The organism is Streptomyces sp. NPDC050619, assembly GCF_040654815.1.
Classification (GTDB): Bacteria; Actinomycetota; Actinomycetes; order Streptomycetales; family Streptomycetaceae; genus Streptomyces.
The window spans coordinates 1-115343 of sequence record NZ_JBFAIR010000001.1; the positions used below are offsets into that span (position 1 = coordinate 1).

A 115343-nucleotide genomic window follows, 5' to 3' on the forward strand; every position below is an offset into this window, starting at 1 on the left:
GCCGGTTCGCACCGGCCACGACACGGGCCGCCTGCCGGTCCAGGTCAGCCTTCTGGTCGACGGACGACACACGGCAGTACGCCACCACCCGCCCGACTGTCTCCGTGGCGGGCTCATCGACCAGCCACGTCCCGGACGGCGCCTGGCGGACCGGGACGGGCATCTTCCCGTCCTTCACCCAACGCCAAGCGGTCTGGTAGCTCACGCCCTGCTGACGCGCCCATTCCGAAAGCTTCACACGATCAAGATACACGACCATAGGTGTCTATGAATGACTAGAAAATCTGTAGCAGTTGTCACCCCCTCAGGACCGGCGGCCGGTGCTCACACCTCCTACAGCTCCGCGATGGGGTTCTCCAGGTTGCCCACCAGCTGAAGCGCGCCCGCCGGGTCCGCGAGGTCGACCATCTGTTCGTTGTTGCGCAGCTGGAGCCGGTTGAGGCAGGACAGCGCGAACTCGGGGGCGAACATGTCGTAGCGCTTGAACTTGTCGGCGAGTTCGGGCACCGCGTGCTGGTAGTCGCGCACGGTCTGAGCGACCGTCCGCCAGAAGTCCTCTTCCTCCAGGATTCCCTCGGCGGCGAGGTTCGCGGCGAGGAAGCGGAAGAAGCAGTCGAAGACGTCCGTGAAGATCGACAGGAGCTTCTTGTCCTCGGGCACCTGCACACGCAGCCGCTCGACCGTCGGCGGCAGCACCGCTTCCGGGTCCATGACCGCGATCTCCTCGGCGATGTCCTTGTAGATCGCGCGCTGGACCACGCCGTCCTTCAGGACCAGGATCACGTTCTCGCCGTGCGGCATGAACACCAGGTCGTAGGCGTAGAAGCTGTGCAGCAGCGGGGTGAAGTACGCCCGTAGGTAGCGGCGCAGCCACTCCTTCGGGGCCAGGCCCGACCGCTCGATCAGCGCGCCCGCGAAGGAGGCGCCCTCGTGGTCGACGTGGACGAGGGAGGCCATGGTGGCGAGGGACTCGCCGTCCTGGAGGGAGGGGACCGGGCTCTCCCGCCACAGCGCCGCCAGCATCTTGCGGTACGGCGAGTAGCGGTCCGTCGCCGCCTCGTACTCCAGGTGCCGGTAGCCGACGGCCGCCCGCTCGCGGATGATCGACAGGCCGGTCGACTTCAGCACCGGGTCGCCCTCGATCAGCTGGGCGAGCCAGTCGTTGATCGCCGGGGTCGCCTCCATGTAGGCGGCCGAAAGACCGCGCATGAAGCCCATGTTGAGGACGGACAGGGCCGTCTTCACATAGTGCTTCTCGGGGTGGGAGCTGTTGAAGAAGGTCCGGATGGACTGCTGGGCCAGGTACTCGTCGTCGCCCTCGCCCAGGCAGACGAGGTGGCCACGGGCGACCTCGGCGGCGAAGGTGACGGTGAGCTTGTTCCACCACTGCCAAGGATGGACGGGGATGAGGAGGTAGTCGGCGGGGTCGAGACCCTGGTCGCGCAGCACGCAGGCGAAGCGCTCGACCGTCTCCTCGCCCAGCTCGTCCCGCACGAACGACTCGTACTCGATCCCGACCCCCGCCGTGAACGCCGCCCGCGAGCGGTGCGCGGCCAGCCACACCAGGCGGACGGGGCTCGCGGTCTCGGGGGCGTACGACAGGTACTCGTGGATCCCGAAGCCGAGCCGCCCGTTGTTGGCGACGAAGCAGGGGTGGCCCTCGGTCATGCCGGTCTCGATGGCCTGGAAGCCGCTTGTCACGAGTTCGGCGACCGGGATCTGCGGCTTGGTGAGTTTGTAGCAGGTGCCGGAGAGGGTGGAGGAGATCTCCTCCAGGTAGACCGGCAGGACGGCGTCGCTCAGGCCCAGCGTCTTCTTCAGGTCGATGAAGAAGTCCAGGGCGGCGAGCGGGAGTTCCTCGCCGTCGCGGCTGCGGGTGATCGAGTCGGCGTCCACCTGCCAGTGGTCGAGGGCGCGGCGGGTGGCCGAGAAGCGGTAGCGGGTGAGGCCGTCGTCGCCCCGGACGACGTACTCGGCGCCCTGCTTCTCGGGTTCGATCAGCCGCTCGTGCGCGAACTCGGCGAGCGCCTTGCGGATCAGCTGGCGGTTGGCCTTCTCCCAGCGTTCGGGGGAGAGGTGGGCCACGGCGTCGGCGAGGGTCATGCGGACACCCCCGTCGCCGCAACGCTGTGCCTGTTAAAGAAGCGTTCCCGTGTGCAGAAGCTCAACAACGCCTTTTTCTCCGGCTTCTGGATCTCTCGGTCGGGCACGAACCCGACGGATTCGTTCAGGGCCTGGACGGCCCGGTTGGACACGTCCGGTTCGACGACCACCCGTTCCACCTCCGGATCGTCGAAGAGGTACGCCATGACGGCGGTGATGACGGCGCGGGTGAAGCCGTGCACGGGCCGGTCGGTGGGCGGCACGAGGAAGTGCATGCCGACGTCGCCCGGCTGCGGCTCGTACAGGCCGGCCAGCTCGCGGTGGGCGGGGTCGTACACCTCCATCAGGAAGGCCGGTTCGCCGTCGTGCAGGCCGAGCAGGGCGTGCCAGTGCTCGTCGGCGGCGATCTCCATATAGGCGCGCTCGACGTCCTCCAGCTTGGCGTCCTGCATCATCCAGTACGCCGCCTTGGGATGCGTGAGCCAGGAGTGCAGCAGCTCGGCGTCCTTCAGGGGGTCGAGCGGGCGGAAGGTGAAGGTCATACGGCGAACTCCTGGAACGCGATGGTCTTCTCGACCGGGTAGTACTCGCTGCCGAGCAGCTCACGGATGATGCAGCTGTTGCGGTACGCGCCCATGCCCAGGTCGGGGCTGGTGATGCTGTGCGTGTGGACGCCGGCGTTCTGCAGGAAGACGCCCCGGCCGGTCACGTCGATCGCGTAGTTGCGGGCGATGTCGTAGTTGCCCCGCGAGTCGTAGCGCAGCCGGTCGCGGACGGGCTTGAGGAACTCCGGCTCCGCGAACTTGTAGCCGGTGGCCAGGACCAGGCCCTGGGAGCTCAGCTCGTAGTCCTTCTCCTGCTCCTCCTGGCGCAGCCCCAGCGTGTACGTGCCGTTCTCGTACCGCGCGCTGTTGAGGGAGGAGTTGGTGAGCAGGCGCGTGGGCACGGGGCCGCCGAGGTTCTTCTGGTAGAGCAGGTCGAAGATCTCGTTGATCAGGTCGCCGTCGATGCCCTTGAACAGGCCCTTCTGCTCGGCCGTGAGGCGGTAGCGGGTCTGCTCCGGCAGCGCGTGGTAGTAGTCGATGTACTCCGGCGAGGTCATCTCCAGCGTGAGTTTCGTGTACTCCAGCGGGAAGAAGCGCGGGGAGCGGGTGACCCAGTTCAGCCGGTAGCCGTGGACGTCGATCTCGCTTAGCAGGTCGTAGTAGATCTCGGCGGCGGACTGCCCGGAACCCACCAGCGTGATCGACTCCTTCTGCCGCAACTCCGTTTTGTGCTGGAGATAGCGGGAGTTGTGCAGGAAGTCGCCGCCCAGGCCCTCGCAGGCCTCGGGTATGTAGGGCGGGGTGCCGGTGCCGAGGACCAGGCGGCGGGCGCGGTACGTGTCACCGGCCTGGGTCCGTACGACGTACAGCTCGTCGCCTTCGTCGTACGTCACGTCGGTCACCGTCGTACTGAAGCGGACGCTGCTCAGCTTGTTCGCGGCCCAGCGGCAGTAGTCGTCGTACTCGACCCGCAGCGGGTAGAAGTTCTCGCGGATGTAGAACGAGTACAGCCTGCCCTGCTCCTTCAGGTAGTTGAGGAAGGAGTACGGCGAGGTCGGGTCGGCCAGGGTGACCAGGTCCGACAGGAACGGGGTCTGGAGGTGGGCGCCCTCCAGGAACATGCCCGCGTGCCACTCGAAGTCGGGCTTCGACTCCAGGAAGACGCCGTCGAGTGCGTCGATGGGTTCGGTGAGGCAGGCCAGGCCGAGGTTGAACGGGCCGAGCCCGATCCCCACGAAGTCATACGTGCGGGTGGGTTCAGGAAGCGCGGTCAAGGGACTCTCCCAGGTACTGCTCGGCATGGCCGGCGATCAGGTCGAGGACGGCGGCCATGTCGTCGGTCGTCGTCTCGGGGTTGAGCAGGGTGAACTTCAGGTAGTGGCGGCCGCCCACCTTGGTGCCCGCGACCACCGCGTCGCCGGAGGCGAACAGGGCCTTGCGGGCGTACAGGTTGGCGCGGTCGATCTCGGCCGGGTCGGTGACGGCGGCCGGAATGTAGCGGAAGACGAGGGTGGAGAGGGTCGGCTGGACGACCACGTCGTAGCGCGGGTCGGCGGCCAGGAGCTGCCAGCCTTCGACGGCCAGGTCGCAGACCTCGTCGAAGAGCTGGCCGATGCCCTCCGCGCCCATCACCCGCAGGGTCATCCACAGCTTGAGCGCGTCGAAGCGGCGGGTGGTCTGGAGGGACTTGTCGACCTGGTTGGGGATACGTTCCTGCACCATGCGGCGCGGGTTGAGGTACTCCGCGTGGTAGGTGGCGTGGCGCAGGGTGGCCGCGTCCCGGACCAGCACGGCGGACGAACTCACCGGCTGGAAGAAGGACTTGTGGTAGTCGACGGTGACCGAGTCGGCCCGCTCGATGCCCTCGATGCGGTCCCGGTACCTGACCGAGGCGAGCAGTCCGCAGCCGTAGGCGGCGTCGACGTGCATCCACACGCCGTACTGGTCGCACAGCTCGGCGATCTCGGGCAGCGGGTCGATGGAGCCGAAGTCGGTGGTGCCGGCGGTGGCGACGACGGCCATGGGGGCGAGGCCGTCCTGCTTGCAGCGCTCCAGCTCACGGGCGAGCGCGACGGTCTGCATGCGCTTGTCGCTGCCGACGGGGATCGACACGACGGAGTCCTGGCTCAGGCCGAGCAGTTTCGCCGACTTCTTCACGCTGAAGTGGCTGGCCTCGGAGGCGAAGATGCGCAGTTTGGCGAACGAGTCGGTCTTGGCCTCCTCCCGCGCGAGCAGCAGCGCCTGGAGGTTGGACTGGGTGCCGCCGGAGGTGAACACGCCGTCGGCGTTCTCGCCCAGGCCGATGCGGGCGGTGGTCCAGTCGATGAGCTTGCGCTCGATGAGGGTGCCGCCGGCCGACTGGTCCCAGGTGTCCAGGGAGGAGTTGACGGCGGAGAGGACCGCCTCGCCGACCACGGCCGGGATGACGACCGGGCAGTTGAGGTGGGCGAGGTAGCGGGGGTGGTGGAAGTAGACCGCGTCCCGGAGGTAGACGTCCTCCAGTTCGTCGAGCGCCGCGGCGGTGTCCCGCAACGGCTCGTCGAGGTCGATCTCGTCGATGGTGGGGGAGAGGGCGTCGACGGTGACGCCGGTGAACGGACGGTCGGTGGTGGCGAGTTTGGCCGCCACCCGCTCGATTCCTTCGGTCACGGAGCGGCGGTAGTGCTCCGTGGTCGTGTCGTTGAGCAGGTGCGAGCGCATGGGCGGGTCCTCCGGTGGGGACAGTCCGTAGGGCGGGGGTGAGGTGGAACCTCGGCTTCAACTTAGGTAAGCCTAACCTAACTAACCTTGTCGAAACGCTGCCCCTGCCGTGACTGCGGTCACGCTGAACACAGGGCTGACGCAAGCTGGTTGGGGGGCGTGTGCGCGCTATCCCTCCTCGCGCAGTTGCTCCTCGCTCAGGCCTTGTCTCCAGTAGCCGACGAACGTGACTCTGCGGCGGTCGATCTCCCGCTCGCGCACGAAGTGCCGGCGCAGCTCCTTCACGCACCCCGACTCGCCCGCGATCCAGACGTACGGGTGCTCGGCGGCCGGGAGTCGGGCCTCGCGCAGGGCGCCGAGAGCCATGGGGGAGGTCTCGGTGCCGTTCTCCTCCCGCACCAGCCAGGTGATATCGGCGTCCGCCTCGGTCACCAGGTCCTGGATGTCACCGGCGTGCGGCACCTCCAGCCATACCCGGGCGGGCAGGCCGGCCGGCAGCGACTCGACGATGGAGCAGACGGCGGGTACGGCGGTCTCGTCGCCCCAGATCACGACCAGATCGGTGTCCTCGGGCGGCCGGAACCGGATCGCCCGGTTGTCCGCGACCGCCGGGCCGATCAGCAGCACCTTGTCGCCGACCGCGGCCCGCGAGGCCCACGCGGAGGCCGGGCCGGCCGGAGTGTGCAGCACGAAATCGATGTCGATCTCGTCGGGAGCGCGCCGCAGGGCCCGAAGCGTGTACGACCGCATCACCGCCCGCACGTCATCCGGGAGGTCGCGCCACCCCTGCCACCACCCGTCACCCAGCTCGACCGGGACGACGGGCTCGGACTGACCCGGGTGCGGGATGAACAACGACAGGGACTGGTCACGCCCGTCGGAGTGGAAGTCCTTCAGGTCGGGCCCCGCGAAGGAGACCCGGACGAGAGACGGCCCGAGCCGCCGAGTCCGTACGACTTGAAGGGAAAAGAAACGGAAGGTGGCGGCTACGGCGGTAGTCACGGGGTAACTCCTGAATCGACGTCAGGGATACGTACCTAGGGGCGCGGGGAACTGCGCGACCAGCCACAACTGGCCCGCACTCACAAGACAAGCTCAACCCCCCAATCAGCTGACCTTCTTCGCACCCTCAATGGCCTTGGCCAACCCCTCCACCATCGGCACGCACTTGTCGTACGACAGGATCGGTTCAGGAGAGCGCGAGATCACCTGCCCAGCCTCAACCGCCGGCAGCTTCTTCCAAGTGGCCTCGGTGAGGTCGGCCGGCTGGATGGTCGCGGAGCGGTCGTCCATCATGATGATGTCGGCCGGGTACTTGTCGACGTTCTCCCAGCTCAGGGACTCGAACCAGCCGCCGGTCGCCTTCTTGGCCGCCTCCGAGGGCTCGACGAAGTTCACGCCGAGTGCCTTGAAGTACTCCAGGTCGACGGAGAGGTTGGTGCCGGAGACGTAGAAGACCGTCTCCGCCGCGGAACCCGCCAGCACCTTGATCTCGGGCCTGGCCTTCGCGGCCTTGCGCAGCCGCTCCGAGGCCTCCTCGAAACGCTTCTTGGCGTCGGTGACCTTGGGTGCCGTCATGTCCGCGCCGAGCGAATCGGCCAGCTCCCACATGCGCTGGAGCGGCTTGGTCAGCTGACGGTCGTAGACCGAGATGGCGACGCTCGGAGCCAGCTGCGTGATCTTGTCCTTCGAGGCCTCGGGCACGTACCAGAGGGTGCCCGCGCTGTCGAAGGTCGTCGTGAGGAGGACCTGCGGCGCGAAGGCCGCGTACTTCTCGACGTTGAACGAGTCCCATATGTTCCCGAAGACCGTCAGCTTGCTGACGTCCATGTCGCCCGCCTGGACGTCGGCCTTGCCGGACTTGGTCGTGGTCGGGCCGAACACGCCCTTGATCTCGATGCCGTAGTCGTACAGGGCGGCGGCGACACCGGTGAAGGCGACGATCTTCGTGGGCACCTCGTCCAGCTTCACGGTCGTGCCGCGGTCGTCCTTGAAGGACCAGGGGCCGGAGGCCTTGGCGGAGGCCGTCGAGTCCGAGCCGCCGCTCTCCGACTCGCTGTCGCCGCAGGCGGCCAGGGCAGCGCCGAGTCCGAGGGCGCCGCCGGCGGCGAGAACGCCACGGCGGGTGAGGTGGGCGGCTCGTGCGTGGGACATGGTGTGCTGCTTTCGAACAGGGCAAAACGCCCGCCGGACAAGTTTGAAGGTAGGTTAGCCTAACCTCACAAGATGTCCAGGGTTGGGGCGCCGCTCAGCGCTTGAAGCGCCGGGTGAGGGCCCTGATGAGACCCGCCCTCGCGACCTGAAGGGCGAAGCCCTCACCCCGCCTCGCGGCGGGCCCCGCCTGCCAACGGCCTCCCCGGTTGCGCCACTTGACCGACGAGAAGCCCTCCGGCAGCTCCGGCAACGGCCAGAACCAGTCGGCGAGACGGAGTTCGCCGGTCCAGACGCCGGCGGGGAGTTCGGTGACCGGCACCCGTATGACGAAGCCCTTCCCGGAGTGGCGCGCGGGAAACTCGGCCGTCGCGCCCAGTCGGCCGTCGTCCGGGCTCAGGCTCAGGGTGAGGGTGCCTTCCGGATACGCGGCGAGCGTGCACCGGCCGGTGAACTCCAGCTCGTTCGGCGCGTCCGGGGCCCAGCCGACCGCGTCGATGCCGAGCCGCGACAGCACCCGGTGCTTGCGTTCGCCGAGGTCGAGGGTGAAGTTGCCGTGCGGCTTGGTGGTGTAGAGGGTGACGGCGCGGGTGCCCTCGGCGGTGTCCACGAGGTGCGTGGCGGCCTGGCCGGAGACGTCGGCGGCCCGCTTGCTGCCGATGCGGACCTCGCGCGTGAGCCCCTGGGCGCCGATCGCGAGGCAGAGGTCCCACAGCCCGTCGCCGAGCGGCTTGCCGTCGGCGGCGGTGGTGAGGTCGACGACCGCCTCGAAGCCGGCCTTGTCGTAGCTGTGGCCGACGCCCTTCTCGCTCCCGTCCTCGCCGAGGCCGGGCGTGGCGGTGTGCGTGACCGGCAGGCGGTACTCGGTGCCCCGGTCGCGCTCGCGCACCACGAGCTCGGTGGCGACGTCCCGCGTCTCCACCCGGTGGAGGTAGCCGTGGCCGGTCAAGTGCAGGGTGGTGCCGAGCAGTTCGGCGCGTGAGACGTGGTGGCGCGGACCGAGTTCGGCGGTGATGTCATAGCAGGTGTCGGGGAGCGCGCGCTCGGGGTCGCGGAAGTAGGGGTAGCGGGCGTACGCTCGCCCGCCCTCGACGACGACCGGCGCGGACGCGGCCCCCGCTCGCGGATCCTCCTCGAACCGGATGACGTCGAGGAGCTCGTCGAGCATCCGGTGCCGTATGAGGTGCAGGCGCAGCCACACCAGCGCCGGGAGCCGATCGCGCAGGCCGTCGTGGAGTAAGGGTTCGATGATCTCGGCGAGGCGGTCCAGGGTTCGCCGCTGTGTCTCGCGGGGTTCGAGCACCAGGTGCACGCGCAGCAGCGTGCGTACCTCGACGGCGAGGTGCCGGTGGGCGAGGTGGTCGCGGCCGGGACCGGCCGGCACGTTCGCGGTGATCAGGTCGACCATGCGGGCCAGGAAACGCAGCCGGGGTTCCGAACCCGAGGTGCTCCGGGTGATGTTGCCCTCGTCGTCCCGCAGCACCCAGAACAGGCAGTCGTAGCCGGCCAGGACGGAGATCCCCGAGGCGTGCAGGTACGCGCTCGCCACGAAGGGCTGGTCCTCGCCGGTGGGCAGGTCGGTCGGGAACCGTAACCGGTGGCGCTCCAGCAGGTCGCGGCGGAATAACTTCATGGGGTTGAGCGTCCAGTACACGCGCGAGGAGAAGACGTCGGTCCTCGGCTGGTCGCGCCGGAACATCGAGGCCGGAGGGGTGCGCCCGCCGACGCCGACCATCTTGCCGAGGACGACGTCGGTGCCGTTCGCCTCGGCCATCGCCACCATGCGCTCCAGGGCTTCCGGGCCCAGGTAGTCGTCGGCGTCCAGGAAGAAGACGAACGTGCCCCGGGCGTGGTCGAGTCCGACGTTGCGGGGCGCCGCCGGACCGCCCGAGTTCTCCTGCCGGATGACGCGCAGCAGCCCGGGGTGGAGCGCCGCCAGCCGGTCGAGCTCCCGCGCCGTGCCGTCCGTCGAGCCGTCGTCCACGACGATGACGTCCAACGCGTCCCGGCCGATGCTCTGCTCGGCGACGGAGGTGATGCAACGCGTCAGATACGGCATCGCGTTGTACGCGGCGACAATCACCGAAACGGCGGGTCCAGCCATTCCTCACGCTCTCCCAGGGGCCATAAGGAATGGTGAACCTACCATGTGACAACTGTGGCCACTCGGTGATCCGGGCGTCCGGGCACGTGAGGAGCCTTAACACCCTTCGGTGCGTTGTGGCTGTTGTGACGGACGTCGAAGCGGTGGTGCGGGCCGACGCGGCACTGCCGGTCGCCGCCGGGGTACCTGGCGGAGGCGGGACAGGCGGCGGCGTTCGCGCGGCAGGCGCATGAACCAGGCGCTCGCCGAATCCGAGGCCCAGGACACCAGGACAGCGTCCTCGCCGCCGCCCTGCGCGCCTACGAGTACACCGCCGCCATCGCTGAGTTCCTGTCCACAGGCCTCGGTGACGGGCGGGTGAGCCGGGCGGGCTGATCAGCCCGCCAGCCCCAACTCCCGTGCGATCAGCATCCGCTGCACCTCGCTCGTGCCCTCGCCGATCTCCAGGATCTTGGAGTCTCGCCACATACGGGCCACCGGGTACTCGTTCATGAAGCCGTAGCCGCCGTGGATCTGGGTGGCCTCACGGGCGTTGTCCACGGCGATCGTGGAGGAGTACAGCTTGGCCAGGGCCGCCTCCTTCTTGAAGGGCTCGCCGGACACCAGGCGGGAGGCCGCGTCCCGCCAGGCCAGGCGGGCGGTGTGGGCCTTCATCTCCATGTCGGCGATCTTGAACTGGATGGCCTGGTTGGCGCCGATGGGCCGGCCGAAGGCGTGACGTTCCTGCGCGTACTTCACCGACTCGTCCACGCAGCCCTGCGCGAGACCGGTCGCCAGTGCCGCGATCGCGATGCGGCCCTCGTCCAGGATGCGCAGGAACTGGGCGTAGCCCCGGCCCTCCTCGCCCAGCAGGTTCGCCGCCGGGACCCGTACGTCGGAGAAGGACAGCTCGCGGGTGTCCGAGGCGTTCCAGCCGACTTTCGAGTACGGGGGAGCGACCGTGAAGCCCGGGGTGCCGGACGGGACGACGATCGCGGAGATCAGCGGCCCGCCGTCGGGCTTGCGGCCGGTGACGGCGGTGACGGTCACCAACCCCGTGATGTCCGTGCCCGAGTTGGTGATGAAGCACTTGGTGCCGTTGATCACCCACTCGTCCGTGTCCGGGTCGAGCCGGGCCGTCGTACGCGTCGCGCCCGCGTCCGAGCCGCCGTCCGGCTCGGTCAGCCCGAAGGCGCCCAGGAGCTCGCCCGTGCACAGACGCGGGAGCCATTCCCGCTTCTGGGCCTCCGTGCCGTACCGGAAGATCGGCATGGCGCCCAGCGACACACCCGCCTCCAGGGTGATCGCCACGGACGAGTCCACGCGCGCCAGTTCCTCCAGCACGAGGCCGAGGGCAAGGTAGTCGCCGCCCATGCCGCCGTACTCCTCGGGGAACGGCAGCCCGAACAGGCCCATGCGGGCCATCTCGCGGACGATCCCGTACGGGAACTCGTGCCGCTCGTAGAAGTCACCGATCTTGGGGGCGACGACGTCGTGGGCGAACTCCTCGACCGTGCGGCGGAGTTCCTCCAGCTCGGGGGAGAGACGGTGGTCCATCGTTGTTCACTGCTCCTGGTGGGAGAGGGCTCGGACGGTGCGGGACGGGCTGGGTCGGCCCAGTTGGCCGGCCATCCACACGCTCGTGGCGACGAGACGGCCGAGATCGACTCCCGTGTCGATGCCGAGACCCTGAAGCATCCACACGAGGTCTTCGGTGGCGAGGTTGCCGGTGGCGGACTTGGCGAACGGGCAGCCGCCGAGGCCGCCCGCGGAGGCGTCGACCGTGGTGACGCCGTGCTGGAGGGCGGCCAGGGTGTTGGCGAGCGCCTGGCCGTACGTGTCGTGGAAGTGCACGCCCAGGGCGCTGACCGGGACCCGCTCTTCGGCGAGGGCGGCGAGCAGCGCGAGGACGTGGCCGGGGGTGGCCACCCCGATCGTGTCGCCCAGGCTCAGTTCGTCGCAGCCCATGTCGAGGAGCGCCCGGCACACGCGGACGACCTGGGGGACCGGGACCGCGCCCTCCCACGGGTCGCCGAAGCACATCGAGAGGTAGCCGCGCACCTGGACGTCCTCCGCCTTCGCCCGGCTCACCACCTGCTCGAACATCGCCAGCGCCTCGTCCACCGTGCGGTTGAGGTTGGCCTTCGCGAAGGACTCGGTGGCGCTGGCGAAGACGGCGACGCTGCGGGCACCGAGCGCCAGGGCGCGGTCCAGGCCGCGCTCGTTCGGCACGAGGACGGGGAGCGCGACCGGGAGACCGCTCACGAGCGGGAACAGCTGCTCGGCGTCGGCGAGTTGGGGCACCCACTTGGGGTGGACGAAGCTCGTGGCCTCGATCGTCGTCAGGCCCGCGTCGGCCAGTCGGCGGACGAACTCCGCCTTGACCTCGGTCGGCACGGTCGACTTCTCGTTCTGGAGGCCGTCACGCGCGCCGACCTCGTGGATCCGCACCCGGGCGGGCAGGCCCTGGGCCGGGACGGCCATGGGAAGTCCTTCCACGGTCATTCCGCCACCTCCTTCTGAGGCTCGTGGGCCTCCTGGGTCTCCTGGGGCTCATGAAGCACCTGGGTCTCCTGGGGCGCGATCACGGCGAGCACCTGATCCATGGCGACCGTCGTGCCCGGTACGACGTCCAGCTCGGTGACCGTGCCGGCGTGCGGGGCGGAGATGACGTGCTCCATCTTCATCGCCTCGACGACCAGCAGGCTCTGGCCCACGCTCACCTCGTCGCCGACGGCGACCTTCACGACCGTGACCGTGCCGGGCATGGGCGCGGTGAGCGAGTCGGCGCCGGAGCGCGCGGCCCGGGTGAGCGAGGCGGCGACCGGGTCGTGATCGCGGACGTGCCAGGCGTCGCCGTCGCGGCCCACCCAGTCGGCGGCGCGGTGGAAGGTGTGGCGGACGCCGTCGAGGGTGACGCGGACGTCGTCGTCGGTGACGGTGTGGGTGCCGCGCGGGAGGTACGCGACGGGGTCCTGGACGCGCAGGTGGAAGACGACGGGCTTGGGCTCCCCGCCCAGCCGCCAGCCGCTCGGCACGGAGAAGGGATCGGTCCAGCCCTCGCCCCTCGGCCGCAGCGCATCGAGACGTACGGCCGCCGCCGCCTCGTACACCTCTTCCGGTACATCCGTGGAGACGAGCCCCTCGGCCTCCCGCTCGACCAGCCCCGTGTCCAACTCGCCCGCCACGACCGCCGGATGAGCCAGCAGCCGCCTGAGGAACCCCGCGTTCGTCGGCACGCCCAGCGTCACCGTCCGGGCCAGGGCCGCCCGGAGCTTGCGCAGCGCGGTCGCGCGGTCCGGGCCGTACGCGATCACCTTGGACAGCATCGGGTCGTACAGCGAGCCGACCTCCGTGCCCTCGGTCAGGCCCGAATCGGTGCGGACGCCGTCGCCCTGGGGTTCGTGCAGCCGGAGCACGGTGCCGCCGGAGGGGAGGAAGCCCCGAGAGGGATCCTCGGCGCAGATACGGGCTTCGACGGCGTGTCCGGTCAGCCGGATCTCGTCCTGCGCGAAGGGCAGTTGCTCGCCCGCCGCGACCCGGAGCTGCCACTCGACCAGGTCGAGTCCCGTGACCAGCTCGGTCACCGGATGCTCGACCTGGAGACGCGTGTTCATCTCCATGAAGAAGTACGTGGACGGGTCGCTGCCCGGCACGATGAACTCGACCGTGCCCGCGCCCTCATACCCGCAGGAACGGGCCGCCTGCACCGCCGCCTCGCCCATCGCCGCGCGCGTGGCCTCGTCGAGGAGCACGCTCGGCGCCTCCTCGATGATCTTCTGGTGCCGGCGCTGGAGGGAGCACTCACGCTCCCCGAGGTGGACGACGTTCCCGTGGCCGTCCGCCAGGACCTGGAGCTCGATGTGCCGGGGCCGGTCGATCCACCGCTCGACGAGCAGCGTGTCGTCCCCGAAGGAGGCGCGGGCCTCGCGGCGGGCGGCGGCGATCTCGTCGGACAGCAGCGACGGCTCCCGCACCAGCCGCATGCCCTTGCCGCCCCCGCCGGCGCTCGGCTTCAGCAGCACCGGCATGCCGATCTCCCGGGCGGCGTCGGCCAGTTCGGCGTCCGTCAGCCCGCTGCCGCTGGACCCCGGGACGACCGGAACGCCGGCCGCCTTCACCGTCTCCTTGGCGCGGATCTTGTCGCCCATGAGGGAGATCGCGTCGGCCGGGGGCCCGATGAAGACCAGCCCGGCCGCCGCGCAGGCGCGCGCGAAGCCGGCGTTCTCCGCGAGGAAGCCGTATCCCGGGTGCACGGCCTGCGCGCCCGTCCGCGCCGCCGCCTCCAGGAGGCGCTCCGCCGACAGGTAGCTCTCGGACGCCGGCGCCGGACCGATCCGTACGGCCGTGTCGGCCTCCCGCACATGCCGGGCGTCGGCATCGGCGTCGCTGAAGACGGCCACCGAGCGCACGCCGAGCGAGCGCAGCGTACGGATCACCCGTACGGCGATCTCGCCCCGATTGGCCACCAGCACCGTGTCAAACATGGGTTCCCTCACATCCGGAAGACGCCGAACCGGGGTTCACCCAGGGGCGCGTTGGCACAGGCGGTCAGGGCCAGACCCAGTACCTGCCGGGTCTCCAGCGGGTCGATGACCCCGTCGTCCCACAGCCGGGCGGTGGCGTAATAGGCGTTGCCCTGGCGCTCGTACTGCTCACGGACCGGGGTCTTGAACGCCTCTTCCTCCGCCGCCGGCCAGGACTCCCCGCGGGCCTCCAACTGGTCCCGCTTGACGGTCGCGAGGACGGACGCGGCCTGTTCGCCGCCCATGACCGAGATCTTGGCGCCCGGCCACATCCACAGGAAGCGGGGGGAGTAGGCCCGCCCGCACATGGAGTAGTTCCCGGCGCCGTACGACCCGCCGACGACGACGGTCAGCTTGGGCACGCGGGTGCACGCGACGGCCGTGACCATCTTGGCGCCGTGCTTGGCGATGCCGCCGGCCTCGTAGTCCTTGCCGACCATGAAGCCGGAGATGTTCTGGAGGAACACCAGCGGGATCCCGCGCTGGTCGCACAGCTCGATGAAGTGGGCGCCCTTCTGGGCGGACTCGGAGAACAGGATGCCGTTGTTGGCGATGATCCCGACCGGGTGGCCGTGGATGTGGGCGAAGCCGGTGACGAGGGTCTGCCCGAACTCGGCCTTGAACTCGGCGAACCGGGAGCCGTCGACCACGCGCGCGATGATCTCGCGTGCGTCGTAGGGGGTGCGGGAGTCGACGGGCACGGCGCCGTACAGCCCGTACGGGTCCACCTTGGGCTCCGTGGAAGGCCTGACTTCCCAGGGGAGGGCCCCGCGCGCGGGGAGTGTGGCGGCGATGGTCCGGACGATCCGCAGGGCGTGCGCGTCGTCCTCCGCGAGGTGGTCGGTGACGCCGGACACGCGCGCGTGGACGTCTCCGCCGCCGAGCTCCTCGGCGGTGACGACCTCGCCGGTGGCGGCCTTCACGAGGGGCGGCCCGCCCAGGAAGATGGTCCCCTGGTTGCGGACGATGACTGCCTCGTCGCTCATCGCCGGGACATAGGCCCCGCCGGCGGTGCAGGACCCGAGCACGGCGGCGATCTGCGCGATCCCCGCCCCCGACATCCGGGCCTGGTTGTAGAAGATCCGCCCGAAGTGCTCGCGGTCGGGAAACACCTCGTCCTGCATGGGCAGGAAGGCCCCGCCGGAATCGACGAGGTAGACACAGGGCAGCCGGTTCTCGAGGGCGACCTCCTGCGCGCGGAGGTGCTTCTTCACCGTCATCGGGTAGTACGTCCCGCCCTTGACGGTGGCGTCATTGGCGACGATCACACACTCGCGCCCGCTCACCCGCCCGATCCCGGCGATGACCCCGGCGGCCGGGGCCTGCCCCTCGTACATCCCGTCGGCCGCGAGGGGCGCCAGCTCCAGGAAGGGCGAACCCGGGTCGAGGAGGGCATCCAACCGGTCGCGCGGGAGCAGCTTGCCGCGCGCCGTGTGCCGGGCGCGGGCCTTCTCGCCGCCGCCGAGCCGGGCCGCGGCGAGCTTGCCGCGCAACTCGTCGACGAGCGCGAGGTGGGCCTGTTCATTGGCCCGCCAGGCCTCCGACGCGGGATCGACCGCGCTGGTCAGCTCCGCTGCATCCTGCATTCTCGGTCCCCTCAGCCGGCGATTCACCCAGTGATCGAAACGGTTAATGAGCGTTAACCATTTCCTTCAGGTTAACGACCGCTAACCTCCCTGTCTAGAATTACTTTCATGACCACCAGAACCGACGCCCCCACCCGCCGCGAGCAGATCCTCCAGGAGGCCGCCCGGCTCTTCGCCGAGCGCGGCTTCCACGGCGTCGGTGTCGACGAGATAGGGGCCGCGGTCGGCATCAGCGGCCCCGGTCTGTACCGGCACTTCGCCGGCAAGGACGCGATGCTCGCCGAACTGCTGGTGGGCATCAGCGGCCAGCTGCTGACGGGGGCCAAGCGGCGACTGGCGGAGGCCGACGGAGTCGAGGTCGAGGCGGTCCTCGACTCACTCATCGAGGGCCACATCGACTTCGCGCTCGACGACCGCCCCCTCATCACCCTGCACGACCGCGAGCTGGACCGCCTCCGGGACAGCGACCGCAAGCTGGTCCGGCAGCTCCAGCGGCAGTACGTCGAGCTGTGGGTGGAGGTACTGCGCCGGGTGTACCCGGACCTGGCCGAACCGACGGCCCGCTCGGCGGTCCACTCGGTCTTCGGCCTGCTGAACTCGACACCCCACCTGGGCCGGCCGGGCGCGCTGCCCGGCCGGGAGGTCACGGCGGCGTTGCTGCATCGGATGGCGCGGGGGGCGTTCGGAGCGGCGGCGGGGGAGTAGGGGAGCGGACGGGCCGCCGTCCGCCGTCATGACCGGCGAGCCTGGCGCACCTCCCGGTCGACCGCCCAGGCGTCCCCCACCGGACCCAGGTGCCCGAGCTTGTCGGGGTTGATCACGGAGCGGATCGTCTGGATCCGTCCGTCGAGGATGTCGAGCACCATGGTGTTGATGACCTTGCCGTCCCGGTCGCGGAAGATCGCGCCGGGCTGGCCGTTCACCCGGTGCGGTTCCACCGCGATGCCGACCCGGACGAACAGCGGGGCGACCGAGGCGAGCAGCCGGGCCACGTTGTCGGTGCCGACGAGGGGCCTGGCCAGCTGCGGGGCCTTTCCGCCGCCGTCGCCGACCATCTGCACATCGGCGGCGAGGAGTTCCCGCAAGGCGTCGACATCCCCTTCCCTGAAGGCGTCGAAGAACCGCCCGGCGAGTTCCTCGCGGTCCTTCCGGTCGGCCTCGAACCGGGGCCGGCCCGCGTCCATGTGGCGGCGCGCCCGCACCGCGAGCTGGCGGCACGCCGCCTCCGAACGCCCCACGGTCGACGCGATCTCCGGGAAGCCGAACCCGAACACCTCCCGCAGCACGAAGACCGCGCGCTCGAGCGGGGTCAGCCGCTCGAGCAGCAACAGGGCCGCCATCGACACCGAGTCGGCCAGCTCCGCCGAGTGCTCCGGGTCCTCGTAGGGGTCGGTCAGCAGCGGCTCGGGGAACCACGGCCCGACGTACTGCTCCCGTCGGCGGCGGGCCGAGCGCAGGACGTCGATCGAGATCCGGGTGACCACGGCCGAGAGGTAGGCCTTGACCGACGTGGGCTGGGTCGGGGTGGCCTGGTAGCGCAGCCAGGTCTCCTGGACCGCGTCCTCGGCCTCGCTCACGCTGCCGAGGATCCGGTAGGCGATGGCGGACAGCAGCGGCCGCAGCTCCTCGAACTCCTCGGTCCGGGTCATGCCGACCCTTCCTCGAACTCCTCGGTCCGGAATCACGCCAGCCCTTCCCTGAAGCCCTCGCGCCAGGAGGGGTAGCGCAGCGTCCAGCCGAGCTCCCGCTTGGCCTTGGCGTTGGAGAAGCCGCGCCCCTCGATCATCATCACCACCGGCACGTCCCCGGCCATCAGCCTGGCCAGCCACTTGGGGACCCGCATCGGCCGCTTCGCGCCCGCGCTCGCGGCCAGGTACGGCAGCCACTCGGCGGCCGGGGCCGGTTCGTCGTCGACGATGCAGAACACGCCCTTCGCCTGTTGCTCCACGGCCAGGACGGTAGCGCTCGCCGCGTCGTCGAGATGCACGAACGAGCTGTATCCGGTGGCGCGCCCGACGAGCGGGAACTTCCGCTTGCTGATGAGCTCGACCATGTCGTCGGTGGCGCCCGGCCCGTAGAACCCGCCGTAGCGCAGGACCGCGCCGCCGGCCTTGACGACCGTCTCCTCGAGGTGGCGTACGGCCTCGATCATCGGTCGCAGCGCCGTTCCCGTCATCGGGTCCAGCGGGTCCTCCTCGGTCTTCACCCAGCCGCCCTCGCGGATGCCGTTGAAGCTGCCGAAGCTCTGCGCGACGAAGGTGGACACGCCGGTCGCCTCGGCGGCGGCCAGCAGGTGGTCCGTCCCCTCGGTGCGCAGCCGGTTGGTGGTGGCGAAGAACCGGTCGAAGTGCCTCATGTCGGGCTTGCCGGTGGCGAGCCCGGTCATCTGGTGCACGATCGCGTCCGGCCGGGCCGCGGCCACCGCCTCGCCGACCGACGCCGCGTCCAGCCCGTCCATCACGACCGCCTCGGCGCCCAGCCGCTCCAGCAGGCCCGACTTGGCCGCGCTCCTCGTCGTAGCCGTCACCTGGTGGCCCCGGGCCACGAGCTGCGGCACCAGTCGTCGCCCGATGGCCCCGGTCCCGCCCGCCACGAACACGCGCATGGTCATCACCTTCCTCATCCCAATGTCTCTCTGGAACCTGGACGAGGCAGCCCGGCCGTCTGTGACATGGGAGAGACTTCGGTCGGGCGCGCAGCCCCAACAGCGTGATGAGCGTTACCTGGACGCGGCTCCTTACTCGCCGGTACCTTGGATGAGCAAGCGCTTAGACAGGTCGAGGCACGTGGAGGTGGCGGTAGTGCGCCGTACGGTATTCAACGAGGATCACGAGGCGTTCCGGGAGACCCTCCGGGCCTTCATCGAGGCCGAGGTCGTACCCGTGTACGACGAGTGGTTCGCGGCCGGCCAGGCGCCGCGCGACTTCTACTACAAGCTCGCCGAGCTCGGCGTCTTCGGCATCCGCGTCGACGAGGAGTTCGGCGGCGCCGGCATCGACTCGTACAAGTTCGAGGCCGTGATATCCGAGGAGACCGCCCGCGCCGGCATCTCCTTCGGCGGCTCCGGTGTGCACGTGCTGCTCGGCCTGCCGTACATCAAGATGCTCGCCACCGACGAGCAGAAGAAGCGGTTCCTGCCGAAGTTCGTCTCCGGCGAGGAGATGTGGGCCCTCGCGATGACCGAGCCGGGCACCGGCTCCGACCTCGCGGGCATGAAGACCACCGCCAAGCTCAGCGAGGACGGCACGCACTACGTCCTCAACGGCTCCAAGACCTTCATCACCGGTGGCGTCCACGCCGACCGCGTGATCGTCTGCGCCCGCACCTCCACGCCCACCGCCGAGGACCGCCGCTTCGGCATCTCCCTGTTCGCCGTGGACACCAAGTCCGAGGGCTACTCCATCGGCCGCAAGCTCGACAAGCTCGGCCTGAAGACCTCCGACACCGCCGAACTCGCCTTCGTCGACGTCAAGGTCCCCGTCGAGGACCTCCTCGGCGAGGAGAACAAGGGCTTCTACTACCTCGGCCACAACCTGGCCTCCGAGCGCTGGGGCATCGCCTTCGGCGCCTACGCCCAGGCCAAGGCCGCCGTCCGGTTCGCCAAGGAGTACGTCCAGGAGCGCACGGTCTTCGGCAAGTCCGTCGCCTCCTTCCAGAACACCAAGTTCGAACTGGCCGCCTGCCAGGCCGAGGTGGACGCCGCCGAGGCCGTCGCCGACCGCGCGCTCGAAGCCCTGGACGCGGGCGAGCTGACCCCCGCCGAGGCCGCCAGCGCCAAGCTGTTCTGCACCGAGGTCGCCCACCGCGTGATCGACCGCTGCCTCCAGCTGCACGGCGGCTACGGCTTCATGAACGAGTACCCGATCGCCCGCCTGTACGCCGACAACCGCGTCAACCGCATCTACGGCGGCACCAGCGAGATCATGAAGTCGATCATCGCGAAGGACATGGGCCTGTGACACGGGTCTGTAAGGCCGGCGAAATTACTGCCCGGTACAACTGACTCATGAGCCAGGCACTACAGTCCCTGCTCGATCTGCTCGACCTGGAGCGGATCGAGCAGGACATCTTCCGCGGCCGGTCCCGGGCAGCCGTCATCCCCCGGGTCTTCGGCGGCCAGGTCGCGGCCCAGGCGCTCGTCGCCGCCGGGCGGACGGTCCCCGAGGACCGGCCCGCGCACTCCCTGCACGCGTACTTCCTGCGCCCCGGCGACCCCGGCGCGCCCATCGTCTACACCGTCGACCGCATCCGCGACGGCCGCTCCTTCACCACCCGCCGCGTGGTCGCGATCCAGCACGGGCAGCCGATCTTCCACCTCTCCGCGTCCTTCCAGACGTACGAGGACGGCCTCGAACACCAGGCCCCGATGCCGCCCGCGCCGGACCCCGTCACCCTGCCCACCACCCAGGAGCAGCTGCGCGGATACGACCATCTCGACCCGGAGGTCGTCGAGAAGTACATCGAGGCACGCGCGGCGATCGACCTGCGCTACGCCGAGGAGCCGCCGTTCGGCAGATTCGGCGAGCCGCGCGAGCCGCACTCCCAGGTGTGGTTCCGCACCCACGGCAAGCTCGAAGGCGCCATCGACGAACCGCTCCTGCACATCGTCCTCGCCACGTACGTCTCCGACATGACGCTCCTGGACTCGGTCCTGCTGGCGCACGGCCGCGGCGGCTGGGCCGTGGGGGATGTCGTGGGAGCCTCTCTCGACCACGCGATGTGGTTCCACCGCCCGTTCCGCGCCGACGAATGGCTGCTCTACGACCAGGAGTCGCCGTCGGCGTACGGCGGCCGTGGCCTCGGCCAGGCCCGCATCTACACGCAGGACGGACAGCTCGCGATCTCGGTGATCCAGGAGGGCGTGGTCCGCGTGCCCCGCCAGAAGCTCAATGGCTAGGCGAGTCCCGCCTCGTTGAGCAGGTACGCCGTCATCGGGTCGTAGTAGCGCGGGCTGACCACATGGTCGTCGAGCGGGACCGACACCTGGACGGTGCCTTCCGCCTCGGCGATGAAGAGGGCCGGGTCGTTGCAGTCGGCGTAGCCGACGGAGTCGATGCCGTGCCGGCCGGCGTAGCCCGCCCAGCCGTGGTCGGCGACGACCAGGTCGGGCAGCGGCCGGCCCTCGCTCTCCAGGGCGGTGAGGATGGCCTTCATCGGGTCGCCGGAGTGCGTGTGCCACAGCGTGGCGCCGTGCTCCAGGACAGCCACGTCCGCGAACTGCATGACGTATCCCTCGTCCGTCTGCAAGCCCTCCGGGATGACCATGATCTCGCAGCCGGCGGCGCGCAGCGCGGCGGCCGTGGCGCGGTGCACGTCGAGCAGGCCGCCCGGGTGGCCGGTGGCGAAGAGGACCCGCTGCTCGCCGTCGGCCGCCTTGCGCAGCCGGGCCGCCAGGCGCTCCAGGCCGGCCACCGTCAGATCGGGGTCGATGGTGTCCTGGCCGTACCGGTACTCGGGGTCGTCGCTGACGCCGACCCGCTCCGCCATCACCGCGAGCACGTCCTGCTCGTCGGCCCAGCGGTCGCCGAGCTCCAGGCCGAGCCAGAAGTTGCGGACGCCGTTGGCCAGCTGGCGGTAGTGGGAGAGGTTGTTCTCACGGGGGGTGGCGACATCGCCCGCGATACGGGTCCTCACAAGGTGGGCGATGAGCTCGGCGCGGCTGGGTGTCCCGGGTATCGGCATGCTCACCATTGTGGAGCAGAGGCCTGTGGGGATCACCTGTCGTCCCGACGGCTGGGACGCGCGTCACGTGGTGCCGTGATCCCTGGTGGGCCCTAGTGGTTCCCGGTGGTCCTGGGGTACTCAGAGCCGTCGCAGCGCGAACCAGAGCTCCATGCGTACGTCCGGGTCGTCCAGGTCCGCCGCCAGCAGGGCCGCGCACCGGGCGATCCGCTGCCGCACGGTGTTGCGGTGCACGGACAGCGCGACCGCCGTACGGTCCCAACTGCCGTGCAGGGACAGCCAGGTGCGCAGCGTCTCGGTGAGCGCGGGGACCGCGACGACGGGCGCGAGCAGCGTACGGGCGTGTGCCTCGGCCTCTTCCTCGGGGATCAGGTCGGCCAGGGCCGGGCGGGCGCCGTGCCGGACCAGCGGGGTGCGGGTGGCCCGGGCGCGGGCCAGGGCACGGGCCGCCTGGGCGTCGGCGGACGCCCACTCGGGCGGGGCGACGGCGGCGCTCACGCCCAGGGTCCAGCCGGGCTGCGGGCCGGGTTCACGACCGGCCGGGCCATCGGACGGGCCATCGGCAGGGCCGTCAGCCGGGCCATCGGCCGGGATGAGCACGCGTACGACGTCCCGCCCGAGGTCGACCAGCGGGGAGCCGAGTGCCGCGCCGAGCGCGGAGGCCGCCACGGTGTCGGGGGCGTGGGCGTCCGGCCGGGCGTGCACGACGACCCACCGCTCCCCGCCGAGCAACGACGCGACCGCCTGTGGCGCGGCGCCCAGCAGCAATCGGACCAGCGCGGAGGATCTGGCCGCCCCCGTACCGCTTTGGTGCTCGCCGGTGAGCAGAGCCAGCAGCACGGCGGCGACCGAGGCGATGGTGTGGTCGCCGGGCTCGCGGCTCGGGGTGGCCACCCCGAGCACGAAACCCTGGCCGGCCCCGAGGGCGTAGGCGGCGAGATGGATGCCGGCGACGGTGTCGGTGGCAGTGGTGGAGGAGCGACCGGCGACCACATGTGTCAGCTCCGCCAACGCCCGCCGTACCTCCTCCTCCAGCTCCGGTCCCGCCGCCGCGATGTCCGCCCCCTCCGCCCCGTACAGCACCGCCCGGCCGCCCATGCGCTGGGCGAGTTGGCGCAGGACGGAGGGGATCGGGTCCGGCCGGGAGGCCGCGGCGGCCAGGCTCTGCTGGGCCTGCGTGACGCGGCGGAGTTCGGTGTGGCGGGCCTGGGCCATCAGCTGCCAGACCGCACGGGCCACGCCGGAGAAGGTGGTCTGCGGCGGGACCTCCAGCAGCGGCAGCTCGTACGCCTCGCAGGCCGCGACCAGCGCCCGCGGCACCGTGTCGTGCACCGGCGCCACCCCGAAGCCGAGGGCCGCGCCGCCCGCCGCGACGATCCGGGAGACGTAGTCGTCGAAGTACGTGCCCGAGCCCGCCGCCTCCGGGATGTGCACACCCGCCGTGAGCAGCAGCTCGCCGCCCAGCAGATACGGGTACGGGTCCGCCATCTCGGAGGTGTGCGCCCAGTGGATGACGATGTCCCCATCGGCCGGCCCCGCGATCTGCCGCAGGGCGAGGTCCTCGCGGGCCAGGAGGGCGGCCAGCGGGACCGGTGGGGTGGGAGGGACGGCAGGGTCCGACATTATGGACGTTCCCTCCACTCAGAGCGGCCTGAATGGATGAAACGTACACTTCGCAGTCGCTTTCCGGCCACCTAGTGTCGGTGCTCGTCACCCGCAGGCGACACCGAGTGAAGGAGGGCCCCGTGGCCGTCGACTACGCAGTGATCGTCGTCTATCTGGCAGGCATGCTGGCCATGGGCTGGTGGGGCATGCGCCGCGCCAGGTCGAAGAGCGAGTTCCTGGTGGCGGGCCGGCGTCTCGGGCCGGCCATGTACTCCGGCACCATGGCGGCGATCGTCCTCGGCGGCGCGTCCACCATCGGCGGCGTCGGCCTCGGCTACCAGTACGGCCTCTCCGGCGCCTGGATGGTCTTCACCATCGGCCTCGGCCTGCTCGCGCTGAGCGTCTTCTTCTCGGCCCGCATCGCCCGCCTCAAGGTCTACACCGTCTCCGAGATGCTGGACCTGCGCTACGGCGGCCGGGCGGGCCTGATCTCCGGCGTGGTCATGTGGGCGTACACGCTGATGCTCGCTGTGACGTCCACCATCGCCTACGCCACGATCTTCGACGTCCTCTTCGACATGAACCGCACGGTGGCGATCGTCCTCGGCGGCTCGATCGTCGTCGCGTACTCGACGCTCGGCGGCATGTGGTCGATCACGCTGACGGACATGGTGCAGTTCGTCGTGAAGACGATCGGCGTGCTGCTGCTCCTGCTGCCCATCGCCGTCGTCAAGGCGGGCGGCTTCGGCGCGATGCGGGACGAGTTGCCGACGGCGTACTTCGACCCGCTGGGCATCGGCGGCGAGACGATCTTCACCTACGTGCTGATCTACACCTTCGGCATGCTCATCGGCCAGGACATCTGGCAGCGCGTGTTCACGGCGCGCAGTGATACGACCGCGAAGTGGGGCGGCACGGTCGCCGGTACGTACTGTCTCGTCTACGCCCTCGCCGGCGCCGTCATCGGTACGGCGGCCAAGGTCCTCTACCCGAAGCTGGCGAACGCGGACGACGCCTTCGCGACCATCGTGAAGGACGAACTGCCGGTCGGCGTAAGGGGGTTGGTGCTGGCCGCCGCACTGGCCGCCGTGATGTCGACGTCGTCCGGCGCGCTGATCGCCTGCGCGACCGTCGCCAACAACGACATCTGGTCGCGGCTGCGGGGAGCCGTGAAGCGCGATGGCGAGGAGCACGACGAGGTCAGGGGCAACCGGGCCTTCATCCTCGTCATGGGCGTGGCGGTGATCTGTACGGCCATCGCGCTGAACAACGTCGTCGAGGCGCTGACCGTCGCCTACAACCTGCTCGTCGGCGGCCTGCTCGTCCCGATCCTCGGCGGGCTGCTGTGGAAGCGCGGCACGGTGCAGGGTGCCCTGGCCTCCGTGATCGTCGGCGGTCTCGCGGTCATCGGGCTGATGGCGTCCTACGGCATCCTCGCCAACGAGCCCGTCTACTACGGCCTCTTGTCCTCCCTGGCCGCGTACCTCGTCGTCTCCCTGGCGACTCCGGCCACCGACGCCGCCGTACTGGCCGCCTGGCGCGAGCGGCTCGCCGGGAAGACCGTCGAACCGGCGTCCGAACCGGTGCACACATGACGAAGCACACATGACGAAGCGCACGCAGGAAGAAGGCAGTTCCATGAGCGGCAAGAGGAAGTAGGCAGGTCCATGAGCAGCAGCGCGCCGCCCCGAGGCCCGGTCGACTCGTCCCGCATCCCGCGGTACGCCGGCCCCGCGACCTTCGCACGGCTGCCCCGCCTCGACGAGGTCGGCCGCACCGACGTCGCCGTGGTCGGGGTGCCGTTCGACTCGGGCGTCTCCTACCGGCCGGGCGCCCGCTTCGGCGGCAACGCGATCCGCGAGGCGTCCCGGCTGCTGCGCCCCTACAACCCGGCGCAGGACGCGTCCCCGTTCGCGCTGGCGCAGGTGGCGGACGCCGGGGACATCGCGGTGAACCCGTTCGACATCAACGAGGCCGTGGAGACGATCGAGGCGGCGGCGGACGACCTGCTGGGGACGGGCGCGCGGCTCATGACCCTCGGCGGCGATCACACCATCGCGCTGCCTCTGCTGAGGTCCGTGGCGAAGAAGCACGGCCCGGTGGCGCTGCTGCACTTCGACGCGCACCTCGACACCTGGGACACGTACTTCGGCGCGGAGTACACGCACGGGACTCCGTTCCGGCGTGCGGTGGAGGAACGCATACTGGATACGGAGGCGCTGTCGCATGTCGGCACCCGCGGCCCGCTGTACGGCAAACAGGACCTGACCGACGACGAGAAGCTGGGCTTCGGCATAGTGACGTCGGCGGATGTGATGCGCCGCGGAGTCGACGAGGTGGCCGACCAGCTGCGCCAGCGCATCGGCGACCGCCCCCTCTACATCTCCATAGACATCGACTGCCTGGACCCGGCGCACGCACCCGGCACGGGGACCCCGGAGGCGGGCGGCATGACGTCGCGCGAGCTGCTGGAGATCCTGCGGGGCCTGGCTGGGTGCAACCTGGTCTCGGCGGACGTCGTCGAGGTGGCCCCCGCGTACGATCACGCGGAGATCACGTCGGTGGCGGCATCCCACACGGCGTACGAACTGACGACGATCATGTCCCGCCAGATTGCGAAGGCCCGCGCGAAGTGACTCACGACCACGACCTGGTGCTCCGTCCGACGGCCGCCCAGACCTCAGCCGCCCTGAACCCGCCCCCCGGGCGCAACGGCGGAGACCTGGTCGTGGAGACGCTGGCCGGACTGGGCGCGACGACGGTCTTCGGCCTGCCCGGCCAGCACGCGCTCGGCATGTTCGACGCGCTGCGCCGCTCGGACCTGCGCTACATCGGCCTGCGGGTGGAGAACAACGCCGGTTTCGCGGCGGACGCGTACGGCCGGATCACGGGCGAGGCGGCACCGCTGCTGCTGTCCACGGGCCCGGGAGCGCTGACGTCCCTGGCCGCGCTCCAGGAGGCCGCGGCCGCCTCCGCCCCCGTGCTGGCGATCAGCAGCCAGATCCCGACGGCGGGGCTGGGCGGCGGCCGGCACGGGTATCTGCACGAACTCCCGGACCAGTCGGCCTCATTCAGGGGTGTCGTCAAGTCCGTCCACACGGTCCGCACCCAGTCACAGATCCCGTCCGCCGTCGCGGAGGCCTGGAAGTCGGCGCTGACGGCTCCGCACGGACCGGTATGGGTCGAGATCCCGCAGGACGTGCTGCTGGCTCAGACGGCGATCCCGATGGTGACGGGAGGCGACACCTTCCCCGAGGAGCTGCCCCCGCGCCCCGAACTGACGGCGGTGGCAGCGGACTTGCTGTCGCACGCGGCCCGCCCGGCGATCATCGCGGGTGGGGGAGTGGTCCGCTCGGACGCGTCGAAGAAGCTGCGCCAGCTGGCGGAGAAACTTCAGGCACCGGTCGTGACGACCTTCGGCGGCAAGGGCGCGTTCCCCTGGACGCACCCCCTCTCCCTCCAGTCCTGGCTGGAGGACCGCCACACCACGGACTTCCTGGAGGACGCGGACGTCCTGCTGGTGGTCGGCTCGGGCCTGGGCGAACTGTCCTCGAATTACCACACGTTCAAGCCACGCGGCCGGGTCATCCAGATCGAGGCGGACCTGGGCAAGCTGGAGTCCAATTACCCGGCTCTCGGCATCCACGCGGACGCCCGGCTGGCGTTGCAGGCGCTGCTGGAGACGGTGGAGGAGCGTGCGGACTCATCCGCCCCGGAGCGCGTGAGCGAGCTGCTTACTCGGGTCGGGGAACGCATCGCGTCCCAGGAACTCACCCTGGAACAGGACGTGTTGGCGTCGGTACGCCGAGCGCTCCCGTCCGCCTCCCCGTCCTTCTGGGACATGACGATCCTGGCCTACTGGGCCTGGTCCGCCTTCGACGCCCGCCGCCCCAACACCATGCACTCCGCCCAGGGCGCCGGCGGCCTCGGCTACGCCTTCCCGGCGGCCCTGGGCGCGTCCGCCGCGGACCCGACCCACCCGGTGCTGGCGGTCTCGGGCGACGGAGGAGCCCTCTACTCCATCGCCGAGCTTGCGACGGCCCGCCAGTACGACCTGAACGTCACCTGGCTGATCGTCGACGACGGCGGCTACGGCATCCTGCGCGAGTACATGACGGACGCCTTCGGCGAGACGATGCCGACGGCGACGGAACTCACGCGGCCGGACTATGTGGCGCTGGCGGAGTCGTTCGGGGTCCCGGGGGTCCGTACGACGCCGGAGACGCTGGAGCAGGATCTGGCGAAGGCGCTGGCGTCACCGGGGCCCTCGGTGGTGGTTCTCCCGGTGGTGCTGCGGATGTTCGCGGCTACGCATCTGGGCGGCTGAGGCGCGCACCCGCGGTCGCCGGGGCTGGGTGCGGCCCACCGCGCGCAGGACGGCGCGAACAGCGGTACTGTCGATTCGTGTGCTGATGTGCACATTGTGAGGTGGCGAGCAGCGCCACACGGTTCCGTGACCATTCCCGGACGCGAGGACGCGAACTCGCCCCCTGTTCACGTCATCCGAACTCTCCCTGTGTCACCCGTGTTCGCCCTGCCCAAGGGCAGTTTCCGCTCATCCCTCGGAGGAGCCATGGCACATCACGGCAAGCGATCCGACGCCGACAACGGGCAGTACAAGTCCTCGCCCGAGACCTCCGGCATGCCCGTCCCCTCGACGTCCGGGACGCCCGCCGACCGGGCCGGTGACATGCCGCGCCCCGGCAGCAAGGCGGCCTCCGCACGCCCCGAGCGGGGAGGCATGCAGGCGCCCGGCATGAACCCGACGCCCGCCTCAGGCCAGCCGGACGGGATGCCGGCACCGGGCATGCCCGGTCCCTCCGGGGCGGCGATGCCGACACCGGCCAACGCCATGTCCGGCCGCCAGGAGCCGGCCCAACCGGAGCGCCGCAGCGGCACACCCCCGGCGGGCGGCCCCTCGGCGGAGCCGGCCGACGGCCACTCCCCGCTGCCCCGCTTCGGCGGCCCCGAGGGCATCTCCCCGCACGGCGCGTCCTACGAAGCCGGAGTCGTGGAGGTCGAGTTCCGCGAGGGCGTCACCCCGGCGCTCGCCGAGCGCGGCGAGGGCGCGCCCGCCGAGGTGCGCAGCCTCACCGAAGGACCGCTCACCGACTTCAACAGCATCCTGGAGGCCAACAACCTCGTCGCCGCGGAGCCGACGTTCGAGATCACGCTGGAGGAGGCCACCGCGGTCCAGGCGAACGCGGCCGCGCAAGGCCACGAGACGCCGCATCTCGCGCGGTTCCTCACGCTGCACTTCGCCGACGACGCCGACACCGTCGAGATCGCGCAGCGCCTGGACGCGCTGCCCGAGGTCCAGCGGGCCATCGCCGTCCCCACGGCGCTGCCGCCGACGGTCACCGCGGGCGCGGGAACACTCGCCCCGGCGGGTCCGCTGACGGAGCCCCTGGTGGGGACGAGCGGCACCGTGGTCGTGGACACGGCCACGGGACTGGAGAACCAGTGGTACGTCTTCCGCTGCGGGGTCGACCAGGCGTGGAAACGCTCCACCGGCCGCGGCGTGGTGATCGGCGACGTCGACTGGGGCTACCGCACCTCGCACCAGGATCTCGCACCGAACATCGCCCGCACGTTCAACTCCTTCGACGGCACCACCGACGTCACCCACGGCGGCTCCGTCAGCCACGGCACCGCGGTCATGGGGCTGAGCGGCGCCTCGACGAACAGCCTCGGCATGGCCGGCATCGCGTACGACGCCACGCTGTGGCCGGTCCAGGCGGATTCCGGCACCAGCCCGGGCCTCGGCGGCAACCCCTGGGCGCGCGGTATCGACTGGGTGCGCACCACCGACAGCGGCGGCCGGCGCAAGGTCGTGATCCTCGAGGTCCAGACGGGTGCCTTCGGCAACTACGAGCAGGTGCCGTCGGTCAACGCGGCCATCAGGACGGCGATCGCCGCGGGCGTGGTCGTGTGCGTGGCGGCCGGCAACGGCGACCGGGACGCCGCTGTGGGCGACGACGGCTCGCCGATCCCGGAGACGGGCTCGATCCTCGTCGGCGCCACGGCGTACGACGCCTCGGTCAACCGGCGCGCCTGGTTCAGCAACTACGGCTCCCGGATCGTCGTCTGCGCCCCCGGTGACAGCTCGCACGACCTGACCTGCGACAGCGACTCAGACTCCGCGTACCGAAACGGCTTCGGCGGTACGTCGGGGGCGACGCCGAAGGTGGCCGGTGCGGCGGCACTGATGCTGGCCGCGAATCCCGGTCTCTCCCACGCCGAGGTACGCCGGATCCTGCGCGCCACGGGCACCCCGGTCGCCCCGGACCCGGACCCGGCCAAGGAGGTCGGCAGGTTCCTCAACGTCGGCGCGGCCGTACGGGACGCCTCGCAGAGCGCGGTCGGCCGTATGGAGATCTTCGCTCGCGGCGGGGACCAGGCGGTGTGGCACAAGTGGCAGACCGCCCTGAACAACGGCTGGTCGGGCTGGGAGTCCCTGGGCGGCTGGGTCGACATGATCACCCACGGCCGCAACGCGGACGGCCGGTTGGAGATCTTCGCCCGGGGCGCCGACCAGGCCGTGTGGCACATGTGGCAGACAGCTCCGAACAACGGCTGGTCCGGCTGGGAATCCCTCGGCGGGTGGATCGACGATCTGTGCGTCGCGCAGAACAACGACGGCCGGATGGAGATCTTCGCCCGAGGCGCCGACCAGTCCGTATGGCACAAGTGGCAGACCGCGCCCAACGGCGGCTGGTCGGGCTGGGAGTCCCTCGGCGGCTGGGTCGACATGATCAGCGTCGAACACAACGCGGACGGACGCCTGGAGGTGTTCGCACGCGGCGCGGACCAGGCCGTATGGCACAAGTGGCAGACGGCACCCGGCGGCGGCTGGTCCGGCTGGGAGTCCCTGGGCGGCTGGATCGACCGGCTGACCACGGGCCGCAACGCGGACGGGCGGATGGAGATCTTCGCCCGTGGGTCCGACGGTGCGCTGTGGCACATGTGGCAGACCGCGCCCAGTAACGGCTGGTCCGGCTGGGAGTCCCTCGGCGGCTGGATCGACCAGCTCACCACGGCCCGCAACGCCGACGGCAGGCTGGAGATCTTCGCCCGAGGTGCGGATCAGGCCCTGTGGCACATGTGGCAGACCGCGCCCAGTAACGGCTGGTCCGGCTGGGAATCCCTCGGCGGCTGGATCGACGATCTGTACGTCAGTCAGAACAACGACGGCAGGCTGGAGATCTTCGCCCGAGGTGCGGATCAGGCCCTGTGGCACAAGTGGCAGACCGCGCCCAGCAACGGCTGGTCGGGCTGGGAGTCCCTCGGCGGCTGGATCGACCGGCTCGACGTGGGACAGAACGCACTCTGACCAACCAACCCTTCGGTCGCTGAACTCCCCACAGTCCGTGGGGAGTTCAGCGGCTTCCCCCTGCTACCAGATCGCCTCGACCCACTCCGGATGGTCGATGAACGGGTTCCGGTTCTTCTGGTAGCTGTCGTAGATGACCTGGTTGCGCTTCTCCTCGAAGGCGCTCGGCGGGTCCTCGTCGTTCCACGCCTTGAGTACGGAGAGCTTGCCGATGTACGGGTTGCTCCCGTTGTTCACCTTCTCGTTGGGCTCCAGGTCGGCCCAGCCGTCGTCGCCCTCGTAGCGGACGGCCATGTAGAGGATCATGCGGGCCACGTCGCCCTTGTCCGCGTCGCGCGGCTCGAACGAGTCGGAGTCGGTCAGGCTGCCGCCCCCGCCGCTGACCGCGCTGCCGCCGTTGTCGAAGTCCTTGTTGCCGCGGATGCTGTTGATCTGGACGTCCGCGGGACGCAGGTGGTGCAGGTCGGTGCCGGGCCCGGTCGCCTCGCCGAAGTCGCCGTGGGACTTGGCCCACACGTGCTCGCGGTTCCAGTCGCCGGTGTCGCCGCCGTTGAGAGACTTGGCGCGCGAGGTGCCGCTGTACAGCAGGATCACGTTGTTGCTGTTGTTCGGGTCCTGGTCGGTGGCCATGAGCGCGTTCCAGACCGCGGAGTACGAGATCTTGGTCTGGCTGCTGATGATCGTGTGGAGGGACGACTTGAGGCTCGTGCCGGTCTTGCCGACCGCGTTCTTGTAGTACGTCGTGTCGTACGCGGTCGTCGTGGCCGCGGCCGGGGTCGCGGTCAGCGCGGGGGCGCTGAGACCGACCAGAACGGTGGAGACGGCGAGCGCCAGGGACTTCCAACGGCGCGGGCGTATGGGGCTGACGGGCATCGGGGGGTGTCCGTTCTACGCGGGTTGAATGAGCGGGCAATCGGGAGCGTGACATGGACATGCGTTCAGGCGCGTGAACGGGACGTGTCCGTCGTGTGGCGAAAACCGGCAAGTTGCTTGTTCCGGGCGCGATGTGGGATGCCCGGTCGCGAGGACATGAGTCACGCACACCACCGGGGCGTCAGCGGGCTGACCCGTGGAGGTCCCCACACGGCGGCGGCGCAAGCGGAAGCACTCGCCACCACTCGTGCGTCAAAACTCTGAATCGACGCTGATCATTGTGGCCACGATTGTCTCCGCACCTGCTCCATAAAGGGATCCAGTCCCTCCGTTATTCAATGATTAGTGAAGCCTGTTGACGACGGTGACGAGTGTCCACCTATCGTTTTTTGTGGCATCTGAAACAGCGGATCGAGTCAGAAAGGCATGTGACGTGAGGAGAGGATTATTGGCTTCCGTGGCCGCGGCGGCCGTTCTGGCCGGCGGCGTTGCCACGGTGGCACAGACGTCGGCCTCGGCTGCCGGCACCTCATCGACGGTGTCGGCAGCCGACGTCGTGGACGCCAGGGCAGACGGCAGAGATCTGTTTTCCGGTCTGTACTTCGGTCAGGGGCCGATCGGCAAGAAACTGATCAACAGCGAAGCCTTCATGGGGGACCGTACCGGGGAACTGAAGAAGAACGGCACCCCCGATCGGCGCAAAATGATCGCTGCCCTGACCGCGGTGATCGACAAGTCCTCGCCGGACTTCTTCGCCAGGTTCTCCGAGGACATACGCAGCGGTGATCCGTACACGGTCCAAAAGGCCTTCGAAAACGGAATTAACGAGCTGAACAAGGTCGCGAAGATCCAGAAGGACGACGGGACAGGCACCGGCAAGTGCTTTGCCGCCCTCAACGCAATCGCGTACGCGAACGTCGGATACCTCGCGAACGTAGTGGCGGGGCTCAATTTCGCCACCCAGGCCAATGTGCTCTTCGAGCTGAACTTCTGGTGGGGCTCGTCGAGCAGCGGCACCGGGTCGCTGAGCGAGGAAGAACAGATCGCCAGGTTCACGGAACAGCTGCGAGCGATCTGACCGCCGAAGGTGGGCCGCTCCGTGCCGGCGGTGCGGCCCATCGCCCGTGAAATGGGGAGCGATGCTGAAGAGATGGGTCCAGCGACTACCGCTCAAGGTGGACACGCCGCAAGTCACCGTCGGCGTCGCACGTCGATGGGTGGTGTCGGCAGGAGGCGTCTGGGCAGTACTCGGGCTCTATGTGGCGCAGGTCCACCTGCCGTCGAATACGATCACTTTGCCAGGGCAGCACGAGGCCGCGACGACCGTCAACCGGCTGGCTCCACAGGGATGGGGCTTCTTCACCAAGTCGCCCCGCGATGACGAATTACAGCCGTACGCGTGGCGCGACGGCACCTGGACGAACGTTCTGATGGCTCCTCACGGGGCACCGCGCAATGCATTCGGGCTGAATCGCCGCTCGCGCTCCCAGGGCATCGAGATGGCGCTGCTGCTCGCAGAGGCCCAGAAGGTGACGTGGAACAAGTGCGGCCGTGACCTTGACACTTGCCTGCACCGGGCGGGACCGCCCGCGACGGTGAGCAACCGCGTCCCCGAACCGACTCTGTGCGGCCGGACCGCTCTTGTCGAGCAGAAACCCGTCCCCTTCGCCTGGCGCAACCTGATTCATGCCACCCACACGCCCGACCGCCTCACCGTCCTGGACGTAGCATGCTGACCCGCCTCCCTCTCCCCTGGACGAACGTCTACGGCGCATCCCGCAGTCTGCTCGCGCTGGGCACCGCCGCCACCCTCGCCTTCAGTAACTCCGCGACGCTTTTCCGGCCAGTGGCCTACAGCGGTGACAACCCCTCATGCGAAGGGGTGGAGGCCGGGGGTGCGTTCTGCCAGGTCTCTGCCGGCCACCTGGACTGGATGCGGTGGGCATGCGTGGTGATGCTGCTCGTCGCCGCCAGTGGATGGCGCCCCCGGCTGACCGCGCTTCCGCATGCCTACGTCAGCTTCAGCGCCTTCACCGGCATCGCGATCACCGACGGTGGTGACCAGCTCACCACCGTGCTGTCTCTGTTGCTGGCCGTGCCCGCGCTCGGCGATCGACGCCGCTGGCACTGGGGCCATCCCGAACCCGACGCGCACACCCGACCCGGCTGGGTGCTGGCCGGCGTCAGCGCCTTGGTCGTGGTCCGCCTGCAGATGTCGTTCGTGTATTTCCAGGCCGTGGTGTCCAAACTGCCGCACGCTGAATGGGCGGACGGGACAGGCATGTGGTACTGGGGGAACAGTCTGGCCTTCGGTGTTCCCGGTTGGCTGCACACCCTCGTCGGACCCGTGCTGGCCAACCCTGTCGGCGTCGCTGCCCTGACCTGGGCACCGCTGTTCGTCGAAATCTCCCTGGCCGCCACCTTGCTGCTTCCGCAGCGCGTCCGCTTCTTCACGCTTACGGCCGGTGTCATCTTCCATTTCTCCATTGCCGTGATGATGGGCCTATGGAGTTTCGCGATGGCCATGTGGGCCGGACTGCTGCTGCTTTGCATGCCCCTGGGGGCGACCCTTCAGCTTCGGCCCTCCCGATCCGGCGACGACGCGGACGCGGAAGACGCGCCCACGCGGGCCGCCCAGCCCGCTCGCACCAAGGCGACGGTTTCCGCCTCCGACAACCCGGCCTCGTGAGCGGCAGCAATCAACAGATGTGCGGCTTCCCTGACCCGGGCCTCCCCGGGCGTGGCGATCACCACACCTCCGCGGCCGCGCCGCAGATCGATCAGTCGCTGCTCTCGTAGGAGCTGATAACCCTTCAGCACCGTGTGCATGTTGATGCCCAGGAGTCTTGCCACCTCCCGGGCGGCGGGTAGGCGGTCGCCCGGACCCAGAGTTCCCTCAGCCAGTGCTCGCCGCAGGGACCCGGCCACCTGTTCGGCCAGCGGCACGCTGGAGCTCGGATCGATTCGGACCAGCATTCCTCAAGCGCCATCCGTCCTGTGACGGGCCACCAGATCGTTGAGCAGCCCGGCCGCGGTCACCGCGTCGTCCACGGCGACCACGAACTCCTTTCCGTCAGTGAGCCGCAGCCACAGCCCTTGCCCCGAGCGCAGCGCCACCCCACTCCTGTCCGTGCTGACCCGGTACCCCCAGCCCCCGAGGTCCGACAAGGGCCGGACCTCCTGAGCCCACGCCCGCTCGATCCGCTCCAACGGCACGTGCTTCCGGGGAACTCGTACCAGTGAGTGCCGCACGGTCAACCCGCGCGCATCAACGCTCACCTGGGCCCCCGTGAACAGCGCCGTCAGCAGGCCCAACGGCGCCAACCAGAATCCTGTCGAGGAGCCCAACGCCCCCCATACCAGCGCGGCCACCATGCCCAGCAGTCCCGTCACCATCAACCACCGCGGACCGACCGCCCGAATCCAGACCGCCTTTTCCCCGGCACGCAGCCCGACGGACACCGGTCGCCCCGGGCGGGTGCGACCGCCGTTGGCCGACAACACCCGCACCGCCACGCCGACAGCGACCGTCAGCCCGACGGCTACGCCGAAATGCCACATCGGCATCCGTGCCTCTCTGGCGACCGCGGCCTCGGAGTTCACCAGCACCAGGACTGTGAACAGGTATCCCAGGAAGACCCCGATCGTCGACGAACCGATGTAGACCGAGCGCAACGACATGGTCCCCAGAACCGCGGCCCGGGTGGCCCCCACCGCCATAAAAAGGAGCATCAGTTGGGAGATCGCCAGGATCTCCCACGGCGACGTGACCCGATTGACGTCACCGTCCCCGCCGAACTGCACAGCCATCGGGTCGGGTAGATCTCCCCAGGAAACGGCGAACGCCACCGCTACCACCACGGCGGCCACCAAACACGGCAAGCCCGCCAGCCAATGCGACAGATCGGTGCGCTGCGCAGGGGTCTTCTGATTCACGTCACCCATTCCGGCTCGGCTCCCTTCCACGCGGGCTGCTGACGGGGGATCGCCCATCGAGCTTCACGGTAATTGTTTTATTTACACTAGAACAAGTCGTTTTCAGCCGACCTTCTGTTGGGGTGCCGGGGGAGGGTGAGGTCAGCTGACGTCCGAGGCGTCCAGGCGGTAGACCGTCGACTGGGTGCTGGTCGCGGCGGACTCCGAACTCGACGCCGAACTCGACGCCGAACTCGACTCCGACGTCGCGCTCTTGTCGTACTCGCTCTGCTTCACCGCCGTGCCGTTCTTCTCGACCCACGCGGTGATCTGCGTGCTGAGGCTGCTGTTGCCGCCCATACGGCCGCCCATTCCGCCGCCGAGCTGGATGTAGTGCAGCTCGCCCTTCTTCACCAGCTCCTTCAGCTTGGCCGGCGTCATGGCCTTGTCGGAGCCGCTGAAGCCCCACATGGAGATGACCGGCTTGCCGGTGCTCACGATCAGCTGTCCGGCGCTCTGCGAATTGGACACCGCGAGCAGCCACTTGGCGCCGTCCTGGTGCTTCTCCAGGTACGACACGAGCTGGCTGTCGGTCTCGCCGCCCATGCCGCCGCCTGCGCGGAAGCCGCCGCGGGCGCTGGTGTCACCGGGGGCGCCTGGAGCGCCGCCGCCCTGCGGCAGTTCACCGGTGCTGCCGCCGCCCGGAGTCATCCCGCCGCCTGCCTCGACGTTGCCGTTCTGGCCGCCCTGCCGCATACCGCCGGGCATCTCGCCGCCTGCCTCGGCGTTGCCGCCCGGACCGCCGAAGCCGCCCCGGCCGCCGCCTCCCCCGAAGCCGCTGCCCGTCGAAGGCCCGGCGCTCGGGTTGGTGCCGCCCATGCCGCCACCGCCCCCGCCCATGCCGCCACTCGACGCACCGGCAGGCACGGAGACGGCGTACGCCGTCGGACCCGCGAGCCCGGCCACGACCGCCGCGGCGAGGGACACGGTCAGCAGCCGTACGCGGTTGCCGGACCCCCCGGCCTCGCCGGATCGGAAGACGAACATGCCCACGACGCCGAGGACCATGACGACACCGATGGCCGGCCACAGCCAGGTGTTCCAGTCGGTGGCCCGGCGCAGCAGCACGATCGCCCAGATGCCGGTGACCGCGAGCCCGGCGGGCAGCACCCAGGACCAGCGGGGGTCGCCGCCGCGGAAGGCGCGCCACAGCATGACGCCGCCGGCGCCGGTGAGGGCCGCGATGCCCGGGGCGAGCGCGGTCGTGTAGTACGGGTGCATGGTGCCCTCGGCCATGCTGAAGGTCACGTAGTGCAGCACGGTCCAGCCGCCCCACAGCACCAGCGCGGCGCGCGTCCGGTCGGTGCGCGGAGCCCGGCCGCACAGCACCAGACCGCCGACGAGGGCGATGGCCGAGAAGGGCAGCAGCCAGGAGATCTGGCCGCCGAGGATGTCGTTGAACATCCGGCCGATGCCCGCGGTGCCGGCGAAGGTCCCGCCTCCGCCGCCCCCACCTGCGGCGCCCCCGCCTCCGCCGTTGCCCTCGCCGCCGAGGATCCGGCCCAGGCCGTTGTAGCCCATGATCAGGTTCCAGGCGCTGCCGTCGGTCGAGCCGCCGATGTACGGCCGGTCGTCGGTGGGCACGAGCGACACGGCCGTAGCCCACCAGAAACTGGAGACGGCCAGCGCCACGGCGGCCAGGACCAGGTTGACGACCTTCTTCTTCCAGCCGAGCTTCGACGCGTACACGTACACGGCGAAGACGGCCGGCAGGGCGATGTAGCCCTGGAGCATCTTGGTATTGAACGCGAGCCCGAAGCAGACCGCGGACCCGAGCAGCGGCAGCAGCTTCTCGTCGCGCGTGGCGCGCAGGGCGAGTGCCGCGCCGCCGACCATCAGCAGGACGAGGATCGTGTCCGGGTTGTTGTCCCGGTTGATGGCGACCGTGATCGGGGTCAACGCGAGCACGAGCGCGGCGAGGGCCGCGGCCACGTGCCCGAACACCCGCTTCACGGAGGAGTGCAGGATCCAGATCGTGCCGAGCGCGGCCGCGAGTTCGGGCGCCATCATCTGCCAGGTGCCGAACCCGAAGATCCGGGCCGACAGACTCATGACCATGAGCGCGAACGGCGGCTTGTCGACGGTGATGAAGTTCCCCGCGTCGAGCGAACCGAAGAACCACGCCTTCCAGCTCTGCGTACCGCTGTAGATCGCGGCGCTGTAGAAGCTGTTGAGGCCGGAGGAGGAGAGGTTCCAGGAGTACAGCAGCGCCGCCAGGATCATGATCGCGAGCAGGGCGGGGAGTGACCAGCGGGGCGTGGTGGGGGCCACGGAGCGGTCGGGGGCCTGGGGCAGGGGGTCGGTGGCAGTTGTCACCAGTGCACCGTGCACAGGTCCGATGGGCGTGGGCTGTGTTTTGCCTGGGGGCAGGCTGTGGTTCAGCCGGCCTTGACTGCCGAGACGAACGATGACCAGGCGGCGGGCGCGAAGATCAGCGCGGGGCCGTGCGGGGTCTTGGAGTCGCGGACGGGGGTGCCTGAGGGATGGTTGTCCAGTACCTCGACGCAGCTGTTGGACTCGGTTCCGCTGTAGGACGACTTGCGCCAACCGCTCAATATGTCCGCGCTCGGGATGGTGTGCTCAGTCATGGTGTCCGTAGTCCTTCGCTGTCGTCCTCAACAGGGCAAGTGACTCTTGCAGCGGCAACGCGTCGCTCAGAGCGAGATGGTAGGCGCCCTGGAGTCGTTCGACGATGGCGGGGGAATCGTGAACCTTGCCGAGCTGTAGGCCCTCGGAATAGGCCACCGGGGGCTGGTCCTCGAACCACATCAGCGTCAGCATGCTGTTCAGGATCTGGTACGCGCCCACGCTGTACGGAATTACGTGTGTGCGTACGCGCTTGGCCTCAGTCAGGCGCACGACGTGCATGAGCTGTTCCGCCATGACCTCCGGGCCACCGACCGGGCGTCGTAGGACTGCCTCGTCCAGCAGCGCCCACACTACGGGCGTCACCGGGTCGGTGAGGATCTTTGAGCGCTCAAGCCGTGTGACAACGGCCCTGTCACACTCCTCTTCACTCGCAGGGGGGTACCCGACGCTCAGAAGCGAACGCGCATACCTTTTCGTCTGCAGGATGCCAGGTACGAAGGTGGGCGCGAACTCACGGATCACTGTTGCCTGTTGTTCGAGTTGCCTGGCTGCCTCGAAGTAGTCTTCGACCGCCGCGTCCTCCCGCGGCAGGAAGCTGCTCAAGACATCCCCCGTGTTCAGAGCTTTGTCCAGCCGCCGCGCGTCCTCCTTCGACGGGATGCGCCGCCCCGCCTCGATGTGCGAGATGTGCGATCGCGTCATGACCGCCATGTCAGCCAGCTCCTGCTGAGTCAGTCCCGCTGTCTCCCGTTGCTGCTTGAGCCAGTCACCGTACGTGTTGCTCATGGCCAACTCCCTTGTGACAAATGCCTGGTCACACCCGACCCCCTAGCGAGCCTAGCCCGACCCGTCTCACTCTGTGAGTGAATCGCTACCCAACGGAGTTGATGAGATGAGTCACCGAATTGCCCGCCTCCTCGAACCACTGCTGCGTTTCCGGCGCCGCCGCCCGCCGACAACACCCCCGGCCCCCGTACTCGGAGTCGGCGTGGGGTCGATCGGCATGCCTTCAGCGATCGTGAAGGTCACCAAGTGATGGGCGGCGCACGGCTACTGCCCTGGGCAGGGTCGGAAGGCAAGCCCTGCTACCTCATGACCGACGAGACCGGGTCCGGATACCTCTCCCGCGTCGCCGACACCATCGAGAGCGTGCAACTCGACATGGCGGTCGAACTCCTGGACCACGCCGCGGACATGCTCGCCGACGACAAGGCCACCCCCGTCCAACTCCACTTCCTGGCAGCCCGCATGGCCGAGGCGCTGCGCGACGTCCACCGCATCGCGGAGAGTCGAGGCGCCCGCCTTCCCGAACCCGCCTACGACGGCCCTGGTGGCTCTGGCGAGTAACGGTTCGTACAACCATTCCCCGCACCTACAACCTTTCCTGTGGATCCGTAAGTCATCACGGGTATGACTCACGGGATATCCATACGCGCGAGAGTGCTCGCCGCAGGCGTCGGCGCCGGCGTCCTCATACCCTGCGTGGCCGCCGCGCCCGCCGCCGCGGCCACGCCGACCGTCAGCTGTACGTCCGCCAAGGCGGGCCTCGCCGCCAAGTTGAAGCAGGACATCACCGCGGCCCTGGCCAACCGCAAGGGCACCGTCGCGGTCGGTGTCTACGACCGCAGCACCAAGACCACCTGCACGCTCCGCGCCTCCTCCGCCTTCGACTCGGCCAGCGTCGTCAAGGTCACCGTCCTCGCCACGCTGCTCTGGGACGCGAAGAAGCACAACCGGTACCTCACCGACCGCGAGGCCTCCCTCGCCAAGGCAATGATCACCAAGTCGGACAACGACGCGACCAGCACGCTCTGGAAGCAGCTCGGCATGACGAAGATCAAGGGCTTCCTCGCGGCGGCGGCCATGACCCAGACCAAGCCGGGTGCCAACGGCTACTGGGGCCTGACCCAGATCACCGTCACCGACGAGCAGAAGCTGCTCAAGCTGGTCACCGCGAAGAACACCGTCCTGAGCGACAACTCCCGTGCGTACATCCAGAAGTTGATGGGTCAGGTCATCTCCTCGCAGCGCTGGGGGACGCCGTACGGAGTGCCGTCGGGCGTCTCCGTGCACGTCAAGAACGGCTGGCTGGAGCGGGCCACCAACGGCTGGCGGGTGCACAGCGTCGGCACCTTCAAGGGCAACGGCCACGACTACATGATCACGGTCCTCACCCATGGCAACAGCACCATGAACTACGGGATCACGACCATCCAGGGCGTCGCCAAGGTCGTACACCGGGATCTGGCGGCGAGCTGACGTCCACGAGCCTCACAAGTCCGGCTGGACCAGAGCCCGCCCGACGGTTCACTCCGTGCTGCGATTCCTGGCGCCCCCGCCCGTGGCCCAATCGCGGAGCGCTGTGACGGCCTCCGCGCGGTCGGCGGGGGACAGGTCCGCGATCGTGACGTGGTGGTTGCCGCCCGGCACCCACAGCACGCGCGCGTCGCGCGGGCCGGGCCGGAAGGGCTCGGCGACGGACGGGTCCTGGGTGCCGTTGACGAAGAGCAGCCGGCCGGCGCGCCGCCGCACCCAGCTGTCGATGTCGGGCATGGCCTCGGTGTCGAAGTGCATCGGGATGTCGCGCGGCACGAAACTGCGGGGTTCGATGGCGTCCGGGTACCGCAGGAGTCCGTCCAGATGGTCGGTGGGTACGTCCACGTAGCCCATCTGTGTGCCGAGTTGATACCAGTAGGGGATGTAGTCCCGAGCCGTGGAGTCGGCGTAGACGGGCAGGGCGGCCGTCTCCTCCAGCCACGCGTACAGCGTGGCGGTGGAGGCGTCCGGGCCGGGGGCGGCGGTGGCGTCCGCGGCGGTGCGGCGCTGCCAGAACATGAACGGCACCCGCAGGACGGCGATCTCCAGTGCCTTGTCGGCGCTGCCGATGATGCGGAAGGTGTCACCGGTGGCGGACGCCCAGGCCTCGTAGCGGGCGACCAGTTCGGTGCGGCGCAGCAGCATCTGTCGCTGTGCCGTCTTCAGGGCGTCGCGCGCGGCGGCGGTGCCCACGTGCTCCAGGAACCGCACGTAGGCGGAGTCCTCGCGGTCGTCGACGTTGTTCGGGGCGGAGTAGGCGACGGTGCCGTCCACGTCGTGGGGGTGGAAGCGGCGGTGGTACACGCTGGCCATGCCGCCCTTGCTGCCGCCGGTGGAGATCCACGTGCTGGGGTACAGCCGGCGGAAGAGGCAGACCACGCGGTGGTGGTCATCGGCGGCCTGGCGGATCGTCAGGTGGGTGAGGTCGGGGGCCGCCGGACGCGAGGTGCCGAAGAAGCGGTGTTCGACGCCGAGCTGGTTACCGTTCAGCAGGACGGCCGGTTCGGTCCGCCGCGGTATGAGCGGCACTTCGTATCCGGTGCTGAACAGCACGGTGGGCCGGTCGGCGGCGGTATGGAGCAGGGTCAGGCGCTGCTCGAAGGTCCCGGCCCCGGGGTCGGTGTGGTCGACCGGTTGGCGCAGGCCGAGCACGAAGAAGCGGTATCCGGGCTCGGCGCCCGGCCGTTCCTCGATCACCCGCAGGCCCGGAAGCGCCCGAAGGGCGTCCACCACGTCATCGGCTCCTGCGCGGGTCCGGTCCGCGGCCCGCGCAGGTACGGCGGCCAGGCCCGTCGACGCGGCCGCCGATGCGGCAGAGGTGAGCAGACGTCGTCTCGTGAGGGTGCGCATATGAGTCCTTCCCCGTGTTGCCGACTGCCTCAGTACATCGGCCGGCGGCACCGGGGAGATCCCGCGCGCGGGGGAACCCTCTCCCCCAGCCGGGGGATGGGTGCCAAGGGGCATGTTCGATTCCCCTTGTGTTGATTCCGGCGCACAATTCACGCGGGGTGCACGTCGTACGGATTTCGCGTACGCCCTGCGCGTATGCATGTCGCCGATCTGGACGGCATTTGATGGGTTCTTGGAGGTCGATCGCCGAGTTCGCGTCGAGTTGTGAAAGGCGTCGGCGGAGATGACGGAACGACCCGCGCAGGCAGTCATCCCGGAGGCCATGGAGCGGGTGGCACATTCAAGGATTCGGTCATGGCCGGAAATGGAAGCTCGGGCATTGTCATGGGCGAATCGGCCGCGCTGCACTGTGAGTCCATCGATACGGCTGGGTCCGGTGAGGCCCGCGGCTCGAAATGCAGGGGGAGCGGATGATGACCGCGAAAACAATCAGAGTGGGCGGCGGAGTGGTCAGCGGAGGCAGATGGCGGCGCTTGGTGCTCACGCCGGTCGCCCTGGCCGCAACTGTCCTGGCCGTGAATCTTGGTACCGCGACCTCGGCGCACGCGGCGTATCCGGGGCCCAACCCACCGCAGGCGCCGGCCGATTGCGCCAAGCCGTGGGTGATCCTGTCGGCGTACGGAACCTCGGAATTCACGGACGACGGCCGCCCCTACGGCAGCGTAGGCGTCAATGACACCTACATCCGGGCACTCAAGGAGGCGCTGTCCGGTGCCGGCGTCAATGACGGCGACATCACCGTACGCAACCTCTACTACCCGGCGTCCGCGGTGGACTTGCCGGACTGGTTCCCCGGCGACTTCGGACCCGACGACTACTGGACCTCGATGGACAAAGGCCGTGCCAAACTCATCGAAGAGATCAACTTCTACGCCTCCTGCCCGAACCGCCCGACGCTGATCCTGCTCGGTTACTCACAGGGCGCGCAGGTCATCAAGAACGCCATCGCCGATGACGCGATCCAGGGCAACCAGCGCAACGCCGACGAGATCGGCGCCATCGTCAACGTCGGCGACGCCTCCCGCAGCAACGGGCAGATCGGCATGGGCCAGGACGGCCAGATGCTGACCATCAACCCCGACTACTCGGACGGCAATGCCGACGTCCTGCGCGGCGGCCTGATGCAACGCCTCAACGTGCCAGGGCCGTTCGCGGGATTCCTCGGAGACGGCCGCTACTTCGACGTGTGCCGCACGGACGACGCCGTCTGCAACGAGCAGGAGGTTCCCGGCTCCGAGGCATGGGAGGCCCGCTGGGTGCAGGACTTCGGCAACAGTGCGATCGGCGACAACGCCCCCCACGTCATGTACCGGGACAACGGGCTCTCCCAGAGCCCCGCCGACAAGGCCAAGGCCTACGGCGTGGCCTCCCGTACCGCCGAGCGGGCGGTCACCGCGGCGGTCGAGCAGCGCAACGTGGTGCACCCTCCGCCTCCGCAGGACGTACCGCAGCAGGTCTGGGCCACCAACGTCAACGTCCGTGCCACTGCGTCGACTTCCTCGGACATCGTGGCCACGATCCCAGAACCCACCACCGTGTACGTGAACTGCCAGAAGCGAGCGGAGCCGGTCACCTACGGTCCGTACACCAACGACGCCTGGTCGTACCTGCCCCAACAGGGCGGATGGATCAGCAACGTCTTCCTGGTCGGGCCGGCCTGGTTGCCCGGGGTACCTGAGTGCGGCTGAGGCCTCGATGCCGTCGAGGGCGGTGCGAGGCACAACCCAGCCTGTCGGCTCTGCTGAGCTCCGGTGCTGTTCATCCGGCACCCGCTGCCCGGTGAGCGGGTCGCGGCCGGGGTGACCGACGGTGAGGAGGATGCCCGGTTTCTCGACGCCCTCCGGATCGCCTACGTGGCCTGCGATCCGGCGGGCCGTCGGCGGCAGGCTCACGCGTGATGGGCGGGTGAGGGCATCCCCACCCGCCGAGGGGCGGATGGGGATGCCGAAGACGCCGTGATGCGACGGCCCGGAGGCCGTCGGGCCCGACCGGTACGGGGCCTTTCGGGGGTCAGGCGCCCGGGTGCAGGCCGGGCCAGCCGGGTGTCGGGTCGCCCTTGACCTCGCCGAAGTAGAGGGCGAAGGTCTGCTTCAGCCGCTCGACCTGGGCCCGGTCCTCCATGAAGCGGGGGTACCCGTCCAGGTTGGCGTTCGGGTACTCCCAGATCGGCTTCAGGCCGGAGGGCGGCGCGATGTCCGTGCGCACCGACCAGCTGTTGGAGTTCTGACGCTCGGTGGACAGCTGCCAGTTGAGGTAGAGCTTGGCCGCCGTGGGGTTGGCGGCCTGCTTCAGGATCGCGAGCCGCTGTCCCCATGCCATGAACGGGTGCCCGTCGGGCATCATCCAGCGGTTCGGGCTGGTGGCGAGCGGGTTGCCACCCGTGCCGACGCCGATGATCTTCTCCTTGTCGGTGACCGCGGTGCCGGGGGAGAAGGAGCCGCGGGCGAACTGCGGTTGCTGGGCGGCGAAGTCGGCCATCCAGTCCCAGCCGTAGGTCTCGGCGTAGAGGGCGAAGAGGTAGAGCACCGCGTCGTCGTCGTGCGGGTAGGAGGAGGCGATGGCGCCCTTCCAGCGCGGGTCGACCAGGTCCAGCGGCGTCTGCGGCGCGTCGGCCCCAGCCGCCGCCACGTCGTACAGGTAGCTGAAGGCGATGACCATGCCGGCCACCCAGGCACCGTCCGAGTCCCTGAACCTCTTGTGGAGCTTGCTGAAGCCGGCGGGCTTGTAGTGCAGCAGCCGTCCCTGGCGCTTCCAGCGGGTGAAGTCGTGCAGCGTCTGCAACTGCACCAGGTCGGGCACCAGGGTGTCGGTCGCGAACTGGTTGTCCACGCGGACGTCGTGGTACTTGCTGTAGTCCACGATGAGGTTGAGGTCGATCTCCGGGAACCGCGCGCGGAAGGCGGTCCGGGCGCCGGCGCCGCTGCCCGAGTTGGCGAGGTCGCCGCCCGCGTAGATCACGAGCTTGCCGCCTTCGGCGATGGCGGCCTGGTACAGCTCGTCGAGGGTCCTGGTCTCCTCGGCGCCGGCGCCGAGGCCCTGCGCGGCTGCGGCCGGGGCGGCCGTGGCAGGGGCGGCCGTGGCGGGGGACGCGGTGGCGCCGAGTGCGCCGAGGCCGAGCGCGGCGCCCGCTCCGGTGGCCAGGAGACGCCGGCGACTGGGAAGGCTGGTCACTTGGGTAACCCTTTCTGCGTGGGGGGAGGGATGCTCCCGGCATACGGGCGGCGGACCGCCTCGGCCGGGACGGTGGAAGCGGAAACGGCGAAGGCGGCTCTCTCGTACGGCGTGCTCATCAGAGCTCTTAGCTGTGCGGTCGCGAATGGGGCCCGCTGGACGCGAGGCTGTCATCTGACAAGACAGTATCTGACGAGTCAGGTTTTCTGGTCGGGTACGCAGGGTGTGATGTGAGTCGCAGGGGGCCACGACGACGCTCTGCTGGGCACCCTGCGCGCGCTGTGGCCGACCACGCTGATCCTCAACCGGGGCGGCACCGACCTGCCCGCCCGCGCCAAGGACATCGACCAGGGCACGGCCGACCTCGTCTCCGTCGGCGCCCTCGCGCTGGCCAACCCGGACCTGGTCGAGCGGCTACGCTCGGACGCGCCGCTGAACACCCCCGACCCGGCGACCTTCTACGGCGGCGGAGTGGCCGGCTACACCGACTACCCCACCTACACCGTCTGAGGAAACCGAGCATGGCTGCGCCCACACCCCGCGTCCCCGCTACGGCCGGCGAGGGGCCGATGAGTTACGCGATCTACCAGCTCGCCCGCGCTCACCGTGCCCGCGCCGCCGCGATGCTCCGCGAGATGGACCTGCATCCCGGACAGGAACTGCTGCTGATGCACCTCCTGGACCGGGACGGCCAGACCCAGTCCGAGCTGCTCGAAAGCGTCGACGTGGACCACTCCACCATCTCCAAGGCACTACGCCGCATGCAGGACGCCGGCCTGCTCGTCCGCGAGCCGGCCGAACACGACCGGCGCGTCATGGTGGTCCACCTCACCGACAAGGGCCGTGCCATGCGTGAGCCCATCGCAGCCATGTGGCGGGCCCTGGAGGAGACCTCCACGCAGAACCTGTCGGCGCAGCAGGCGGAGTCCTTCGTCCGCACCGCCTACGCCATCGCCGACGCGATCAACAGCCGCGCCCTGCCGCAGGAAGAGTCCGAGTAACTCCCCTCGCCTTGCACCCCGGTTCCGGCCTGGACTGCGCATCGTTTCCGGTGCTCCGCGGAACTCGTCCGGGGGTGGATCTGGGGCGCGGGTCACCGCCGCATCCCAGCCCCCCCAGCCCCCCCCCAAGCCCCCGGAATTCACAACCCAGACGCTCCCCCTCAACCGCCCGCGTCCTACCGTGACCCCCATGCGCCTGAGAACCGTACTCGCCACCACCTCCGCGGCCCTGGCGGCAGCCACCTGCCTGACCGTCGCCGCGCCCGCCAACGCCGGGGAGAACCACAACGCCGGGGAGAACCACGCCTGCTCCCCCTCCGTCTCCATCGACCGCTTCTCCGACGCGCTCGACAAGACGACGTACGACGGCACCTTCGTCGGCAACTTCTCCGCCCTCGCGGTGGACCAGGACGGCTCCCTCGCCGCCCTCTCCGACCGGTCGTCGCTGTTCGATCTGGACCCGAGGACACTCGCGCCGAAGTCCGTCGTCCCGCTCGCCGACGAGAACGGCGCCGCCCTCGACTCCGAGGGCCTGGTCATCGACCGGGACGGCACCCGGCTGATCACCTCGGAGACCGAGCCGTCGATCCGCCGTTACAGCCGAGACGGCCGCATCCTCGACCGCCTCCCCGTCCCGCCCTCCCTCCAGGTCGCCCCCGCCGGCCGCGCCGTCTCCAACGGCACCTTCGAGGGCCTGACCATGCTCCCCGGCGGGCACACCCTCCTCGCCTCGATGGAGTACGCGCTCTCCGGCGACAGCGCGGGCATCGTCCGCTTCCAGACCTGGGAGCGCAGCCGCAAGGGCTTCGAGCTCGGCGCCCAGTACGCCTACCGCACCGACACCGGCCTCGGCGTCCCCGAGGTCCAGGCCCTCCCCGACGGCCGCCTCCTCGTCCTGGAGCGCGGCTTCACCTCGGGCGTCGGCAACACGGTCCGCCTCTACCTGGCCGACCCGCGCCGCGCGACGGACACGAGCGGTATCGACACGCTCACCGGCCAGAACGGCGTACGGCTGATCAAGAAGACCCTCCTCGCCGACATCGCCGACTGCCCGACCCTGGGCGCCACGGCGAAGCAGCCCCAGCCGAACCCGCTGCTCGACAACATCGAGGGCATGACGATCACGGGCGCGAGCAAGGGTGCCCTGAAGGTGCTCCTGGTCAGCGACGACAACCAGAACGCCGTACAGACGACCCGGTTCTACTACCTGCGAGTACGCATCTGACCTCTCCCCTCACGTTCTGTTGCGGAGGGATGAAATCCGCTTCCATCCGCGTTGGTGTCTTCCGGTAGATCAGGTCGATCGGGACGATCAGGACGAACGGAAGGCACCCGCGTGGCAGCGCAACAGGGGGAGACGCAGGGCTGGGCGCGCAGACTGGCCGGTTACGCATGGCGTCACCCCAAGGACGTCGTCCTCGCCCTCGGCTCCTCCCTCGTCGGCATGGCCGTCATGGCGCTGGTCCCGCTCGTCACCAAAGTGATCATCGACGACGTGATCGGCGACCACAGCCGGGGCATGGCCCCCTGGGCCGGTGCCCTGATCGGCGCGGCCCTCCTCGTCTACGTCGCCACCTACATCCGCCGCTACTACGGTGGCCGCCTCGCCCTCGACGTCCAGCACGACCTGCGCATCGAGATGTTCGGGACGATCACCCGCCTCGACGGCCGCCGTCAGGACGAGCTGTCCACCGGGCAGGTCGTCGGCCGCGCCACCAGTGACCTCCAGCTGATCCAGAGCCTGCTCTTCATGCTCCCGATGACGATCGGGAACATCGTCCTCTTCCTGATCTCCCTGGGGATCATGGCGTCCCTGTCGCTGCCGCTCACGCTGGTCGCCCTGGCCGTCGCCCCCGCCATCTGGTGGATCGCGAAGCGCTCCCGCACCAAGCTGCACCCCTCCACCTGGTACGCCCAGGCCCAGGCCGCCGCCGTCGCGGGCGTGGTCGACGGCGCTGTCAGCGGCGTACGCGTGGTGAAGGGCTTCGGGCAGGAGGACCAGGAGACCGGGAAGCTGCGGGAGGTCGGGCGCCGGCTCTTCGCGGGGCGCATGCGCACCATCCGCTTCAATTCCCGGTACACCCCGGCCCTCCAGGCCGTCCCCGCCCTCGGCCAGGTCGCGATGCTCGCGGTCGGCGGCTGGCTCGCCGTGCGCGGGCACATCACGCTCGGTACGTTCGTCGCCTTCTCCACCTACCTCGCCCAGCTCGTCGGCCCGGTCCGCATGCTCGCCATGGTGCTCACGGTCGCCCAGCAGGCGCGGGCCGGCACCGAGCGCGTGCTGGAGCTGATCGACACCGAGCCGTCGATGACCGACGGCACGAAGGAGCTTCCCGCCGACGCGCCCGCGAGCGTCGAGTTCGACGACGTCTCCTTCGGCTACGAGGCCGCCCCCGGCAAAACCAGCCCGGTGCTGCAAGGACTCTCCTTCGAGATCCGCCCCGGCGAGACCCTCGCCGTCGTCGGCACCTCCGGCTCCGGCAAGTCGACCGTCTCCCTGCTCCTGCCGCGCTTCTACGACGTGACGCGCGGCGCCGTCCTCATCGGCGGCCACGACGTCCGCGAGCTCACCCTGGACTCGCTGCGGGCCGCGATCGGCCTGGTCCCCGAGGACTCCTTCCTCTTCTCGGACACGGTCCGCAACAACATCGCGTACGGCCGCCCGGACGCGACCCAGGAGGAGATCGAGACGGCCGCCCGCGCCGCCCAGGCGGACCGTTTCATCACAGAGCTCCCCGACGGCTACGACACCACGGTCGGCGAGCACGGCCTCACCCTCTCCGGCGGCCAGCGCCAGCGCGTCGCCCTCGCCCGCGCGATCCTCACCGACCCGCGCCTGCTGGTCCTGGACGACGCCACCTCCGCCGTGGACGCCCGCGTCGAGCACGAGATCCACGAGGCCCTGACCCAGGTCATGGAGGGCCGCACGACCCTCCTCATCGCCCACCGCCGCTCCACCCTGGGCCTCGCCGACCGCATCGCCGTCCTCGACGGCGGCCGGCTCGCCGACCTCGGCACCCACGAGGAACTCCAGCAGCGGTCCGCCCTCTACCGCCGCCTGCTCACCGACCCGGAGGAGCTCGGCGGCGTCTCACCCGGCCACACCCGGCCCGCGGAACCGGCTCAGGACACCTCGGTACGGGACGAGCTGGACGCCGAGTTCGACGCCGAGAGCGGCATCACGCCCAGGCTCTGGACGGGTGAGCGTGAGCGCCGGGACCTCGCGATGGACGGCAGCCCGGCCACCCCCGAACTCCTCGCCCAGGTCGACGCGCTGCCCCCGGCGACCGACACCCCGCGGATCGACGAGGCACACGCGGTCACGCCCGAGGAGTCGTACGGCCTGCGCAGGCTGCTGCGCGGCTTCGGCCTGCCCCTCCTGGTCAGCCTCGGCCTCGTCGCCGTGGACGCCGGGACGAGCCTCCTGCTCCCGGTCATGATCCGGCACGGCATCGACCAGGGCGTCACGCAGGTGGCGCTGGGCGCCGTCTGGGCCGCCTCCCTCCTCGCCCTGCTCGCCGTGAGCGTCCAGTGGGCCGCGCAGGTCGGCGAGACCCGGATGACCGGACGCACCGGCGAACGCGTCCTGTACTCCCTCCGCCTGAAGATCTTCGCCCAGCTCCAGCGGCTCGGACTCGACTACTACGAGCGGGAGTTGACGGGCCGGATCATGACGCGCATGACGACCGACGTCGACGCGCTCTCGACCTTCCTCCAGACCGGCCTGGTCACCGCGTTCGTCTCGGTCGTCACCTTCTTCGGCATCATGGTCGCCCTGCTGGTGATCGACGTACAGCTCGCCCTCGTCGTCTTCGCCACTCTGCCCCCGCTGATCATCGCGACGTTCTTCTTCCGCCGGGCGAGCGTGAAGGCGTACGAACTGGCCCGTGAACGGGTGTCGTTGGTCAACGCGGATCTTCAGGAGTCCGTCTCCGGGCTGCGGATCGTGCAGGCCTTCGGGCGCGAGCGGGACGGCGGGGCGCGGTTCGCCGAGCGCAGCGACAGCTACCGCCGGGCGCGCGTCCGGGGCCAGTGGCTGATCTCGATCTACTTCCCCTTCGTACAGTTCCTGTCATCGGTGGCCGCCGCCGCCGTACTGATCGCGGGCGCGGGACGGATCGACGCCGCGACGCTCACGACGGGCGCCCTGGTCGCGTACCTGCTCTACATCGACCTGTTCTTCGCCCCCGTCCAGCAGCTCTCCCAGGTCTTCGACGGCTACCAGCAGGCGAGCGTCTCCCTCGGCCGCATCCAGGAGCTGCTCCAGGAACCGACGTCGACCAAGAACGCCGTCGAGCCGCTCGAAGTCCTCTCCCTGCGGGGCGAGATCGCCTTCGAGGACGTCCACTTCAAATACGGCGATGACGAGGAAGCCCTCGTCGGCATCGACCTGCGCATCCCCGCCGGACAGACGGTCGCCTTCGTCGGCGAGACCGGCGCCGGCAAGTCGACCCTGGTCAAGCTGGTGGCCCGCTTCTACGATCCGACGGGCGGCCGGGTCACCGTCGACGGCACGGACCTGCGCTCCCTCGACCTGACCTCCTACCGCCACCGCCTCGGGGTCGTCCCGCAGGAGGCGTACCTCTTCCAGGGCACCGTCCGCGACGCCATCGCCTACGGCCGGCCGGACGCCACCGACGCCGAGGTCGAGGCGGCGGCCCGCGCGGTCGGCGCGCACGAGATGATCGCCACCCTGGAGGGCGGCTACCTCCACGAGGTCGCCGAACGCGGCCGCAACCTCTCCGCCGGCCAGCGCCAGCTGATCGCGCTGGCCCGCGCCGAACTCGTCGACCCGGACGTCCTGCTCCTCGACGAGGCGACGGCCGCCCTGGACCTGGCCACGGAGGCCCAGGTCAACCAGGCCACGGACCGTATCGCGGGCCGCCGTACGACCCTCGTGGTCGCCCACCGCCTGACCACCGCGGCCCGCGCGGACCGGGTCGTCCTCATGGCCGACGGGCGGGTCGCCGAGGACGGCACGCACGAGGAGCTGCTGGCCCGGGGCGGGCGGTATACGCAGTTGTGGCGGTCGTTCGTGGGCGCGGCGGAGCCGGAGGAGCCCGTCGGCGCGTCGCAGTAAGCATCCGGGCCATACTTCTTCCCGTTGACGGTCGCGCAACCATCCGACACATGTCGGGCGTCCGTACACCCGTACGCTCATAAGTCGCGTTACGGGAGGGACGACTGTGGACAGGGGACCTGCGATACGCCGACACCTGGCCCTCGGAATGGCCGTGCTGACCGCGTCCGGTCTGCTCGCGTTCGCCACGCCGGGCCAGGCGGAGGCCGCTGCCACGTCCTGCGCCGGCCGCAAGGTCAAGACGCTCTCGTTCTCCACCGGTTCCGTGCAGGTCTACAAGAAGCGTGGCTGGGTCTGCGCGATCACCCGGGCCAAGAATCCCGGCACGAAGCGGTACATGATGGTCAGCGTGCAGGCGCGCGGCTTCCACCCGGCCGTGGACGAGGGCCTGTACTCGCGCTACGCCGGGCCGGAGGAAACGCACGCCGGCCGGCGCTGTGTGCGGGTGAAGGGCGCGGTGGGCGCGGGCTCGGTCAGTTCCGGCTGGATCCTCTGCTGACCCACACGGTTTCTACAGGGTTTTCCCTAAAAGGCTCCATCTCCCCTGGTGCTGAGGCGACTTGCTCCACTAGCTTCCGGCGGACATCTGTACTCACAGGGGAGGGTGCATGCGCAAGGCGCTCAGATGGCTGCTGGCGCTCACGGTGCTCATCGGCACGTTGAGCACGGCGGGAGCGGCGGGGGCGGCCACCGCCGCCGAGCCGGAGGCCACGGACATCAAGGACCAGCTCCTCGCCATACCGGGGATGAGCCTGATCGAGGAGAAGCCGTACACCGGTTACCGCTTCTTCGTCCTGAACTACACCCAGCCGGTGGACCACCGGAACCCGTCCAAGGGCACGTTCCAGCAGCGGATCACCGTGCTGCACAAGGACGTCTCCCGCCCGACGGTCTTCTACACCGGCGGCTACAACGTCTCCACGAACCCGGGCCGCCGCGAGCCCACCCAGATCGTGGACGGCAACCAGGTCTCCATGGAGTACCGCTTCTTCACCCCGTCCCGGCCCGACCCGGCCGACTGGACCAAGCTGGACATCTGGCAGGCCGCCAGCGACCAGCACCGCATCTTCAAGGCACTCAAGCCCCTCTACAACAAGAAGTGGGTCTCCACCGGCGGCTCCAAGGGCGGCATGACCGCCACCTACTACGAGCGCTTCTACCCGCGCGACATGGACGGCGTCGTCGCCTACGTCGCCCCCAACGACGTCGTCAACAAGGAGGACTCGGCCTACGACCGCTTCTTCGCCACCGTCGGCACCAAGGAGTGCCGCGACCGGCTGAACGGGGTGCAGCGCGAGGCGCTGGTGCGCCGGGAGCCGCTGGAGAAGAGGTACGAGGCGTACGCGGCCGAGAACGGCTACACCTTCGACACCGTCGGCAGCCTGGACAAGGCGTACGAGGCGACGGTGCTGGACTACGTCTGGGGCTTCTGGCAGTACAGCCTGCTCTCCGACTGCGACTCGATCCCGGCGGACGCGAAGAACGCGACCGACGACGACATCTGGACCTCGATCGACACCATCGCCGGGTTCTCCTTCTACACCGACCAGGGCCTGGAGCCGTACACGCCGTACTACTACCAGGCGGGCACACAGCTCGGTGCGCCGACGATCGGGTTCCCGCACATCGAGAAGAAGTACATCCGCTACGGCTACCTGCCGCCCCGGTACTTCGTCCCGCGCGACATCTCGATGACGTTCCAGCCGTACGCGATGCGTGACGTGGACAGCTGGGTGAAGCACAACGCCCGCCACATGCTCTACGTCTACGGCGAGAACGACCCGTGGGGCGCCGAGCCCTTCCACCTCGGCAAGGGCGCGAAGGACTCGTACGTCTTCACCGCCCCCGGCCTCAACCACGGCGCGAACGTGGCCGGTCTGGTGCCCGACCAGAAGGCCTTCGCCACGGCTCGCATCCAGGAGTGGGCGGGCGTGGCGTCCGCGTCCGTCCAGGCGGACCCGTCGACGGCCAGGCCGCTGGCCAAGTTCGACGCGAAGCTGGACCAGCGGAACGTGGAGCGCGAGATGACTCTGCGGCCGTAACTCTCCAGTTGCGCCCGGCCGTTGGTCCCCTCAGGGGTCACACCGGCCGGGCGCAGCCCACCGGCTGCTCGCCGCCGAGCTGGACGTACAGGGCCGTCGACAGGGGGCACTTCGCCCGGCTGGCGACGGCCTTCACCACCTTGTACTGCGGTTTCTTCTCGCCCTTGCCGTCGCACGCCGTCTCGCGCACCTGGCGGTCGGCCAGGCCGTCGCCCAGGCCGTAGACGCAGTCGCCGACGATCGTGCGCGGACCGCCCCCGCCGCCCGGGTCGCCCGGGTGCGGCGGCTCCAGGTTGCGCATGCAGGAGTAGCCCTGCGGGATCGCCCCGTCGCCGTCCTCGTCGGACGCCTCGCTCTGTTCGCTGATGTGGAGCACGAAGTCCGTGGTCGCCGGGCACGGCGGCCCGTCGTCCACCGTGCCGTCATGCCGCGCCACGACCCGCGCCGACGCCCGCTCACTGGTGCACGCGACCTCGGTGAAGCTGGTCGTGCCGAAGGAGCTGCACTCGTCGACCGCGAGGAACACCGAGCCGTACCCGGTGGTCCGCGACGGCGACGGCGTCGCCTCCCCGCCGAGCAGGCCGTCCTCCGCGCCGTCCCGCGAACCAGGGCCCTGGCATCCCGTCAACATGGCGGCGAGCAGCGCCAGCAGGGCGCAGACCACCCCCACGGAACATCTCTCGCGCATCGCCATCCCCCCGGTCCCCCACCCAGCGTGACCCGCCACGGCGGGCACACGCCAGGCATGTGGGGTGCTTTGCGCCTTTTGGTGGTGGTGCGCCGGTTGTGCGGCGTATGACGGCTACGTCTAATACGGCAGCCCGTGACCGACCGGATACAGCACCCGCCCCGGATCGCCCGCCCGCCGCACCGGCACCGACAGCCTCCCGCGCGGCTCCACCTGCCCGGCGATCACCCGCGCCGCCGCCCGCAGTTCGAACGTCGGTCCACGAGTTCGCCGCCAAGTAGGCCGGAACAGTGGGAAGTTGGGCTACGTCGTACGGATTGCGAATCGCGACGGCCACCACCGGCTTCCCGGTCGCCACCAGCTGCTCGACCAGCGTCAGCGGCCATGGAGGGGCCGCCATCGGCGCAGTTGGAGGGGGCGCGCCGATGGCGGCATGCTGCCGGCCGCAGTACGGCGGAGAGGGTGTGCGGGTATGTCGTTCGACTATTCGCTTGATGTTCGATCGACTATTTCGTTCGACGACGTCGGATGCGTGCGGAAGACTCCGGCGGGTGACTTTCACCTTGGAGGGGCCGGTCCTGGAAGGTGCGCTCGTGCGTCTGGAGCCGCTGGAGCATCGGCACGCGGCCGATCTGGCGGTGGCGGCGGAGGAGGACCGGGGGACCTACGAGTTCACGTGGGTGCCGAGAGCCGATGAGGTGGGCGCGTACATCGACGCCCAGTCGGCCCGCGCGGCGACGGGACGCCTGGCACCGTACGCGCAGATCTCGACGGCCACGGGCCGGGCGGTCGGCGCCACCTCGTACTGGGAACCGCGCTGCTGGCGGACGGACGACCAACTCGACGCTGTCGAGATCGGGTTCACCTGGCTGGCCACATCGGCCCAGGGCACGGGCGTCAACGCGGAAGCCAAGCTCCTCCTCTTCCGGCACGCCTTCGAGAAGTGGGGTGTCTCCCGCGTGGACCTCAAGACGGACGCCCGCAACGAGCGCTCCCGCGCGGCGATCCAGAGCGTCGGCGCCCGCTTCGAGGGCGTCCTGAGGAACTGGTCGCGCTCCTGGGCACCGGGCGAGGACGGCCGGCTGCGCGACTCGGCGATCTATTCGGTCACGGCGGAGGAGTGGCCGGAGTGCAGGGAGCGGTTGGAGGGGCGGGTGGCGGGGTTTTTGGGGCGGGGGCGGGGGCGGTAGGCGGGGCTGGGTAGCCGCCGAGGGTACGTCTCGCCCGAGGTGCGGTCGCGGCTGGGGCGGCTGGGGCGGCCGGGGCGGGCAGAGTGGCCGGGGCGACCGGGGCGGGCAGAGTGGCCGGGGCGACCGGGGCGGGCAGAGCTGCCGGGGCGACCGGGGCGGGCAGAGCTGCCGGGGCGGCCGGGGCGGGCACAGTGGCCGGGGCCGACCGGGGCGACCAGGCGAGGCGATCAGGGCGACCAGGGCCCACCAGGCCGGGCACCCCGGGCCGAACTACCGCGCGACGATCACGCCGAGTCGTTGAGCAGGCGGGACAGGTGGTTGTGGCCCGCGCCCAGCAGGTCGGGAAGCGGTGCGGCAGCCTCGTACCACCGCTTCTCGTACTCCCAGCACAGCCAGCCGTCCCAGCCGTGCCGGGAGAGGACCTCCACGCACTCGGCGAGGGGCAGGACGCCGGCGCCGAGGGGGAGCGGGGTCGTGTCGTCGGCGGAGGCGATGTCCTTGACCTGGACGTATCCGAGATACGGCGAGAGGGCCGCGTACGTCTCCGAGGGCTGTTCGCCGCCCAGCCAGGTGTGCATGACGTCCCAGAGCGAGCCGACCTGGCGGTGGCCGACCAGACCGAGGACACGGATCGCGTCGGCGCCGGTGCGGTGCGAGTCGTGGGTTTCGAGGAGGATGCGTACGCCGAGGTCGGCGGCGTACTCGGCGGCCGTGCCGAGGCGCCGGGCGGCCGTCGCGTCGGCTTCCTTCCGGCTCTGGTCGGTGCCGCCGCCCGGGAAGACCCGGATGTAGGGGGCGCCGAGGTCGCGGGCGAGGTCGAGGAGACGGCGGACCTCCTCGATCACGGGCGCGTCGTCGCCCGGCGCGGCCACGCGCGCGTACCCGGCGAGGCCCAGCACCTCCACTCCCGCCGCCTTGAACTCGGCCGCCGCCTCGGTCCGCCCGGCGAGGTCGAGGCCGGGATGGACCGGCTCCTCCGGGTGGGCGCGCAGTTCGACGCCGTGATAGCCGTACGTGGTCGCGAGCCGCAGCACCTCCGGGAGGGGGAGGCCAGGGACACCGAGGGTGGAGAACGCCAGTTTCATGGTCTCTACTGTCACCCGCCGGTGTGCGTGGGTCCAGACGGGGGTCGCCCGTGTCGTGGGGGAGGCGGGGCTGTCACTCGCCGGTGCCCTGCAGATCCAGGCGCCAGTCCTGGCCGACCAGGTCCTTTCCGAAGGAGCGGTGCGGTTTCTCGGCGAGCAGGACGAAGCCGTGGCGCTGGTAGATGCGGCGGGCGGAGCCGAGGACGTCGTTGGTCCACAGCACCAGGTCGCGGTAGCCGACACCGCGGGCGAAGTCGACGACGGCCGTGACGAGCCGGTCGCCGATGCCGAGGCCGCGGGCGTCGGGCTCGACCAGCAGCAGCCGTAGCCGCGCGGTCGCGGGCGCCTCGTCCCGTACACACATCACGCACCCCACCGGCCGCCCGTCCAGCTCGGCGATCCACACCCGCTCCAGATGCGGATCATGATCCTCCGCGAAGTCGGCGACGATCCTCGCCACCAGGCCCTCGTAGTCGGCGTTGAAGCCGTACTCGGCGGCATACAGGGCGGCGTTGCGCTGCACGATCCAGCCGAGGTCCCCGGGGCCGGGTTCGCGCAGGACGACGTCCTCGCGGCCATGGGGAGGACGGCCGTCGGAGAGGATCGCGCGGACGGTGTGCATCGCGTCGGCCAGGCGGGGCCGGTCGGGCGGCGGAACGGTGGCGAGCAGCGCGCCGACGGATTCGTCCGCGCGCTCGGCGAGCAGAGCGGCGGTCTCGCGCCCGCGCGCGGTGAGCGTGATCCGGCGCCGGCGGGGATCACTCCGGGACGGCGTGCGCTCGACGAGCCCGTCCTGCTCGAACTTGTTCAGGATCCGGCTCAGATACCCGGCGTCCAGGGACAGTTCGGTCCGCAGGTCGACGGCGTCCGTGCGCGAGGAGTGCGCCAGTTCGTACAGGACGCGGGACTCGGTGAGGGTGTACGGGGCGTAGAGGTGGCGGCTGTAGTCGAGGGCGCCGATGACGTTCGTGTAGAAGCGGTTGAAGGCGCGGATGTCCTGGACGGTCATGGTCGTCGACCCCCGGTGTGCGGCTCGGTGATGTTCGACTCGGCGGTGGTGGCTGACTCGGCCGTGATGGTTGACTGAGTCAGAGATATCGCTGGGTCGAGCGTAGGCCGCGGGGGCGCCGCGCGTCCATGCCTGTGCGGCGCCGGGTGCGCATCGTGGAGGGCGTCCCGCTGCTCGGTGGCCACCGGTCGACGTCTGGCTCCGTCACTGATCAGCTGCGCAGCGTGGCCGACGACCGCTACTCTCGGAGCGCCCGGGCCGCGGCGGGCCCGCGCGCCGGGTGAGGGGGAGAGCGATGGCGCCTGAGAACCAGGAAGTGCTCCAAGACCGGTACTGGCTGGAGGACTCCTGGGAGGAGTACGGGGACTCGGTCTACTGGCAGGCCTTCGACTCGGTCACCCGGTCCGAGGTCTTCATCCAGCAACTGCGCCCGCGTTCCCTGCCGTTACGTGCCCATCGGAAGGCGGGCCAGGCCGCGACGGGCAAGAAGGCGGTGGGCGTTCCCGGGGACCTGGTCCGGCAGGTAGAACGGCTGGAGTCCCCCCGTAGTCCCCATGTGCTGCCCGTCCACGCCGCGTTCGAACAGCAGGGTTCGCTGTGGGTGGTGATGGATCCGGTCCAGCCGTTCTCGCTGCATCAGCTGCTGGAGGAGCAGGGCCGACTGGAGCGTGGGGACGCTGCCTACCTCGGGGTGGAATTGGCGCAGGCCCTGGAGGAGTTGCACGCCGCCGGGATCGCTCACGGTCAGGTCGACCCGCACAACGTGTTCTTCCGCGCCGACCGTTCGCTGGCCGTGGCGGGGTACGGGCTGGTGCCCGGGCCGGGCGAGGACCGGGGGCCGTGGGTGCGGCCCTGGCAGCCGGACTCCCGCTACACCGCGCCCGAGCTGTCCCCCGGCAGGGCCAAGACCCCGCCGGTACCCACCCCTTCCGGGGACCTGTGGGCGATGGGCATGATCCTTCACCGGATCCTGGCAGGCACTGGACTGCTGTACGGTCCGCTGCGCCGCTTCCGCGCGGTCCGGAAGGTGCACGACGCGCGGCCGCCGCGGATCCGCGGGGAGCACGAGCTGAACCTGCTGCTGGAGATGCTGCTCTCCCGGCATCCGGCCGCCCGTGCCTCGGTGGCCCCGGCACTGCTCTCGCTGCGCCGGATCACCGGGAACCACGAACCGATGGCGGGCGGGCACTGGGCCGTGCCCAACCGGCCGCCCCGAGCACTCTGGGACCGGATCCAGACGGCCCTGATCCAGTTGTTCACCACGGTGACCAGTCGGGTGGTGACGGCGTTCCTGACCGGTGTACTGGTCGCATACTTCGGCCTGCACCTGGTCAACCGGTCCTCCGGTCCCGATGCCGGGTCCGCGGTTCTCTCCTCGCTGGTATTCGGGCTGGCCTCCGGTTCGGTCCTGGTAGTGGTCAAAGTCGCCTGGCACTGCCTGGCGCTGCTGCCACAGGGCTGGCGCCGCCGGGGAGTTCCGGAATCACGGCCTTCCACCAGGCCGGTGGTCCGCTCCGGCGGCGCCCATTCCGGGGCGGTCAACGGCTCCGGGGACGCCTCCGCCGTCGGCCGGGCGGCCACCGTCTCCGGGGTCGTCAGCTCCTCGGGCTCGCCTGATCCGCCCGGCGCTCCTTCCTCCGAGGTCCCGCTCCCGCTGCCGCCGGGAGCGCCCGCGTGCACCCCCCGCCTTGTCCTGCGTGACGGGCCCGCCCGGGTGGGTCGGCCCATGCTGCTCGAATTTGCCCTCGACGTGCCCGACGGGCACCCGTGGTTCCGGGACGCCGGGGACGACCGGGCGCCGGCCGAGCTGATGCTGGTGGCCTCCGCGCGGTCGGCCGAGGCCACCGTGACGCCCCCGTGCACCGGCTATCGTGTCCAGGATCCAGCGTCCGGCCCCACCGCGTTCACCTTCACCGCCCACGCGCCCGGACGTCACCGGCTTCGCCTCACCGTCTACGACCGGGTGCACGGAGTCGTGCTCCAGGAACTGAGCGCCACCCTGGTCACCGCGGAGCCCGCTCTCCTCGGCTCCGCACCGCAGCGAGGACCGGAGGTCTGAACCCTTGGACCACGAGATCGACCTGGTCGCCGACCAGGATCCAAGCCGCGGCTACCGGCTGCTGCCGGCAGCTCCCGTGTGCGCTCCCCGGGAACTGACGGTGACGCTGCGCAACCCCGCCAGGGACATTGTCATGATCTCCATGTGGAGCGAAACGGGGCTCCTGCCGCAGCCCCGGGCGAGCTCCCACTCGGCTCGGCTGAGTATCGGCGCCGACCGGATCGCCTCGCTCTCGGCCCGGCTCATATCCCTGTGGCAGAAGTTCGTCCAGTTCGAGCCGGTGTCCGGGACAAACCGCCCACGTGAGCAGGAGCCGCCGTACATCCGGTACGCCGACCTCAGCGGACGCCCGCGGTCCGAACTGCTGGCGCAGGTGAGCGAACTGGCCCGCGAGGGTGCGTACATGCTGGGGGAGCTGCTCGTGGGGGAGGAGGGCGAGCTGGCCCGCTTCCGCGGCCACCTGCTGAGCGTCCTCGAGCATGAGGACCTGCGGATCCGGTTCGACTCCGATCTCGGCGTGCCCTGGCCCATGCTGGCCGTCGGGTACGAGTCCCTGCTGGACGGCGGTCGGCTGACCGGTGACCCGTTCCGGCTGTTCCTCGGCCACCGGCACCAGGTTGAGGCGACCTCGGGGGCGTACTCCGACTACTGGTGGGTGTCCGACCGCGTCCGCGCCGTCGGCAGCGCGAATCTGGACTCGGACCTGAAGAGCGTCCCGCTCGCTACGGATGTACTCCAACTCCTCGGCAGTCAAGTACAACTGACTGAGCGTCACTTCCGTGACGAACTGTTGCCGGACCTGTCCAGGCCGGTCCTCGACGAGGACCTCATGTACTTCTTCTGCCATGGCTCGTACGAGGAGCAGGGCGGCCGTACCTGGCACGCGCTGCGGCTGAGCGACGAACTGCCCATCGACGCGGAACTCGTGGACGGCTACCGGAAGCCGCACAGCGAAGCGACGAGCCGGCGGGGCACGGTGTCCCTGTTCCATCCGCTGGTGGTACTCAACACCTGTTTCGCCGGGGCCCCGGCGACCACCGGTTTCACCGACCTGTCCGCCGCCTTCGTCAAGCACGGTGCGCTGGGTGTGCTGGCCCCGCAGATCGCCATGCCCCGGGTGTTCGGCGCCGAGTTCGCCCTCCGGTTCCTCACCCGCTATCTCGACGACGGGCTGACCGCCGGCCTCGCCCTGCTGGAGACCGTGCGCTGGTTCGCCGCCACCTACCGCAACCCGCTGGCACTGGCCTACGGCCTGGTCTGCGGACTGGACAGCCGCATCGCCCCCGCACAGCAGGAAGGAACGACCGGCTCATGACCCTGCCCCCGAGATTCCGCCCGTCCGCCCGCCGCCGGGCAGCCGTCCCGCGGCCCAGCGGCTTCGTCACCGTCGACCTGGACACCGACGGTTGGCTGCTGCACGGCGAGACCGGGGAACCGGTCCGTGCCGACCGCCTGAAGCGCCATCTGGCCGACTGGCTGAATCCGCCGACGTGGGCCACCGACATCCTGGTGTACGTGCACGGCTGGCAAACCGGCCCGGCCGCCGCGGTGCGCAGCGCCCAGCGCCTGCTGGCCCTGATGGAACGCCAGCGGACGGCTCGCGCGGCCCTCTACCCGAGGCTGCGGGAGGGGTTCGCGCCGTGGACGGTGGTGGTGCGCTGGCAGTCCTCCTCGCTGCTCACCAAGGGCGGGTACGAGCGGATCCGGGAACGGGCGCACGCGATGAGCACCGGGGAGGACGGCTACGCCCCGCACGTCCTGGGTCATCTGCTGGGTTATCTGCACGCCGAGCGCGGTGACCCGGCGGAGGGCACGCTGCGTACTCGGGGCGGGCAGTACCTGCACCTGATCGGACACTCCTTCGGCGGACGGTTCCTGTGCGAGGCGGTGACCTGGGCCGCGGAGGCGGAGGCCGGGCGGGGCGGAACGCTGGGATGGAGCACCGCCACCCACCCCTCGTTGCCGTTCACGGTGGACTCGCTGACGGTGTTCCAGATGGCAGCGCCGCGGACCGCCTTTGACACGGACTTCCACCGGCTGCGGCCGGGACCGCTGGGCCACGAGTCGCCAGTGGGCGGGCCACTGGTGTTCACCCACTCCCGGTACGACCGGGCCACCGGCTTCTGGCATCTGCTGGGGGAGAAGGTCTCCGGCATCGGCCGCTCGGGGATGCGGCTGTCGGCCACTCCCCCGGGCGGGCTCGCCCCCAACGACGTCTGGTCGACCCGGCTCCTGCGGGCCGACACCCCGTACCCGCTCCGGTCGTTGGACCACACCTTCGTGAACGTCGACGCCAGCTGGCGGTACCGCAGCAGTCGGCTCAATCCGGTGGGCGCGCACTCCGACTTCTATCACCCGGAGTCGGCGCACCTGCTGCTCAGCCTGGTGGAACACTCACGTCCGGACCCGCCGAGAAAGTAAGCAATGGGCAGGATTCGCCCAACCGAGACGGGCGGCAGGGTGGGCAAGGGCCCGGGGGCCCGGGGGCCTGGGGGCCTGGGGGCGGAGCCCCCAGCACACCACCAACACCGGCCCACCACGCCGGCACCGGCCCACTCAACCCCGCGGCCCCCCGGAGGACCCCCGCACCATCAACTCCCCCCGCACCGTGGCGATCCCCCCGGGAGGCGGCTCCTCCCGCCCCATCGCGATGCGCCCGGCCCGCGCCCCCGCCTCGGCCAACGGCAACCTCACCGTCGTAAGAGAAGGCACCGTGTCGACACTGAACGGAAGATCGTCGAACCCGGCGACCGACAGATCCTCCGGGATCCGCAGCCCGGAGTCCCGCAGCGCCGCGCACGCCCCCAGTGCGACGGAGTCGTTCGCCGCGACCACGGTCGTCAACGACGGGTCCCGGCGCAGGAGTTCGAGCGTGGCCTCGTATCCCGAGCGCCGGTCGTAGCGGCCGTGGACCGTCCAGCGGGGGTCCTCCACGATGCCGTGCGCCTTCAGCGCCTCCCGGTGGCCTTCCAGCCGGTGCCGGGTCGTCGTACGTTCCTCGGGTCCCGCGATGTACCCCAGCCGCCGGTGCCCCAGCTCGATCAGGTGCTCGGTCAGCTCCCGTCCGCCCCCGCGGTTGTCGAAGGTCAGTGCGATCGCCTGGGTGTCCGGCGCGGGCGGCCGCCCGCACAGCACCACCCGCGTCCCCGCCTCCGCCAGCCTCCGCAGCTTCGCCGCCATCGCCGCCGCGTGCGGTACGTCCTCCACGGCCCCGCCGGTCAGTACGACCGCCGCCGCCCGCTGCCGCTGCAACAGTGTGAGGTAGGTCAGCTCGCGCTCCGGGGAGCCCCCGGTGTTGCACACCACCGCGAGTCTCTCCCCTCCTGCCCGCCCGCCCGGCCCTCCGATCTCCGACTGGATCGCGCCCGCCATGATCCCGAAGAACGGGTCGGCGATGTCGTTCACCAGGATCCCGACCAGGTCGGACGTGGCCGCGGCCAGTGCGCTCGCCGGGCCGTTCAGGACGTAGTCCAGCTCGTCCACCGCCCGCAGTACCCGCTCGCGGGTGGAAGCTGCCACGGGATAGTTCCCGTTCAGCACGCGCGACACCGTCGCGGGCGAGACCTGCGCGCGGGCCGCCACGTCCGCCAGGGTCACCGTCATCTCGTCGTCCTCCGGTCGCGCATCTCAGTCGCGTAGTCGCGCATCTCAGTCGTACGTCGTCGTACACACACGGGCCCAGGGGCACGGTTCCGGGCGGACCTCAAGGCCCCGCTCCGAGTTGTTCGCGCCCTCGAACAACTCGACCCCTTCGCGGTCTTGTCTATACCGCTGATCAGAGGCTAGCTTCTCATTGGATAGAAAGCGCTTGCTGTACCGCTCATCAGTAGGGGCGTACAAGGCGCGCACAACCGCGTACGAACCGCGTAAGAACGCTGCGTACGACACCTACGAAGGGACCGACGTGACACGCAAGACGGTGCGTATCGCCATGAACGGCGTGACCGGGCGCATGGGCTACCGCCAGCACCTCGTCCGCTCCATCCTGGCCCTCCGCGAGCAGGGCGGCCTCGACCTCGGCGACGGCACCGTGCTGTGGCCGGAGCCGATCCTGGTCGGCCGCCGCGAGCAGGCGCTCAGGGCGCTCGCCGAGCGGCACGGCCTGGAGCACATCTCGACGGACGTGGACGCGGTCCTCGCCGACCCCACCATCGACATCTACTTCGACGCCCAGGTCACCTCCGCCCGTGAGGAGGCGATCAAGAAGGCGATCGCCGCGGGCAAGCACATCTACACCGAGAAGCCGACGGCCACCGGCCTCGACGGCGCCCTGGAACTGGCCCGCCTGGCCCACGCGAAGGGCATCAAGCACGGCGTCGTCCAGGACAAGCTCTTCCTCCCCGGCCTGCTCAAGCTCAAGCGGCTCATCGACGGCGGCTTCTTCGGCCGGATCCTCTCCATCCGCGGCGAGTTCGGCTACTGGGTCTTCGAGGGCGACTGGCAGGCGGCCCAGCGCCCGTCGTGGAACTACCGCGCCGAGGACGGCGGTGGCATCGTTGTCGACATGTTCCCGCACTGGGAGTACGTCCTGCACGAGCTGTTCGGCCGCGTGAAGTCCGTGCAGGCCATCGCCGCCACCCACCTCCCCCAGCGCTGGGACGAGAACGGCAAGCCCTACGACGCCACCGCCGACGACGCCGCCTACGGCATCTTCGAACTCGACGGCGGCGCGATCGCCCAGATCAACTCCTCCTGGGCCGTCCGCGTCAACCGCGACGAACTGGTGGAGTTCCAGGTCGACGGCACGGAGGGCTCGGCGGTCGCCGGCCTGCGCAACTGCCGTGCCCAGCACCGCAGTGCGACCCCCAAGCCGGTCTGGAACCCGGACATCCCCGCCACCGAGGTCTTCCGCGACCAGTGGCAGGAGGTCCCCGACAACGTGGACTTCGACAACGGCTTCAAGGCCCAGTGGGAACTGTTCCTCAAGCACGTCTACGCCGACGCCCCCTACCACTGGGACCTGCTGGCCGGCGCCCGCGGCGTCCAGCTCGCCGAGCTGGGCCTGAAGTCCTCGGCCGAGGGCCGCCGTCTCTACGTTCCCGAGGTCGCACTGTGACCATCCAACTTCCCGACGCCACCGGCCGGTTGAGGACCTACGAACCCCGCACCGACCCCCTCGCCGTCACCGCCGCCACCCCCTTCACCTCTCGTACGGTCTTCTCGGCCGCCCACGTGGTCGCCGACCCGTACGCGGACGTGTCGCCCGACGCGCCCGCCGCCGTCGACTGGGACGCCACCCTCGCCTTCCGCCACCACCTGTGGTCCCACGGGCTCGGCGTCGCCGAGGCCATGGACACCGCCCAGCGCGGCATGGGCCTGGACTGGGCGGGCGCGGCCGAGCTGATCCGCCGGTCGGCGGCGGAGGCTCGTAGCGTGGGCGGCCGTATCGCCTGCGGAGTCGGCACCGACCAGCTCGCGGCCGGTTCCCTGGCGGAGGTCCGGGCGGCATACGAGGAGCAGCTCGCGGTCGTCGAGGAGAGCGGCGCGCAGGCGATTCTCATGGCCTCCCGCGCCCTCACCGCGGCCGCGAAGGGCCCCGAGGACTACCTCGACGTCTACGGCCACCTGCTCCGCCAGTCCACCGAGCCGGTGATCCTGCACTGGCTGGGCCCGATGTTCGACCCGGCGCTGGAGGGCTACTGGGGTTCGACCGACCTCGACGCGGCCACGGATGTGTTCCTGGACGTCATCGCCGCGCACCCCGACAAGGTCGACGGCATCAAGGTCTCCCTGCTGGACGCCCAGCGCGAGATCGACCTGCGCCGCAGGCTCCCCGACGGCGTCCGCTGCTACACGGGCGACGACTTCAACTACCCCGAGCTGATCGCGGGCGACGAGCGGGGCTTCAGCCACGCGCTGCTGGGCATCTTCGACCCGCTGGGACCGCTGGCGGCGGAGGCGGTACGGGTGTTGGACACGGGGAACGTCGCGGCCTTCCGCGAGCTGCTGGACCCGACCGTCGAACTCTCCCGCCACCTCTTCCAGACCCCCACCCGCTTCTACAAGACGGGCGTGGTGTTCCTGGCCTGGCTGGCCGGCCACCAGTCGCACTTCACGATGGTCGGCGGCCTCCAGTCGGCCCGCTCCCTCCCGCACTTCGCGAAGGCGTACGAACTCGCCGACGGCCTGGGCCTGTTCCCGGACCCGAAGCTGGCGGAGGAGCGGATGAAGAACCTGCTGAGCCTGTACGGAGTGCCCCAGTGACCGATCTCGCGCGCTTCTCCATCAACCAGATGACGGTCAAGCAGCTGTCGATTCCGGAACTGGCCGAGGCCTGCGGCCAGTTGGGCGTCGCGAACGTCGGCCTGTGGCGCGAACCGGTCCAGTCGTACGGCGTGGAGGCGACGGCCAAACTGGTCCGCGACGCGGGCCTGACGGTGACCACGCTGTGCCGGGGCGGCTTCCTCACGGCGATCGACCCGCAGGAGCGTTCCCGCGCCCTGGACGACAACCGCCGAGCGGTCGACGAGGCGGCGACCCTCGGCACCGAGGTGCTGGTCCTGGTCTCGGGCGGCCTGCCGGCGGGTTCGAAGGACCTGCACGGCGCCCGGGAACGGATCGCGGACGCACTGGCGGAGCTGGGCCCGTACGCCGAGTCCCACGGCGTACGGCTGGCCATCGAGCCCCTCCACCCCATGTACGCCTCCGACCGCTGCGTGGTCTCGACGCTCACCCAGGCCCTCGACCTCGCGGAACGCTTCCCGGCCCACCAGGTCGGCGTCACGGTGGACACGTACCACATCTGGTGGGACGACAACGCGCCCGCCCAGATCGCCCGAGCGGGCGCGGGCGGCCGTATCCACACCTTCCAACTCGCCGACTGGACGACCCCGTTGCCGGAGGGCGTGCTGAACGGCCGCGGGCAGATCGGCGACGGCGCGATCGACATGCGCGAGTGGAAGGGCTACGTGGAGGCGGCCGGGTACACCGGGGCCATCGAGGTCGAGCTCTTCAACGACGGGCTGTGGGCGCGGGACGGGCGAGAGGTGCTGGCGGAGACGGCGGGGCGCTTCGTGGAGCACGTGATCCGGTGAGCGGGTCAAGGGACACGAACGTCACGTGACCCGCTGGAACCGGTCGACGGCCGCTGGGCGATGGGGGATGCCCGGCGGCCGGGCGGCCGGGCGGCCGTTGGACCGCGCCGGCGGGAGCGGATGCGGACCCGCGGCAGGCGAGCTCAGCGCCGGGTCACGGTGACGACCCGGTAGGGCGGCTGGTGGCCGATCGTGAGGGGGGCACCAGCGAGGTCGTAGGTGTCCCCTGACGTCATGCCGGTGACCGGGGTGACTTGCACGGCGAGCGGAATATAGTCCGCATTGCCAGAATTCTCCTGGTTGATGGCATTGATCGCCGTGCGTATGGCCTCTGCCTGGCTGTACCCGGCCTGCTCGTTGTCCGTGAAGACCCAGGCCGTGCTGTTGGCACCCATGATCGATTCGAGGCAGTTCGCCAGACCATCGGGTGCGCCGGCCATCGACCAGATGTTGCCGGGGTGCGGCACGAGAACATCGGTGTGCGGGACGTGGTGACCGAAGCCCGTGATCGAACCCTGGGTGAGCTGCATGGTGTTCGGCGGGATTCCCCACTCCTCCAGGCTCTCCCGCAGGCGCCCCGCCTGCATCGCCAAGTCGTAGGCGTTCAGGTTCTGCTTCCTGTGCCAGGCATCCATGAGGAACTCGGTGTCTTCCCTCCGCCCGCCGTCCACCGCGCCCACCACCGTGTTGCGCGTGTATTCGATCACCTCGCCCACAGACACGTGGTGGTCGAGATCAATGTAGGGCTCCACGCGCTGCTGGTGATCGGGGTGAAGATCCTGGTACCAGGCGGCGGACAGCACCTCCTGCCGCGTCAACTTCTTCTTGTCCTCGTCCCCGTCCATGTACAGCGATCGCTGTACTGGTGCTGTGGAGGCGGTGGCGGCCGATACGGCGGATTCCGGCGCGTGGACGGCATCGGGCACCGGTCCCGACATCACCCGCGTGGCCGTGGCCTCTGCCTCCCGCTCGAAATCGTCGGCAGGATCCGACAGGCGCAGCCCCGTCCCGTTGTCGGTGCCGGCGACCGGGCCTTGCCGCTGCTGGATGACGTGGGTGAGTTCGTGGGCGAGGGTGTGCTTGTCACCACCGCCGTCGCCCAGGACGACGTGATCGCGGGAGGTGTAGGCCCGCGCCCCGATCTCGGCGGCGGAAGCCCTGGCGGTGCTGCCGGTATGGATGCGGACGTCCGAGAAGTCCGCGCCGAGCCGGGCTTCCATCTCGGTGCGTGTGCTGTTGTCGAGGGGGCGGCCGCCGGTGCGCAGGACGTCCTGGACGCTGGAGCGCTGTACGGGCTGCTCGGTCTGCTGGTGGTCGCAGTCGGCGCCATGCTGGTGCAGTTCCTCGGCCCCCGGGTGTCCGGCCCGGCGGAGCATCTGGACCACTGCCGCGTTGCCGACGGCGCTCTGCAACGCGAGGAGACCCGACAGCGGCGTCCGGCTCGCGGCCTGGGGGCGGCGGGCCCGTGCTCCGCCCTTTCGCGCACCGGCCGACCTGGCCTGGTCTTTGGCGTACATGCGACCTCTCCTCCGCAGGCAAACGACTCCCCTCTGGGTACCTGAGGCACGGGCGGTCGGGCCAGGTACCCGAGGGCAGAGCGGGGGCAACATGCGTGGGCCGTCGGCGCGTGGCGATGGGCCGAGCACACCGCCGTCCCCTTGACCGAGGCGCCCTCCGCCAAGCTGTCAGACGCCGAGGTTGCCTTCCTTGACGGCGGTGACGAACCTCAAGGCATTCGCCCTGGCTGCCGCCGCTGTAGCTGGACTTGTACCACCCGGTGAGGGCGGACGGGTTGGCGACAGCGGGGTCACTTATCGCTGAGCACGTGCGTGTTCCTCTGCCGCAGACCTGACGAAGGCCAGTGATCCCTGTTGCGACAACGCGTCGCTCAACGCCAGATCGTAGGCCTCCTGATTGGACCTCACACGAGCCTGATTTTTTACGAGCTGCCCGATCTCGTGCCCTTCCATGTAGGCGACCGGAGCTGAGTCCTCAAAGCTCATCAGCATGAGCAGACCCTCCTGGAGCACGTGTGCCCCGACCCCGAAAGGGAGTACGTGGAGCCGCAGCCGTCCTGCCTCGGCCAGGTCCGCGATCTTTCGCAGTTGGTCGGCCATGACCTGTGGTCCGCCGACCCTGCGCCTGAGCACGGCCTCGTCGAGCAGCGTCCACAGGACAGGCCGCGCCGGGTCGTCCAGAACCACGGCACGCCCTGTTCGGATGACGACTTCCCGGTCAAGCTCCTCAGCCGTGTAATGGGGCCTGTATGCGCGGAACACGGATCGCGCGTACTCGGGGGTCTGGAGAATGCCGGGAACCAGGGAGAGCGCGAACTGCCGGATCACGGTGGCCTTGCGCTCAAGCTCGGCGACGGCGGCGAAGTGCCTCGCGTATGTGTTTTCCAGCTCGTCCAGCCACTGTGCGAAGAACCCGTCCGTCCCCAGCGCCCGATCGATCCGTTGTGCGTCATCTGGGTTCGGCAGCCGTCTGCCCGCCTCGAAATGGCTGATCAGCGTGGGCGAGCACACGACTTGGCCGCTCAATTGCTCCTGGGTGAGCTGGGCCGCCGTCCGCCGCAGCCGCAGTTCCTCTCCGTACTTCTCACGTGCCGTACGCGGCCTGCGGCCCTTGCCCATGCAGCCAACTCCCATCTGACGAGCGTGTTGTCAACCCTCAGGTACTGGAAGCGTAGCCAGGGAGGACATCACTCTGTGAGTGGTTCACCGCAGAACGCACTCATGAGGAAGCAGGCTGGCATGTCCCACCTCATCGTCCGGCTCTTCGAGCCGGTCCTGAGTTTCCTCCTGCCCGGCGGAGGGAAGCGGCGCCGCACACCGGTTCCGTTCTCGTGCCGGTACACGTGGCCGTACTCGTGCGACTACGTCGGCGGTCCAACCCCCTACCGCAGGGGAGAGCGCCCGCTGCGCGGCGAGGACAGCCCGCTTGTTCGCCCCTACCTGCTCGCGCACGAGGCGGGGGCATGAACGACGGAACGTACGAGCCCTCGGTCGGGCGCCTGTTGCCCTGGGCCGGTACGGCGGGCAAGCCCTGCTATGTCGTGGGCGACGGCGCGGGCTACGTCTCACGTCTCGCCGACGACATTGAAAGCATCCAGCTCGGGATGGCGGGCGATCTCCTCGACCACGCGGCCGTACTCCTCGCGGAGCGCGGTGCGACCAACCGCGAGCTGCACTACCTCGCCAGTCGGCTCACCGAGTCCCTGCGAGACGTCAGACGCGTCGCGGAGAGCAGAGGGAGGCGGCTCGCACACAGGGATGATGACTGAATCCCGGCAGGCTCACGATCCTGCCCCTTGGGCGGGTGTCAGGTCGCGGGCAGCTCGTCCGGCTCCCGTTCGCTCTCCGGGAGGGGTCCCGGTCTCCGGCCGTAGATTCGTCGGCATGACAGACGACATAGGTCGGGCAGGGGACTGGCGCAGGTGGCTTTCCGTCGGCGCGTTCACCTCTCGCTGTGGGGTGGTCCTATGAGACGCGGTCTCCTCTCCTTGATCCTTCTCGGTGCCGTCGTCTTCGGCATATTCGAGGCTTGCGGCAGGGGGGACGATCGGCCGTACTCGCTCTGTCCGCCCAGCCGGTCTTCGACCAAGCTGACGAAGCCCTCGCAGATGGGTGAAGAAGCGGCCAGCTATCGAGGGCGGGGGCCGCATCGCATCTATGTCGACGAGTACGCCGATCCGGCCAGTCCGGCAGGGACAGCCGTCGAAGTGGAAGACCAACTGCCGGAGAACTGGCTGTTGAGCCGCGGCGATTCTGGTCGCTATCAGCTCGACACCCTGCAGCTGGTGGCCTGCGCCTACCAGTACGAGGTCGGCGGCGAAGGCGAGTTGGGCGTGTGCAGGTATCAGGATTCGTCGGGAAACACGTACGGGGACACGACTGTGACCGCGAAGTACGACTTCCGGGTCTACGTGGCTGCGACAGGCAAGCTGCTCAGTACGTTCACCGTGGAGGGGGAGGACCAGAGCTGCCCAACCAGCCGGTGGGTGTATCCCGGGGAGGGGGAGAACTTCGATATCGCGGCCGAGCCTGACTACGCCGAGGTCGAACACCGCTTGAAACCGCTGGTCGAGCGCAACGTGCCCTGAGAGTTATGGGCCGGGCCAAGAGAACATCGTCTGACCGGAAAAATTCTGGGGAGACCGTACAACCCTTCCCGCACTTCCCGGGTCGTACATGGCATCAGGACTTCTCGGAGGGGGATCCGGGGGGATCGCGGGGGGTTCTGATGGGGGAGGGAACCCGAGGGGGCCCGGTCGACGGACCGGGCCCCCTCGAAGCATTTCTGCGGCAGGTGCTTCAAGCAGAAGACTGCGCGCCGCTCAGAAGAACACCCCGCACCGCAGCAGCACATTCGCGTACGGCCGGGCTTCCCCCGTCCGTACGACCAACCGCGCACCCCCCGACAGCGCCTTCAGCCGCTCATGCGGAACCAGCGTCAGGTCCTCGTCGGGAAAGTGCCCGTCCAGCAGCGCCGAAGCCGCCGGATTCGCGTCCCGCACCTCCGTCGCCGCCGTCGCGCCCTCCACCACCAGCTCGGCCAGCAGCCCGTCCAGGACCTCGGCGAAGGACGGCACCCCGGCCCGGAAGGCCAGGTCGACGACGTGCGGGCCGTCGGGAATCGGCATGCCGGCGTCGCACACCAGCACCCCGTCCCCGTGGCCCAGCTCGGCCAGGGCGCCGGAGAGCCGGCGGTTCAGGATCCCGGCCTTCTTCACAGGGGCCCGCCCTCGATCTCCGCCACCGTAGGGAAGGATTCCTGCGCCCCCCGCTTCGTGACGGCCGCCGCCCCGACCCGGGACGCGTACGCCGCCGCCTCGGCGAGCGACGCACCGGCGCCCAGCCGGTACGCCAGCGCCGCGGTGAACGCGTCGCCCGCGCCCGTCGTGTCCACGGCGTCCACCTTCACGGAGGGGATCCGGGTCACGCCCTCGCCGGAAGCCACCAGCGAGCCCTCCGCGCCCAGCGTCACCACCACCGACCGCGGCCCCTTCGCGAGCAGGATCCGCGCCCAGTCCTCGGGCTCCTCGCTGACCAAGGCCTCGCCCAGGATCACCTTCGCCTCGTGCTCGTTGACGATCAGCGGGTCGCAGGCCGCCAGCACCTCCTGGGGAAGGGGCCGCGGCGGTGACGGGTTGAGGACGAAGCGGTTGTCCGGCGCCAGATTCCGTACGACCTCCACGACCGTCTCCAGCGGAATCTCCAGCTGGACCGACACCACCCGGGAGGCGTGGAAGAGGCTGGCGGCGGCCCGCACGTCCTGCGGGGTCAGCCGGCCGTTCGCGCCCGGCGAGACCACGATGCTGTTGTCCCCCGACGGGTCCACCGTGATCAGCGCGACCCCGGTCGGCGCACCGCCGACCAGCACCCCCACCGTGTCGACCCCGGCCGCCCGCTGCGAGTCGAGCAGCAGCCGGCCGTGGGCGTCGTCACCGACCCGGGCCAGCAGGGCCGTACGCGCTTCGAGCCGGGCCGCCGCGACCGCCTGGTTCGCGCCCTTGCCGCCGGGGTGGACGGCCAGGTCGGAACCGAGCACCGTCTCACCGGCCCCGGGCCGTCTCTCGACACCGATCACCAGGTCGGCGTTGGCCGACCCTACGACCAGCAGGTCGTAGTCGTACATGAAATGGACTCCCCTAGTGAGTGACTCGGGGCGGACGGCCGTCACCGCTGGGCAACGACCGCCCGCCCCCTCGCCGATGTCAGCCGCTGAACCCGGCCACGTTCTCCTTCGTGACCACCTTCACCGGCACCTTCACCGTCTCCTCGACCTTCTTGCCCTCGAGCGCTCGCAACGCATTGTCCACCGCGATCCGGCCCAGCTGGGTCGGCTGCTGTGCCACGGACGCGTACAGCGTGCCGTCCTTGACCGCCGTCAGCCCGTCGGGCGTGCCGTCGAAGCCGACGACGGAGACCGACTTGCCGGCCTTCGATCCCAGCGCCTTGATCGCGCCGAGGGCCATCTCGTCGTTGGCGGCGATGACGCCCTGGACGTCCGGGTGGGCCTGGAGCAGGTTCGACATCACGTCGAGGCCCTTGGTGCGGTCGAAGTCCGCGGGCTGCTGGGCCACCACCTGGATGCCCGGGTAGGCCTTGAGACCGTTGGCGAAGCCCTCGGCACGCTCGCGGGCGGCCGATGTGCCGGCCTGGCCCTGAAGGATCACGATCTTGCCCTTGCCGCCCAGCTTGTCGGCGATCGTCTTGGCGGACAGCTCGCCGCCCTTGACGTTGTCGGAGGCGACCAGTGTGTCCGTCGTCGCCTTGTTGACGACCCGGTCCACGGCGATGACCGGGATCTTCGCCTTGTCGGCCGCTCGCACCGACGGGCCCGCCGCGTCCGAGTCCACCGGGTTGACGATGATCGCGCCGAGGCCCGAACTGGTGAAGTTCTGAAGCTGGTTGGCCTGCTGGGAGGCGTCGTTCTGCGCGTCCGTGACAGTCAGGTCCACGCCCAGCTTCTTCGCCTCGGCCTGGGCGCCCGCCCGGATCTGCACGAAGAAGGGGTTGTTGAGGGTGGACAGGGACAGGCCCATCTTCGGGGTCGAGGACGACGAGTTGCCGTTGTGCAGGAACGAGGTCGCACCGACGATCGCCACGGTGACCACTGCCGCCAGCGCGTACGTCGTCGCCTGCTTGCCCTTACCCCCTCCCATGCCGGTGCCCGCGGCCATCGGCGTCGCCCCGGCCTTGCGGCGCAGCGTGTCCAGCAGCACCGCCAGCGCGATCACGACACCGATGACGACCTGCTGCCAGAAGGCGGACACGGACAGCAGGTTCAGTCCATTACGCAGGACCGCCAGAATCAGCGCGCCGATCAGCGTCCCGGATGCCTTACCGGTACCGCCGGCGAGCGAGGCGCCGCCGATGACGACCGCGGCGATGGCGTCCAGCTCGTAGCCGTCGGCGGCCTGCGGCTGCGCGGAGGACAGCCGGGAGGCGAGCACGATGCCCGCCGCGGCGGCGAAGACGCCGGACAGGGCGTAGATGGCGAGCTTCTGCTTCTTCACCCGCAGGCCGGAGAGGCGAGCGGCCTCCTCGTTGCCGCCGATCGCGTACATGGAGCGGCCGATGTAGGTCCGGCCGAGCACGAAGGCGGCGATCAGCCCCATCACGATCATCACGAGCACCGGCACCGGCAGCCAGCCGCCGAGCGTGTCCCCGAGGTGCGAGACGGAGTCGGGGAAGGCGATCGGCGAGCCCTCCGAGATCACCAGCGACAGACCGCGGGCCACCGACAGCATGGCGAGCGTCGCGATGAACGGGGGCAGCTTGCCGTACGCGATGAGGAAGCCGTTGACCAGGCCGGCCGCGATACCGGTGGCGACGGCGAGGACGACCGCTATGACGACCGGGACGCCGTGCGAAGTGGCGCTCCAGGCCAGGACGGTGGCCGACAGGGCCGCCACCGAGCCCACCGACAGGTCGATGCCCGCCGAGACGATCACGAAGGTCACGCCGAAGGCGAGGATGGCGGTCACGGCCGCCTGGACACCGACATTGAGCATGTTGTCCGTGGTCAGGAAGTCGCCCGACAGCGCCGACATGGCGACGACGAGGACGATCAGCGCGGTGAGCGCGCCGTTGTCGAGCAGCAGACGGCGGACCGCCGTGGCGCCATCGGCGCCGGCCCGGCTCTTGAGCGTGTCAGCGGCCACGGCCGGCCTCCAGTTCATCAGTGGTGGTGGGGTTGCTCACGGCGAGGGCCATCACCGCGTCCTGCGTGGCCTCGTCGGCGGACAGCTCGCCCGCGATCCGGCCCTGGGCCATCACCAGCACCCGGTCGCTCATGCCGAGCACTTCGGGCAGATCGCTGGAGATCATCAGGACGGCGGCTCCGGCGGCCGTCAGTTCGTTGATCAGCTGGTAGATCTCGACCTTGGCGCCGACGTCGATGCCGCGCGTCGGCTCGTCGAGGATCAGCACCTTGGTGTCCGCGAGCAGCCACTTGCCGATGACGACCTTCTGCTGGTTGCCGCCGGACAGGGTCCGCACGTGCTGACCGAGCCCGGCCATCCGCACCCCCAGCTGCTCGGCGATCCGGGTGGCCGACGCACGCTGGCCCTTGAGGTCGACGAGTCCCGCGCGGGTCGCGGCGCGCATGGTCACCAGGCCGAGGTTCTCCTCGACGGAGGCGTCAAGGACCAGCCCCTGGCCCTTGCGGTCCTCGGGTACGAGCCCGATCCCGGCCGCCAGGGCGGCGTTCACGTCGTGCCGCCGCAGCCGGGCGCCCGCGACCGTCACCGCACCCTTGTCGTACGGGTCCGCGCCGAACACGGCCCGCACGACCTCCGTACGACCGGCCCCGACGAGCCCGGCGATGCCGACGACCTCGCCCGCGTGCACCTCGAAGGTGACGTCGCGAAAGACACCGTCCCTGGTCAGCCCCTCGACGGTGAGCAACGCGGTCCCGGTCTCGGCCCGTTCGCGCGGATACTGCTGCTCGATCGACCGGCCCACCATCAGGCGTACGAGCTCGTCCTCGGGCGTGGTGGCGGGGACCTGCCCGACGCTCTTGCCGTCGCGGATGACGGTGACGCGGTCGCCCAGGGCGGCGATCTCGTCCAGGTGGTGGGTGATGAAGACGATTCCCACGCCGTCCTCGCGCAGCGTGCGCACGATCGCGAAGAGTTTCTCCACCTCCTCGGAGGTGAGGACTGCGGTCGGCTCGTCCATGATCAGCACGCGCGCGTTCAGGCTCAGCGCCTTCGCGATCTCGACCATCTGCAGGCGCGCGATGCCGAGTTCACGCACACGCGCGCGTGGGGACACATTGACGCCGACCCGCTCCAGGAGGACGGCGGCATCGGCTTCCATCCTCTTCCGGTCGATCATCCCCAGGCGGCGCGGCTGCCGCCCCAGGAAGATGTTCTCGGCGACCGTCAGATCGGGAACGAGGTTGAACTCCTGGTAGATGGTGGCGATCCCGAGGCGCTCGGAGTCCTGCGCACCATGGATGCGCACCTCCTTGCCGCCGGCCAGGATCCTCCCGGCGTCGGGTGTGTAGGCGCCGGAGAGCATCTTGATGAGGGTGCTCTTGCCCGCGCCGTTCTCGCCGAGGAGCACATGCACCTCGCCGCGGCGCAGGTCGAAGTCGACGCTGTCGAGCGCGACCACACCCGGGAAGGTCTTCCGTATGCCCTCGATGCGCAGCAACTCGTCCGCGTTGCTCACGACGTACTCCTTTGTACGGGGGACTGCTGTACTGGGGACTGCTGTACGGGGGACTGCTGTACGGGGGACTGTTCGGTGCCCGGCTCGCCGCACGAGCGGCGTACGACGAGACGGGCGGGGAGGGTGACGGACTCGGCAGGCCGTCCCTCGATGCGGTCGATCAGCGCGTGCACGGCGGCGCGCCCCAGCTCGCCCGTGGGCTGGGCGATCGCGGTGATCGGCGGATCGGTGTGCACGAACCAGGGGATGTCGTCGAACGCGGCCAGCGCGATGTCCCGCGGCACCCGCAGCCCGCGCGCGCGGATGGCGTCCAGCGCGCCCAAGGCCATCAGGTTGTCCGTGGCGAACACGACCTCGGGCGGCTCGGGCAGGTCGAGGAAGCCCTCGGTGACCCGTCGCCCGCTGTCGGCCTGGAAGTCGCCCTGCCCGATATAGGCGTCGGGAAGACCGAGACCGTACGCCCGCAGCGCCTCCCTGAAGGCCTGCACACGCTCCAGGCCGGTCGTGGTGGCCGCCGGCCCCGCGATGATCGCGAGCCGCCGGTGGCCGAGGCCGTGCAGATGCGCCACGAGGTCCCGTACGGCCTCCAGCCCGTCGGCCCGGACCACGGGCACGTCCACGCCCGGGATCCACCGGTCCACGAAGACCATCGGCGTCCCCGCGCGCGCGGCGTCCAGGATCAGCGGCGAGCCGCCGTCGGTCGGGGAGACCAGCAGCCCGTCGATACGGCGGTCCAGCAGGGTCCGTACGTGGTGGTCCTGGAGGTCGGGGCGTTCGTCGGCGTTGCCGATGATGACGCTGTAGCCCAGCGCGCGGGCCGCCTCCTCGACGGAGCGGGCCAGCTCGGTGAAGTACGGGTTCATCACGTCGCTGATGACCAGGCCGAGGGTGTGGGTCTCGTCGGTGCGCAGGGACCGGGCGACGGCGTTCGGGCGGTAGCCCAGCGTCTCGACGGCGGCCAGCACGCGCGTGCGTGCGTCCGCGCTGACCGAGGGGTGGTCGTTCAGGACGCGCGACACCGTGGCGACGGACATCCCCGCCTCGGCGGCGACGTCCTTGATGCTCGCCATCGCCGCTCCACCTCCTCGTGGAATCGATTACATCGACATGTAGAGAGGATTGGAATCGATTACACGCGAGTAAACAAGACCCCGAGACCGGATCGTGATGTCGCGGGGTACTCCCGGGCCGTTCAGGTCGGCTGTGCACACGCCGGGTGAGCTGTCGGTGCCGGGCGGTACCGTCGGATCATGGCTCAACCGACAGGGACCACGGGGACCACGGGGACCGACGAGCGCCGGCTCGCCGTACTCGAAGGCGTCCTGGAGCGGATCACGTACGCCAACGAGGAGAACGGCTACACCGTCGCCCGGGTCGACACCGGCCGCGGCGCCGGTGATCTGCTGACGGTCGTCGGCGCGCTGCTCGGCGCCCAGGTCGGCGAGTCCCTGCGCATGGAGGGCCGCTGGGGCTCCCATCCCCAGTACGGCAAGCAGTTCACCGTCGAGAACTACACGACGGTCCTGCCGGCCACCGTCCAGGGCATCCGCCGCTACCTCGGCTCCGGCCTGGTCAAGGGCATCGGGCCGATCTTCGCCGACCGCATCACCCAGCACTTCGGCCTGGACACCCTCCAGGTCATCGAGGAGGAGCCCAAGCGGCTCATCGAGGTCCCCGGCCTCGGCCCCAAGCGCACCAAGAAGATCGCCGACGCCTGGGAGGAACAGAAGGCGATCAAGGAGGTCATGCTCTTCCTCCAGACCGTCGAGGTGTCCACGTCGATCGCGGTCCGCATCTACAAGAAGTACGGCGACGCCTCGATCTCGGTCGTGAAGAACCAGCCGTACCGCCTGGCGTCCGACGTCTGGGGCATCGGCTTCCTCACCGCGGACAAGATCGCCCAGTCCGTCGGCATCCCGCACGACAGCCCGGAGCGCGTCAAGGCGGGCCTTCAGTACGCCCTGTCGCAGTCCACCGACCAGGGCCACTGCTACCTCCCCGAGGAGCGGCTGATCGCCGACGCGGTCAAGCTGTTGCAGGTCGACACCGGCCTGGTCATCGAGTGCCTCGCGGAGCTCGCGGCGCCTCCGGAGGAGGGGGAGGACCCCGGTGTCGTACGGGAGAAGGTGCCCGGTCCGGACGGCGAGCCCGTCACCGCGGTCTACCTGGTCCCCTTCCATCGCGCCGAGCTCTCCCTCTCCGCCCAGCTGCTGCGCCTCCTGCGCACGGACGCGGACCGGATGCCCGCCTTCCACGACGTGGCCTGGGACAAGGCGCTGGGGTGGCTGAGGGGTCGTACGGGCACGGATCTCGCCCCCGAGCAGGAGGCCGCCGTCAAACTCGCGCTCACCAAGAAGGTCGCCGTCCTCACCGGCGGCCCCGGCTGCGGCAAGTCCTTCACGGTCCGCTCGATCGTGGAGCTGGCCCGCGCCAAGAAGGCCAAGGTCGTCCTGGCCGCCCCCACCGGCCGCGCCGCCAAGCGCCTGTCCGAGCTCACCGGCGCAGAGGCCTCCACCGTCCACCGCCTGCTGGAGCTGAAGCCCGGCGGCGACGCGGCCTACGACAAGGACCGCCCGCTGGACGCCGACCTGGTGGTGGTCGACGAGGCGTCCATGCTGGACCTCCTGCTCGCGAACAAGCTGGTCAAGGCGGTGCCTCCGGGCGCCCATCTTCTCTTCGTCGGAGATGTGGACCAGCTGCCCAGCGTCGGCGCCGGGGAGGTCCTGCGCGACCTGCTGGCCGAGGGCGGCCCGATCCCGGCCGTGCGCCTCACGCGCGTGTTCCGCCAGGCCCAGCAGTCCGGCGTCGTGACGAACGCGCACCGGATCAACTCCGGCCAGCACCCGGTCACCGACGGCATGAAGGACTTCTTCCTCTTCGTCGAGGACGACACTGAAGAGGTCGGCCGGCTCACCGTGGACGTGGCGGCTCGCCGTATTCCGGCCAAGTTCGGCCTCGACCCGCGCCGGGACGTGCAGGTGCTGGCGCCCATGCACCGGGGCCCCGCCGGCGCGGGCAACCTCAACGGCCTGCTCCAGCAGGCGGTGACCCCCGGCCGCCCCGATCTGCCCGAGAAGCGGTTCGGCGGCCGGGTCTTCCGGGTCGGCGACAAGGTCACCCAGATTCGCAACAATTACGAGAAGGGCACCAACGGTGTCTTCAACGGCACCGTGGGCGTGGTCACCTCGCTCGACCCGGTCGACCAGCGCCTCACAGTGCTGACCGACGAGGACGAGGAGGTGAGTTACGAATTCGACGAACTGGACGAACTGGCCCACGCGTACGCGGTGACCATCCACCGTTCACAGGGAAGTGAATATCCGGCCGTGGTGATCCCGGTCACCACCAGCGCCTGGATGATGCTCCAGCGGAACCTGTTGTATACGGCGGTCACCCGCGCCAAGAAGCTGGTCGTCCTCGTCGGTTCCCGCAAGGCGATCGGCCAGGCGGTGCGCACGGTGTCGGCGGGACGGCGCTGCACGGCTCTGGACTTCCGGCTTTCCGGCGCGTGACGCTCCGCTTGGGACCCCTTCGGAGCGGGCATCGTAAAAAATGATCGATCAAATGAGTCACGAAGGTCACAGAGCCCTTCCGGAACCGGCTGGAGGAGGGGCAGGATGGACAAGTTCGCGGCACTGAGTGCCGCGAATAAGCCCAACGGCCGACCCCGAGTGCACTCTTCTGCGCCAAATGGGGGATGGTAGAGACAGTCAGGGCAACCTCGAAGATGAGGCACAACGTCGGTGAGGGAAGACGTGAGCGACAACTCTGTAGTACTGCGGTACGGCGACGGCGAGTACACCTACCCGGTGATCAACAGCACCGTCGGCGACAAGGGCTTCGACATCGGCAAGCTCCGCGCCCAGACCGGTCTGGTGACGCTGGACAGCGGCTACGGCAATACCGCCGCCTACAAATCCTCCATTACTTACCTGGACGGCGAGTCCGGCATCCTCCGCTACCGCGGCTACCCGATCGAACAGCTGGCCGAGCGCTCCACCTTCTTGGAGGTCGCCTACCTGCTGATCAACGGCGAGCTGCCCACGGTCGACGAGCTCTCCTCGTTCAAGAACGACATCACGCAGCACACCCTGCTGCATGAGGACGTCAAGAACTTCTACAAGGGCTTCCCACGCGACGCCCACCCGATGGCCATGCTGTCGTCGGTCGTCTCGGCGCTGTCGACGTTCTACCAGGACAGCCACAACCCGTTCGACGAGACGCAGCGCAATCTCTCCACGATCCGGCTGCTCGCAAAGCTCCCGACGATCGCGGCCTACGCGTACAAGAAGTCGATCGGCCACCCGTTCGTCTACCCGCGCAATGACCTCGGCTATGTGGAGAACTTCCTCCGCATGACCTTCTCGGTCCCCGCGCAGGAGTACGACCTCGACCCGACCGTGGTCTCCGCGCTGGACAAGCTGCTCATCCTGCACGCGGACCACGAGCAGAACTGTTCGACCTCCACCGTCCGCCTGGTCGGCTCCTCGCAGGCGAACATGTTCGCCTCGATCTCGGCCGGCATCAACGCGCTGTGGGGCCCGCTGCACGGCGGCGCCAACCAGTCCGTCCTGGAGATGCTGGAAGGCATCCGGGACGCCGGCGGCGACGTGGACTCCTTCATCCGCAAGGTGAAGAACAAGGAGGACGGCGTCCGTCTGATGGGCTTCGGCCACCGGGTCTACAAGAACTTCGACCCGCGCGCCAAGATCATCAAGGCCGCCGCGCACGACGTGCTGTCCGCCCTCGGCAAGTCCGACGAGCTGCTGGACATCGCGCTGAAGCTGGAGGAGCACGCGCTCTCCGACGACTACTTCGTCTCGCGCAGCCTCTACCCGAACGTGGACTTCTACACCGGCCTGATCTACCGGGCCATGGGCTTCCCGACCGAGATGTTCACGGTCCTGTTCGCCCTCGGCCGGCTGCCGGGCTGGATCGCCCAGTGGCACGAGATGATCAAGGAGCCGGGCTCCCGCATCGGCCGCCCGCGCCAGATCTACACGGGCGTCGTCGAGCGGGACTTCATCCCGGTCGAGGCGCGCTGAGCCGCAACCGTACATAGAAGAAGGCGCCCTGCCGCCGGTCCCCCCACGGGCCGACGGTCAGGGCGCCTTCCCATGTCCCGGTGCGGATTCCCCCCACGGGATCCGGCCGGGCGTCTGTGAGAACCAGCGCCTGAATCGCTGTGTTGCGGTAACGCTTTGAGCAAAACGAGCAGAACTCGTCGTACTACTGCTGTGTGCGGTCTGCCGGGACAGCGCACGCTCGGTAGGGCCGCTCAAAGCTTCCCGAAGTACGTGTCCCGGCAACGCAATCCTGAGGAAGTCCCCCAAGACATCCCCAGATGCCAGTTGGCGCCCCCCAAGACGCTTCCTGACATCGTCAACTTAGACCTTCGAACCCCTTAGATGGTTACGTTCACATCACTGTGATCTGCGTCTCTTGCATATGTCCGTTAGATGCGCAAGAGCCCTTGATGTGGTGATCCGGACCCAAGCGTAAGGATGATGCGCGAGCCCTGTGAAGAGCTTATGTGAGGCTGGCGCAGGACTCCAGGGGGCCCCTGCGTCGAAATGGGCTCATCGGAAGGTCCGCAGCCGGAGGCTGTTCGTCACCACGAACACCGACGAGAAGGCCATCGTCGCCCCCGCGATCATCGGGTTCAGCAGTCCGGCGGCGGCCAGCGGCAGCGCGGCCACGTTGTAGCCGAAGGCCCACACGAGATTTCCCTTGATCGTGGACAGCGTCCTGCGGGACAGCCGGATCGCGTCCGCGGCCACCCGCAGATCTCCGCGCACCAGCGTCAGATCGCCCGCCTCGATCGCCGCGTCCGTCCCGGTCCCCATCGCCAGCCCCAGATCGGCGGTGGCGAGCGCCGCCGCGTCGTTGACGCCGTCGCCGACCATGGCGACGATCCGCCCCTCGCCCTGGAGCCGCCGTACGACGTCGACCTTGTCCTCGGGCAGCACCTCGGAGACCACCTGGTCGATCCCGACGGCCTTGGCGACCGCCTCGGCCACCGTCCGGTTGTCCCCGGTCAGCAGTACGGGTGTGAGCCCCAGCGCGCGCAGTTCGCGCACCGCCTCGGCGCTGGTCTCCTTGACCGCGTCCGCGACGGCGACGACACCGCGTGCCGCTCCGTCCCAGCCGACCACGACGGCCGTACGACCGTCCCTCTCGGCCTCGTCCTTGGCGCGGGCCAACTCCTCCGGAAGGACGTCGAAAAGCCGCCCCACGGCGACCTCACGGCCCTCCACGCGCCCGCGTACGCCTCGTCCGGGCACGTTCTCGAAGTGCTCGGCCCGCGGCAGCGGCCCGACCCCCATCTCGGCGCCCACGGCGATCGCCCGGGCGACGGGATGCTCGGAGGCGTGCTCCAGGGCGCCCGCGAGCCGCAGCACCTCCTTCTCGTCGGCGTCCTCGGCGGCGTACACCTCCTGGAGGGTCATGCGGCCGGTGGTGACCGTGCCCGTCTTGTCCAGGACGACCGTGTCGACGCGGCGCGTGGACTCCAGCACCTCGGGGCCCTTGATCAGGATGCCGAGCTGGGCGCCGCGCCCGGTGCCGACCAGCAGGGCGGTCGGCGTGGCCAGTCCCAGGGCGCACGGGCAGGCGATGATCAGGACGGCTACGGCCGCGGTGAACGCGGCAACCGTGTCGCCGGTGGCGCCGAGCCATCCCCCGAAGGTGGCGACCGCGAGGGCGATGACCACCGGTACGAAGATCGCGGAGACGCGGTCGGCGAGCCGCTGCACCTCGGCCTTGCCGTTCTGCGCGTCCTCCACCAGCTTCGCCATCCGGGCGAGCTGTGTGTCGGCGCCGACTCGGGTCGCCTCGACGACCAGCCGCCCGCCGGCGTTGACCGTCGCGCCGGTGACCGTGTCGCCGGCCGTGACGTCCACCGGCGCGGACTCCCCGGTGAGCATGGACGCGTCCACCGCGGAGACGCCCTCGACGACCGTGCCGTCGGTGGCGATCTTCTCTCCGGGCCGTACGACGAACCGGTCGCCCACGGCCAGCCGCGCCACCGGAATGCGCACCTCGCGCCCCTCGCGGAGCACGGCCACGTCCTTCACGCCCAGCTCCATCAGTGCCCTGAGCGCCGCTCCCGCGTGCCGCTTGGCGCGGGCCTCCAGGTAGCGGCCGAGCAGGATGAAGGCGGTGACTCCGGCGGCGACTTCGAGGTAGATCGTCGAGGCGCCGTCCATGCGCACTGTGACATTGGTCGCTACCGCTCCGGGGGTGAACTCGAAGCCGTGGCGCATGCCCGGCATGCCCGCCTCGCCGAAGAACAGCGCCCACAGCGACCAGCCGAACGCGGCCAGCGTGCCGAGCGAGACCAGGGTGTCCATGGTGGCCGCGCCGTGCCGGACGTTCGTCCAGGCGGCCCGGTGGAACGGCAGTCCGCCCCACACCACGACCGGCGCGGTGAGCGTGAGCGCCAGCCACTGCCAGTTGTCGAACTGAAGCGCCGGAATCATGGAGAGGAGTACGACGGGGACGGCGAGCAGCGCGGAGACGGAAAGGCGCTGCCGGAGGGCGGTCAGCTCCAGGTCCTTGCCGGAAGCCATCCCTTCAGGCCCTTCAGCCTCTTCATGCGCTTCATGCGCTTCGGGTGCTTCGGGTGCGGGCTCCTCGGCCGTGTACCCGGTCTTCACCACGGTCGCGATCAGCTCGGCGACCTCGGTTCCCGCGGGGTAGCTGACCTTCGCCTTCTCCGTCGCGTAGTTCACCGTGGCGGTGACGCCGTCCATGCGGTTGAGCTTCTTCTCGACGCGGGCCGCGCAGGAGGCGCAGGTCATTCCGCCGATGAGCAGTTCGACTTCGGACGGGTCGGCTGTCGGCGTCTGTGTGGTGGTGCTGGTCATGTCCGTACTCCAGACGACGGAAGACGACGGACGGGCCGTACCGGACCGGTGTGAGTCGGCCGGTACGGCCCGGTGCCGAGTGCTCGGATCGGGATGCGATCAGGCCTTGCCGACGAGCTCGTAGCCGGCCTCGTCGACGGCGGCGCGCACCGCCTCCTCGTCGAGCGGAGCCGCGGACACGACGGTGACCTCACCGCTCGTGGCGACGGCCTCGACCGAGCTGACGCCGGCGATCTCGGAGATCTCGCCGGAGACAGCGCCCTCGCAGTGTCCGCAGGTCATCCCGCTCACCTTGTAGACGGCGGTGACGTAGCCGGGGGTGTCGGTCTGAGCGGTCATGTCGTTCTCCTCGTAGAGGCATGTGGGGCTGCGGTGGCCCACAGTGGGGCCCGCACACCTCCAGACTATACCCCTAGGGGGTAAGGTCGGTCAGGGAGTCCGAGTCTTCGTGGGGCGCGTGGTACGGGCCATCCGGTGGCCGACCAGCGGTTCCAGGTAGCGGAACAGGACGTTCTTCAACTCCTGGGTGTACGCCTCGCGTTCGGCGCCCTCGTGGGCGAGGATCAGCTCCAGCCCCGCCTTGTACAGGCCCAGGCAGACCTGCGCGGTGCGGGCGAGGTCGGCTGCGGACGCGTCGGGCAGGAGCGCGGACAGCAGGGCTTCGACCCGGCCGGCCAGGGTCGCGTGCAGGGCGTCGTGCTCCTCGGTGATCCGGCCGGGGATGTCGGGGCCGTGCATCAGTGCGAAGAACACCGGGTGCTGTGTGTTGAAGTCGGTGAACCGGTCGACGGCGGCGCCGACGGCCTCCTCCAGCGGGGTCGCGGGGTCGATCGGGGCGAGCGCCTCGCCGTAGGTGTCCCGCATCTCGTGCATGAGCCGGTCGCCCAACTCGATCGCGATCGCTTCCTTGTTCGGGAAGAACTGGTACAGCGTGCCCGGCGAGACGCCCGCCTCCCGGGCGATGGCGTTGGTGCTGGCGGCGGTGTAGCCGGTGGTGGTGAAGACGCTGGCGGCGGCTTCGAGGAGTTGGGTCATGCGGCGCTCGCCGCGCGCCTGTCTGCGGCGCGGCTGTTCCTTCGCCGGACTGTCGTCCTGATTGTCGGGCACGCGTTATCCCCAAGCTCTCCGAACACGGTTGACAAACACGAGCGGTCGCTCGCATTCTAGTGAAACGCGAGCGATCTCTCGCGTTTTCCATTTTATGTGTTTCACGGTGAAGGGGACACCGCACGATGACCGAAGTCAACGAGCCACCGCGCATCGGCGGCTGGACCCGTTTCGTGACCGCCCGGCCGCGCCTGTCGCTGCTCGTCGCCCTCGTGCTCACCGCCCTCGCCGTCGTGGCCGGCAGCGGGGTCGCCGACCGCCTGGGCGCCGGCGGCTGGGAGGACCCGAACGCCGAGTCCACGTACGCGACCAAGGCCCTGGAGCGCGAGTTCCCCGCCTCCCAGCCCAACCTCCTGCTCCTGGTGGACTCGGGCACCGCCTCGGTCGACACGCCGGCGGTCGCCGCCGAGGCGAAGCGCCTCGCCGAGCGCCTGGCCGGCGAGAAGGGCGTCACAGGCGTCGGCTCCTACTGGCAGTCCGGCGCCCCCACCCTGCGCGCGAAGGACGGCCGCGAGGCCCTGATCGCCGCCCGGATCACGGGCGACGAGACGCGGATGGGCCAGACCCTGGACCGCATCGCGCCCTCCTATCGCGGCGCCCACGGCCCGGTGGAGGTGACCGTCGGCGGCCCGGTCGCGGTACGGCACGAGATGCAGACGATCATCCAGGAGGACCTGACCCGGGCCGAGCTGATCGCCCTGCCGGTGACGCTGGTGCTGCTGGTGATGGTCTTCGGCAGCGCGATCGCCGCCCTGCTGCCGCTCGGCATCGGCATCGTCGCGATCCTCGGGACGAACGCGGTCCTGCGCGGCCTCACCGAGTTCACCGACGTCTCCGTCTTCGCGATGAACCTCACCACGGCCCTGGGCCTCGGCCTCGCCATCGACTACGCGCTCTTCATCGTCCGCCGCTTCCGCGAGGAACTGTCCACCGGCGCCGAGCCGTTGACCGCGGTCGGCACCACCCTGCGCACGGCCGGCCGCACGGTCCTGTTCTCCGCCCTCACGGTCGCGGTCTCGCTGGCGGCGATGCTCCTGTTCCCGCAGTACTTCCTGCGGTCCTTCGCCTACGCCGGCATCGCGGTCGTCCTGCTGGCGGCGGTGGCCGCGTTGATCCTGCTCCCGGCGGCCCTGGTCCTGCTCGGCCACCGGGTCGACTCCCTGGATCTGCGCCGCCTGTTCCGGCGCGGGCAGCCGAACCCACCCGACGCCGAGGGCACGGCCTGGGCACGCACGGCGACGCTCGTCATGCGCCGCGCCCCGTTCTTCGCCCTGGCCACCGCGGCCGTGCTCGTCCTGCTCGGACTGCCCTTCCTGAACGTGAAGTTCGGCACAGCGGACGACCGCCAGCTGCCCTCGTCCGCCGAGTCGCACGTCGTGCAGCAGCACATCCGGGACGGCTTCCCGGGCAGCCCCGGCGGCGGCCTCGAAGTCCTCGCCGAGGGGCGGGCGACCCAGACGCAGTACGCCGCGTACAAGGAGCGGGTCGCGGACCTGCCCGAGGTGCTGCGGGTAGACGGCCCGCTGGTGAAGGGCGACGCGGCGTACTTCACGGTGCTGCCGAAGGGCGAGGCCGTGGACGACCCCGCCCAGCGCCTGGTGGGTGAACTGCGCGAGGTGCGGGCCCCGTTCGACACGAAGGTGACCGGCACCGCGGCCGTTCTGGTCGACTCCAAGGACGCCATAGGCGAGGAACTGCCCTGGGCGGGGGCCTTCATCGTGATCGTCACCCTGCTCCTGGTCTTCCTCCTGACCGGCAGCGTGCTGATTCCGATCCAGGCGGTGGTGCTCAACGCGCTCAGCCTGACGGCCATGTTCGGCGCGGTGGTCTGGGTCTTCCAGGACGGCCATCTGTCCGGCCTGCTCCGCTTCACCAGCCCCGGCTCGATAGAGACGACCCTTCCGGTCCTGATGTTCTGCGTGGCCTTCGGACTGTCCATGGACTACGGCGTGTTCCTGCTCTCCCGCATCAAGGAGGAGTACGACGCGACGGGCGACCACAATCAGGCGGTCCGGCACGGCCTCCAGCGCACCGGCGGGCTGATCACGGCGGCGGCGGTGATCCTGGCGACGGTGATGGTCGCCATCGGCACGTCTCGCGTGACCAACACCAAGATGCTCGGCCTGGGCATCGCCCTGGCGGTCCTGATGGACGCGATGATCGTCCGCAGTCTCCTGGTCCCCGCGGTCATGCGCCTCACGGGCCGCGCGACCTGGTGGGCCCCGGGCCCGCTGCGGCGCTTCCACGAGCGGTTCGGGCTGAGCGAGGGGGAGCGGCCCGCGGCAGTGATCGAGGGCGAGCGGGACAAGGTGGGGGCGCGGCGTTAGCGTTCCGCCGTCAGTGGTCATCGCCGCTGACGGTCATCGCCGTGCAATGGTCGTCGGCGTCAGTGGCCACCGGCGTCAGTAGCCATCGGTGTTACCAGTGGCCGTCGGTGTCAATGGCCATCGGCGTTAATGGGCATCGACCAGAGGTGGTCGGCGGAAGCGAGGGGTGCGCGCATGCGGGCTGTGGTGTTCGAGCGGTACGGGGAGCCTGCCGGGGTACGGGAGGTGGCGGACCCGGAGCCCGCGGACCAGGGGGTCGTGGTGCGCGTCGAGGCCACCGGACTGTGCCGCAGCGACTGGCACGCCTGGCAGGGCCACGACCCGGACGTCGCGCTGCCGCACGTGCCGGGGCATGAACTCGCCGGTGTCGTCGAGGCGGTGGGCGCGCGGGTGACCGGATGGCGCCCCGGCGACCGGGTCACCGTCCCCTTCGTGTGCGCCTGCGGCAGCTGCCCGTCCTGTGCGGCGGGCGATCAGCAGGTGTGCGAGCGGCAGACCCAGCCCGGCTCCACCCACTGGGGCTCCTTCGCCCAGTACGTGGCGCTGGACCACGCGGACGTGAACCTCGTCGCCGTACCGGAGGAGATGTCCTTCGCGACGGCCGCCTCGCTCGGCTGCCGGTTCGCCACGGCGTTCCGGGCGGTGGTGCAGCGGGGCCGGGTGGCGGCGGGGGAGTGGGTCGCGGTGCACGGGTGCGGGGGCGTCGGACTGTCCGCGGTGATGATCGCGGCGGCGTCGGGGGCGAGGGTGGTGGCGGTGGACGTGTCACCGCACGCTCTGGACCTGGCACGGAAGTTCGGGGCGGCGGAATGCGTGGACGCCTCGCGGATCGGGGACACGGCGCAGGCGGTCCGCGACCTGACGGCCGGCGGCGCCCACCTCTCTCTGGACGCGCTCGGCTCGCCCGTCACCTGCGCCGCCTCCGTGAACGGCCTGCGCCGCCGGGGCCGCCACATCCAGGTCGGCCTGCTGCCCTCACCGGCGGGCACGACACCGGTCCCCATGGCTCGCGCCGTCGCCCTGGAACTCGAACTCCTCGGCAGCCACGGCATGGCCGCGCACACCTATCCGCCGATGCTGGAACTGGTACGCACGGGAGTGCTCAGGCCCGACCTGCTGGTGACGTCCACGATCACCCTGGACGCGACACCCGCGGCGCTGGCCGCGATGGGGACAGCGCCGGGGGCGGGGGTGACGGTCATAGAGCCGTGGAGCTGACGCCGCCGGGGAAGCCGCGGTGGGCGGCCCACTCGCGGTCGAGGACGGCCATCAGCACGTCGTCCGTCCACTCTCCGTCACGCAGCGCCGCTTCCCGCCGGACCCCCTCGACCACGAACCCGACCTTCTCGTACACGCGCCGGGCCCGGTGGTTGTCCCCGTAGACCTCCAACTGGACCCGGTGCAGACCGAGTTGTCCGAAGCCGTGGCCGACGATCAGGCGGGTGGCCTCAGTGCCGAGGCCCCGGCCGCGTCCCCGGGGTCCGATGAGCGTGCGGAAGGTACAGCTGCGGGCGGTGGGATCCCACTCGTACAGGACGACCTCGCCGACCAGTTCGCCGGTGGTCCGGTCGGTGACGGCGAGATCGAGCCGGTCGGGCTGCGTGGCCCGGGAGCCGTAGAAGGACCGGAGCCGCTCCAAGGTGAGTTCGGTGGACGGCTCGAAGGTGAAGCGGATGACCTCCGGGTCCTGGATGATCTCCCAGATGCCGTCGGCGTCGGCCTCGGTGAACGGCCGTAGCACGGTCTTCTCACCGGTCAGGACGGGCTTGACGGAGAAATCCATGGAACGACTGTGCCCCACCAGCGGGTGGGGCACAGCTTCTTTTCCCGGGTCAGCCCTCTCTTCGCGCGCGGTTGCCCGGGCGGGACGCGACCCACAACCGGACGGTGTCCGCGTACCAGAACGGCTTGCCGCTCTCCACATGGTCCGGCGGTGGCAGCAACCCGTGTTTTCGGTAGGACCTCACGGTGTCCGGCTGCACCCGGATGTGCGCCGCGATCTCCTTGTAGGACCAGAGCCTTCGGTCGGTCATGAGGTGCACCTCCCCGCGCGTACCGCGGCGGCGGCCGGGAACGGCCGGCGGGGGAGCCGGGCACTGCGCTGGCGATCACAAAGTCTGTGCCCGGTCAACGACGGAGAGTGAAGGCAGGGCAGGGCCTGTGCACGGGGTGTGACGCAAAACCGGCGTACTCGCGACATGTGTGACACGAAGGGGGCCTTTGTGACACGAATGCCACAAAGGCGTACGCCGGTCCAAGGGTGCGGCGCGTTGACATCCCCGTGTCTGACCTGCGTCTGACCCGTGTCTGACCTGCGTCTGTCGAGCCCCGGAGGACTGCCTACGCCCCGCACGACCTCAGAAACGCCCGAGTCCGCTGCGCGATCGGCAGCGGCCTGTCCGGCTCGCACGGGTACATGTCCTGCTCGACGATCGCGAACAGGTCGACGTCCAGCTTCTGCGCCGCCTCCAGGACGGGCCCCAGTGCCGGCACCCCCGACGGCGGCTCGCACATCACACCGCGCGCGACCGCCGGACCGAACGGCATCTCCTGAGCCCGCACCTCGGCCAGGATCTCCGGGTCCACCTGCTTGAGGTGCAGGTACCCGATCCGCTCCCCGTAGGTCTCGATGAGCTTGACGCTGTCGCCGCCGCAGTACGCGTAGTGCCCGGTGTCCAGGCACAGCGACACCAGCGACGAGTCCGTGCCGTCCAGGAAGCGGACGACGTTCTCCTCGCTGTCGATGTGGGTGTCGGCGTGCGGGTGGACGACGATGTCGAGCCCGTACCGCTCCCGCACCTCACGGCCGAGGCGCTCGGTCAGCGAGGTGAGATTGCGCCACTGCTCGGGCGTGAGCGTGTCCGGTTCCAGCACCTCGCCGGTCTTGTCGTCCCGCCAGAAGGACGGGATGACCACCAGATGGGACGCCCCCATGGCCTGAGCCAGCGCCGCGTTGTCCGCGACGTGCGCCCAGGTCTTCTCCCACACCGCCTCGCCGTGGTGCAGGCCCGTGAACACCGTGCCGGCCGACACCTTCAGGCCACGCCGCGCGGTCTCCTCGGTGAGGACGGCCGGATCGGTCGGCAGATATCCGTAGGGGCCCAGCTCGATCCACTCGTAGCCGGAGTCGGCGACCTCGTCGAGGAAGCGCCGCCAGGGGACCTGCTGGGGATCGTCCGGGAACCAGACTCCCCAGGAGTCGGGCGCGGAGCCGATCCGGATGCGGGACAGTGAGGGCTGAGGTGACAACGACGTCATGCCGGTCAGCTTCCGATCGCACAGCAAGCGCTGTCAAGCTCTAGTCCGAATGTCTGGACAAAACATTGACAGGGCTCCACATGCGGGGCTAGAAAGCCGGGGAGAGCCGACGTGAAGGGAAACCGATGGCGTACGACCTGATCACCATGGGACGGATCGGAGTGGACCTGTATCCGCTTCAGACGGGTGTCCCGCTCCCGCAGGTCACGTCCTTCGGGAAGTTCCTGGGCGGCTCGGCCACCAACGTCGCGGTCGCCGCGGCCCGTCTCGGCCGGGCCACCGCGGTGATCACCCGCACCGGCGACGACCCCTTCGGCACCTACCTGCACGAGGCCCTGCGGGACTTCGGCGTCGACGACCGCTGGGTCACCCCGGTCCCCGGACTGCCGACCCCGGTCACCTTCTGCGAGGTCTTCCCGCCGGACGACTTCCCGCTGTACTTCTACCGCCTGCCCAAGGCGCCCGACCTGGAGATCGACGCCCACGAGCTCGACCTGGACGCCATCCGCGAGGCCCGCATCTTCTGGGTCACCGGCACCGGCCTGAGCGAGGAGCCCAGCCGTACGGCGACGCTCGCGGCCCTCGCCCATCGCGCCAAGGCGGGTACGACGGTCTTCGACCTCGACTGGCGCCCGATGTTCTGGGCCGACCCGGACGCGGCCCGCCCGTTCTACACCGAGGCCCTGAAGCACACCACCGTCGCCGTCGGCAATCTCGACGAGGTGGAGGTCGCCACCGGGGTACGCGAGCCGCAGGCCGCCGCCCGCGCGCTGCTGGACGCCGGGGTCGAACTCGCCGTCGTCAAGCAGGGCCCCAAGGGCGTCCTCGCCGTCAACAGCAAGGGCGAGTCCGCCGAGGTCCCCCCGCTCCCGGTGAGCGTTCTCAACGGCCTCGGCGCCGGTGACGCCTTCGGCGGCTCCCTCTGCCACGGCCTGCTGGAGGGCTGGGATCTGGAGAAGATCATGCGGCACGCGAACGCGGCCGGCGCCATCGTCGCTTCCCGGCTGGAGTGCTCGTCCGCGATGCCGACGCCCGCCGAAGTCGAAGCGGCCCTCGCGGCAGGAGCCGTACGATGACCGCCGCCGCCCCCGGGCCCGTGCCCCGCGTCGACGTCTCCGAACTCGTCCGCCTCCGGGCCCACCGGCCCGAGGCCATCGCCGAGGCCGCCGCCCGCCGGCTCCGCCGTCCGCTGCTCGACGCGAGCGGCCGTCTGATGATCGTCGCCGCCGACCATCCGGCCCGTGGCGCGCTCGGTGTCGGTGACCGCAAGTTCGCCATGGCCAACCGCGTCGACCTGCTGGAACGTCTCTGCCTGGCGCTGAGCCGCCCCGGCGTCGACGGCGTCCTGGCCACCGCCGACATCCTCGACGACCTGCTGCTGCTCGGCGCCCTCGACGGCAAGGTCGTCATGGGCTCGATGAACCGCGGCGGCCTCCAGGGCGCCAGCTTCGAGCTCGACGACCGCTTCACCGGCCACCGCCCCGAGGACATCGAGCGCCTCGCCTTCGACGCGGGCAAACTGCTGCTGCGGATCGACTACGACGACCCGGGCTCCCTCACCACCCTGGAGTCCACCGCGCGGGCCATCGACGACATGGCCGCGCGCCGGCTGCCGGTCTTCGTCGAGCCGTTCATCAGCCGCCGCAGCGACGCGGGCAAGCTCCGCAACGATCTGTCCGCCGAGGCCGTCACCAAGTCGATCGCCATCGCGTCCGGCCTGGGCGGCAGCTCGGCCTACACCTGGCTGAAGGTCCCCGTCACCGACAACCCCGACGACATGGCCGAGGTCATGGCGACCTCCACGCTGCCCGCCGTGCTGCTCGGCGGCGAGGTGGGCGACGACCAGGACGGGGCGTACGAGAAGTGGCGCGGCGCCCTTCAGCTCCCCACCGTCCAGGGCCTGGTGGTCGGACGTTCGCTGCTGTACCCGGCGGACGGCGATGTGGCCGCCGCCGTGGACACCGCCGTAGGACTGCTGTGAGGGCCGCATGACGAGCAACGACCTCCATCTCGCCAAGGGCACCACGACCGGCGCCCAGTACGCCGTGGACATCGACCCCAAGCGGGCCGGCTGGACCCACAGCAGTCTGCGGATCGTCGAGCTGGAGCCGGGCGGCACGCACACCTTCGCCACCGGGGACAGCGAGTGGATCGTCGTCCCGCTGGAAGGCGGATGTACCGTACAAACAGAGGGTGAAGAGTTCCAACTCCTGGGCCGGGAAAGCGTGTTCAGCGGAGTCACCGACTTCGCGTACGTGCCCCGTGACGCCCGGGCACAGATCGCCTCCGGCGCGGGCGGCCGCTTTGCTTTGGCAGGAGCGAAGTGCGAGCGACGACTCCCCGCCCGCTACGGCCCCGCGCCGGAGGTCCCGCAGGAACAGCGCGGCAGCGGCAACTGCCTGCGCCACGTCCGCAACTTCGCCTCCGCCGACGCCTTCGACTGCGACAAGCTGATCGCCGTCGAGGTCATCACGCCCGGCGGCAACTGGTCCTCGTACCCGCCCCACAAGCACGACGAGCACCGGCCGGGCGAGGAGGCGGAGCTGGAGGAGATCTACTACTTCGAGATCGACGGCCCGAACGGGTTCGGCTATCAGCGCGTATCCCCTTCGCGCGAGGGCGGAGCGGACGTTCTCGCGGAGGTCCGCTCCGGCGATGCCGTGCTCGTCCCCGACGGATGGCACGGCCCGTCGATCGCGCAGCCCGGCCACGACATGTACTACCTGAACGTCATGGCGGGCCCGGGCAAGACTCGGGAGTGGCGGATCTGCTTCCACCCTGACCACACGGAGGGTTACCGATGACGGTGCAGACCTCAACGACGAGGCTCACGGTCGCGCAGGCGCTCGTCCGCTTCCTGTCCGTCCAGTACACGGAGCGCGACGGCACACGGCAGCGGCTGATCGGCGCGACCTGGGGCATCTTCGGCCACGGGAACGTCGCCGGGCTCGGCCAGGCGCTCGTCGAGTACGCGGACGACATGCCGTACCACCAGGGCCGCAACGAGCAGTCCATGGTGCACGCGGCGGTCGGTTACGCGAGGCACTCCAACCGCCTGTCGACGCACGCGGTCACGACCTCCATCGGTCCCGGCGCGACCAACCTGGTCACCGGTGCCGCCCTCGCCACGATCAACCACATTCCGGTCCTGCTCCTCCCCGGCGACACCTTCGCCACCCGCCCCGCGGACCCGGTCCTCCAGCAGCTGGAAGTGACGTACGCGGGCGATGTGTCGGTCAACGACTGTCTGCGCCCGGTGTCGAAGTACTTCGACCGGATCACCCGCCCCGAGGCCCTGATCCCGGCCGCGCTGCAAGCGATGCGGGTCCTGACGGACCCCGTCGAGACCGGCGCCGTGACTCTCGCCCTCCCGCAGGACGTCCAGGCCGAGGCCTACGACTGGCCCGACGAGTTCTTCGCCGAGCGCACCTGGGTCGTACGCCGCCCGGGTGCCGACCCGACCGAACTCGCCGAGGCGGTCAACGCGATCCGGGCGGCCGAGCGCCCCCTGCTCATCGCGGGCGGCGGAGTCCACCACAGCCGCGCCGAGGAGGCCCTCGCCGAGTTCGCCGCGGCCACCGGCATCCCGGTCGCCTCCACTCAGGCCGGCAAGGGCTCCCTGCGCTACGACCACCCGCAGGACGTCGGCGGCGTAGGCCACACCGGCACCGCGACGGCCGACGAACTCGCCCGCCTGGCCGACCTGGTGATCGGCGTCGGCACCCGCTACACCGACTTCACCACCGCCTCCGGCACCCTCTTCGAACACCCGGGCGTCCGCTTCCTCAACCTCAACATCGCCCCGTACGACGGCCACAAGCTCGCCGGCATGCCGCTCGTCGCGGACGCCCGCAGCGGCCTCCAGGAGCTCACCCAGTCCCTGGGCATGCACGAGCACCGGGTCACGGACGGGTACGTCCGCGAGTACGCCGAGGACAAGGAGCGCTGGGAACAGCGCGTCGACGCCTGCTACGAGGCCGAGGAGCCGGACGTACGGCCGACACAGTCCCAGGTGCTCGGCGCCCTCGACGCCCTCGCCGACGAGTCGGACGTGATCATCAACGCGGCCGGTTCGCTCCCGGGCGACCTGCACAAGCTGTGGCGGGCGCGGTCCTACGACCAGTACCACCTGGAGTACGGCTACTCCTGCATGGGCTACGAGATCCCGGCCGCGATCGGCGTGAAGCTCGCGGCGCCCCACCGGCCCGTGTGGGCGCTGGTCGGCGACGGCACGTACCTGATGATGCCGACGGAGATCGTGACGGCCGTGCAGGAGGGGATCGCGATCAAGATCCTGCTCATCCAGAACCACGGTTACGCGTCCATCGGCGGCCTGTCGGAGTCGGTGGGCGGCGAGCGGTTCGGCACCGCGTACCGGTTCCAGGCGCAGGACGGTACGTACACGGGGGCGCCGCTCCCGGTGGACCTCGCCGCGAACGTGGCCAGCCTCGGTATGCGGGTGCTGCGCGCGAAGACCGTACGGGGCCTGCGGGCGGCGCTCGCGGAAGCCCGTGCGGCCGACACACCCACTTGTGTCTACGTGGAGACCGAAACGGCCGACACTGTGTCGGGCCCGCCGCCCGCGCAGGCCTGGTGGGATGTACCTGTGGCCGAAACCGCGACCCGACCGTCTGCGGTCAAGGCACGTGAGCTGTACGAACGGCACGTCTCTACCCGACGCCGCCATCTGTGAAGGAGCACTCGGTCATGACGAAGATCGTCAACCACTGGATCGGCGGCAAGTCCGTCGAAGGCGCGTCGGGTACGTACGGGCCGGTCACCGACCCCGCTACCGGCGCGGTCACCACGAAGGTCCCGTTCGCCACCGTCGACGAGGTCGACTCCGCGATCGCCGCCGCGAAGGACGCCTACGTCACCTGGGGCCAGTCCTCGCTCGCCAAGCGGACGGAGATCCTCTTCCGCTTCCGCGCCCTGCTCGACGCCAACCGCGACGCCATCGCCGAGCTGATCACCGCCGAGCACGGCAAGGTGCACAGCGACGCCCTGGGCGAGGTCGCGCGCGGCCTGGAGATCGTCGACCTGGCCTGCGGCATCAACGTGCAGCTGAAGGGCGAGCTGTCGACGCAGGTCGCCAGCCGCGTCGACGTGTCCTCGATCCGGCAGCCGCTGGGTGTCGTCGCGGGCATCACGCCGTTCAACTTCCCGGCGATGGTGCCGATGTGGATGTTCCCGATGGCCATCGCCTGCGGCAACACGTTCGTGCTGAAGCCGTCGGAGAAGGACCCGTCCGCGTCTCTCAAGATCGCCGAGCTCCTCGCGGAAGCCGGGCTGCCGGACGGCGTCTTCAACGTCGTCCACGGCGACAAGGTGGCCGTCGACCGCCTTCTGGAGCACCCGGACGTCAAGGCCGTCTCCTTCGTCGGCTCGACCCCGATCGCCCGCTACATCCACACCACGGCCTCCGCCAACCACAAGCGCGTCCAGGCCCTGGGCGGCGCCAAGAACCACATGCTGGTCCTGCCGGACGCCGACCTGGACGCGGCGGCGGACGCGGCGGTCTCGGCGGCCTACGGCTCCGCGGGCGAGCGCTGCATGGCGATCTCCGCGGTCGTGGCCGTCGGCGCGATCGGCGACGAGCTGGTGGACAAGATCCGCGAGCGCGCCGAGAAGATCAAGATCGGCCCCGGCAACGACCCGACCTCCGAGATGGGCCCGCTCATCACCGCCGTCCACCGCGACAAGGTGGCGTCCTACGTCGAGGGCGCGGCGGCCGAGGGTGCCGAGGTCGTCCTGGACGGCACGGGCTACACCGTCGACGGCTTCGAGGACGGCCACTGGATCGGCATCTCGCTCCTCGACAAGGTGCCCACGTCGGCGAAGGCGTACCAGGACGAGATCTTCGGCCCGGTGCTGTGCGTGCTGCGCGTGGACACGTACGACGAGGGCGTGGCGCTGATCAACAGCTCGCCCTTCGGCAACGGCACCGCGATCTTCACCCGGGACGGCGGCGCGGCCCGTCGCTTCCAGATGGAGATCGAGGCCGGCATGGTCGGCGTGAACGTCCCGATCCCGGTCCCCGTCGGCTACCACAGCTTCGGCGGCTGGAAGGACTCGCTCTTCGGCGACCACCACATCTACGGCAACGACGGCACGCACTTCTACACCCGCGGCAAGGTCGTCACCACCCGCTGGCCGGACCCGGCGGACGCCCCGGCGGGCGTGGACCTGGGCTTCCCGCGCAACCACTGACGCCGGCTGTCACGGGCCCCCGTCGCGTACCACGCTCGCGGTACGCGACGGGGGCCCCGTACTTCCGTGGGATGGCTGGCGGTTCACCCCGGGGGCTGCATCGGCTGTCAGTGGCGCCCCGTACCGTTGACGCATGGATCTTCGACTGCCCCGACTGCGCGGGCTACTCCGGGGGCCGCGACGGTGGGGAGCCGCCGCGGCCGCCGTAGTCGTGCTCGCCGGTGCCGGGACATGGACGGCCGTCGCCGCCGACGACGCGCCGCCGGTGCACACCACCGACCGGGTCATGGACATGGGCGGCGGGGTGCGCATCGACACCTCGTACTTCACCTCCGGCGCGTCCGGCCGCCGCCCCGCCGTCCTCCTCGCCCACGGCTTCGGCGGCAGCAAGAACGACGTGCGGCAGCAGGCCCAGGACCTGGCCCGGGACGGGTACGCGGTGCTGACCTGGTCGGCCCGCGGCTTCGGCAGGTCGACCGGCAAGGTCGGGCTGAACGACCCCAAAGGCGAGGTCGCCGACGTCTCCAAGCTGATCGACTGGCTGGCCAAGCAGCCCCAGGTCCAGCTCGACAAGCCCGGCGACCCGCGCGTGGGCATGGCGGGCGCGTCCTACGGCGGCGCGATCGCCCTGGAGACGGCCGGGTACGACCAGCGGGTGGACGCCATCGCCCCGTCGATCACGTACTGGAACCTCGCGGACGCGCTGTTCCCGGACGGCGTCTTCAAGAAGCTCTGGGCGGGCATCTTCATCAACTCCGCGGGCGGCTGCGACAAGTTCGAGACCCAGCTCTGCCAGATGTACGAGCGGGTCGCCGAATCCGGCGTGCCGGACGCGCAGGCCAGGAAGCTGCTGGAGGAGCGCTCGCCGTCCGCCGTCGGCGACCGCATCAAGATCCCCACGCTGCTGGTGCAGGGCCAGACCGACTCCCTCTTCCCGCTCGGCCAGGCCGACGCGGCGGCGAAGGCCATCCGCGCCAACGGCGCCCCCGTGGACGTCGACTGGATCTCGGGCGGGCACGACGGCGGCGACCTGGAGGCGAGCCGCGTCCAGTCGCGCGTGGAGAACTGGTTCGACCGCTACCTCAAGGACGACAAGGGCACGGACACCGGCCCCGCGTTCCGCATCACCCGCACCGGAGGCGTCGACTCCACCGACGGCGAGGCACTGCTGCGGGGCGCGAGCGACGACACCTACCCCGGCCTGGAGAGCGGGCAGAAGTCCTTCGCCCTGACCGGCCCCGGCCGCGAGCAGCGCTTCACCAACCCGCCGGGCGCCAGTCCGCCCGCCGTATCGGCCCTGCCCGGCCTCGGCGGTGGCGGCCTCGCCCAGCTCTCCGCGCTCGGCGTCGGCATCTCGCTGGACTTCCCCGGCCAGTTCGCGCGCTTCGAGTCGGCGCCGGTCACCGACGACCTGCGGATCACCGGATCGCCGACGGTCACCGTCCACGTCAAGTCGACGAGCGACGACGCCGTCCTGTTCGGCAAGGTGTACGACGTCGGCCCGGGCGGCACCCAGCAGGTGCTGCCGTCCCAGCTGGTCACACCCCTGAGGGTCGAGGACGCCAAGGCCGGCAAGGACGTCACGATCACCCTGCCTGCCATCGACCACGACGTCGAGCAGGGCCACCGGCTGCGCCTGGTCCTCGCCTCCACCGACCTCGGATACGCCTCCCCGGCCGCCCCGGCGACGTACACCGTCTCCCTGAAGAGCGACCTCAAGGTCCCGACGGCCCCCGGTGTGACGACCGCGGCGGCCCCGTTGCCCGCGTGGGTGTGGTGGCTGCCGCTGTCGGGCGCGGTGATCGCGCTGGGGCTGCTGCTGAGCGGCCGCCGCCGTGTCTCCGCATCGCCCCCCGACCCCAAGCTGGCCGAAGTTCCGCTCCAGATCACGGACTTGAGCAAGCGGTACGCCAAGTCGGCGGACCGGTACGCGGTCAAGGAGCTGTCCTTCCGTGTGGAGAAGGGCCAGGTCCTCGGCCTGCTGGGCCCGAACGGCGCCGGTAAGACGACCACCCTGCGCATGCTGATGGGCCTGATCAAGCCGGACGACGGCGAGATCCGCGTCTTCGGCCACGCGATCCGCCCGGGCTCCCCGGTGCTGTCGAGGGTCGGCTCCTTCGTCGAGGGCGCGGGCTTCCTGCCGCACCTGTCCGGCCGGGAGAACCTGGAGCTGTACTGGCGGGCCACCGGCCGCCCGGCCGAGGACGCCCACCTGAACGAGGCGCTTCAGATCGCGGGCCTCGGCGACGCACTCGCCCGCGCGGTGCGCACGTACTCGCAGGGCATGCGCCAGCGCCTCGCCATCGCCCAGGCCATGCTCGGCCTGCCGGACCTGCTGATCCTCGACGAACCGACCAACGGCCTCGACCCGCCGCAGATCCGCGAGATGCGCGAGGTGCTGATCCGCTACGCGGCGGCCGGGCGCACGGTGATCGTCTCCAGCCACCTGCTCGCGGAGGTCGAGCAGACCTGCACGCACCTCGTGGTGATGGACCGGGGCAGGCTCGTCCAAGCGGGCAAGGTCGCGGAGATCATCGGCTCCGGCGACACCCTGCTCGTCGGCACCGGCACCCCCGTGGAGGAGCCGGTCGTCGAGAAGGTCGCAGCTCTGCCGGGCGTGGTCTCCGCCGTCCGCACCGACGACGGACTCCTGGTCCGCCTCGACGCCGGCGGCAACGCGCAGCGCCTGGTCGTGGAACTCGTCCGGCTCGAAGTGCCCGTTCAGTCGGTGGGCCCGCACCGCCGCCTGGAAGACGCCTTCCTCACCCTGATCGGAGGCTCCGCATGAGCACGCTCACCGAGCCTGTGGAAACAGCCTCCGGCTACAAGGCCGGCCGCACGCTTCCCCTCCGGGTGGAGCTGGTCCGCCAGTTGAAGCGGCGCCGCACGCTGGTCATGGGCGGGATCCTCGCCGCCCTGCCGTTCGTGCTGCTCATCGCCTTCGCGATCGGCGGTGAGCCCGACGCGGGCGGCGACCGGGTCACGCTGATGGACACGGCGACGGCGTCCGGCGCCAACTTCGCCGCCGTGAACCTGTTCGTGTCGGCCGGCTTCCTGCTGGTCGTCCCGGTCGCCCTGTTCTGCGGGGACACGATCGCCTCGGAGGCCAGCTGGTCCTCCCTGCGCTATCTCCTCGCCGCTCCGGTGCCGCGCGCCCGGCTGCTGTGGTCCAAGCTCGTCGTCGGGCTCGGGCTCAGCCTGGCCGCGATGGTGCTGCTGCCAGTGATGGCGCTGGCCGTCGGCACGGCCGCCTACGGCTGGGGCTCCCTGGAGATCCCCACCGGCGGCTCGCTCGCCCCGGGCACGGCGGCCCAGCGGCTCGTGGTGGTCGTGGCGTTCATCTTCGTGTCCCAACTGGTCACCGCCGGGCTCGCGTTCTGGCTGTCGACGAAGACGGACGCCCCGCTCGGCGCGGTCGGCGGCGCGGTCGGCCTGACCATCGTCGGCAACGTCCTGGACGCCGTGACGGCCCTCGGCGACTGGCGCCACTTCCTGCCCGCGCACTGGCAGTTCGCCTGGGCGGACGCCATCCAGCCCAATCCCGAGTGGTCCGGCATGATCCAGGGCACGGCGGTTTCCATAACGTACGCCCTGGTGCTGTTCGCGCTGGCCTTCAGGGGTTTCGCCCGCAAGGACGTGGTGTCCTAGGTCAACGGAGGATCACCTACCGGTCTCGACGGCCGCCTTCCGTGCCCTCTTCGAGATTCATCCGCAACGCTCCGTAGCGCACGTTCCGGCCCCCTGCGCCGTCACAGTCACAGACATCGGCGTCAACGGATCCAGGGGGCACGGACGATGGAGCGACACCGGACACGCGGTACACGAGGCCAACGAGGCATACGAGGGGCGCGAGGGACACGCCGCCTGCGTGGGCCGCTGCTCGCGCTCACCGTGGCGAGCGGCCTGCTGCTCACCGGTTGCGGTGCGGGCGACAGCGGCGACAGCAGCAGCGCGGACCGGGCAGAAGGAGCAACCGGCTTCCCGGCCCCCGACTACAGCACCGGCGAACAGGACGACAGCGACAGCACCGCCGACGACGAGTCCCGGGACATCGCCCCGTCCCCCGACCACCTCTCCACCTTCGCCCTCGACGTCGACACCGCCTCCTACGACTACGCCCGCCGCACCCTCGCCGACGGCCGGCGGCCCAACCCGTCGACGATCCGTCCCGAGGAGTTCGTCAACAGCTTCCGCCAGGACTACGAACGCCCCGACGGCAACGGCTTCTCGGTGACCGTCGACGGCGCCCGCACCCAGGACGAGGACTGGTCCCTGGTCCGCGTGGGCCTGGCCACCCGCTCCGCCGAGCAGCGGGGCGAACGCCCGCCCGCCGCCCTCACCTTCGTCATCGACATCTCCGGCTCCATGAGCGAACCGGGCCGGCTCGACCTCGCCCAGGAATCCCTCGGCGTGATGACGGACCGGCTGCGCGACGACGACTCGGTCGCCCTCGTCACCTTCAGCGACAAGGCCGAGACCGTCCTGCCGATGACCCGCCTCGACGGCAACCGCGACGAGATCCACGACGCCATCGACAGCCTGGAACCCACCTTCTCCACCAACCTCGGCGCGGGCGTCGAAACCGGCTATGCCACCGCCGTCGAGGGCCTGCGCGAGGGCGCCACCAACCGGGTCGTGCTCGTCTCCGACGCGCTCGCCAACGACGGCGACACCGACCCCGACTCCATCCTCGAACGCGTCGACGGAGCTCGCCGCGAGCACGGCATCACCCTCTTCGGCGTCGGCGTCGGCAGCGACTACGGCGACGCCCTGATGGAACGCCTCGCCGACAAGGGCGACGGCCACACGACGTACGTCTCCGACCCCGACGAGGCCCGCACGGTCTTCTGCGAGCAGCTCCCGCGCCACATCGACCTGACCGCCCGCGACGCCAAGGCCCAGGTCGCCTTCGACCCGGAGACGGTCGCCGAGTTCCGCCTGGTCGGCTACGACAACCGCCGGGTCGCTGACGAGGACTTCCGGGACGACCGCGTCGACGGCGGCGAGGTCGGCCCCGGCCACACGGTCACCGCCCTCTACGCCGTCCGCACCGAGCCCGGCGCCGACGGCCACCTCGCCACCGCGACCGTCCGCTGGCAGGACCCCGAGACCCGCACCCCGCACGAGGAGTCGGGCCAGCTGGAGTCCGACTCCCTGGACGACTCCGTCTGGAGCGCGAGTCCGCGCTTCCAGGTCACTGCCGTGGCCGCCTATTTCGCCGACGCCCTGCGCCGGGGCGACGACCGCTGGACCTCACTGCCGGGGGCCCCGGGCCTCGGTGAACTGGCCGACCGGGCTGAGGAGTTGGCGGACACCACCGAGGACAAGGCGGTACGGCAGCTCGCCGACACCATCCGTCAGGCGAGGCATCGAGGATGACTCAGGCGTACCTCTACTACCGTTCCTGGCGATGTTGGCCAGTGCTGGCCAAATCGCCTAAACCCGGACACGTGATGGTCCGGTGACCCTTCGAACGGTCTTGAGGGCCGGGGAACAGCACGAGCTGGTCACTTCGGCGCAGGTCCGTCTTGCCGCCTCCGTTTGGCGTGCGTCCTGTCCTGGGTGGGCTCGTGGTCCCGCGTGGCTTGGGAGCGAATGCGGTCTGGCCGGTAGCTCTCCGGACAACCATCCTCTGGTGGTTGCCGGTCACACCTGGCCGACGCCGGATCCGGTGTCCCAGGCCACGCCTGCCGATGGCCACAGCGGCACTGTGGTGCCGCGTGAGCGTGGTCGTGCGGTTGTGGTGTTGGAGCGGGGTCTTCCCATACCGCTCGCCCCAGATGCTGGTGTAGGCCGGGTCGACGGCGATGACGACGAGCCCGGCGTGGAACGCCGCTGACCGCAGGCGTTCGCGGAACTTCGCCGTGGGGATGCCCGCCACGGTGCGGCGAAACCGCCTCCCCCGCCTGCCTCGGCCGCCGAGCCGACCTGCGAGACCTGGCACCCGGAGCCGCTGGACCTCCCGGACGAGGGAACGGCCGCCTGCCGGTCGCCGTGAGGAGTACGAGTACGGCATGACCGACGCACCCCTGCTGGTCGTCGACCGGCTCCGCAAGACCTACCCCCTGCCCGGCCGCGCTCGCCTCACCGCCGCCGAGGACATCTCCTTCACCGTGCCCCGCGGCGGCTCCCTCGGCATCGTCGGGGAGTCCGGCTCCGGCAAGACGACGGTGGCCCGGATGCTGGTCGGCCTGGTCCGCCCCGACGCCGGCACGGTGACGGTCGACGGCCGCCCGCGCGGGCCCCGCACGCCCCGCCGCAAGACCGACCGGCTGGCCCGCGCCCGCGAGATCCAGATCGTCTTCCAGGACCCGTACGTCTCCCTCGACCCCCGCCTGACGTCCGCCCAGTGCCTGCGCACCGCCCTGCGCCTGCACGGCCGGGACGAGGCCCTGGCCGCCGGCCTCCTGGACCGGGTGGGCCTCGGCGAACGGGAGGCCGACGCCCGTCCCCGGCACCTCTCGGGCGGCCAGCGCCAGCGCCTGGCCATCGCTCGCGCCCTGGCCGTGGACCCGCGAGTGCTCGTCCTCGACGAAGCGGTCGCCGCCCTGGACGTGTCGATCCAGGCCCAGATCCTCCAGCTCCTCGACGAGATCCGCCGCGACACCGGGTCGCCCTCGTCTTCGTCAGCCACGACCTGGCGGTGGTCCAGCACATCACCGACGACGTCCTGGTGATGCGCCACGGCCACGCCGTCGAACAGGGCCCCACCCGCCAGGTCCTCACCGACCCGGCCCACCCCTACACCCGCCTGCTGCTCGCCGCCGTACCCGGCGAGGGCTGGGACCGGGACACCGCGGTCACGGCCCGCAAAGCCCTCGCCGGAACGGGGGACTAGCCCACTACTGGTTGTCGCACACCGACGGCAGCGCCCGTCCGAGCCCGGCCAGATGCAGGAGGTCCAGCTGGTGGCCGTACGCGGACCGGGCGGCGGCCACGGTCAGCCGCGGCGCGCACGACGGCCTGGCCCGCAGCGCCTCCGTGTCCTGCAAAGCGGTCAGCAGCTGTGTGGTGATGCGGTCGAGGGCCGGGCGGATCTCCGTGGTGAGGTCGGGCCGATGGGTGGGCCGCTCCTGCGGATGCGCGTCCCAGCGCTGGTACATCCCGCGCTGCACCAGCTTGTTCGCCTCTATCTGGTCGCGGAAGACGGCCGTCACCGCATCCGGGTCCAGCCCGAGCCCGACCGCCCGGGCGGCCACGTCGTCCAGGACCTGCTTCTCGCGCGCGGGGTCGTCGATCGGCTTGTCGGTGCCGTACTTGGCGGCGGCCACCTGGTCCCCGAGCAGCAGCCGCTCGGCGAACAGATCGGTCAGCGGGGCGAGTCCGGGCGCTACGGCGGCAGCGGGAGCGGGCGACTGCGCCGCGGCCGCGGGCGTGGCACCGGACAGGACTACGACGGCACAGGCGCAGGCGGCGACCGCCGCGGACCGCAGACGTGAGGAAGGCACGGGGGTGTCCTTTCGTGGGGGAGATCAACTTACCGAGGACGACGGCCGGCCCACACACCGGGAGTGACACGCAAAACGGCGGGTCACCGGAGAACCGGTGACCCGCCGTGCGGCGGAGCCGAAGCTCAGCCGTTGCCGGACAGGGCCGAGATGTCGTCCAGGATGTGCGACAGCGGCTCGTCGCCCTTGGCCTGCGTCGAGTTCTCGACGCACTGCTGGTTCTGCGGGGCCGACAGGATCGGGATGTCCTGCACGCCGACGTTGACCAGGGCGAGGATGGACTGTGCGTTGACCTTCGCGGGCAGGCCGATGCACGGCTTGTTCAGCGAGCCCTGGATCAGCGACAGCTGCGGGCTCATCTTGCCGAACGTGGCCGAGTTGCCGAACTCCTGCGAAGCACCATTGCCGCTGAAGGACGTGGTGCCGTTGTCGTCACCGGTGGCAAGCGCGGGGGAGGCGACCGCGGCCGACAGACCGGCGACGGAGGCGGCGATGGCCGCGGTGGCCCACAGCTTCTTCATGTTCATTCCCTTCGAAAAGCGGACTCCGGGGAGGAGCTGCGTGATCATCAACGGCTCAACCCCTGCCGGAGTTGCGGTCTTTGCCCCGATTGGCCCAGCGCACTGCGCGGTGCGGTGAGCGCCCCGCGCCCCTCACCGACAGGCGAAAAGCCAAGCCAGCGGGCCGCCGAGAGTTCGGCGGCCCGCTGACGGGGCCCGGAAAACCAGGCCCGGGGCTCAGAGGCCCGTGAGGATCCGCGGGCTCAGCTCCCGTTGCCGGACAGGGCCGAGATGTCGTCCAGGATGTGCGACAGCGGCTCGTCGCCCTTGGCCTGCGTCGAGTTCTCGACGCACTGCTGGTTCTGCGGGGCCGACAGGATCGGGATGTCCTGCACGCCGACGTTGACCAGGCCGAGGATCGACTGGGCGTTGACCTTCGCCGGCAGGCCGATGCAGGGCTTGTTGAAGGAGCCCTGGATGAGCGCCATCTGCGGGCTCATGTCGCCGTAGGTCGCCGAGTTGCCGAACGACTGGTTCGCACCGTTGCCGCTGAAGGACGTGGTGCCGTCGTCGTCGCTGAGGGCCAGAGCCTGCGGTGCCGCGGCGGCGGAGGCGCCGACGACGGAAGCTGCGACCGCGGCGGTAGCCAAAACCTTCTTGATCACTTGCTAGTCCCTTCTGGAGAAACCCCGTCCACCGGAGCGCTCTGGACAACTGCCATGGCCCCGCTTGGTTGCTGGCATTCACTCCGATGGCCCATAAGGAAGGGATGGGTCTGATCGGGTGAAGCATCGAAACCAATCTCTGCGCACCCGGTTGATGCGAGGGCAGGAACCAGAGTCTTGAAAGGAATGCGAAATGCTGAAGAAGGCAATGGCCATGGCGGCGATCGCCGCGTCCGTCGTCGGTGCGTCGGCGGCGGCCGCCCCTCAGGCGTTTGCCACCAATGACGACAACGGCACCACCTCGCTGAGCGGCAACGGCGCCCACCAGTCGTTCGGCAACCAGGTGACGACGGGCAAGATGAGCCCGCAGGCCACCCTGGTCCAGAGCTCGCTCAACAAGCTCTGCGTCGGCCTGCCGGCCAAGGCGGACGTGCAGTCCCTGCTCCTCCTCATCAACGTCGGTGTCCAGGACATCCCGGTCCTGTCCGCCCCGCAGAACCAGCAGTGCGCCGAGAACTCGACGCAGGGCAAGGGCGACGAGCCGGTGTCGCACGTCCTGAACGACATCGCGGTCCTCGCCGGCAACGGCTGACCGGACGTCGTTCGAAGTGGATCTTCAGAGTGGATCTTCGTGACGATTTTGTGAAGTCGTTCGAGTGAATTACCCCGGGGCCCACGTTCCGTACTTTCTCCAGATGTCTATCCCTGGTTATAGAGCCTGCGGGTCATGGCGAGCCGTTCCGGCTGTGCTCGCTCGGTTTCGACCGTCATAGAGGCATGACCGCAGAGAAGGGAAAGCTCATGAAGAAGACCGCAGCTGTCGTCGCGGGCGTGATCATGGCCCTCGGCATGGCCTCCCCGGCCTTCGCCGACGCGGAGGCCGAGGGTTATGCCTTCGGTTCGCCGGGTTTCCTCTCCGGAAACGTGATTCAGGTTCCCGTGCACCTTCCCATCAACCTGTGCGGCAACTCGGTGAACGTCATCGGCCTGCTGAACCCGGCGGTCGCCGAAGAGTGCGAGAGCGACTGACGACGTAACACACCAGCCGCCCGGCTGATTCACGGCCGGTCTTGGACGTCCAGTTGCGTTCCAAGGCCGGCTTTTCCCACTTCTTCAAGCAGGAGGACAAGGAATTGCGACAGACCCTGAGTAGGGGAATGGTCACGGCCGCCGCCGCGACGAGCATTCTGTCCCTGTGCGGCAGCTCCGCCCTCGCCGACGCGGACGCGAGCGGGGCCGCCAAGGGCTCGCCGGGCGTCGTGTCCGGCAACAGTGTGCAGGTGCCGCTCGAGGTGCCGCTGAACGACTGCGGCAACTCCGTGGACGTGATCGGCGCGCTCAACCCGGCGTTCGGCAACTCCTGCGCGAACGAATCGGGTCCACACGAGAGCGGATCGCCCGGCGTAACGCAGGGGCCTTCCCCTAGCGACGACGACTCCGGTCCGGATCCCGGCTATGGCTACGGCGACGGCTACGGCGAGGAAACGCCGGGCTCTCCGTCGTACGGCGATGGCGAGGAGACGCCGGGCTACGGGGAGACGCCGGACGGCTACGGGGAGACGCCGGACGGATACGGAGAAACGCCGGACGGATACGGAGAAACGCCAGGTGGCTACGGGGAGACACCCCCGACCAAGCCGCCCACGTCCCCTCCGCATACGACGCCGCCGCCGACGTCACCGCCCACGAAACCTCCGCACACCCCGCCCACGTCGCCTCCGCACAGCCCTCCGACGTCACCTCCGCACACCATGCCCCCGCACACCATGCCTCCCCCGGGTGGTGAGCACGGCACGCCGCCCCAGCTGCCCGAAACCGGCAGTGAGGCCATGCTGGCCGCGTCCGGCGTCAGCTTCGCGCTGATCGCGGGCGGTGCCGTCCTGTACCGACGAGGCCGAGCCGCGTCTCGTCGGTAGTGCGGGTGCCGGGTGCCGGACGAGCGGACTCCGGTACCCGGCACAGGCTCGGGCAGAGCGCGGATGAGTGGAGAAAGGAGCGGGCATGGCCCTGAAGCAGCGAAGGGCCCGATCCAGGCGGCCGGCATTCCTCGCTGCGGCGGTTGCCGCGTCGGTTGCTCTGACGTCGGGGCCGGGATTCGCCGCGGGGGTGGTGCGGGCCGATCAGGCCGACGCTCCCGCCTTCGGCGCCTACCTCGACTACGGCCCCCGCGGGGTGGCCCGCATCTCCGAGCTCAGCCGCTGGCTGGGCGGCGCCGAACTGCGCGTCGGCCACACCTACTTGCCCGGTGACCTCTGGAGCAACATCGAGGGCGCCCCCGGCTTCCTGGACGCGTGGGCGGACTGGCGTACCGAGCGGGACGACCGGATGCTCGTCCTCAACGTGCCCATGCTGGAGCGCAACGAGGACCATCTCTCCGACGCCGAGGTCCGCACACTGCTGCGACGGGGCGCCGAGGGGGAGTTCGACCACCACTTCCGCGCGCTCGCGGAACGACTGGTCGAGCTGAAGGTGCCGGACACGGTCGTCGTGCTCGGCTGGGAGATGAACGGCATCACGTACACCCATCGCTGCGGGCCCGACCCGGAGGCCTGGAAGGAGTACTGGAACCGCATCGTCACGGCGATGCGTGCGGTGCCGGGGCAGAAGCTCCGGTTCGACTTCGCTCCCACGCGCGGCCTGGACGCCGTTCCCTGGACCGAGTGCTATCCGGGCGACGACACCGTCGACATCATCGGCATGGATTCCTACGACCAGCCGTCCGGCCTGTCGTTCGACCGGCAGGTGAGCGAGCCCTACGGCCTTCAGGAGCACGTGGATTTCGCCAAGAGGCACGGCAAGCCCGTCTCGTATCCCGAATGGGGGCTCTTCCGTAACGGGGACAACCCCGAGTACATGCGGCGCATGCTGGCGTGGATGGACGAGCACAAACCGCTGTACAACACGCTGACCGACTACTGCCCGCACGGTGTCTGGCAGTGCGGGAAGAACCCCAAGGCGTCCGAGGTCTACCGGTCCGTCCTCTTCGGCCGCACCGACGAGCCGACCCCGGAGCCGACCGAGCCGACCGAGTCCCCCACGCCTACGACACCTACGACGCCGGTGAATCCGCCTGACTGTTCACCGCTGGATCTGGGCGACTGGGTCGAGTACCTGCTCGGCGGGAAGCTGTGCCTGCGCTTCGACTGGTGGTCGCGCAGCCGATAGCCGCCTCGGCCGGTGATGGCGGGCCCCTCAGGGCCTGCCGTCATCCTTTCCAGCGGAGCAGCGCCTCCTTGCCCCGCCGCCGTGCGGCCACGTCGCAGACGACCGCCGACAGCAGCGGGGCGGTGCGCCGCCGGGCCAGCAGCAGCCGCTGGTTGACGACCGTTTCCGGGCGCCAGTGGTGTTTGTACGGCTCGTTGCCGCGCAGCAGGCTCAGCGTGCCGCGCCCGCCGTCCGGCAGATGCTCCGCGCACGCGTCGAGCAGCATCACCGCGACGTCCGCCTTGCGTTCCCTGAGGCAGGGATGCGCGCCGTACAGGTAGCCGCCCGCAAGGCGCTCCGACAGCAGGGTCAGGTCCACGGCCACCACGTCGTCGTCGAGGCGGAACTCGGTGACCACGGCGTCCCCGGAGCGCACCATCGGCTCGACCGAGCGCACCAGGTGGTCGCGGAACCGCGGCCGCAGATGCTCGGGCGTCACCCTCCGCCCCTGCCATTGCAGCTGGTGCAGTTCGATGAGCCGCCGCAGCGACTTGTCCACCTCGTCCGGCTCTACGACGTGACGCTCGACGCCGAGCGCGGTCAGTCTGCGCAGCTTGGCGCGCACCCGCTGGGCCTTCGCGGCGGGCAGGCGTGCGACCAGTTCGGCCATGGGTACGGCGGGCAGCTCCAGGCACACCGAGTCGCTCACCCGGCGCCGGGGTCCGCGCCAGTGGTCGTAGACGCGCTCGGCCGCTCCGCCCGGGCGGACCTCGCGGAAGTCGATCAGTGCGGTGCGGGCGGCGGTGGACAGGCCCTCGGCGAGTGCGGCGACCGCCTCCTCGCCGCGCTCGTCGTCCAGCAGGACGTCCCCGTAGTCGGAGATGGCGCCGCCGAGCGGTACGAGGGACGGTACGGGGCGGCTCACCCGCATGAGCGGTGCCGCGGCGACGAGTTCGCCGCCGTCCCGGACCAGGATCAGCCGCAGCCGCCCGCGTCTGCCGTACGACAGCCACCAGGAGTGCAGCCAGGCATGGCTCTGGAACGGGGTCGCGGTGGCGCACCGCCGGTACAACTCGCCCCAGTCCGAGGCCAGTTCGGCGAAGTCGCGCTCGTCGGTGACGAGTTGGGCCGGGTACGTCACAGTTGTCCGCGGACGTCGGCGGCGGTGGCGGGGCCGGGCACGGAGGGCGGGCGGCCCGGCTGGTCCGTGGTCCGCCTCGGCCGGACCAGCAGCGTCAGGCCGCCCAGCAGGCCGCCCGCGCTCGCGCCGACCAGGCCCGTCACCGCGGGCGAGGGCGAGGACGGTGCGGTGGGCCTGGTGGCGCGGGCGAACTGCTGGAGCTCGATGTGGGTGGAGTCCTGGGTGTCGGCCGCGTGCCGGGTCAGCGCGCGGGAGACCGCGTTGGCCATGTCGGCCGCGAGGTCGGGGCGCGAGGAGGTGGCCGTGACGGAGACCATCGGGGCGTCCGGCGAGGTCGCCGTCCGCACGCTCTCCTTCAGCGTCCGCACCGGCACCCCCGCCCACACCGGCGCGTCCCCGAGCACCGCGAGCTGCGTGGCGACCCGGCCGTACGCCTGCGCGAAGCCGAGCGCGGACGCCGGGTCGGACTGCTCGGTCGGTACGGCGACGACGTAGCTGGTGGCCGTGTACGCGGGCGGCTGGGCCAGGCCGTACCCGCCGCCGAGCAGGCCGCCGGTCAGGGCGCCGGCCGCGATCAGGGACCAGGGTGGGAGGGACTTGGCGCGGGCGGCCAGGGTGGTGGCCGGGCGGCGGGGGCCGGTGGGGTTCTCGGTCATGGGGAACTGACTCCCTGGGGTGACGGGGACACGGAAGGGGCGGCCACCGCGGCCGCGTAGACGTCCATGAGCTGGGCGGCGCTGCGGGTGATGCAGTAGTGGCGGGCGGCCTCGGGTGTGATGCGCGGGCTCGGGCCCTGTGCGCGGGCCGACGCGATGGCGTCGGCGAACGCGTCGGGGCCGCCCCGGACGCGGCGCGAGGCGGGCGCGGTGTGCGCGGGCAGGTCCTCGATCGCCGGGCAGGAGGCGTAGCGCACCGGCAGCCCGGACGCCAGCGCCTCCACGGCCGCCAGGCCGAAGGCCTCCTCGGGGCACGGTGAGGCGAAGAGGTCCATCGCACAGGCGAGGGAGGGCAGGTCGGGGCCGGGTGAGCCGTCGGGGACGCAGGGGCGTTCGCCGGTGAACAGGACGCGGTCCGCGATGCCGGCCTCGTGGGCGGTGCGTCGCAAGGCGTGCTCCTGGGGGCCGCCGCCCACCAGCAACAGCCAGTAGTCGGAGGGGAGTTGGGTGAGGGTGCGGATCAGGACGTCGAAGCGTTTGCCGGCGGTGAGGCGGCCGATGCCGCCGATGACGTAGGCCGTCTCCGGCAGGCCCAGCCGCCGGCGGGTGCGCAGGCGAACGGCCGGGTCGAAGCGGAAGCGGGCCAGGTCGATGCCGTTCGGGACGACCTCGATGCGAGGGGCGGGCACGCCCCAGCGCCGGAGGCGGTCGGCGACGGTGGGGGAGACGGCGACCGTGGCGCGGCCGAGGCGCTCGCCGGTCAGGTACAGCGCGCGGACCCCCGCGGTCAGCTTCCGGCCCTCCATCTGCGAGTCGCCGAGGGAGTGTTCGGTGGCGACGATCGCGCGGACGCCCGCCAGCCGCGCGGCGAGACGGCCGTAGAGGCAGGCGCGGTAGAGGTGGGTGTGCACGAGGTCGTAGCCGCCGGCGCGGATGAGCCGGACCAGGCGGGGGAGCGCGGCCAGGTCGCGGTTGCCGGCCATGCCGAGGTGGACGACCCGGACGCCGTCGGCGATCAGCCCGTCGGCGACCGTGCCCGGGTTGGTGAGCGTGACGACGTCGCAGTCGACGGGCAAGTGGCGTAGCAGCAGCCGCAGTTGCTGCTCGGCGCCGCCCACGCCGAGGCCGGTGATGATGTGCAGGGCCCGCATCTCAGACCCCCTCGACGGGGCGGCGGCGCAGGCGGTGCAGCCGGTACTTCAGGAAGAGGCGTACGGCGTTGTCGTTCTGGCCGATGTGCAGGCGGGGGAGGGCGTGGACGCTGTTCAGCGGGCCGGGGTCGACGGCGCAGGCGTAGGCGTACCCGGCCTCGCGTACGGCGTCGACGGCGCGTCGGTCGATCGTCCCGTGCGGATAGCAGAAGCCGTGGACCGCGGTGCCGGTCAACTCCTCGATCGCGGCCCGGCTTTCGACGACCTCGGCCTTCAGCGCGAGGTCGTCCACCCGCGTCAGGTCGACGTGCGTCAGCCCGTGCGAGCCGATCTCCACGCCCTCGGCGGCGGCGTGCCGGATGCCGTCGGCCGTGAGCAGCGGCTTGCGCGGGCCCAGCGGGTCCCAGGTGTTGTCGCCGCCGAGCCGGCCCGGCAGGACGAAGAGGGTGGCGCCGCAGCCGTGCCGGCGCAGGACGGGCAGGGCGTGGTCGACGAAGTCGGCGTAGCCGTCGTCGAAGGTGAGCCCGACCAGGCCCTGGCCCTCGCCGCGGGCGCGGGCGGCGAGCAGGTCGGCGATGGAGACGCCACGCAGGCCCCGGTGCCGGAGCCAGGCCAACTGCTGGTCCAGCCGCCCCGGGGTGACCGTGACGCGGTAGGGGTCGTCCGGGCAGTCGTCCACGGAGTGGTACATCGCCACCCAGGGGACCGTGCGGGGTCTCGGGCGCGGGCCGGTGTCAACGGAAACGGACATGGGAGAGCCTTCGTGTGACGGTGCGGGTGACGGTGCCTGTGACGTGTCGTACGGAACGGAACGCGGGCGCGAAGCCCTGGGCGCCCAGGACGCGGGCGAGCAGGACGAAGACGACGGCCACGGTCGCCGAGCCGACGGCGAGTCCGGGCACCGGGGAATCGACCCGGCTCGCCACGGCCGCGCCCGCGATCGTCGCGACCACCGCCGCCCGCACCGGCCTGCTCAGCTCGACGAGCACCTGCCGGACGCGGATCGGGACACCGCGCGTGCCCGTGCCGGCCAGTAGCAGCGCGGCGGTGACGGTGATGCCGGCGGCGTTGGCGGCGGCGATCCCGGACACGCCCCAGGGGCCCACCGCCCAGACGCCGATCCAGGAGGTCGCGACGATGCCGACGGCCATCGCGCCGAGCGGGTACCAACTGGGCCGGCCCGCCGAGAAGTACGAGCGGACCAGGCAGCCGACCAGGGTCTGGCCGAGCAGCCCGAGGGCGTACACGCGCATCACGCTCGCCGTCGCCGCTGTGTCTCGCGCGGTGAACGCGCCCCGCTGGAAGAGGAGTTCGACGATCTGCGGGGCGCAGGCGATCACCGTGGCCGCGCCGAGCAGCACTATGCAGGCGGCCAGCGCCAGGTCCCGCTCCACGCGGTCGCGGGCCCGCTCGATGTCGCCGTCGGCCAGCGCCCGCGCCACCACCGGGAAGGTGACCGTGCACAGCATCAGCGACAGCGTCATCGGGATCTGGGCGACCTTCTGCGCGTAGTTGAGGTGCGAGATGGCCCCCGCGGGGAGGGTGGAGGCGAGGAACCGCTCGATCAGGACCTGGGACTGCCGGCACAGGGCGAAGAGGAGGACGGCGGCGACCAGCGTCAGGGTCACGGTCTGCCCGGGTGTCCCGGCCGGCTCCGCCTGGACGATCGTCGGCCTGCGTCGCGACTGCCGCCACACGGACGGCAGTTGGACCGCCACCATCAGCCCGGCGCCCACCGCGACACCGACGGCGGCCGAGCGCACGCCCCACTGCCCGCCCAGGACGTACATCGCCGTGATGATGCCCGCGTTGTACGCCACGTAGATCGCGGCCGGTGCCAGGAACCGCCGGTGCGCCCGCAGCGCCGCACTGCAGTACCCGGCGAGGCCGAAGCCCAGCACGCACAGCGCGGTGAGCCGGGTGCAGTCGACGGCGAGGGCGGGGTCCGGCAGGCCCGGTGCCAGGGCCGCGACGAGGTAGGGGGCCGCGGCGACGGTCAGGGCGGACACGGCGACGAAGGCCAGCGACAGCCGGGGCAGGGTGGTGGCGACCAGGGCGCGGACCGGGTCGCCGCAGGCACCCTGCGCGCGGCGGGCCAGGGCCAGGCTGAACGCCGGGACCAGCGCGAAGGCCAGCCCCTCCTCGATGAGCAGCGTGGCCGCGAACTCCGGGACGGTCCAGGCCACCAGGAAGGCGTCCGTCTCGCTCCCGGCGCCGAACAGCCGGGCCAGCGCCTGGTCGCGCACCAGCCCGAGCAGGGCCCCGGCGACCGACAGGACGGCCGTGACCAGGGTGGCCTTGGCGAGGAACTTGCGGGAGGCGGGGGCGAGTTGGGTGGAGTCGTCGGCCTGGGCGGGGGTTCGGGCCGGGGGGACGGTCACCGGGTTCCCGGGGGCGGGCCGGGGGGTGCGGGGGGTCCGGGAAGGCGTCACCTTCATCGCGCCCCGGCCTTCTCGGCGTACGGGCGCACCGGCGGTCCCGGCACGGCCGCTTCGGTGCCGCCGCCGACCAGCGCCCACCAGGCCACCAGGCCGAAGCAGACCGCCGTCAGGACCGTGGACGGCCCGCCGATGTCGGCGTACGCGAAGTCGGTCAGCTGCCACACCAGCAGCCCGCAGGCGACGAGCCCGCAGTCGAGGCCCGGCCCTTCCCGCCGTACCCGCAGCAGCCCCCGCAGCCCGCACACCAGCAGCGCCAGCCAGCCGCCCGCGAGGGCGAGCAAGCCGATGACCCCCTGTTCGGCGAGGACGAGCAGGTACATGTTGTGCGGGGAGAGCAGCGGCTGCTTGCGGAAGGCCGCGCCCGCGCCCTCCGTGTCGCTGCCCGAGGACAGGGCCAGTGAGGCGTGGGTGTCCCGGTACTCCGGGAATCCCTTCAACCCCACTCCCGTCAGCGGCCGTTCGCGCCACATGCCGGTGGCCGCCGCCCACATCGTGTACCGGTCGGTCACAGACTGGTCGGGGGCGTCGGTGACCTCGGTGATGCTGCTGATCCGCTCCTGAAGCATCGCCGTACCGACCCCGAACCCGCCCACCAGGATCACGCCCGCCGCGACCACGGCCGCCCCCACCGTCAGCGCCCGCCGCAGCCCGGCCAGCACCAGCTGCGCCGTGCACGTCACCGCCGTGGCGATCCACGCCCCGCGGCTGAAGGAGAGGGCGAGCGGCAGGAGCAGGGCCAGCGCGCAGCCCGTGGCGACCGCCCGCTGCCGCACCGACGTCCGGCCCAGCGCCAGCCCCACCGCGCACACCACCCCGAAGGACACGACGGTCGCCATGCCCAGCACGTCCTGCGCCCCGAACGTGCCGACGGCCCGGATCTCCTCGCCCTGGTACGAGGCGCCGGTCCCGGTCGCGTACTGGTGCACGCCGATCGCCCCCTGCCACCCGGCGAGACCCACGAACGACCAGGCCAGCAGGCGGAAGTCACCCCGGTCGCGGATCAGGAGCAGCACGGCCGCGGGGACGAGCACGAAGACCTGGAGGTAGCGGCCCAGGCCGGTGAGCCCGGCCCCCGGCGAGGACGCACCCATCGCGGCGAGCGCGAGCCCGGCCACGGGCAGACACAGCACCACGGCCGCCGTACGGGACAGGGGGCGCCGCCGGTCCCGTACGAGACGGATCGCGCAGTACAGCACCACCAGCGCGGAGACCGCGTCGGCGGGGCCCGCGCCGCTCTCGCCGCCGGGGGCGAGCGGCAGCGCGAGCAGGGCGACCACGGCCACCACCGGCAGGACGGGGGACAGCTTGCGGAGGTGCGGGTGTGTCATGTGCGCTCAGCTCCCCGTCGGGCGCACGAGCGCGGCCGCGGTGCGCAGCAGGATGCAGATGTCCTGCCACAGCGACCAGTTGTCGATGTAGGCGTTGTCGAAGCGGGCCCGGTCCTCGATGGAGGTGTCGCCGCGCAGTCCGTTGATCTGGGCGAGGCCGGTGATGCCGGTCCGCATCCGGTGACGGGCCGCGTAGCCGGGGTAGGTCTGACTGAACTCGGCGACGAAATACGGGCGTTCGGGGCGTGGGCCGACCAGGCTCATGTCACCCCGGAAGACGTTCCACAGCTGGAGCAGCTCGTCCAGCGAGGTCCGGCGCAGGAAGCGGCAGAACCAGGACATGCGGTGCTCGTCCGCCACGCTCCACCGGGTCGCCGCCTCGTGCTCGTCGACCGGGCGGTGGGTGCGCAGCTTCAGCAGCGTGAAGGGCCTGCCGTCCTTGCCGACGCGCTCCTGCCGGAACACCACGCCCGGTCCGCCGGTCCGCCGCAGCACCACCGCGCACACCAGCAGCAGCGGACCGACCAGCAGCAACAGCGTCCCGGCCACGGTCACGTCCAGCGCCCGCTTGCCGAGGCCGCCGCGCCGCCGACCCGTCTCCAGCCGCCGGCAGGAGAACCCGGCGAGCTGGTCCAGCGACGCGTACGACGGCGAGTCCGCGTCCACCTCCCACACGGCGCAGCCCGACTCGGCGAGCGCCCGCAGCAGCGGCCCCTGCCGGGATCGTACGGAGGGATGCACGACGAGGACCTCCCGCACGCCGTTCTGGAGGACGGCCCGCTCGACCTCCTCGCCGGTGGTCAGCACGGGCAGCCCCTCGCCGCCGTCCGTCTGCTCGGCCACGATCCCCACCGGCCGCACCCCGCACCGCGGATGACGCAGCACGGCGGCGGCCACACGCTGCGCGGTCGCCGCCGGACCGATGACGAGGGCGGCACGCGGACGGGCGAGCCGCACCGCGCGCCGTCGCCGGTGCACGGCGCCGCGGCCCGCACAGCCCGCCGCCGACTGGAGCAGGAAGCCGACCGCGAGGGCGCGGGCGGAGAGGGCGTGCTGGGGCGCGTACGCCGCCACG

Annotated in this window: 96 protein-coding genes and 4 pseudogenes (1 of these 100 running past the window's edge); 48 read left to right on the plus strand and 52 right to left on the minus strand. The window is 70.4% G+C overall.

Annotated features, from left to right (window positions below):
- From AB0I77_RS00005 to AB0I77_RS00060, 12 genes and pseudogenes are all read right to left on the minus strand, one after another.
- Positions 1 to 238 (minus strand): annotated as a pseudogene (locus AB0I77_RS00005) (IS607 family transposase); the annotation flags it as partial.
- A 95-nt stretch (positions 239 to 333) separates the two neighbouring features.
- Positions 334 to 2103 (minus strand): IucA/IucC family siderophore biosynthesis protein, encoded by a 1770-nt coding sequence (locus AB0I77_RS00010; RefSeq protein WP_363279946.1) that lies wholly within the window; start codon positions 2101 to 2103, stop codon positions 334 to 336.
- Positions 2100 to 2645, minus strand: a complete 546-nt coding sequence (locus AB0I77_RS00015; RefSeq protein ID WP_363279947.1) for a GNAT family N-acetyltransferase — start codon at positions 2643 to 2645, stop codon at positions 2100 to 2102. Before AB0I77_RS00015 ends, AB0I77_RS00010 begins: the two co-directional genes overlap by 4 nt.
- Entirely contained in the window at positions 2642 to 3922 is a 1281-nt protein-coding gene (locus AB0I77_RS00020; protein WP_363279948.1) for a lysine N(6)-hydroxylase/L-ornithine N(5)-oxygenase family protein, read from the minus strand. The genes AB0I77_RS00015 and AB0I77_RS00020 overlap by 4 nt, the downstream gene beginning before the upstream one ends.
- Complete coding sequence (gene desA, locus AB0I77_RS00025; protein ID WP_363279949.1) at positions 3906 to 5348, minus strand: lysine decarboxylase DesA; 1443 nt, start codon at positions 5346 to 5348, stop codon at positions 3906 to 3908. Before desA ends, AB0I77_RS00020 begins: the two co-directional genes overlap by 17 nt.
- Positions 5349 to 5516: 168 nt before the next feature.
- Complete coding sequence (locus tag AB0I77_RS00030; RefSeq protein WP_363279950.1) at positions 5517 to 6350, minus strand: siderophore-interacting protein; 834 nt, start codon at positions 6348 to 6350, stop codon at positions 5517 to 5519.
- Between the two features lie 105 nt (positions 6351 to 6455).
- On the minus strand, positions 6456 to 7502 hold the full coding sequence (locus AB0I77_RS00035) for an ABC transporter substrate-binding protein (protein ID WP_363279951.1): 1047 nt from the start codon (positions 7500 to 7502) through the stop codon (positions 6456 to 6458).
- A 94-nt stretch (positions 7503 to 7596) separates the two neighbouring features.
- Positions 7597 to 9603 carry a glycosyltransferase family 2 protein gene (locus AB0I77_RS00040; protein WP_363279952.1) on the minus strand — a complete coding sequence of 669 codons (2007 nt, stop codon included), beginning with the start codon at positions 9601 to 9603 and terminating at the stop codon, positions 7597 to 7599.
- 375 nt (positions 9604 to 9978) lie between these two features.
- Positions 9979 to 11139 carry an acyl-CoA dehydrogenase family protein gene (locus tag AB0I77_RS00045; protein ID WP_363279953.1) on the minus strand — a complete coding sequence of 387 codons (1161 nt, stop codon included), beginning with the start codon at positions 11137 to 11139 and terminating at the stop codon, positions 9979 to 9981.
- Between the two features lie 6 nt (positions 11140 to 11145).
- Complete coding sequence (locus AB0I77_RS00050) at positions 11146 to 12087, minus strand: hydroxymethylglutaryl-CoA lyase (protein WP_363279954.1); 942 nt, start codon at positions 12085 to 12087, stop codon at positions 11146 to 11148.
- Positions 12084 to 14069 (minus strand): acetyl/propionyl/methylcrotonyl-CoA carboxylase subunit alpha, encoded by a 1986-nt coding sequence (locus AB0I77_RS00055; RefSeq protein WP_363279955.1) that lies wholly within the window; start codon positions 14067 to 14069, stop codon positions 12084 to 12086. The genes AB0I77_RS00050 and AB0I77_RS00055 overlap by 4 nt, the downstream gene beginning before the upstream one ends.
- A gap of 8 nt (positions 14070 to 14077) precedes the next feature.
- The gene (locus AB0I77_RS00060) at positions 14078 to 15694 is read right to left on the minus strand and encodes a carboxyl transferase domain-containing protein (protein WP_363279956.1); all 1617 of its coding nucleotides are present in this window, start codon (positions 15692 to 15694) and stop codon (positions 14078 to 14080) included.
- Between the two features lie 108 nt (positions 15695 to 15802).
- Here AB0I77_RS00060 and AB0I77_RS00065 point away from each other — a divergent pair, with 108 nt between their 5' ends.
- Positions 15803 to 16399, plus strand: a complete 597-nt coding sequence (locus tag AB0I77_RS00065) for a TetR/AcrR family transcriptional regulator (protein WP_363279957.1) — start codon at positions 15803 to 15805, stop codon at positions 16397 to 16399.
- 26 nt (positions 16400 to 16425) lie between these two features.
- On the opposite strand, the gene AB0I77_RS00070 is transcribed toward AB0I77_RS00065, so the two are convergent.
- Together AB0I77_RS00070 and AB0I77_RS00075 are read right to left on the minus strand one after the other, a co-directional pair.
- Positions 16426 to 17343, minus strand: coding sequence for an RNA polymerase sigma-70 factor (locus AB0I77_RS00070; RefSeq protein ID WP_363279958.1), 918 nt, complete (start codon positions 17341 to 17343; stop codon positions 16426 to 16428).
- 32 nt (positions 17344 to 17375) lie between these two features.
- On the minus strand, positions 17376 to 18305 hold the full coding sequence (locus AB0I77_RS00075; protein ID WP_363279959.1) for an NAD(P)-dependent oxidoreductase: 930 nt from the start codon (positions 18303 to 18305) through the stop codon (positions 17376 to 17378).
- A gap of 190 nt (positions 18306 to 18495) precedes the next feature.
- Between AB0I77_RS00075 and AB0I77_RS00080 the strand changes: the two genes are divergently transcribed.
- A complete protein-coding gene (locus tag AB0I77_RS00080) occupies positions 18496 to 19653 on the plus strand; it encodes an acyl-CoA dehydrogenase family protein (protein WP_363279960.1) in 1158 nt (385 codons plus the stop codon).
- A 47-nt stretch (positions 19654 to 19700) separates the two neighbouring features.
- Positions 19701 to 20591 (plus strand): acyl-CoA thioesterase II, encoded by an 891-nt coding sequence (locus AB0I77_RS00085; RefSeq protein WP_363279961.1) that lies wholly within the window; start codon positions 19701 to 19703, stop codon positions 20589 to 20591.
- On the opposite strand, the gene AB0I77_RS00090 is transcribed toward AB0I77_RS00085, so the two are convergent.
- On the minus strand, positions 20588 to 21376 hold the full coding sequence (locus AB0I77_RS00090; RefSeq protein WP_363279962.1) for a phosphatase: 789 nt from the start codon (positions 21374 to 21376) through the stop codon (positions 20588 to 20590). The genes AB0I77_RS00085 and AB0I77_RS00090 overlap by 4 nt on opposite strands.
- A 120-nt stretch (positions 21377 to 21496) precedes the next feature.
- Positions 21497 to 22999 (minus strand): PucR family transcriptional regulator ligand-binding domain-containing protein, encoded by a 1503-nt coding sequence (locus AB0I77_RS00095; protein ID WP_363279963.1) that lies wholly within the window; start codon positions 22997 to 22999, stop codon positions 21497 to 21499.
- 122 nt (positions 23000 to 23121) lie between these two features.
- On the opposite strand from AB0I77_RS00095, the gene AB0I77_RS00100 reads away from it, so the two are divergent.
- The 4 genes from AB0I77_RS00100 (at position 23122) to AB0I77_RS00115 (ending at position 30314) form a co-directional block, all read left to right on the plus strand.
- Positions 23122 to 24576, plus strand: a complete 1455-nt coding sequence (locus AB0I77_RS00100; RefSeq protein ID WP_363279964.1) for a sodium:solute symporter — start codon at positions 23122 to 23124, stop codon at positions 24574 to 24576.
- Between the two features lie 72 nt (positions 24577 to 24648).
- Entirely contained in the window at positions 24649 to 25617 is a 969-nt protein-coding gene (gene speB, locus AB0I77_RS00105; RefSeq protein ID WP_363279965.1) for an agmatinase, read from the plus strand.
- On the plus strand, positions 25614 to 27308 hold the full coding sequence (locus AB0I77_RS00110) for a thiamine pyrophosphate-binding protein (protein ID WP_363279966.1): 1695 nt from the start codon (positions 25614 to 25616) through the stop codon (positions 27306 to 27308). Before speB ends, AB0I77_RS00110 begins: the two co-directional genes overlap by 4 nt.
- A 246-nt stretch (positions 27309 to 27554) precedes the next feature.
- Complete coding sequence (locus AB0I77_RS00115) at positions 27555 to 30314, plus strand: S8 family serine peptidase (protein ID WP_363279967.1); 2760 nt, start codon at positions 27555 to 27557, stop codon at positions 30312 to 30314.
- Positions 30315 to 30377: 63 nt separating this feature from the next.
- On the opposite strand, the gene AB0I77_RS00120 is transcribed toward AB0I77_RS00115, so the two are convergent.
- On the minus strand, positions 30378 to 31187 hold the full coding sequence (locus AB0I77_RS00120; RefSeq protein ID WP_363279968.1) for an endonuclease: 810 nt from the start codon (positions 31185 to 31187) through the stop codon (positions 30378 to 30380).
- A 457-nt stretch (positions 31188 to 31644) separates the two neighbouring features.
- Here AB0I77_RS00120 and AB0I77_RS00125 point away from each other — a divergent pair, with 457 nt between their 5' ends.
- The 3 genes from AB0I77_RS00125 (at position 31645) to AB0I77_RS00135 (ending at position 33876) form a co-directional block, all read left to right on the plus strand.
- Complete coding sequence (locus AB0I77_RS00125) at positions 31645 to 32265, plus strand: hypothetical protein (protein WP_363279969.1); 621 nt, start codon at positions 31645 to 31647, stop codon at positions 32263 to 32265.
- Positions 32266 to 32326: 61 nt separating this feature from the next.
- Complete coding sequence (locus tag AB0I77_RS00130; RefSeq protein WP_363279970.1) at positions 32327 to 32923, plus strand: SdpA family antimicrobial peptide system protein; 597 nt, start codon at positions 32327 to 32329, stop codon at positions 32921 to 32923.
- A complete protein-coding gene (locus AB0I77_RS00135; RefSeq protein ID WP_363279971.1) occupies positions 32917 to 33876 on the plus strand; it encodes a sporulation-delaying protein SdpB family protein in 960 nt (319 codons plus the stop codon). Before AB0I77_RS00130 ends, AB0I77_RS00135 begins: the two co-directional genes overlap by 7 nt.
- Here the strand turns inward: AB0I77_RS00135 and AB0I77_RS00140 are convergent.
- From AB0I77_RS00140 to AB0I77_RS00160, 5 genes are all read right to left on the minus strand, one after another.
- Positions 33759 to 34163, minus strand: a complete 405-nt coding sequence (locus AB0I77_RS00140; protein ID WP_363279972.1) for a GntR family transcriptional regulator — start codon at positions 34161 to 34163, stop codon at positions 33759 to 33761. The genes AB0I77_RS00135 and AB0I77_RS00140 overlap by 118 nt on opposite strands.
- A 3-nt stretch (positions 34164 to 34166) precedes the next feature.
- On the minus strand, positions 34167 to 35132 hold the full coding sequence (locus tag AB0I77_RS00145) for a DUF1648 domain-containing protein (RefSeq protein WP_363279973.1): 966 nt from the start codon (positions 35130 to 35132) through the stop codon (positions 34167 to 34169).
- Between the two features lie 132 nt (positions 35133 to 35264).
- Positions 35265 to 37385, minus strand: coding sequence for a glycosyltransferase family 39 protein (locus AB0I77_RS00150; protein ID WP_363280534.1), 2121 nt, complete (start codon positions 37383 to 37385; stop codon positions 35265 to 35267).
- Positions 37386 to 37540: 155 nt separating this feature from the next.
- Positions 37541 to 37750, minus strand: a complete 210-nt coding sequence (locus AB0I77_RS00155) for a DUF397 domain-containing protein (protein ID WP_363279974.1) — start codon at positions 37748 to 37750, stop codon at positions 37541 to 37543.
- Complete coding sequence (locus AB0I77_RS00160; RefSeq protein WP_363279975.1) at positions 37743 to 38537, minus strand: helix-turn-helix transcriptional regulator; 795 nt, start codon at positions 38535 to 38537, stop codon at positions 37743 to 37745. The genes AB0I77_RS00155 and AB0I77_RS00160 overlap by 8 nt, the downstream gene beginning before the upstream one ends.
- A gap of 106 nt (positions 38538 to 38643) precedes the next feature.
- Here AB0I77_RS00160 and AB0I77_RS00165 point away from each other — a divergent pair, with 106 nt between their 5' ends.
- From AB0I77_RS00165 to AB0I77_RS00175, 3 genes are all read left to right on the plus strand, one after another.
- Positions 38644 to 38787 (plus strand): hypothetical protein, encoded by a 144-nt coding sequence (locus tag AB0I77_RS00165; protein ID WP_363279977.1) that lies wholly within the window; start codon positions 38644 to 38646, stop codon positions 38785 to 38787.
- Entirely contained in the window at positions 38787 to 39098 is a 312-nt protein-coding gene (locus AB0I77_RS00170) for a hypothetical protein (protein ID WP_363279978.1), read from the plus strand. Before AB0I77_RS00165 ends, AB0I77_RS00170 begins: the two co-directional genes overlap by 1 nt.
- Before the next feature lie 63 nt (positions 39099 to 39161).
- The gene (locus AB0I77_RS00175) at positions 39162 to 40010 is read left to right on the plus strand and encodes a serine hydrolase (protein ID WP_363279980.1); all 849 of its coding nucleotides are present in this window, start codon (positions 39162 to 39164) and stop codon (positions 40008 to 40010) included.
- A 48-nt stretch (positions 40011 to 40058) separates the two neighbouring features.
- Here the strand turns inward: AB0I77_RS00175 and AB0I77_RS00180 are convergent, their stop codons facing one another.
- Complete coding sequence (locus AB0I77_RS00180; RefSeq protein WP_363279981.1) at positions 40059 to 41417, minus strand: S28 family serine protease; 1359 nt, start codon at positions 41415 to 41417, stop codon at positions 40059 to 40061.
- A gap of 575 nt (positions 41418 to 41992) precedes the next feature.
- On the opposite strand from AB0I77_RS00180, the gene AB0I77_RS00185 reads away from it, so the two are divergent.
- Complete coding sequence (locus AB0I77_RS00185) at positions 41993 to 43165, plus strand: cutinase family protein (protein ID WP_363279982.1); 1173 nt, start codon at positions 41993 to 41995, stop codon at positions 43163 to 43165.
- Positions 43166 to 43228: 63 nt separating this feature from the next.
- Positions 43229 to 43375, plus strand: coding sequence for a hypothetical protein (locus AB0I77_RS00190; RefSeq protein WP_363280579.1), 147 nt, complete (start codon positions 43229 to 43231; stop codon positions 43373 to 43375).
- A gap of 112 nt (positions 43376 to 43487) precedes the next feature.
- Here AB0I77_RS00190 and AB0I77_RS00195 read toward each other — a convergent pair whose 3' ends face one another.
- The gene (locus AB0I77_RS00195) at positions 43488 to 44648 is read right to left on the minus strand and encodes an ABC transporter substrate-binding protein (RefSeq protein ID WP_363279983.1); all 1161 of its coding nucleotides are present in this window, start codon (positions 44646 to 44648) and stop codon (positions 43488 to 43490) included.
- A gap of 249 nt (positions 44649 to 44897) precedes the next feature.
- Here AB0I77_RS00195 and AB0I77_RS00200 point away from each other — a divergent pair.
- The 6 genes and pseudogenes from AB0I77_RS00200 to AB0I77_RS00225 all read left to right on the plus strand — a co-directional run.
- Positions 44898 to 45158 (plus strand): annotated as a pseudogene (locus AB0I77_RS00200) (alkene reductase); the annotation flags it as partial.
- An 11-nt stretch (positions 45159 to 45169) separates the two neighbouring features.
- The gene (locus tag AB0I77_RS00205; protein ID WP_363279984.1) at positions 45170 to 45649 is read left to right on the plus strand and encodes a MarR family winged helix-turn-helix transcriptional regulator; all 480 of its coding nucleotides are present in this window, start codon (positions 45170 to 45172) and stop codon (positions 45647 to 45649) included.
- A gap of 190 nt (positions 45650 to 45839) precedes the next feature.
- Positions 45840 to 46874, plus strand: coding sequence for an esterase-like activity of phytase family protein (locus tag AB0I77_RS00210; RefSeq protein ID WP_363279986.1), 1035 nt, complete (start codon positions 45840 to 45842; stop codon positions 46872 to 46874).
- A gap of 111 nt (positions 46875 to 46985) precedes the next feature.
- Positions 46986 to 50729, plus strand: a complete 3744-nt coding sequence (locus AB0I77_RS00215; RefSeq protein ID WP_363279987.1) for an ABC transporter ATP-binding protein — start codon at positions 46986 to 46988, stop codon at positions 50727 to 50729.
- A gap of 106 nt (positions 50730 to 50835) precedes the next feature.
- Positions 50836 to 51228 carry a hypothetical protein gene (locus AB0I77_RS00220; protein ID WP_363279988.1) on the plus strand — a complete coding sequence of 131 codons (393 nt, stop codon included), beginning with the start codon at positions 50836 to 50838 and terminating at the stop codon, positions 51226 to 51228.
- 109 nt (positions 51229 to 51337) lie between these two features.
- Positions 51338 to 52771 (plus strand): S28 family serine protease, encoded by a 1434-nt coding sequence (locus AB0I77_RS00225; RefSeq protein ID WP_363279989.1) that lies wholly within the window; start codon positions 51338 to 51340, stop codon positions 52769 to 52771.
- A gap of 37 nt (positions 52772 to 52808) precedes the next feature.
- Here AB0I77_RS00225 and AB0I77_RS00230 read toward each other — a convergent pair whose 3' ends face one another.
- Both AB0I77_RS00230 and AB0I77_RS00235 read right to left on the minus strand, forming a co-directional pair.
- Complete coding sequence (locus AB0I77_RS00230; RefSeq protein WP_363279990.1) at positions 52809 to 53459, minus strand: hypothetical protein; 651 nt, start codon at positions 53457 to 53459, stop codon at positions 52809 to 52811.
- Between the two features lie 120 nt (positions 53460 to 53579).
- Positions 53580 to 53835: pseudogene (locus AB0I77_RS00235) on the minus strand (glycoside hydrolase family 3 C-terminal domain-containing protein); the annotation flags it as partial.
- 175 nt (positions 53836 to 54010) lie between these two features.
- Here AB0I77_RS00235 and AB0I77_RS00240 point away from each other — a divergent pair.
- Positions 54011 to 54649 carry a GNAT family protein gene (locus tag AB0I77_RS00240; RefSeq protein ID WP_363279991.1) on the plus strand — a complete coding sequence of 213 codons (639 nt, stop codon included), beginning with the start codon at positions 54011 to 54013 and terminating at the stop codon, positions 54647 to 54649.
- Between the two features lie 284 nt (positions 54650 to 54933).
- Here the strand turns inward: AB0I77_RS00240 and AB0I77_RS00245 are convergent, their stop codons facing one another.
- Together AB0I77_RS00245 and AB0I77_RS00250 are read right to left on the minus strand one after the other, a co-directional pair.
- On the minus strand, positions 54934 to 55734 hold the full coding sequence (locus AB0I77_RS00245; RefSeq protein ID WP_363279992.1) for a sugar phosphate isomerase/epimerase family protein: 801 nt from the start codon (positions 55732 to 55734) through the stop codon (positions 54934 to 54936).
- 73 nt (positions 55735 to 55807) lie between these two features.
- Entirely contained in the window at positions 55808 to 56743 is a 936-nt protein-coding gene (locus AB0I77_RS00250; protein ID WP_363279993.1) for a bifunctional helix-turn-helix transcriptional regulator/GNAT family N-acetyltransferase, read from the minus strand.
- Between the two features lie 295 nt (positions 56744 to 57038).
- Here AB0I77_RS00250 and AB0I77_RS00255 point away from each other — a divergent pair, with 295 nt between their 5' ends.
- Genes AB0I77_RS00255 through AB0I77_RS00265 form a run of 3 tightly spaced genes read left to right on the plus strand, consistent with a single transcriptional unit; the run spans position 57039 to position 61223 of the window.
- Positions 57039 to 58802, plus strand: coding sequence for a protein kinase (locus AB0I77_RS00255; RefSeq protein WP_363279995.1), 1764 nt, complete (start codon positions 57039 to 57041; stop codon positions 58800 to 58802).
- Between the two features lie 4 nt (positions 58803 to 58806).
- On the plus strand, positions 58807 to 60117 hold the full coding sequence (locus AB0I77_RS00260) for a hypothetical protein (RefSeq protein WP_363279996.1): 1311 nt from the start codon (positions 58807 to 58809) through the stop codon (positions 60115 to 60117).
- Entirely contained in the window at positions 60114 to 61223 is a 1110-nt protein-coding gene (locus AB0I77_RS00265) for a hypothetical protein (RefSeq protein ID WP_363279997.1), read from the plus strand. Before AB0I77_RS00260 ends, AB0I77_RS00265 begins: the two co-directional genes overlap by 4 nt.
- A 135-nt stretch (positions 61224 to 61358) precedes the next feature.
- Here the strand turns inward: AB0I77_RS00265 and AB0I77_RS00270 are convergent, their stop codons facing one another.
- Entirely contained in the window at positions 61359 to 62405 is a 1047-nt protein-coding gene (locus AB0I77_RS00270) for a LacI family DNA-binding transcriptional regulator (RefSeq protein ID WP_363279999.1), read from the minus strand.
- 301 nt (positions 62406 to 62706) lie between these two features.
- On the opposite strand from AB0I77_RS00270, the gene AB0I77_RS00275 reads away from it, so the two are divergent.
- Genes AB0I77_RS00275 through AB0I77_RS00285 form a run of 3 tightly spaced genes read left to right on the plus strand, consistent with a single transcriptional unit; the run spans position 62707 to position 65836 of the window.
- A complete protein-coding gene (locus AB0I77_RS00275) occupies positions 62707 to 63858 on the plus strand; it encodes a Gfo/Idh/MocA family oxidoreductase (RefSeq protein ID WP_363280000.1) in 1152 nt (383 codons plus the stop codon).
- Positions 63855 to 65006: a dihydrodipicolinate synthase family protein gene (locus AB0I77_RS00280; protein WP_363280001.1), complete on the plus strand. Its 1152-nt coding sequence runs from the start codon at positions 63855 to 63857 to the stop codon at positions 65004 to 65006. The genes AB0I77_RS00275 and AB0I77_RS00280 overlap by 4 nt, the downstream gene beginning before the upstream one ends.
- Complete coding sequence (locus AB0I77_RS00285) at positions 65003 to 65836, plus strand: sugar phosphate isomerase/epimerase family protein (RefSeq protein WP_363280002.1); 834 nt, start codon at positions 65003 to 65005, stop codon at positions 65834 to 65836. The genes AB0I77_RS00280 and AB0I77_RS00285 overlap by 4 nt, the downstream gene beginning before the upstream one ends.
- Before the next feature lie 143 nt (positions 65837 to 65979).
- On the opposite strand, the gene AB0I77_RS00290 is transcribed toward AB0I77_RS00285, so the two are convergent.
- A complete protein-coding gene (locus tag AB0I77_RS00290) occupies positions 65980 to 67353 on the minus strand; it encodes a DUF4157 domain-containing protein (protein ID WP_363280003.1) in 1374 nt (457 codons plus the stop codon).
- Positions 67354 to 67647: 294 nt separating this feature from the next.
- Positions 67648 to 68472, minus strand: coding sequence for a helix-turn-helix transcriptional regulator (locus AB0I77_RS00295; protein ID WP_363280004.1), 825 nt, complete (start codon positions 68470 to 68472; stop codon positions 67648 to 67650).
- 120 nt (positions 68473 to 68592) lie between these two features.
- Between AB0I77_RS00295 and AB0I77_RS00300 the strand changes: the two genes are divergently transcribed.
- The 3 genes from AB0I77_RS00300 (at position 68593) to AB0I77_RS00310 (ending at position 69941) form a co-directional block, all read left to right on the plus strand.
- Complete coding sequence (locus AB0I77_RS00300) at positions 68593 to 68820, plus strand: hypothetical protein (RefSeq protein WP_363280005.1); 228 nt, start codon at positions 68593 to 68595, stop codon at positions 68818 to 68820.
- The gene (locus AB0I77_RS00305; RefSeq protein WP_363280006.1) at positions 68817 to 69122 is read left to right on the plus strand and encodes a hypothetical protein; all 306 of its coding nucleotides are present in this window, start codon (positions 68817 to 68819) and stop codon (positions 69120 to 69122) included. The genes AB0I77_RS00300 and AB0I77_RS00305 overlap by 4 nt, the downstream gene beginning before the upstream one ends.
- A 339-nt stretch (positions 69123 to 69461) precedes the next feature.
- On the plus strand, positions 69462 to 69941 hold the full coding sequence (locus tag AB0I77_RS00310; protein ID WP_363280007.1) for a hypothetical protein: 480 nt from the start codon (positions 69462 to 69464) through the stop codon (positions 69939 to 69941).
- Positions 69942 to 70175: 234 nt separating this feature from the next.
- On the opposite strand, the gene rbsD is transcribed toward AB0I77_RS00310, so the two are convergent.
- From rbsD to AB0I77_RS00335, 5 genes are all read right to left on the minus strand, one after another.
- On the minus strand, positions 70176 to 70571 hold the full coding sequence (rbsD, locus tag AB0I77_RS00315) for a D-ribose pyranase (RefSeq protein ID WP_363280008.1): 396 nt from the start codon (positions 70569 to 70571) through the stop codon (positions 70176 to 70178).
- Complete coding sequence (locus tag AB0I77_RS00320; protein WP_363280009.1) at positions 70568 to 71476, minus strand: ribokinase; 909 nt, start codon at positions 71474 to 71476, stop codon at positions 70568 to 70570. The genes rbsD and AB0I77_RS00320 overlap by 4 nt, the downstream gene beginning before the upstream one ends.
- A 79-nt stretch (positions 71477 to 71555) precedes the next feature.
- Positions 71556 to 73508 (minus strand): substrate-binding domain-containing protein, encoded by a 1953-nt coding sequence (locus AB0I77_RS00325; protein ID WP_363280010.1) that lies wholly within the window; start codon positions 73506 to 73508, stop codon positions 71556 to 71558.
- A complete protein-coding gene (locus AB0I77_RS00330; protein ID WP_363280011.1) occupies positions 73498 to 75024 on the minus strand; it encodes a sugar ABC transporter ATP-binding protein in 1527 nt (508 codons plus the stop codon). Before AB0I77_RS00330 ends, AB0I77_RS00325 begins: the two co-directional genes overlap by 11 nt.
- Positions 75021 to 76094 (minus strand): LacI family DNA-binding transcriptional regulator, encoded by a 1074-nt coding sequence (locus AB0I77_RS00335; RefSeq protein WP_363280012.1) that lies wholly within the window; start codon positions 76092 to 76094, stop codon positions 75021 to 75023. The genes AB0I77_RS00330 and AB0I77_RS00335 overlap by 4 nt, the downstream gene beginning before the upstream one ends.
- Before the next feature lie 180 nt (positions 76095 to 76274).
- Here AB0I77_RS00335 and AB0I77_RS00340 point away from each other — a divergent pair, with 180 nt between their 5' ends.
- Positions 76275 to 78536 carry an ATP-dependent RecD-like DNA helicase gene (locus AB0I77_RS00340; protein ID WP_363280013.1) on the plus strand — a complete coding sequence of 754 codons (2262 nt, stop codon included), beginning with the start codon at positions 76275 to 76277 and terminating at the stop codon, positions 78534 to 78536.
- A gap of 243 nt (positions 78537 to 78779) precedes the next feature.
- Positions 78780 to 80069, plus strand: a complete 1290-nt coding sequence (locus tag AB0I77_RS00345; RefSeq protein WP_363280014.1) for a citrate synthase — start codon at positions 78780 to 78782, stop codon at positions 80067 to 80069.
- Positions 80070 to 80603: 534 nt separating this feature from the next.
- On the opposite strand, the gene AB0I77_RS00350 is transcribed toward AB0I77_RS00345, so the two are convergent.
- From AB0I77_RS00350 to AB0I77_RS00360, 3 genes are all read right to left on the minus strand, one after another.
- Positions 80604 to 82892 carry a heavy metal translocating P-type ATPase gene (locus AB0I77_RS00350; RefSeq protein WP_363280015.1) on the minus strand — a complete coding sequence of 763 codons (2289 nt, stop codon included), beginning with the start codon at positions 82890 to 82892 and terminating at the stop codon, positions 80604 to 80606.
- A gap of 99 nt (positions 82893 to 82991) precedes the next feature.
- Positions 82992 to 83231, minus strand: a complete 240-nt coding sequence (locus tag AB0I77_RS00355) for a heavy-metal-associated domain-containing protein (RefSeq protein WP_363280016.1) — start codon at positions 83229 to 83231, stop codon at positions 82992 to 82994.
- Between the two features lie 90 nt (positions 83232 to 83321).
- Positions 83322 to 83999, minus strand: a complete 678-nt coding sequence (locus tag AB0I77_RS00360) for a TetR/AcrR family transcriptional regulator (protein ID WP_363280017.1) — start codon at positions 83997 to 83999, stop codon at positions 83322 to 83324.
- A 125-nt stretch (positions 84000 to 84124) separates the two neighbouring features.
- On the opposite strand from AB0I77_RS00360, the gene AB0I77_RS00365 reads away from it, so the two are divergent.
- Positions 84125 to 86326: an MMPL family transporter gene (locus tag AB0I77_RS00365; RefSeq protein ID WP_363280018.1), complete on the plus strand. Its 2202-nt coding sequence runs from the start codon at positions 84125 to 84127 to the stop codon at positions 86324 to 86326.
- Between the two features lie 174 nt (positions 86327 to 86500).
- Complete coding sequence (locus AB0I77_RS00370) at positions 86501 to 87544, plus strand: zinc-dependent alcohol dehydrogenase family protein (RefSeq protein ID WP_363280019.1); 1044 nt, start codon at positions 86501 to 86503, stop codon at positions 87542 to 87544.
- On the opposite strand, the gene AB0I77_RS00375 is transcribed toward AB0I77_RS00370, so the two are convergent.
- From AB0I77_RS00375 to AB0I77_RS00385, 3 genes are all read right to left on the minus strand, one after another.
- Positions 87525 to 88109 (minus strand): GNAT family protein, encoded by a 585-nt coding sequence (locus AB0I77_RS00375; RefSeq protein ID WP_363280020.1) that lies wholly within the window; start codon positions 88107 to 88109, stop codon positions 87525 to 87527. The two genes, AB0I77_RS00370 and AB0I77_RS00375, sit on opposite strands and share 20 nt — an antisense overlap.
- Before the next feature lie 49 nt (positions 88110 to 88158).
- Complete coding sequence (locus AB0I77_RS00380; RefSeq protein ID WP_363280021.1) at positions 88159 to 88359, minus strand: MerR family transcriptional regulator; 201 nt, start codon at positions 88357 to 88359, stop codon at positions 88159 to 88161.
- Between the two features lie 307 nt (positions 88360 to 88666).
- The gene (locus AB0I77_RS00385) at positions 88667 to 89584 is read right to left on the minus strand and encodes a sugar phosphate isomerase/epimerase (RefSeq protein WP_363280022.1); all 918 of its coding nucleotides are present in this window, start codon (positions 89582 to 89584) and stop codon (positions 88667 to 88669) included.
- A 125-nt stretch (positions 89585 to 89709) separates the two neighbouring features.
- On the opposite strand from AB0I77_RS00385, the gene iolC reads away from it, so the two are divergent.
- The 9 genes and pseudogenes from iolC to AB0I77_RS00430 all read left to right on the plus strand — a co-directional run bounded on the left by iolC (position 89710) and on the right by AB0I77_RS00430 (position 102632).
- A complete protein-coding gene (iolC, locus tag AB0I77_RS00390) occupies positions 89710 to 90660 on the plus strand; it encodes a 5-dehydro-2-deoxygluconokinase (RefSeq protein ID WP_363280023.1) in 951 nt (316 codons plus the stop codon).
- Positions 90657 to 91565, plus strand: a complete 909-nt coding sequence (locus AB0I77_RS00395; RefSeq protein WP_363280024.1) for a deoxyribose-phosphate aldolase — start codon at positions 90657 to 90659, stop codon at positions 91563 to 91565. The genes iolC and AB0I77_RS00395 overlap by 4 nt, the downstream gene beginning before the upstream one ends.
- Before the next feature lie 7 nt (positions 91566 to 91572).
- Positions 91573 to 92388, plus strand: coding sequence for a 5-deoxy-glucuronate isomerase (gene iolB / locus AB0I77_RS00400; RefSeq protein ID WP_363280025.1), 816 nt, complete (start codon positions 91573 to 91575; stop codon positions 92386 to 92388).
- Positions 92385 to 94277: a 3D-(3,5/4)-trihydroxycyclohexane-1,2-dione acylhydrolase (decyclizing) gene (iolD, locus tag AB0I77_RS00405; RefSeq protein ID WP_363280026.1), complete on the plus strand. Its 1893-nt coding sequence runs from the start codon at positions 92385 to 92387 to the stop codon at positions 94275 to 94277. The genes iolB and iolD overlap by 4 nt, the downstream gene beginning before the upstream one ends.
- Positions 94278 to 94291: 14 nt before the next feature.
- A complete protein-coding gene (mmsA, locus tag AB0I77_RS00410) occupies positions 94292 to 95794 on the plus strand; it encodes a CoA-acylating methylmalonate-semialdehyde dehydrogenase (protein ID WP_363280027.1) in 1503 nt (500 codons plus the stop codon).
- A gap of 133 nt (positions 95795 to 95927) precedes the next feature.
- On the plus strand, positions 95928 to 98582 hold the full coding sequence (locus tag AB0I77_RS00415) for a CocE/NonD family hydrolase (protein ID WP_363280028.1): 2655 nt from the start codon (positions 95928 to 95930) through the stop codon (positions 98580 to 98582).
- Positions 98579 to 99442 carry an ABC transporter permease gene (locus tag AB0I77_RS00420; RefSeq protein WP_363280029.1) on the plus strand — a complete coding sequence of 288 codons (864 nt, stop codon included), beginning with the start codon at positions 98579 to 98581 and terminating at the stop codon, positions 99440 to 99442. Before AB0I77_RS00415 ends, AB0I77_RS00420 begins: the two co-directional genes overlap by 4 nt.
- A 147-nt stretch (positions 99443 to 99589) precedes the next feature.
- Positions 99590 to 101173 carry a von Willebrand factor type A domain-containing protein gene (locus AB0I77_RS00425; RefSeq protein ID WP_363280031.1) on the plus strand — a complete coding sequence of 528 codons (1584 nt, stop codon included), beginning with the start codon at positions 99590 to 99592 and terminating at the stop codon, positions 101171 to 101173.
- A gap of 635 nt (positions 101174 to 101808) precedes the next feature.
- Positions 101809 to 102632: pseudogene (locus AB0I77_RS00430) on the plus strand (ATP-binding cassette domain-containing protein).
- 4 nt (positions 102633 to 102636) lie between these two features.
- Here the strand turns inward: AB0I77_RS00430 and AB0I77_RS00435 are convergent.
- The 3 genes from AB0I77_RS00435 to AB0I77_RS00445 all read right to left on the minus strand — a co-directional run bounded on the left by AB0I77_RS00435 (position 102637) and on the right by AB0I77_RS00445 (position 104407).
- Complete coding sequence (locus tag AB0I77_RS00435) at positions 102637 to 103242, minus strand: chorismate mutase (RefSeq protein ID WP_363280032.1); 606 nt, start codon at positions 103240 to 103242, stop codon at positions 102637 to 102639.
- Positions 103243 to 103367: 125 nt separating this feature from the next.
- Entirely contained in the window at positions 103368 to 103763 is a 396-nt protein-coding gene (locus AB0I77_RS00440; RefSeq protein ID WP_363280033.1) for a rodlin, read from the minus strand.
- Between the two features lie 242 nt (positions 103764 to 104005).
- Positions 104006 to 104407, minus strand: coding sequence for a rodlin (locus AB0I77_RS00445; RefSeq protein ID WP_363280034.1), 402 nt, complete (start codon positions 104405 to 104407; stop codon positions 104006 to 104008).
- Positions 104408 to 104600: 193 nt separating this feature from the next.
- Between AB0I77_RS00445 and AB0I77_RS00450 the strand changes: the two genes are divergently transcribed.
- The 4 genes from AB0I77_RS00450 (at position 104601) to AB0I77_RS00465 (ending at position 107572) form a co-directional block, all read left to right on the plus strand.
- The gene (locus AB0I77_RS00450; RefSeq protein ID WP_363280035.1) at positions 104601 to 104999 is read left to right on the plus strand and encodes a rodlin; all 399 of its coding nucleotides are present in this window, start codon (positions 104601 to 104603) and stop codon (positions 104997 to 104999) included.
- 185 nt (positions 105000 to 105184) lie between these two features.
- The gene (locus tag AB0I77_RS00455) at positions 105185 to 105436 is read left to right on the plus strand and encodes a chaplin (RefSeq protein WP_363280036.1); all 252 of its coding nucleotides are present in this window, start codon (positions 105185 to 105187) and stop codon (positions 105434 to 105436) included.
- Between the two features lie 104 nt (positions 105437 to 105540).
- Entirely contained in the window at positions 105541 to 106323 is a 783-nt protein-coding gene (locus tag AB0I77_RS00460; RefSeq protein WP_363280037.1) for a chaplin family protein, read from the plus strand.
- 85 nt (positions 106324 to 106408) lie between these two features.
- A complete protein-coding gene (locus AB0I77_RS00465; RefSeq protein WP_363280038.1) occupies positions 106409 to 107572 on the plus strand; it encodes a glycosyl hydrolase in 1164 nt (387 codons plus the stop codon).
- A gap of 40 nt (positions 107573 to 107612) precedes the next feature.
- Here AB0I77_RS00465 and AB0I77_RS00470 read toward each other — a convergent pair whose 3' ends face one another.
- The 7 genes in view from AB0I77_RS00470 to AB0I77_RS00500 are tightly spaced (at most 6 nt apart) and all read right to left on the minus strand, a layout consistent with a single transcriptional unit that may run on beyond the window.
- On the minus strand, positions 107613 to 108692 hold the full coding sequence (locus AB0I77_RS00470; protein WP_363280039.1) for a GNAT family N-acetyltransferase: 1080 nt from the start codon (positions 108690 to 108692) through the stop codon (positions 107613 to 107615).
- The gene (locus AB0I77_RS00475; protein ID WP_363280040.1) at positions 108689 to 109348 is read right to left on the minus strand and encodes a lipopolysaccharide biosynthesis protein; all 660 of its coding nucleotides are present in this window, start codon (positions 109346 to 109348) and stop codon (positions 108689 to 108691) included. The genes AB0I77_RS00470 and AB0I77_RS00475 overlap by 4 nt, the downstream gene beginning before the upstream one ends.
- Positions 109345 to 110499: a glycosyltransferase gene (locus AB0I77_RS00480; RefSeq protein WP_363280041.1), complete on the minus strand. Its 1155-nt coding sequence runs from the start codon at positions 110497 to 110499 to the stop codon at positions 109345 to 109347. The genes AB0I77_RS00475 and AB0I77_RS00480 overlap by 4 nt, the downstream gene beginning before the upstream one ends.
- 1 nt (position 110500) lies before the next feature.
- Positions 110501 to 111250 (minus strand): polysaccharide deacetylase family protein, encoded by a 750-nt coding sequence (locus tag AB0I77_RS00485; protein WP_363280042.1) that lies wholly within the window; start codon positions 111248 to 111250, stop codon positions 110501 to 110503.
- Positions 111234 to 112937, minus strand: a complete 1704-nt coding sequence (locus AB0I77_RS00490; RefSeq protein WP_363280043.1) for a lipid II flippase MurJ — start codon at positions 112935 to 112937, stop codon at positions 111234 to 111236. Before AB0I77_RS00490 ends, AB0I77_RS00485 begins: the two co-directional genes overlap by 17 nt.
- Positions 112934 to 114268: an O-antigen ligase family protein gene (locus AB0I77_RS00495; protein WP_363280044.1), complete on the minus strand. Its 1335-nt coding sequence runs from the start codon at positions 114266 to 114268 to the stop codon at positions 112934 to 112936. The genes AB0I77_RS00490 and AB0I77_RS00495 overlap by 4 nt, the downstream gene beginning before the upstream one ends.
- A gap of 6 nt (positions 114269 to 114274) precedes the next feature.
- On the minus strand, positions 114275 to 115343 hold the 3' portion of the coding sequence (locus AB0I77_RS00500) for an exopolysaccharide biosynthesis polyprenyl glycosylphosphotransferase (RefSeq protein ID WP_363280535.1). Its footprint extends 278 nt past the window's final position; 1069 of the gene's 1347 nt are visible here — the last part of the coding sequence; the start codon falls outside the window, past its right edge; its stop codon occupies positions 114275 to 114277.

Coding starts and splice junctions, on each gene's coding strand:
- AB0I77_RS00305 (WP_363280006.1), top strand. CDS start 68,817: ATGAACGACGGAACGTACGAGCCCTCGGTCGGGCGCCTGTTGCCCTGG.
- AB0I77_RS00035 (WP_363279951.1), bottom strand. CDS start 7,502: ATGTCCCACGCACGAGCCGCCCACCTCACCCGCCGTGGCGTTCTCGCC.
- AB0I77_RS00250 (WP_363279993.1), bottom strand. CDS start 56,743: ATGACCGTCCAGGACATCCGCGCCTTCAACCGCTTCTACACGAACGTC.
- AB0I77_RS00085 (WP_363279961.1), top strand. CDS start 19,701: ATGAGCCAGGCACTACAGTCCCTGCTCGATCTGCTCGACCTGGAGCGG.
- AB0I77_RS00450 (WP_363280035.1), top strand. CDS start 104,601: ATGCTGAAGAAGGCAATGGCCATGGCGGCGATCGCCGCGTCCGTCGTC.
- AB0I77_RS00175 (WP_363279980.1), top strand. CDS start 39,162: ATGACTCACGGGATATCCATACGCGCGAGAGTGCTCGCCGCAGGCGTC.
- AB0I77_RS00070 (WP_363279958.1), bottom strand. CDS start 17,343: ATGACCCGGACCGAGGAGTTCGAGGAGCTGCGGCCGCTGCTGTCCGCC.
- AB0I77_RS00485 (WP_363280042.1), bottom strand. CDS start 111,250: ATGTCCGTTTCCGTTGACACCGGCCCGCGCCCGAGACCCCGCACGGTC.
- AB0I77_RS00245 (WP_363279992.1), bottom strand. CDS start 55,734: ATGAAACTGGCGTTCTCCACCCTCGGTGTCCCTGGCCTCCCCCTCCCG.
- AB0I77_RS00015 (WP_363279947.1), bottom strand. CDS start 2,645: ATGACCTTCACCTTCCGCCCGCTCGACCCCCTGAAGGACGCCGAGCTG.
- AB0I77_RS00335 (WP_363280012.1), bottom strand. CDS start 76,094: ATGGCGAGCATCAAGGACGTCGCCGCCGAGGCGGGGATGTCCGTCGCC.
- AB0I77_RS00395 (WP_363280024.1), top strand. CDS start 90,657: ATGACCGCCGCCGCCCCCGGGCCCGTGCCCCGCGTCGACGTCTCCGAA.
- AB0I77_RS00320 (WP_363280009.1), bottom strand. CDS start 71,476: ATGTACGACTACGACCTGCTGGTCGTAGGGTCGGCCAACGCCGACCTG.
- AB0I77_RS00045 (WP_363279953.1), bottom strand. CDS start 11,139: ATGGACCACCGTCTCTCCCCCGAGCTGGAGGAACTCCGCCGCACGGTC.
- AB0I77_RS00255 (WP_363279995.1), top strand. CDS start 57,039: ATGGCGCCTGAGAACCAGGAAGTGCTCCAAGACCGGTACTGGCTGGAG.
- AB0I77_RS00040 (WP_363279952.1), bottom strand. CDS start 9,603: ATGGCTGGACCCGCCGTTTCGGTGATTGTCGCCGCGTACAACGCGATG.
- AB0I77_RS00465 (WP_363280038.1), top strand. CDS start 106,409: ATGGCCCTGAAGCAGCGAAGGGCCCGATCCAGGCGGCCGGCATTCCTC.
- AB0I77_RS00295 (WP_363280004.1), bottom strand. CDS start 68,472: ATGGGCAAGGGCCGCAGGCCGCGTACGGCACGTGAGAAGTACGGAGAG.
- AB0I77_RS00135 (WP_363279971.1), top strand. CDS start 32,917: ATGCTGACCCGCCTCCCTCTCCCCTGGACGAACGTCTACGGCGCATCC.
- AB0I77_RS00265 (WP_363279997.1), top strand. CDS start 60,114: ATGACCCTGCCCCCGAGATTCCGCCCGTCCGCCCGCCGCCGGGCAGCC.
- AB0I77_RS00370 (WP_363280019.1), top strand. CDS start 86,501: ATGCGGGCTGTGGTGTTCGAGCGGTACGGGGAGCCTGCCGGGGTACGG.
- iolB (WP_363280025.1), top strand. CDS start 91,573: ATGACGAGCAACGACCTCCATCTCGCCAAGGGCACCACGACCGGCGCC.
- AB0I77_RS00415 (WP_363280028.1), top strand. CDS start 95,928: ATGGATCTTCGACTGCCCCGACTGCGCGGGCTACTCCGGGGGCCGCGA.
- iolD (WP_363280026.1), top strand. CDS start 92,385: ATGACGGTGCAGACCTCAACGACGAGGCTCACGGTCGCGCAGGCGCTC.
- AB0I77_RS00165 (WP_363279977.1), top strand. CDS start 38,644: ATGAGTCACCGAATTGCCCGCCTCCTCGAACCACTGCTGCGTTTCCGG.
- desA (WP_363279949.1), bottom strand. CDS start 5,348: ATGCGCTCGCACCTGCTCAACGACACGACCACGGAGCACTACCGCCGC.
- AB0I77_RS00310 (WP_363280007.1), top strand. CDS start 69,462: ATGGGTGAAGAAGCGGCCAGCTATCGAGGGCGGGGGCCGCATCGCATC.
- iolC (WP_363280023.1), top strand. CDS start 89,710: ATGGCGTACGACCTGATCACCATGGGACGGATCGGAGTGGACCTGTAT.
- AB0I77_RS00490 (WP_363280043.1), bottom strand. CDS start 112,937: ATGAAGGTGACGCCTTCCCGGACCCCCCGCACCCCCCGGCCCGCCCCC.
- AB0I77_RS00010 (WP_363279946.1), bottom strand. CDS start 2,103: ATGACCCTCGCCGACGCCGTGGCCCACCTCTCCCCCGAACGCTGGGAG.
- AB0I77_RS00420 (WP_363280029.1), top strand. CDS start 98,579: ATGAGCACGCTCACCGAGCCTGTGGAAACAGCCTCCGGCTACAAGGCC.
- AB0I77_RS00130 (WP_363279970.1), top strand. CDS start 32,327: ATGCTGAAGAGATGGGTCCAGCGACTACCGCTCAAGGTGGACACGCCG.
- AB0I77_RS00440 (WP_363280033.1), bottom strand. CDS start 103,763: ATGAAGAAGCTGTGGGCCACCGCGGCCATCGCCGCCTCCGTCGCCGGT.
- AB0I77_RS00160 (WP_363279975.1), bottom strand. CDS start 38,537: ATGAGCAACACGTACGGTGACTGGCTCAAGCAGCAACGGGAGACAGCG.
- AB0I77_RS00060 (WP_363279956.1), bottom strand. CDS start 15,694: ATGCAGGATGCAGCGGAGCTGACCAGCGCGGTCGATCCCGCGTCGGAG.
- AB0I77_RS00365 (WP_363280018.1), top strand. CDS start 84,125: ATGACCGAAGTCAACGAGCCACCGCGCATCGGCGGCTGGACCCGTTTC.
- AB0I77_RS00205 (WP_363279984.1), top strand. CDS start 45,170: ATGGCTGCGCCCACACCCCGCGTCCCCGCTACGGCCGGCGAGGGGCCG.
- AB0I77_RS00300 (WP_363280005.1), top strand. CDS start 68,593: ATGTCCCACCTCATCGTCCGGCTCTTCGAGCCGGTCCTGAGTTTCCTC.
- AB0I77_RS00380 (WP_363280021.1), bottom strand. CDS start 88,359: ATGACCGACCGAAGGCTCTGGTCCTACAAGGAGATCGCGGCGCACATC.
- AB0I77_RS00425 (WP_363280031.1), top strand. CDS start 99,590: ATGGAGCGACACCGGACACGCGGTACACGAGGCCAACGAGGCATACGA.
- AB0I77_RS00090 (WP_363279962.1), bottom strand. CDS start 21,376: ATGCCGATACCCGGGACACCCAGCCGCGCCGAGCTCATCGCCCACCTT.
- AB0I77_RS00385 (WP_363280022.1), bottom strand. CDS start 89,584: ATGACGTCGTTGTCACCTCAGCCCTCACTGTCCCGCATCCGGATCGGC.
- AB0I77_RS00155 (WP_363279974.1), bottom strand. CDS start 37,750: ATGACTGAGCACACCATCCCGAGCGCGGACATATTGAGCGGTTGGCGC.
- AB0I77_RS00180 (WP_363279981.1), bottom strand. CDS start 41,417: ATGCGCACCCTCACGAGACGACGTCTGCTCACCTCTGCCGCATCGGCG.
- AB0I77_RS00480 (WP_363280041.1), bottom strand. CDS start 110,499: ATGCGGGCCCTGCACATCATCACCGGCCTCGGCGTGGGCGGCGCCGAG.
- AB0I77_RS00340 (WP_363280013.1), top strand. CDS start 76,275: ATGGCTCAACCGACAGGGACCACGGGGACCACGGGGACCGACGAGCGC.
- AB0I77_RS00075 (WP_363279959.1), bottom strand. CDS start 18,305: ATGACCATGCGCGTGTTCGTGGCGGGCGGGACCGGGGCCATCGGGCGA.
- AB0I77_RS00290 (WP_363280003.1), bottom strand. CDS start 67,353: ATGTACGCCAAAGACCAGGCCAGGTCGGCCGGTGCGCGAAAGGGCGGA.
- AB0I77_RS00055 (WP_363279955.1), bottom strand. CDS start 14,069: ATGTTTGACACGGTGCTGGTGGCCAATCGGGGCGAGATCGCCGTACGG.
- speB (WP_363279965.1), top strand. CDS start 24,649: ATGAGCAGCAGCGCGCCGCCCCGAGGCCCGGTCGACTCGTCCCGCATC.
- AB0I77_RS00065 (WP_363279957.1), top strand. CDS start 15,803: ATGACCACCAGAACCGACGCCCCCACCCGCCGCGAGCAGATCCTCCAG.
- AB0I77_RS00095 (WP_363279963.1), bottom strand. CDS start 22,999: ATGTCGGACCCTGCCGTCCCTCCCACCCCACCGGTCCCGCTGGCCGCC.
- AB0I77_RS00140 (WP_363279972.1), bottom strand. CDS start 34,163: ATGCTGGTCCGAATCGATCCGAGCTCCAGCGTGCCGCTGGCCGAACAG.
- AB0I77_RS00150 (WP_363280534.1), bottom strand. CDS start 37,385: ATGATCCTGGCGGCGCTGCTGTACTCCTGGAACCTCTCCTCCTCCGGC.
- AB0I77_RS00350 (WP_363280015.1), bottom strand. CDS start 82,892: ATGACCAGCACCACCACACAGACGCCGACAGCCGACCCGTCCGAAGTC.
- AB0I77_RS00270 (WP_363279999.1), bottom strand. CDS start 62,405: ATGACGGTGACCCTGGCGGACGTGGCGGCCCGCGCGCAGGTCTCGCCC.
- AB0I77_RS00210 (WP_363279986.1), top strand. CDS start 45,840: ATGCGCCTGAGAACCGTACTCGCCACCACCTCCGCGGCCCTGGCGGCA.
- AB0I77_RS00455 (WP_363280036.1), top strand. CDS start 105,185: ATGACCGCAGAGAAGGGAAAGCTCATGAAGAAGACCGCAGCTGTCGTC.
- AB0I77_RS00170 (WP_363279978.1), top strand. CDS start 38,787: ATGGGCGGCGCACGGCTACTGCCCTGGGCAGGGTCGGAAGGCAAGCCC.
- mmsA (WP_363280027.1), top strand. CDS start 94,292: ATGACGAAGATCGTCAACCACTGGATCGGCGGCAAGTCCGTCGAAGGC.
- AB0I77_RS00495 (WP_363280044.1), bottom strand. CDS start 114,268: ATGACACACCCGCACCTCCGCAAGCTGTCCCCCGTCCTGCCGGTGGTG.
- AB0I77_RS00225 (WP_363279989.1), top strand. CDS start 51,338: ATGCGCAAGGCGCTCAGATGGCTGCTGGCGCTCACGGTGCTCATCGGC.
- AB0I77_RS00120 (WP_363279968.1), bottom strand. CDS start 31,187: ATGCCCGTCAGCCCCATACGCCCGCGCCGTTGGAAGTCCCTGGCGCTC.
- AB0I77_RS00475 (WP_363280040.1), bottom strand. CDS start 109,348: ATGACCGAGAACCCCACCGGCCCCCGCCGCCCGGCCACCACCCTGGCC.
- AB0I77_RS00050 (WP_363279954.1), bottom strand. CDS start 12,087: ATGACCGTGGAAGGACTTCCCATGGCCGTCCCGGCCCAGGGCCTGCCC.
- AB0I77_RS00230 (WP_363279990.1), bottom strand. CDS start 53,459: ATGCGCGAGAGATGTTCCGTGGGGGTGGTCTGCGCCCTGCTGGCGCTG.
- AB0I77_RS00355 (WP_363280016.1), bottom strand. CDS start 83,231: ATGACCGCTCAGACCGACACCCCCGGCTACGTCACCGCCGTCTACAAG.
- AB0I77_RS00115 (WP_363279967.1), top strand. CDS start 27,555: ATGGCACATCACGGCAAGCGATCCGACGCCGACAACGGGCAGTACAAG.
- AB0I77_RS00145 (WP_363279973.1), bottom strand. CDS start 35,132: ATGGGTGACGTGAATCAGAAGACCCCTGCGCAGCGCACCGATCTGTCG.
- AB0I77_RS00375 (WP_363280020.1), bottom strand. CDS start 88,109: ATGGATTTCTCCGTCAAGCCCGTCCTGACCGGTGAGAAGACCGTGCTA.